Genomic DNA, 115343 nt, shown 5'->3' with positions numbered 1-115343 from the left:
TAGTCGATGGGAAACAGGTTAATATTCCTGTACTTGGTGTTACTGCGAAGGGGGGACGGAGAAGGCTATGTCAGCCGGGCGACGGTTGTCCCGGTTTAAGCATGTAGGCGGAGGTTCCAGGTAAATCCGGTACCTTTTAACGCTGAGGTGTGATGACGAGGCACTACGGTGCTGAAGTGATAAATGCCCTGCTTCCAGGAAAAGCCTCTAAGCATCAGGTAACACGAAATCGTACCCCAAACCGACACAGGTGGTCAGGTAGAGAATACCAAGGCGCTTGAGAGAACTCGGGTGAAGGAACTAGGCAAAATGGTGCCGTAACTTCGGGAGAAGGCACGCTGATAGGTAGGTGAAGCCCCTGCGGGCGGAGCTGAAATCAGTCGAAGATACCAGCTGGCTGCAACTGTTTATTAAAAACACAGCACTGTGCAAACACGAAAGTGGACGTATACGGTGTGACGCCTGCCCGGTGCCGGAAGGTTAATTGATGGGGTTAGCGGCAACGCGAAGCTCTTGATCGAAGCCCCGGTAAACGGCGGCCGTAACTATAACGGTCCTAAGGTAGCGAAATTCCTTGTCGGGTAAGTTCCGACCTGCACGAATGGCGTAATGATGGCCAGGCTGTCTCCACCCGAGACTCAGTGAAATTGAACTCGCTGTGAAGATGCAGTGTACCCGCGGCAAGACGGAAAGACCCCGTGAACCTTTACTATAGCTTGACACTGAACACTGGTCCTTGATGTGTAGGATAGGTGGGAGGCTTTGAAGCGTGGACGCCAGTCTGCGTGGAGCCGCCCTTGAAATACCACCCTTTAATGGCTGGTGTTCTAACGTAGACCCGTGATCCGGGTTGCGGACAGTGTCTGGTGGGTAGTTTGACTGGGGCGGTCTCCTCCCAAAGAGTAACGGAGGAGCACGAAGGTTGGCTAATCCTGGTCGGACATCAGGAGGTTAGTGCAATGGCATAAGCCAGCTTGACTGCGAGCGTGACGGCGCGAGCAGGTGCGAAAGCAGGTCATAGTGATCCGGTGGTTCTGAATGGAAGGGCCATCGCTCAACGGATAAAAGGTACTCCGGGGATAACAGGCTGATACCGCCCAAGAGTTCATATCGACGGCGGTGTTTGGCACCTCGATGTCGGCTCATCACATCCTGGGGCTGAAGTAGGTCCCAAGGGTATGGCTGTTCGCCATTTAAAGTGGTACGCGAGCTGGGTTTAGAACGTCGTGAGACAGTTCGGTCCCTATCTGCCGTGGGCGCTGGAGAATTGAGGGGGGCTGCTCCTAGTACGAGAGGACCGGAGTGGACGCATCACTGGTGTTCGGGTTGTCATGCCAATGGCACTGCCCGGTAGCTAAATGCGGAAAAGATAAGTGCTGAAAGCATCTAAGCACGAAACTTGCCCCGAGATGAGTTCTCCCTGAGACTTTAAGTCTCCTGAAGGAACGTTGAAGACGACGACGTTGATAGGTCGGGTGTGTAAGCGCAGCGATGCGTTGAGCTAACCGATACTAATGAACCGTGAGGCTTAACCTTACAACGCCGAAGCTGTTTTGGCGAACGAGAGACAGACACGATTTTCAGCCTGATACAGATTAAACAGAATTTGCCTGGCGGCTTTAGCGCGGTGGTCCCACCTGACCCCATGCCGAACTCAGAAGTGAAACGCCGTAGCGCCGATGGTAGTGTGGGGTCTCCCCATGTGAGAGTAGGGAACTGCCAGGCATCAAACAAGTGAAGAGGCCATCCGCAAGGATGGCCTTTTTGCGTTTCTACACCTGCTTCCTTTCCATAAACAAATCACCTATCCCCCCATATATACGGTAAACTATCCCGGTTTTTGCATCAGGATAGCGTCTATGAATCACTCCCTTAAGCCCTGGAATACCTTTGGTATTCAACGGAATGCTAATCAAATTGTACGTGCCGAAAGTGCTCAGCAGTTGCTGAATGCATGGCAAAACGCAACAGGAAACGGTGAACCCGTACTTATTCTGGGCGAAGGAAGTAATGTCCTGTTTCTCGATGATTTTGCGGGGACGGTAATCGTCAATCGCATCATGGGGATTGAGTGTAAAGAGAGCGCTGACAGCTGGCATTTACACGTGGGTGCTGGCGAGAACTGGCACCATCTGGTGCAATATACCCTTGAAAAAGGGATGCCCGGACTGGAAAACCTGGCCCTGATCCCGGGCTGTGCAGGATCATCTCCTATTCAAAACATCGGTGCCTACGGCATCGAACTGAAACACGTCTGCGAATATGTCGATTGCATCGAACTCGCGACCGGAACGGCGAAGCGCCTGACCGCAGAGCAGTGCCGCTTTGGTTATCGCGACAGCATTTTCAAGCACGATTATCAGGATCGTTTCGTCATTGTGGCCGTTGGTCTGCGCCTGGCGAAAGCCTGGAAACCCGTTCTGACTTACGGCGATCTGACCCGTCTTGACCCGGCTACCGTCACACCGCGTGAGGTATTTGATTCCGTATGCCACATGCGCATGACCAAGCTTCCGGACCCGAAAGTCAACGGAAATGCGGGCAGTTTCTTCAAAAACCCGGTGATCAGCAGCGAAAATGCAAAAGCATTTCTCGCTGGCTGGCCAACGGCCCCGCATTATCCTCAGGCGGATGGCAGCGTGAAGCTGGCCGCAGGCTGGCTTATCGATCAGTGTGAATTAAAAGGTACTACTCTTGGTGGCGCTGCTGTTCATCGTCAGCAGGCGCTGGTACTGATCAACCAGTCCAACGCGACAAGTGAGGATGTCGTCAACCTGGCGCACCATGTTCGTCAGCGCGTGGGCGAAAAATTCAACGTCTGGCTGGAGCCTGAAGTTCGCTTTATTGGCCGAACGGGCGAAGTGAATGCCGTGGAGACCATTGCGTGAAGGACAATACTATTCCGTTAACTCTCATCGGTATCCTTGCTGATGGCGAGTTTCATTCTGGCGAGCAGCTGGGCGAACAGCTGGGCATGAGCCGCGCTGCCATCAATAAACATATTCAAACGCTCCGCGACTGGGGCGTGGATGTGTTTACGGTGCCGGGAAAAGGCTACAGCCTGCCGGAACCGATCCAGTTACTGAATGAAGAGATCATCCGCAGCCAGATTGGGCACGGTAACGTCGCGGTATTGCCGGTCATTGATTCGACGAACCAGTATCTGCTGGATCGCCTGAGCGAGCTGAAATCCGGTGATGCCTGCGTTGCCGAGTACCAACAGGCAGGACGTGGCCGCCGGGGGCGTAAGTGGTTCTCACCATTTGGCGCCAACCTCTACCTTTCCATGTACTGGAGGCTTGAACAGGGGCCAGCTGCGGCCATCGGGCTGAGCCTGGTCATCGGCATTGTGATGGCAGAGGTGCTGCACGATCTGGGTGCCGATCAGGTGCGGGTAAAATGGCCCAACGATCTGTATCTCAACGATCGGAAGCTGGCGGGGATCCTGGTCGAACTGACGGGAAAAACAGGCGATGCCGCACAGATCGTTATTGGAGCGGGGCTGAACATGGTGATGCGAAACGTGCAGAACGATGTCGTGAACCAGGCCTGGACCAACCTACAGGAAGCGGGGATCACCATCGATCGCAATACGCTTGCCGTCCGCATGATCAATGAGTTGCGTAGTTCGCTGACGCTCTTTGAACAGGAGGGGTTAGCGCCATTCCTGTCCCGCTGGGAAAAGCTGGATAACTTTATTAACCGACCGGTGAAGCTGCTGATTGGGGATAAAGAGATTTACGGCACATCACGCGGCATTGACGCGCAGGGTGCGTTGCTTCTTGAACAGGATGGTGTGATTAAGCCCTGGGTGGGCGGTGAAATTTCGTTACGAAGTGCAGAGTAACCCTCTCCCCACAGGGGAGAGGGTGTAGCAGCTCATCACTGCGGATACGGCACCCAATCCCCGGCATTCAGTCGGACATAAGGCTTATTCTGATACTGGATCACCACCGCATTGGCGTTTTCCGATACCTCCGCCGTCTGCGGCAGCCCGCTGGTGAGCTGATCCCAGTTCACGCTATCTTCCACAAACAGCTTACCGTCTACTGCGCGAGCGACCAGTTCCGAGATAGCCAGATAGCTGCTTGGCTGGGTGATCTCAACTGGCGCTCCCTGATGCGGCGCCTTCATGCCAAAGAACTTAATCCCGGCCGGAACGTTAGTGATGGACGGGCTTGGGATATCGCGCAGACCAGACACCTGCATCCTGTCGCCTTTCAGCGCTCCCCCATGTTCCGGTACTACCACCACCATCACTTTGCGGCCTGATTTTTCCAGCTCGTTGAAGAACGCGTTCAGCTCGTCAAAGAACTTCTGCGCACGGGCCTTATAATCGGCCGTTTTACTCACGCCGGGATAATGGTTCCCGTCGTGCAGCGGCAGCGTGTTATAGAACGTCGCACTACGTGTCCCTTCCTCTTTGCCGACGGTATCTAACCAGCGCTGAAGCACGGCGGTATCGTCATACACCGGCGAGCCATCAAAGCCCAGCAACGTGACCGGCAGCCCTTTCTGGTCCATCAGCGGGGCCTGCATGCCACCCTGTTCACGTACTTCTTTCAGGAAGTTACCGAACTGACCGTTATGACCCATCATCAGGTGCTGGGTAAAGCCCAGTTTTGCCAGGTTATCAAACAGATAACACTGGTTAGCTGCCGGCTGGTAGAGGTTCTTATGCGAAGGCTGTCCGCAGCTGGCGCGCAGCAGGCGGATAGCCGCCGGGCCGCTGTACGACGTGGCCGAGTTGAAGTCCTTGAACTGAATATCGAAATGCGACCACAGCGGGTGCGACATCAAACCAGCCGCGTCAACGTCAGCCCAGGACAGAGAACAGATGTTAATGACCAGCAGCTCAAACGGCTGAGCATCGGCAGGCAGCGCGTCCGGGAATTTCGTCTGACGCTTATCTTCCGCAGCGTAAAAACTGGAGAGCCACGCGTTCAGGTTCGTGGATGTCGGCGGTGCAGTCTGCGCTGGAATATCCCCAACCACAGGCGTATCCCCTGCTGTCGCGACGGTCGCGGCGGCGGAACCGCCCGTGGTGGTCACGGTTGTCGTCGGCTGACCGGCTGGCCACAGCGAGAAGCTCGGGCCCGTCAGCGTCAGGACGTTAAGCCAGATCATAATCGCGACGACAAACACCGTCACCCGGATCCACTGAGACAGGAACAGCCAGGCGACCAGCAGGACAAATACCGCGCCAATCATCTGCCAGTTAATAAAGCGCTCAACCAGATCGAGCATATAGTCCGCACTGAAACCTGCGACCTGGGAGCCCTGGCTCATGATGCTTTCAGGGCCGGGCAGCCAGGTATCATGCCAGAACAGGGCGAAACCGATGGGGATAGCGACCCAGTGACGTATACGGTGCAGCCTGAGGTTCGGGATTGGCATCAGCAGGAATGCCATAAACACCAGGTTAAGCAGAGGGTGGAAATTAAGATAGCCTGCCCACAGCAGACCAAACTTCACCAGAAAGTAGAAATTCCAGCCGGACAGGCCGCGCCAGTATTGCCAGAGTGGCGATGGCGCCGAAGAGGTATAGGTAGAATTAGTCATGTTTTCGGTTTGCCTTGACGTTCGGAGCGCGACTCAGTGTTCCGGCGGGTTTAATATAGCGAGGTTTGACGAACAGTAATCTGACCGTATCGCGAATACGGCGCAGGGAATGGCGTGCATAGTAGCCAAGCGGCAAAAAAATCAGCGCGCACAGAACAACCAGTTGGATGATATCGCTGATATTCATAATGGCGCGCTCTCCTTGTTCTCATCCAGTAAGCGTAGCGGCTCAGGTACCCGACGCCAGACATGCCCGTCATGTTTCGCGTTCAGAACCGGTTTGGCACCGCTTGTCACAGGCAACGGTTTCGCCCACTTTTCAGGAGCCAGGGCACGCATCTGGACAAGCTCAGCGCTGATCAAATTATCTTCAAACCAGACCATGCGGTTCGAGAAGATATCCCCGGTAGGAAGCGGGAAGATATGGTTAAGCGCCGTATCCAGATCGTTCACCCGGCAGAAGGAGAGGAACAGCACCAGGCGGTTATCGCCAATGGTCATGATATCCCCGATACGGTTAGGGCGGCACAGAGTAAGCGCCTGCTCAACGCGAATACCCGGCACGGGGCGCAGGGCAACCATCACCCCTTTTCCGTCTGCCGGTAACAGCGTATTGCTCATCATGTTGCCCACCGCATCGCAGAAGGTGTCCCATTTCTGGTAGCCGCGCAGTTTCATCGGCTGCGTCATTGAAAGCAGGGTGCTGATATCTTCCGGAACATGTCGATTAAACTGCTGGCCCTGGATGCTTTCGATTAGCGTCAGACAGCGCGACAGGGGAGCATTCCACGGGATGACCATATTCGCGCCGCAGCCCAGTAATAAGCGCTCATCGGTGGCGCGCAGGCTGGTATTATTTTCACGCACCACAATTTTTAACGCGCTGCCGCGCTGGCGACGTAATGTGTGAATGTGCCTTGCAAGCGTTTCTATTTGGTTATTCTGGATCAACGAGAAAATAATGGTCGCCGCCTGCGTGGTGCGCGCCTCATCAAATAAGGCTTCATTGGTATCGAACAGTGACCAGTGCTCAGACAGTGCAGGCGCACCTTCCAGTACCGCAATATGGCTCAGAACGCGTTTTTCATCACTGCGTGGCTGAACTACCGTCTCTTCCTGTTGAGCAAGATGCCACTCATCCCCGACATGTTTGAGGGTAAGTTGTTGTCGGGAGCTTACCCCTTTTTCATTGCACCAGAAAGCCACGTCGTAAAGATGGCTGTCGGTCTGGACACGAATACTGGCCAGGCCATAGAGAGAACGGTATTCACTCATTAAAAGTGAAAAAAGCTTGTCATTATTACTGCCTGGGTTAACAACCAATAAGGTGCAATTTTGATTTTTTGCCCATCTGTTGATTCTTTCCAGCCATTTCAGCAGTTTTTCAGAGGGGATATTTTGCAGGCCGTTATTAGAGCATTTTAGAATCAGTAAATAGTGTTCAGGAACAATAGAACACTGAATATCGCGGGGTAAAAAGTATAGACTGTCAGCCTCCGCAGGCATGGAAAATAATCGTACTGTCTGGGGTCCACGGTTACTGTCGAGCCTGATGATTGACTTCGGCTCTTCGCCCATCGTAATTATGGCCACGCGGGAATCCTTCCCCTGCGCCGCTATCGTCTGGTTTACCAGACTGATGGCATCTTCATTACGATCCGTATTAACCCACCAGACTCCTCCGACTGGCATGTGGCGCAATTCGTCCCATAATGACTGGATGCCAATAGAAAATATGGAGTCCACGGTGTCCCTCTTTTCGTCGAATTTCTATGTCTCTCAGTTTACTAGCGAAAGCGTAGAAATAAACCTAACATTGAAATTAAAGAACATCAGATTTAGCATGTAAATGAAATTTAGTGGGCAGGACGCCTCGCTGCATCTGAATCTTATGATTTTACTCAAAGGGATGAAAAAAGAATGCAAAATAACGAACCCGCAACCCCAGTCGACTCAAGTCTGGGTTACACATTCCAGAACGATTTTTTGGCACTCACGCAGGCTTTTTCTTTGCCTGAAATAGATTACACCGATATTTCCCAGCGGGAACAGTTGGCGGCGGCTATTAAACGTTGGCCGTTATTAGCTGAGTTTGCCCAACAACAATAAGGAAGCCATTGATGGCTGTACTAGGATTACAGGGCGTCCGTGGTGGGGTGGGTACAACTTCCGTTACCGCGGCGCTGGCGTGGTCATTGCAGGTATTAGGTGAATCGGTACTGGTCATTGATGCCTGTTCCGATAATTTGCTGCGCATGTCATTCAATGTCGACTTTACGCATGCAAACGGCTGGGGACGTGCGCTTCTGGACGATAAAGACTGGCGGGATGCGGGTTTGCGTTATACCTCCCAGCTCGATTTGCTTCCCTTTGGTCAATTGACCGAAACCGAGCGCGGGAATGAAGCCGCGTACCAGCGCCTGTTCTCTCGCTTCATCACCGCATTGCAGAGCCTGAAAGAGAGCGGGCACTACCAGTGGATCCTGCTGGACCTGCCGCACGGTGCCGCGTCGTTGACCCGCCAGCTGCTGGCGCAGTGCGACCATGTGCTCTCCATCGCGAACGTAGATGCGAATTGTCATATCCGTCTGCATCAGCAGCCGATGCCTGCCAATGCCCATATTCTGATCAACGATCTGCGCATTGGCAGCCAGATCCAGGACGATCTCTACCAGGTCTGGCTCCAGAGTCAGCGCCGCCTGTTGCCGATGGTGATCCATCGTGACGAAGCGATGGCGGAGTGCCTCGCGTCCAAACAACCCCTCGGGGAGTACCGTAGCGATTCACTGGCGGCGGAAGAGATCCTGACGCTGGCCAACTGGTGTCTGCTGCACTTTGCTAAACGGCCGGAGCCTGCCGGGAGTTCAGTATGAGCCGCCTGACTAACTGGCTGCTCATTCCGCCGGTCAGTTCGCGCTTAAGTGAACGCTACCGCCATTACCGTCATCACGGCGCCTCGTCGCTGAGCGCAGCGCTGGGCTGTTTGTGGATGATTCTGGCGTGGATGTTCATCCCCCTCGAGCATCCCCGCTGGCAACGCATTCGCGCGCGCTACGGTGAACTCTATCCGCATATCAACCCTGACAAGCCGCGTCCGCTGGATCCCGCGCGCTACGCTATTCAGTCCATCTGGCTACTGACGACCTCAACGGGCGCGGAGAAAAAAACGTCCCGCTGGCGCAGCTTCGATCGTGTGCAGAACCTGCGTGAACACTACCACCAGTGGCTTGACCGGCTACCCGACCGGGTGGGCGACAAAACGGGTCATTTAGATAACCAAAAAGAGCTCGGGCACCTACACCCGGGCTTGCGGCGTTTTATTCTCGGCGTGGTTGTGGTGTTCTCGCTGATTCTTGCGCTGGTCTGTATTACCCAGCCCTTCAACCCGCTGGCGCAGTTCACCTTCCTGATCCTGCTGTGGGGCGTGGCGCTGCTGGTGCGGCGCATACCAGGGCGTTTTTCTGCCCTGATGCTGATTGTGCTATCGCTGACCGTTTCCTGCCGCTACATCTGGTGGCGATATACCTCAACGCTGAACTGGGACGATCCGGTCAGCCTGGTGTGCGGCTTAGTCCTGCTGTTTGCTGAGACTTACGCCTGGATCGTGCTGGTGCTGGGTTACTTCCAGGTTATCTGGCCGCTGAATCGACAGCCGGTGCCGCTGCCAAAAGACACGACCCAGTGGCCTACGGTGGACCTCTTCGTGCCGACCTACAACGAAGACCTGTCGGTGGTAAAAAACACCATTTACGCCGCGCTGGGTATCGACTGGCCGAAGGATAAAATCAAAATCTGGATCCTCGATGACGGTGGCCGCGCCGAGTTCCGCCAGTTCGCGGACGAAGTGGGGGTAGAGTACATCGCCCGTACCACGCATGAACACGCGAAAGCCGGTAACATCAACAATGCGCTGAAATATGCCAAAGGGGAGTTCGTCTCTATTTTCGACTGCGACCACGTGCCAACGCGCTCGTTCCTGCAAATGACCATGGGCTGGTTCCTGAAGGAGAAAGAGCTTGCGATGATGCAGACGCCGCACCACTTCTTCTCACCGGACCCGTTTGAACGTAACCTCGGTCGTTTTCGTAAAACCCCGAACGAGGGCACGCTGTTCTATGGCCTGGTGCAGGACGGGAACGACATGTGGGACGCCACGTTCTTCTGCGGCTCCTGTGCGGTGATCCGCCGGAAACCGCTGGATGAAATTGGCGGGATCGCCGTCGAGACGGTCACGGAAGATGCGCACACCTCGCTGCGTCTGCACCGTCTTGGCTATACCTCGGCCTACATGCGTATTCCTCAGGCGGCGGGGTTGGCCACGGAATCCCTGTCGGCGCACATCGGCCAGCGTATTCGCTGGGCCCGCGGCATGGTGCAAATTTTCAGGCTCGATAACCCGCTGATGGGTAAAGGGCTGAAGCTGGCGCAACGGCTGTGCTACGTCAACGCCATGTTCCACTTCCTGTCGGGTATTCCACGGCTTATCTTTCTCACAGCGCCGCTGGCGTTCCTGCTCCTTCACGCTTACATCATCTATGCGCCTGCGCTGATGATTGCCCTGTTCGTTCTGCCGCACATGATCCACGCCAGCCTGACGAACTCGAAGATTCAGGGGAAATATCGGCACTCCTTCTGGAGTGAAATTTACGAAACGGTGCTGGCCTGGTACATCGCGCCGCCAACCATGGTGGCGCTGATTAACCCGCATAAAGGGAAATTCAACGTCACCGCGAAGGGCGGGCTGGTGGAAGAGGAGTATGTCGACTGGGTGATCTCCCGGCCCTATATCTTCCTGGTGCTGCTGAATATTGTGGGCGTGATTGTTGGGATCTGGCGCTACTTCTACGGCCCGGAAAACGAAATTCTGACGGTCTTCGTGAGTATGGCGTGGGTGTTTTATAACCTGATTATCCTCGGTGGCGCGGTGGCGGTATCGGTGGAGAGCAAACAGGTTCGCCGCGCGCATCGCGTCGAAATAAGCATGCCAGCGGCCATTGCCCGCGACGATGGACATCTCTTCTCCTGTACCGTACATGACTTTTCGGATGGCGGTCTGGGTATCAAGATCAACGGTCAGGCGAAGGTGCTGGAGGGGCAGAAGGTCAACCTACTGCTTAAGCGCGGCCAGCAGGAGTATGTCTTCCCGACGCAGGTGGTGCGTGTGAGAGGAAATGAAGTGGGTCTGCAACTGATGCCGCTGACCAAAAAACAACACATTGATTTTGTGCAGTGTACGTTTGCCCGCGCGGATACGTGGGCTCTCTGGCAGGACAGCTTCCCTGAGGATAAGCCTCTGGAAAGCCTGCTGGATATTCTTAAGCTGGGGTTCCGTGGCTATCGTCACCTTGCAGAATTTGCCCCGTCGTCGGTGAAATTAATTTTCCGGTCACTTACTTCACTGGTTTCCTGGGTCGTGTCGTTCATTCCGCGTCGACCTGAGCGAGATGAAGCGAAGCAGGCGGACCCGGTTATGGCTCAACAATGATGATAACGCGATGAAAACAAAACTTTCCTGGTTATGTGCAGTGGCAATGGGGATGAGTGCGCTCCCTGCAACAGTGGCTAACGCGGCGCCTGATAACGCAGCGACCACGCCCGCGCCAACGGTGCCTGTCGTCGCGCAAGCGACCGATCCGGTTGTGACGGCCGCGCCGGGGCAGACGGAGAACGTTGTCCCGAATCAGCCGACGACGGGGAATACGCTGCCCGGCGACAACCCGGTGGTTGGGCAGGTCATGCCTGGCGTGCCGGGAGCCAGTGCGCCGGTGGTTGCCGAAAATACGCCGTCGCGTGACGTTAAGCTGACGTTTGCCCAGATCGCGCCTCCTCCGGGCAGTATGGTTCTGCGCGGCATCAACCCAAATGGCGGTATCGAATTCGGTATGCGCAGTGATGAAGTCGTGTCGAAAGCGGTGCTCAACCTGGAATACACCCCATCGCCGTCGCTGCTGCCGGTGCAGTCCCAGCTTAAGGTCTATCTGAATGACGAGCTAATGGACGTCCTGCCCGTCACCAAAGAGCAACTGGGTAAGAAAACCCTGGCTCAGGTGCCGATTAACCCGCTGTTTATCACCGACTTTAACCGCGTGCGTCTGGAGTTTGTCGGCCACTACCGCGATGTCTGTGAAAACCCGGCCAGCAGCACCCTGTGGCTGGATGTCGGGCGTAACTCTTCGCTTCAGATGACCTATCAGCCGCTGGCGTTGAAAAACGATCTCTCCGCCTTCCCGGTGCCGTTCTTCGACCCGCGTGATAACCGTCCGCTGAACCTGCCGATGGTCTTTGCCGGCTCGCCGGATGTGACCGAACAGCTGGCGGCCTCTATCGTGGCATCCTGGTTTGGTTCCCGCTCCGGCTGGCGTGGTCAAAGTTTCCCGGTCATGTACGACAAAATGCCGGACAAAAACGCGATTGTGTTTGCCACCAACGCCAAACGCCCGGCATTCCTGCGTGACCATCCGGAGGTGAAAGCACCCACCATCGAGATGATCAGCCATCCGGACAATCCGTACGTGAAGCTGCTGGTGATCTTCGGCCGTGATGACAAAGATCTGGTGCAGGCGGCGAAGGGCATTGCGCAGGGAAATATCCTGTTCCGCGGTAACAGCGTTGTGGTGGATGAGGTGAAACCGCTGCTGGCGCGTAAGCCTTATGATGCGCCGAACTGGGTACGTACCGACCGGGCAATCACCTTTGGCGAGCTGAAAACCTATGAAGAGCAATTGCAGTCAACCGGGCTTGAACCTTCTCCTGTCAGCCTGTCGCTGAACCTGCCGCCGGATCTCTATCTGCTGCGCACCAACGGCATTGATATCAACCTGAACTACCGTTACACCGCGCCGGCAACCAAAGATAGCTCGCGCATGGATATCAGCCTCAACAACCAGTTCCTGCAATCGTTCAGCCTGACCAGCAGCCAGGAGACAAACCGGTTGATGCTTCGTCTGCCTGTATTGCAGGGGCTGCTGGACGGCAAAACCGATGTGTCGATCCCGGCGCTGAAGCTCGGTGCGGTGAACCAGCTGCGGTTTAACTTCCAGTATATGAACCCCATGCCGGGTGGATCGGTAGAAAACTGTATTACCTTCCAGCCGGTGCAAAACCACGTGGTGATTGGCGATGATTCCACGATCGACTTCTCGAAGTATTACCACTTTATCGCGATGCCGGATCTGCGTGCCTTTGCTAACGCCAGCTTCCCGTTCAGCCGCATGGCTGATCTCTCTGAATCGATTGTCGTGATGCCAAAAGCGGCCAACGAAGGTCAGGTTGCCACGCTGCTGGACACCATGGGCACCGTTGGGGCGCAAACCGGCTTGCCGGCTATCAACGTGACGGTGACGGATGACGGTAGTCAGATCCAGAACAAAGATGCCGATATCATGGTCATCGGCAACATTCCGGACAAGCTGAAAGACGAGAAGCGCGTCGATCTGCTGGTGCAGGCGGCTCAGTCATGGGTCAACACGCCGCTGCGTCAGACCGAGTTCCCGAGCATCATGCCGGACAGCGGCGATCGTCAGGCCAATATCAGGACGACCGTAAGTTCAACGGGTCCGATGGCCGCGATTGTCGGCTTCCAGTCGCCGTATAACGACCAGCGCAGCGTTATCGCCCTGCTGGCGGACAGCCCACGCGGCTATGAGCTGCTCAACACGGCCATGAACGACAGCGGTAAACGGGCAGCAATGTTCGGTTCCGTCTCGGTGATCCGTGAGTCGGGGGTAAACAGCCTGCGCGTGGGGGATGTCTACTACGTCGGTCATCTGCCGTGGTTCGAACGCCTGTGGTACGCCCTGTCTAACCACCCGGTGCTGCTGGCCGTGCTGGCTGCGCTCAGCGTCGTATTGCTGGCATGGGTACTGTGGCGTCTGCTGCGAATCATCAGCCGTCGTCGTCTTAACCCGGACCATGAGTAAGCGGTGATGAAAATCTTTCGCGGGTGTGTAGTCGCAGCGTTGATGCTGACGGCGGCGAATCTTCACGCCGCCTGTCGCTGGCCTGCCTGGGAGACGTTCAAGCAGGATTATATGAGCGAAAGTGGGCGGGTCATTGATCCCAGTGACGCGCGCAAAATCACCACCTCCGAAGGGCAAAGCTACGGGCTGTTCTTTGCCCTCGCGGCAAACGATCGCAAGGCGTTCGATCTGCTGCTGGCATGGACGCGCGATAACCTTGCCGAGGGAGATTTAGCCCAACATCTCCCGGCCTGGCTGTGGGGAAAAAAGGACGACGAAACCTGGGCGGTTATCGACCCTAACTCCGCGTCTGATGCCGATATCTGGATTGCCTGGTCGCTGCTTGAAGCCGGGCGGCTGTGGAAAAATCCCGATTACACGCGCACGGGTAAGGCGCTGTTGACGCGCATTGCCAGTGAGGAAGTGGTGAAGGTGCCGGGGCTGGGTTCTATGCTGCTGCCGGGTAAAGTCGGTTTTGCCGAAGAGAGTGTCTGGCGCTTCAACCCCAGCTACCTGCCGCCGCAGCTTGCGAGCTATTTCACCCGTTTTGGCGCGCCGTGGACGACGCTCCGTGAAACTAACCTGCGTCTGCTGCTGGAGACCGCGCCTAAAGGATTTTCCCCGAACTGGGTGAAATACCAGAAAAAGGGCGGCTGGCAGCTGTCGCAGGATGCATCCCTGATCGGCAGCTACGATGCGATTCGCGTCTATCTGTGGGTAGGGATGATGAACGATAACGATCCGCAGAAAGCCCGGCTACTGGCGCGTTTCAAGCCCATGGCGACCACCACGATCAAACAAGGCTTGCCGCCGGAGAAAGTGGATGTAGCAACCGGGAAACGCACCGGAGATGGGCCGGTAGGGTTTTCTGCCTCTCTCCTTCCGTTTTTACAAAACCGGGACGCGCAGGCGGTGCAACGCCAGCACGTCGCCGATCGTTTTCCCGATAACAATGCTTATTACAGCTACGTTCTGACCCTCTTTGGACAAGGGTGGGATCAGCATCGTTTTCGTTTCACCGTGCAAGGTGAATTACTACCGGATTGGGGCCAGGAATGCGCACGTTCACACTGAATCTACTCACCTTATCGCTTGGCCTGGCGCTAATGCCCCTGGCCCAGGCCGCCAACTCCCCGCAGCAGAGACAGCTGCTGGAACAGGTCCGTCTGGGGGAATCCACCCAGCGTGAGGATTTAGTGCGCCAGTCGCTCTATCGCCTTGAGCTGATCGACCCCAACAACCCGGACGTGATTGCCGCGCGCTTCCGCTACCTGTTACGACAGGGCGATACGGCGGGCGCGCAAAAAGAGCTGGATCGCCTGAAAGGAATGGCACCCGATTCCAGTGCCTACCAGTCCTCCCGTACTACCATGCTGCTCTCCACGCCGGATGGTCGCCAGGCCCTCCAGCAGGCTCGCCTGCTTGCCACCACCGGGCACACGCAGGAAGCCATTGCTGCGTATGACAAACTGTTTGACGGTAAGCCGCCCAGCGGCGACATCGCGACGGAGTACTGGAACGTGGTGGCGAAAGAGCCAGCCCGCCGCAACCTGGCCATTAATCAGCTTAAGAAAATAAACGCCAGCAGTCCGGGCAACGTCCCGCTACAGTCCTCGCTGGCACAGCTTCTGTTCCAGAGCGGACGGCGTGATGAAGGGTTCGCGGTGTTGCAGGAGATGGCCAAATCGAATAATGGCCGCAGTCAGGCGTCGGACATGTGGTACCAGCAGATCAAAGATCAGCCGGTCAGCAGCGCCAGCGTCACCGCGCTGCAACAATACCTGAGCGTATTCAGCGATGGCGATAACGTGACGGCGGCGCGCACCCAGCTTGAAGCACAGCAAAAACAGCTCGCCGATCCGGCGTTCCGCGCCAAAGCCGAAGGGTTAGCCGCAGTGGATGCCGGGCAGGGCAGTAAAGCGGTAACGGAGTTGCAAAAAGCAGTCAGCGCCAACCACGCTGACAGTGAAGCTGTAGGCGCGCTGGGGCAGGCCTATTCTCAGAAAGGCGATCGCGCGCGTGCGGTTGCGCAGTTTGAAAAGGCGATCGCCCTCGATCCGCAGAGCGATAACCGGGGCAAATGGGACAGCCTGCTGAAGGTCAACCGATACTGGCTGCTGATCCAGCAGGGGGATAACGCCCTGAAAGCCAATAATACGACCCAGGCCGAACGCTATTACCAGCAGGCGCGCAATATCGACAATACTGACAGCTACGCGGTTCTGGGGCTCGGTGATGCGGCGGCGGCGCGCAAAGATAACGACGCGGCCGAGCGCTATTACCGCCAGGCGTTGCGGATGGACAGCGGCAACAGCAACGCGGTGCGCGGTCTCGCCAATATTTATCGCGCGCAGTCTCCGGAGAAGGCGACGCAGTTTATTCAGTCGCTCTCTGCCAGCCAGCGCCGCAGCATTGATGATATTGAACGTAGCCTGACGAACGAGCAGCTGTCAGCCCAGGCTGAACAGCTGGAAAGCGAGGGGAAATATGCGCAGGCCGCAGAAATTCAGCGCCGACGCCTTGCGCTTTCCCCGGGCGACGTGTGGATCACCTACCGACTGTCACGCGATCTGTATAGCGCGGGTCAGCGCAGCCAGGCGGATAACCTGATGCGTCAGCTGGCAAGTCAGAAACCGGGCGATCCGGATCAAGTTTACGCCAGCGGGCTGTACCTGTCCGGTAACGATCAGGACCGGGCGGCGCTGGCGCATCTGAACACGCTGCCGCGCGACAAGTGGAACGGCAACATTCAGGCGCTGGCGGACCGCCTGCAAAGTAACCAGGTGCTGGAAACCGCCAACCGCCTGCGCGACAGTGGAAAAGAGCAGGAGGCGGAAACGTTGCTTCGCCAGCAGCCTCCGTCCACCCGTATCGACCTGACGCTGGCTGACTGGGCTGAACAGCGGGGCGATCATGAGGCCGCGAAAACCGCCTACAACACTATTCTGCAACGCGAACCGCAGAACGAAGACGCGATCCTCGGCCTGACCGAGGTCTATCTTGCCCAAGGCAACAAGGACGCGGCGCGCGCGGCGCTGGCGAAACTGCCCGCGGCACAGAACGGCGAACCGCTCTCCATCAATATGCAGCGCCGGCTTGCCATGGCGCAGGCCGGACTGGGTGATCCTGCCGCGGCAGAAAAGACCTTCAACGCCATTCTTCCGCAGGCCAAATCGCAGCCGCCTTCGATGGAAAGTGCGCTGGTGATGCGCGATGCCGCCCGTTTTCAGGCACAAAATGGTCAGCCTCAGCAGGCGCTGGACACCTGGAAAGATGCGATGGTCTCATCGGGCATCACAACGACCCGTCCGACCGATAACGACAGCTTTACGCGACTCACGCGTAACGATGAGAAAGATGACTGGCTGAAGCGCGGCGTGCGCAGCGATGCAGGCGATCTTTATCGTCAGCAGGATCTGAACGTCACGCTGCAACACGACTACTGGGGCTCCAGCGGCACGGGAGGCTATTCCGACCTGAAAGCGCACACCACCATGCTCCAGGTTGATGCGCCGCTGTCGGATGGACGTATGTTCTTCCGTAGCGATCTGGTCAATATGAACGCCGGTTCCTTTGACACCGATAACGGAACTTACGATCCGACATGGGGTACCTGTGCCGAAACGCCATGTCACGGCAGCACGAACCAGTCGGCCAACGGCGCCAGCGTGGCCGTCGGCTGGCAGAACAAAACCTGGGCGTGGGATATCGGTACAACGCCGATGGGCTTCGACGTGGTCGATGTGGTGGGCAGCCTGAGCTACAGCAACGATTTAGGGCCGATTGGCTACACCCTGAACGCCCATCGCCGTCCGATTTCCAGCTCGGTGCTGGCCTTCGCCGGGCAAAAAGATCCCAATACCGACACCACCTGGGGCGGCGTGCGTGCCACCGGTGGCGGCGTGAGCATGAGCTACGACAAAGGCGAAGCTAACGGTATCTGGTCAAGCCTGAGTGCCGACAGCCTCACCGGGAAGAATGTCGAAGATAACTGGCGCGTCCGCTGGATGACCGGCTATTACTACAAGCTCATCAATCAGAACAACGAACGCCTGACGGTGGGCGTGTCCAACATGCTCTGGCATTACGATAAGGATTTAAGTGGCTATTCGCTGGGCCAGGGCGGTTACTACAGTCCCCAGGAGTATGTGTCGTTCGCCTTACCGGTGAACTGGCGTAAACGCACAGAGAACTGGTCATGGGAGCTGGGCGGCTCCGTCTCCTGGTCTCATTCAAAAACAAAAGATGTGATGCGTTATCCGTTACAGGGGCTGATCCCGGACAATGAGCCAGGCCGTTATACCGATAAAGGTGTGATGGAAACCGGAACTAGCTCGTCAGGCACGGGTTATACCGCAAGGGCGATTGTTGAACGCCGCGTGACGTCCAACTGGTTTGTCGGTCTGGGCGTCGATATTCAGGAAGCAAAAGACTATACCCCGAGCCATGCGCTGCTCTACGTTCGGTATTCTGCCGCGGGCTGGCAGGGTGATATGGACTTACCACCGGAACCGCTGGTGCCTTATGCAGACTGGTGATCGGATTTTTACTTAATCTAATTGTAAGTCTCTCTTAAAAGTGCAGCTATCGGGTATACTCGGACGCACCAGGTTTACACCCTGGTGCGCCCTGCGCTTCGAGTTTTGTGGAGAGTCATTTTGCGTGTCAGCCGTTCCTTAACGATCAAACAGATGGCGATGGTGTCTGCCGTCACAATGCTGTTTGTCTTCATCTTCTGCGTCATTTTGCTGTTTCACTCCGTACAGCAGAATCGCTACAACACGGCTTCGCAACTGGAAAGTATTGCCCGCTCGGTGCGGGAACCCCTGTCAGCCTCGATCCTGAAAGGGGATATCCCCGAGGCGGAATCCATCCTGAAGCGCATTCAGCCCGCTGGTATCGTGAGCCGCGCGGATGTTGTACTGCCGAACCAGTTCCAGGCGCTGCGGATGAGCTTTATCCCGGAGCGTTCCGTCCCGATGATGGTGATGCGCCTGTTTGAACTGCCGGTGCAAATTTCCCTGCCTCTCTACTCCCTGGAAAGACCGGCTAACCCGCAACCGCTGGCCTACCTGGTGCTACAGGCCGACTCGTACCGCATGTATAAATTCGTCATGAGTTGGGTTGCTACATTAGTGACCACTTACTTACTTTTGACATTAATGCTGAGCGTGGCGCTGACGTGGTGTATCAACCGGTTAATTGTGCATCCGTTGCGCCGCATAGCCCGGGAGCTGAACGACCTCTCTCCACAGGAGCACATGGGGCATCAGCTTCCGTTGCCGCGCCTGCATCACGACGATGAAATTGGCATGCTGGTCCGCAGTTACAATATCAACCAGCAGCGTGTCCTGCGTCAGCAGGAAGAGCTCAGTAGCAACGCCACCCGTTTTCCGGTATCTGATCTGCCAAACAAAGCGTTTTTAATGGCCTTGCTGGAGCAGACCGTCGCCCGCCAGCAGACCACCGCGCTGATGGTGATTGCCTGCGAAACCTTGCAGGACACGGCGGGCGTGCTGAAAGAGAGCCAGCGCGAAATGCTGTTACTGACGCTGGTGGAAAAGGTGAAATCCGTTCTGGCGCCGCGCATGGTGCTCACCCAGGTCAGCGGCTATGACCTGGTGGTGATCGCGAACGGTGTTAAAGAGCCGTGGCACGCCATTACGCTAGGTCAGCAAGTACTCACTGTCATTAATGAGCGGCTGCCCATTCAGGGTATCCAGCTTCGCCCGAGCGCCAGCATCGGTATTGCGATGTACTCCGGGGGGCTGACCGCCGAGCAGCTTTATCGTCGGGCTTTCTCGGCCGCGTTCACCGCGCGCCGGAAAGGGAAAAACCAGATCCAGTTCTTTGATCCGGAGCAGATGGAAAAAGCCCAGCAGCGCCTGACGGAAGAGAGCGACATTCTGACGGCGATGGACAATCGCCAGTTTGCGCTCTGGCTACAGCCGCAGGTCAATTTGCGCACGGGTGAAGTGACCAGCGCCGAAGCGTTGCTGCGTATGCAACAGCCGGACGGCACGTGGGAGCTGCCTGAAGGGATGATCGAACGTATCGAGTCCTGCGGCCTGATGGTCACCGTCGGCTACTGGGTGCTGGAAGAGTCTTGCCGCCAGCTTGCGGCCTGGCAACAACGGGGCATCACGCTGCCGCTGTCGGTGAATCTCTCTGCGCTACAGCTGATGCACCCGACCATGGTGCCGGAGATGCTTGAGTTGATCCATCGCTACCGCATCCAGCCCCACACGCTGATCCTGGAAGTCACCGAGAGCCGTTGTATCGAAAATCCTGACGACGCTGTCGCCATCCTGAAACCGCTGCGTAATGCCGGGATCCGCATTGCGCTGGACGATTTCGGTATGGGGTATTCCGGCCTGCGTCAGCTCCAGCACATGAAAACGTTGCCGGTGGACGTCCTGAAAATCGACAAAACCTTTGTGGAAGGGCTGCCGGAGGATTGCAGCCTGGTGCAGGCCATTATTCAGATGGCGCACAGCCTGAATCTGCACGTCATTGCCGAGGGTATTGAAACCGACGCCCAGCGTGAGTGGCTGGCTGCGGCGGGCGTAGAGAGCGGACAGGGCTTCCTGTTTGATCGCGCCGTACCGACGGATATCTTTGAGCAACGCTATCTCGCCGACGCTGGCAATAACGCAAAAGTGTAATTTTGTTGCTGGCTTGTGCGAGCCAGCTCAAAGTTCTTAACATTTGTGTTTCAAATTTGAACCCCGTTTATTTCTGTCCTGTTATGTGGGTGTTATTTTAAAGCCGCAGGTTAACCATAACCTTACAAAGCCTGTAGTTTTTCTTTCCAGGGACACCCTATGAAAACCTCACTCTTCAAAAGTCTTTACTTCCAGGTCCTGACAGCCATCGCCATCGGTATTCTGCTCGGTCACTACTACCCGGAGCTGGGCGCGCAGATGAAACCGCTTGGCGACGCGTTCGTTAAGCTCATCAAAATGATTATCGCGCCGGTCATTTTCTGTACCGTGGTGACCGGTATCGCTGGCATGGAAAGCATGAAGGCGGTCGGGCGTACGGGGGCGGTTGCCCTGCTGTACTTCGAGATTGTCAGTACCATCGCGCTGATTATCGGCCTGATTATTGTCAACGTGGTACAGCCTGGCGCGGGCATGAACGTTGACCCGGCCACGCTGGATGCGAAAGCGGTGGCGGTTTACGCTGAACAGGCGAAAGATCAGGGGATTGTTGCCTTCCTGCTGGACGTGATCCCGAGCAGCGTGATTGGCGCGTTCGCCAGCGGAAACATCCTCCAGGTACTGCTGTTTGCCGTGCTGTTTGGCTTTGCCCTGCACCGTCTTGGCAGCAAAGGCCAGCTGATTTTTAACGTCATTGAAAGCTTCTCGCAGGTTATCTTCGGCATCATCAACATGATTATGCGTCTGGCCCCGATTGGCGCCTTTGGCGCGATGGCCTTCACCATCGGGAAATACGGCGTCGGCACGCTGGTACAGCTGGGCCAGCTGATCGTCTGCTTCTACATCACCTGTATTCTGTTTGTGGTGGTGGTGCTCGGCTCCATCGCCCGTGCGACCGGCTTCAGCATCTTCAAATTTATTCGTTACATTCGTGAAGAGCTGCTGATTGTCCTCGGCACATCCTCTTCGGAGTCCGCGCTGCCGCGTATGCTCGATAAAATGGAAAAGCTGGGCTGCCGTAAGTCAGTGGTGGGGCTGGTTATTCCTACGGGCTACTCTTTTAACCTGGATGGCACCTCGATATACCTGACGATGGCGGCGGTCTTTATTGCCCAGGCCACTAACAGCCACATGGATATCTTCCATCAGATTACGCTGCTGGTGGTGCTTCTGCTCTCTTCAAAAGGGGCGGCGGGCGTAACGGGCAGCGGATTTATCGTGCTGGCGGCCACCATTTCGGCGGTGGGCCATCTGCCGGTAGCGGGCCTGGCCCTGATCCTCGGTATTGACCGCTTTATGTCTGAAGCCCGTGCGTTAACCAACCTGGTCGGCAATGGCGTGGCGACGATTGTGGTGGCGAAGTGGGTGAAAGAGCTGGATCACAAGAAGCTTAACGATACGCTTAATAACCGCACATCTGAGGACAAAACCCCCGGTTTATCCTCTTAATCCCTCATAAATGCCCGTATTCCCTTGTGGGGATGCGGGCACCTGCGCATAATAACCGTTCATACCTGTCATAATTCGACAAGATTTTTTTTGGGTATATTTCACTTCCGCCCGTGACGTTTAGCTGAACACGCTGTCTAATCGGAAGGTTTTCATCGTCATCTTTGAGTGCTCACGTCGCGAGACACTCTCTTTAACCAGGAATGTTGATCAGGGGTTCACATGCAGGGCACAAAAATTCGACTCTTAACCGGCGGTTTGCTGATGATGGCAGCAGCCAGTTATGTGCAGGCAGATGCGCTCCAGCCAGACCCGGCCTGGCAACAGGGAACACTGGCGAACGGTTTCCAGTGGCAGGTATTATCCACTCCGCAACGTCCGAGCGATCGCATTGAAATCCGTCTTTCTGTGAATACCGGCTCCCTCACTGAAAGCACCCAGCAGACCGGCTTAAGCCACTTTATTCCTCGACTGGCGCTCACCCAGAGCGGCAGTTTGCAGGCGGTTCAGGTGCGTTCTTTATGGCAACAGGCCATCGATCCGAAACGCCCGCTGCCCCCGGCTGTGGTCTCCTATGACTACACCATGTTTAACCTGAGCCTGCCCAACAACCGTAACGATCTGCTTAAAGAAGCGCTTACCTATCTATCCGATGCCACCGGCAAACTGGCGATTACGCCTGAGACCGTAAACTATGCGTTGAGCAACAGCGACATGGTGGCGACCTGGCCGACGGATACCAAAGAAGGCTGGTGGCGCTACCGCCTGAAAGGGTCCACGCTGCTTGGCCACGACCCGGCAGAACCGCTGAAACAGCCGGTGGATGCAGAGCAGGTGAAATCTTTCTACCAGCAGTGGTACACCCCGGATGCCATGACCCTCATTGTAGTGGGCAACGTGGACAGCCGTGCGGTGATAGAGCAGATCAACAAAGCCTTTGGCGATCTGAAAGGGAAGCGTGAAACGCCTGCCCCTGTTCCTACCTTGTCCCCGCTGCGTCCTGAGACGGTCAGCATCATGACGGATACCGTGCGTCAGGATCGTCTTTCAATGATGTGGGATACGGCCTGGCAGCCGATCCGCGAGTCTTCTGCGCTGCTGCGTTACTGGCGTGCGGATCTCGCGCGTGAAGCGCTGTTCTGGCACGTTCAGCAGACGCTCAGCAAGAACAACGTGAAAGATATTGGCCTGGGCTTTGACTGCCGTGTGCTGTTCCAGCGCGCCCAGTGCGCCATTAACGTGGAATCGCCGGGCGATAAGCTCAATGCCAATCTCGGCGTGGTGGCGAAAGAGCTGGCTAAAGTGCGTAAAGAGGGCCTGTCTGAAGAGGAGTTTAACGCGCTGGTGGCGCAGAAATCCCTTGAATTGCAGAAACTGTTCGCCACCTATGCCCGCGCCGATACCGATATCTTAATCAGCCAGCGCATTCGCTCCTTGCAGAATCAGGTGGTGGATATCGCGCCGGAGCAGTATCAGAAACTGCGTCAGGACTTCCTGAACGGTCTGACCGTGGAGATGCTGAATCAGGATCTGCGCCAGCAGTTGTCGCAGGATATGGCGTTGATTCTGTTACAGCCGAAAGGTGAGCCGGAATATGACATGAAAGAGTTGAAGGCCACCTGGAACGCCATCATGGCGACGGCGCCGCAGCCAGCGCAAACGGCAGCCGATGATTTACATCAGGATGCGAGCGATATTCCGCAGGGCCAGTAAGCCCTGCGTCCCCTCTCCCTGTGGGAGAGGGTTAGGGTGAGGGCATCAGCCCGCCCAGTCCTTAAGCAGGCATCGCCTCGCGCGGAATAATCGCTCCGCGATACTGAATCACCGTGCTGGCCGTTAAATGACCGCGCTGCGCCGCCGCTTCCGGCGTACCTCCCGTCAGACGTACCGCCAGATACCCCGCGCTGAAAGAATCTCCCGCCGCAGTGGTATCGATCACTTTCTCTTTCGCCAGCTTCACCGCCGGGACCTCTGTCACGGCTTCACCTGCAACCGCCACCAGGCAAGACTCCGCCCCACGCTTGATCACCACTTCGCTGACCCCGGCAGCCTGCGTCCGGGCGATGACCTCATCAACCGGTTTTTCGCCCCACAGAGCATCTTCATCATCCAGCGTCAGGAAGGCGATATCGGTGCATTCGAGCATCTGCTGGTAGACCTGCTGCGTCTCTTCGCGGCTGGCCCACAAACGTGGACGGTAGTTGTTATCGAAAATCACCTTACCGCCATTGGCACGGCATTCGCGCAGCAGTGACAGCAGCTTTTCACGGCTCTCCTGGCTCAGGATCGCCAGGCTGATCCCGCTCAGGTAGAGATAATCGAAGGTCGCCAGTTCTTCGCAAATGGCAGCGGCGGCCTCGCTTTCCAGCCAGAATTTGGCGGCCGCTTCATTACGCCAGTAATAGAAGGTGCGCTCGCCGGTGCTGTCGGTTTCGATGTAGTACAAACCCGGCAGGCGGTTTTCCATTCGCTGGATCAGCGAGGTCCCAACGTTTTCACCCTGCCAGGCTTCCAGCATCTGCTGGCTGAAGCTGTCCGTTCCCAGCGCGGTAACGTAGCTCACGCTCAGCGCGTCGGGGGAGACCTGACGGGCAATGTAAACGGAGGTGTTCAATGTATCGCCACCAAAACCGCGGCTGACTTCCGCGCCTTTCTGGGACAGCTCAATCATGCATTCGCCAATCACGGCAATTTTTTTAGACATAGTCGTGAACCTGAACAAAGTAATTAAGGGTAGTGTGCGCTGTGTGTTTTTTATGGTCAACTATATTAAAACGACGTTCCATTATTTTTTTTGAGCCAGCGCGTATTCCGGCATATTTCTGTCATCTTAATTTCATTTTCCCGGTGAATTGAACATAAAGTTCTCACCTGGCGGGCCGATAACTCAGTGACGAGTCCAGAAAGGCTATCCCATACAACAGGACATCCGAAATGAAGTCAGAGCAGGTTATCCAGCGGCTGAGCACTACGCCTGAGGCAAGTATTGAGAACTTGCAGGAGCATCGCTACTGGCTGCAATGTGAGCGAGCGTACACTTATCAGCCCATCTACCGTACCGACGGTCGGTTAATGGCGATTGAGGTGTTAACGGTCGTCACTCATCCATCGAATCCTTCACAGCGTATTGCACCGGACCGCTATTTTGCGGAGGTTGCCGTGCGTCAGCGTATCGACGTGCTGGAAGAGCAGCTGAGAATGCTGGCGACGAAGCAGGCGTTCTTCAAGCAGCACGGTATTCTGGCGTCGGTGAACGTGGATGGCCCCACCCTGATGGCGTTACGTCAGAATGCGACGTTGCAGGCGCTGATTGCTACCTTGCCGTGGATGCGCTTCGAGCTGGTGGAACATGTTCAGCTGCCGCAGGACTCCTCGTTTGCCTCGATGTGTGAGTTTGGCCCGCTGTGGCTGGATGATTTCGGTACCGGTATGGCCAACTTCTCCGCCCTGAGCGAAGTGCGTTATGACTACATCAAAGTGGCCCGCGATCTGTTTATCATGCTGCGCCAGACGCCGGAGGGACGGAACCTGTTTACGATGCTCCTGCAACTGATGAACCGCTATTGCCAGGGCGTCATTGTGGAAGGCGTAGAAACGCTGGAGGAGTGGCGCGACGTGCAAAATTCTCCGGCAGCGGCGGCACAGGGTTATTTCCTCTCTCGTCCTGTCCCCATGGATACCCTGGAAAAGGTGATAACCAGCCTCTGATCTGTCCGCTTCCCTTTGTCTGAACTATAGTTTTAGAGGCAAGTTCATCAGGAAAGGGGACAACAATGACAAAAACAACCAGGGTGATTTCCTGGACAGCAGGGATTTTCTTGTTGCTGATCGTGGTCTTAATCATCATTATCGCCACGTTTGACTGGAACCGCCTCAAACCGACCATCAACCAGAAAGTCTCAACCGAGCTGAACCGCCCCTTCGCAATACGTGGCGATTTGGGCGTCGTGTGGGAGCGCCAGAAAGAGGAAACTGGCTGGCGGAGCTGGGTGCCCTGGCCGCACGTTCATGCCGACGATATTATTCTCGGTAACCCGCCCGACATCCCCGAAGTAACCATGATCCACCTGCCGCGAGTGGAAGCCACGCTGGCGCCGTTAGCCCTGTTAACCAAAACGGTGTATCTGCCGTGGATCAAACTCCAGCAGCCCGACGCGCGGCTGATTCGCCTGTCAGAGAAAAACAACAACTGGACGTTCGATCTCGCCAGCAGCGGCGATAAAGATCAGAATGCGCAGCCCTCTTCGTGGTCTTTCCGCCTCGACAATATTCTGTTCGATCGGGGGCGGATCGCCATTGACGATAAAGTGAGTAAGGCTGACGTGGAGATCCTCGTCGATCCGCTGGGCAAGCCGCTGCCGTTTAGCGAAGTAACGGGCAGCAAAGCCAAAGGCGATGACAGCAAAGCGGGCGATTACGTCTTTGGCCTGACGGCGAAAGGGCGCTACAACGGCCAGCCGCTCACCGGTAAAGGCAAAATCGGCGGCATGCTGGCGCTCAGGAGCGAGGGCACGCCGTTCCCGGTGCAGGCGGATTTCCGCTCGGGCAATACCCGCGTGGCGTTCGTGGGCACGGTTAACGACCCGATGAACATGGGCGGCGTCGACCTCCAGCTTAAGTTTGCCGGTGATTCGCTGGGGGAACTGTACGATCTCACCGGCGTACTGCTGCCGGATACTCCGCCGTTTGAAACGGACGGGCACCTGGTTGCCAAAATCAACACCGAAAAATCGTCCGTCTTTGACTACCGTGGATTCAACGGCCGCATCGGCGACAGCGATATCCACGGCACGCTGACCTACACCACCGGTAAACCGCGCCCGAAACTGGAGGGGGACGTTGAATCCCGCCAGCTGCGTCTGGCCGATCTTGGTCCGCTGATTGGCGTAGATTCGGGCAAAGGCACGAAGTCTAAAGAGGTTAAAAAGGACGTTCAGCCTGCGGGTAAAGTGCTGCCCTATGACCGCTTCGAAACCGACAAATGGGACGTGATGGATGCGGATGTGCGCTTCAAAGGACGTAAAATCGAGCATGGCAGCACGCTGCCGCTGAGCAACCTCTCGACCCATATCATCCTGAAAAACGCCGACCTGCGCCTGCAACCGCTGAAGTTTGGCATGGCCGGGGGAACCATTTCATCGAATATCCACCTGGAGGGGGATAAAAAGCCGATGCAGGGAAGGGCGGAGATCCAGGCGCGTCGGCTGAAGCTGAAAGAGCTGATGCCGGACGTGGAACTGATGCAGAAAACCCTCGGTGAGATGAACGGCGACGCGGATATTCGCGGCACGGGTAACTCCGTAGCGGCGCTGCTGGGCAGCGGAAACGGCAACCTGAAACTGCTGATGAACGACGGGCTGGTGAGCCGTAACCTGATGGAGATCCTGGGGCTGAACGTCGGGAACTTTATCATCGGGCAAATCTTCGGTGACGACGAAGTACGCGTTAACTGCGCGGCGGCAAATCTGGATCTGGTCAACGGCGTGGCGCGTCCGCAGATCTTCGCCTTCGACACGGAAAACGCGGTTATCAACGTCACCGGTACCGCCAGCATGGCGTCCGAGCAGCTCGATTTAACCATCGATCCGGAAAGTAAAGGCATTCGTATCATCACCCTGCGCTCGCCGCTGTACGTTCGCGGAACCTTCAAAGATCCGCAGGCGGGCGTGAAGGCTGGGCCGCTGATTGCGCGTGGTGCGGTCGCCGCCGCGCTCGCTACGCTGGTCACCCCTGCGGCGGCGCTGCTGGCGTTGATTTCGCCGTCAGAAGGCGAAGCGAATCAGTGTCGGACGATTTTGTCGCAGATGAAGAAGTAGTCCCGTTTCTCCCTCTCCCTGTGGGGTGAGGGATCCCCACAAAATAATGCCTGCACAGACGGCCCCCTCTCCCTTGAGGGAGAGGGCTGGGGTGAGGGGGAACATACGGCTCTGGTGGTCATTCCGTTCACGTTATGTTCCTTACTACTCTGTCACAACATAACCGGTGAACGTGCCAGGGTGGCTCAGTCGCCACCACCCTGGCGACCCGCCCTCTCGGCGCATCCCCGCGCCTCGCCCCGGCATTCACTTACAGCGCCTGATGCTTCGTCTCATGCGTCAGCAGCAACGCAATCAGCGTCAGCGCTGCCATTGCCGCCAGATAGACACCCACATAGAACAGGCCATAGTTTGCCTGAAGCCAGGTGGCGATATACGGGGCTACCGAGGCGCCCAGAATCGACGAAACGTTATAGGAGAACGAGGCGCCGGTGTAACGCACTTCAGTCGGGAACAGCTCCGGCAGCAGCGCGCCCATTGGGCCAAAGGTCAGCCCCATCAGGCTCAGGCCAATCAGCAGATACGCCATCACCAGCGCAGGGCTACCTGAACCCAGCAGCGGCGGGAAGACAAACAGCGCGAACAGAATAATCAGGGAGGTGATGACGATCATGCTTGAACGACGGCCAAATTTATCCGCCAGCAGGCCCGCGATAGGCACCATCACACCAAATCCGATGACCGCCATCATCAGCATCCACAACACTTCGTTACGTGGCAGGCCCAGGCCGACCGGCGCGGCGGCAGTACTGAAGGTCATGGAGTAAACGGTCATGATGTAGAACAGCGTGTAGGTCGCCAGCATGATGAACGTGCCCAGCACGGTCACGCGGAGGTGTTTGGTCAGCAGCGTCCCCAGCGGAACTTTAACCTGCTTTTTCGCCGCGGCGACTTTAGCAAAGACCGGCGTCTCGTGCAGCGACACGCGCACGTACAGGCCAATCAGCACCAGCACGGCAGAGAAGACGAACGGAATACGCCAGCCCCAGCTCATGAACTGTTCATCGGTCAGCAGCCAGGAGAGGAGCAGGAAGGTGCCGTTAGCGAAGAAGAACCCAATCGGTGCGCCCAGCTGCGGGAAAGAGCCATACAGGGCACGCTTGCGCGCCGGAGCGTTTTCGGTCGCCAGCAGTGCCGCGCCGCCCCATTCCCCGCCCAGCCCCAGACCCTGACCAAAGCGCGCCAGCGCCAGCAGCACAGGCGCCAGAATGCCGATAGTTTCATAGGTCGGCAGCAGGCCGATGGCGACGGTGGAGATCCCCATCGTCAGCAGCGAGGCAACCAGCGTCACTTTACGGCCAACGCGATCGCCAAAATGCCCAAAGACCGCTGAACCAATCGGACGCGCAACGAAGGCGATAGCAAAGGTGGCTAAAGACTGTAGCGTGGCTGCCGTCGGGTCGCCCTGAGGGAAAAAAATATGCGGAAAGACAATGACCGCAGCGGTGGCGTAAATATAAAAGTCGAAGAACTCAATGGCGGTGCCAATCAGCGATGCGACGACGACTTTATTGCGCGAGTTGACCGGAACGTGTTCCGCCCCTTCGTTAAGTGTGGTGGCTGTTGCTTGCATAATATTTTCTTATTTTTGGACGAACGAAGGGCCATATTAGGCATAGCAAAAGCGACATTTCAATCTGTAACAAAGGCGTGGCGTGGTCATAAAAGCAACAAAAAGCGGATAATTTTCAGACCAGCGAAAACACTTCTATGAAATGCTTCACACTTTTTAAATATTAGTCATTAAAACTGGTTTTGCGTTAAATAAAAGTTACGGACTGGATTTATATGCTGAAATGGCGGATCGGGCTGAAATATCAGCCCGACAGGACATCAGCGGTGGGTTTTACCCGGCATGCGCGGGTCATCTTTATACTCAGCCGTGGCGATCCACGCGGCGCAGAACAGCGTCAGGCGAGCGAAGAAATAGAAGAAAGCCATCAGCCCCAGCACCGAACCAAAGGCCGCGCCGGAGGGCGACTTCACCAGCGACGGAAGCGTATAGGTCATCACAATTTTGATCACTTCAAAGCCAATGGCGGCAATCAACGTCCCACGGATCAGCGCCTTCTTGCGCGGCCGATGGCGGGGCAAACGCCAGAAGATCCAGAAGAAAAGCAGGTAGTTAGCAAAGATGGAGATGGCAAGCCCTATACCGCGCCAGGCCGGTTTCAGCCATTCAATGTAATCCAGGTACAGCGCGGAGATAATCATCTGCTGCGCGGAACCGGCGACCGAGGTGATAGAGAGCGTGATGACCAGCGCCACCAGCAGCCCAATCAGCGAAATAAAGTCGCGCAGATACTTCACCCATATCTTCTCCTGATCCTGCGGCCTACGCTCCCAGACGTCACGCGACTGGGCGCGAATAGCCTCACGCAGGTTGCCCATCCAGTTCACCCCGGAATAGAGCGCAATCAGCAACCCGACGATACCCACGGTGGTACGCTGCTGCACGGCGGTATTGATGGTGCTTTTGAGCGTTGTGGCGAGCGTCTGGTCGCTGACGTTGGTCAGGATCTTATTGAAGATGTCCTGCAACAGCGTCGGGTGAGACGCCAGCACAAAACCGGCGGCGGCAAATGACACCATGAGGATGGGGATCATCGACAGGAACGAGAAATAGGTAATCGCCGCGCCAAACTGATTTCCCATGCGGTCGTTAAAGCGCTCAGCGGCGCGTATCAGGTGAGCAATCGCGGGTATCTGCTGAATTTTTTCGGCTATGCCGGTCACGGTGCCCAGCGCTTTGCTGGCCGTTCCAGGCTCTTTCGGCGCTTCAGGCTCGTTATCCATCTTTTTGATGGGTTCATAATCTAAATGTTGAGTCGGTCGTTGCGGGTTATTTTCCGGCGTCACGCGCATTTTCCTTTTCGTTGAGCTGGATGTTACTGAATTATAGCTTGCGACTAGTCCACGTAACCTTTTGTGAGTTCGGTAAGCCACTCCATAAACACATGCACCCGACGGGAGAGGTTACGGCGGTGGGGATAAATGAGGGAGACGGGCATTGGTTCAGCCCGATATTGCGGCAGGATCTCAACGAGTTTTTTCGTGCGCAGGGCATCACGCACCCCGACGCGCGGGACCTGAATAATCCCAAGCCCGGCGATACAGGCGGCCTGGTAGGTTTCTGTGCTGTTAACCGACAATACGCCTCCCGTTTTTACCCACCGGGTCGCGCTGCCGTTGTAATACTCAAAACCCTGCGGACGGGTGCCCAGCGTGGCGGAGTAGTGAATGAGGGCATGCGAAGCCAAATCGTCCAGCGTCTCAGGGTAGCCAAATCGCGTCAGATAATCCGGGCTGGCGCAATTAATCACCGAGAGCTTCCCAAGCGGCCGGGCGATAAGCCCGGAGTCCTTTAAGTTTCCCACGCGAACCACGCAGTCAAATCCTTCGCGGATGACATCGACCAGACGATCGCTGCTACTCAGCTCCAGTTCAATGCCGGGAAACTGTTGTAAAAATGCAGGCAGTTTCGGAATGACGACATTTCGCGCAATGGCAACGGGCATATCCACACGTAGCCGACCGCTGATGGTTGAAGGGTCGTGCAGGAACATGCCGTCCAGTTCGTCCAGATTCATCAGCAGATCTTTGGCGCGCTCGTAATAAACCATGCCGTCCTGCGTCAGGCTGACGCGGCGGGTAGTGCGGTGCAGCAGCTGCGTGCCCAGCGCGTTTTCCAGTGCCTGGATCTGTCGCGATACGCTCCCCTTCGGCAGGCTTAACGTCTCCGCCGCGCGGGAAAAACTCTCCAGTTCCGCGACCCGAAGGAAAAGCTGCATTGCGTGTATTTTATCCATAGATGTTGGTCATTGTTGTTAAGAATGAAACAGTGAAGCGCTCACGGCACTATTTATTGATTTTCTACCATCTAATAAGCTCTTTCTCAATCTTCATCACAGCCGAAACGAGGTGAATTATGAGTGAACGTATTGCTTTAGTGACGGGCGGTAGCCGCGGCCTGGGTAAAAATGCCGTTTTGAAGCTGGCCGCGGAAGGGACAGGCATTATCCTCACCTGGAACAACAGCCAGCAGGAGGCGCAGGAAGTTGTGCGCGAAATCGAGGGAAAAGGCGGAAAAGCGGCAGCATTGCAGCTCAACGTCGGCGATACGGCAAGCTTTTCGCGCTTTGCTCAAAAGGTGAAAGATACCCTTAAACACGTCTGGCAACGTGACACCTTTGACTATTTAGTGAACAACGCAGGTACAGGGTTATATGCACCCTATACCGAGACGACCGAGGCGCAGTTTGATGATGCGATGAACATTCACTTCAAAGGACCGTTTTTCCTCACGCAACAGCTGCTGCCGCTCATAAAAGACGGAGGGCGGATCCTGAACGTCTCCAGCGGACTGGCCCGTTTTACTCAGCCCGGTTCAGGAACCTACGCGGCAATGAAAGGGGCGATGGAGGTGCTGACCCGCTATCAGGCAAAAGAGCTTGGCGCGCGCGGAATTTCCGTCAATATCATCGCGCCCGGCGCGATTGAAACCGACTTTGGGGGCGGGCGAGTGCGGGATAATGCGGAGCTTAACCAGCTGCTGGCCTCGCAGACAGCGCTGGGACGCGTGGGCCTGCCCGATGATATTGGTGACGCCATTGCGGCGTTGCTCAGTGACAAACTGGGCTGGATGAATGCGCAACGTATTGAAGTTTCAGGCGGTATGTTTCTGTAATGTTCAGTCTTAAGGGGAAGGAACCCTCTTAAGGAAATCCTTAAAACAGGTATGTCTAAATGCTGGAAGATATAAAGAGAGCTGGGTGATTTGTAACCTCTCCATTCATTGAGTTTTTTCTTAAAAAATGCCTCTGTAGAATCCCCCTTCGCTATTCTCAGAGGAGTAAAACGATGCGAGTAATCATGTTTGACAGGCAGTCATTATTTATTCATGGAGCGATGTACAGTTTGCAGAAGTTAATTCCGAAAATAGATATGACAGGAACTCGTCAGACTGATGAATTATGGGCACAATTATCCGCGTCACCCTCCGCTATCGTCATGATAGATGGGTATTTAATTCGTGATAATGGTGTGGCTTTACTGGAAGAGATTATGGATCGCTTTCCAACGTCGCGCGTGGTGTTGGTGTTAACGAAAAAAGAGCGGCGTTGGGTTGAGCAAATGTTTCAGCGCAACGTGGTGGCGATAATTCCCCGCAATGCGAATCCCGAACGCTTTTCCGCAGTGCTGGATTCTGTATCGCGAGGAATGGTCTGTTTTCCCGGCGAGTGGCTGAAGCAGCACACCTCTCAGGATGAACTGGCAGTGTTAAGCGAGCGCCAGCGTGAGGTATTGAAGTTACTGGCGGCCGGAGAGTCCAATAAAGAGATTGGACGTAATCTCAATATCAGTGCGGCAACGGTAAAAGCCCATCTTGAGACGCTTTTCCGGCGTCTTGATGTCAAAAACCGGACGCAAGCCGCGATGTACTACACCCGGGCGACGGCCTGAAGGATCTTCTCTGGCAGAGGGGACTCTTCCCCAAAACTGAAGAGGGTTAATATCAGTGCGTCATGCTGCTGTTGGGTTAATGGGCGTTTGTTCATTTCCCGCAGCAGCGCCTCACATAATTGAATATCATTACAAAGCAAATTCTCCGCCTCAGTCGGCGTGATGAGACCGTTAAATTTTTCCCACTGGCGAATTACGTGACCATAACCTATAACCCATATTCCCTTTTCGTCACGGTATTTCTCCAGGGAAAGGCCCTGTTGTTTTTTAATTAATGCGATTGCAGCAGAAGATATCTGCATTGCATAACCCGTCATAAGCGTTTCCTCTTAATGACGCGACTATAGAGGAAACGCCGCCGGGGAAATATCCGCCAAATGGCTGTTGATCAGGTTTAACTGAACGGGAATTCCTTTTTCAGTAAACCGAATAGCCAGTCGTTATGCCATTGCCCTGAAAGGAAATAACTCTCGCGCAACTCACCTTCCAGCTGAAAACCTGTTTTTTCCAGCAGTCGCCTGGAGGCGATATTTCCCGCCGTCACGGTCGCGGTGAGCCGACGGATATTGCCCTGAGTCAGCGCAAAATCACGCACAGCCCGCAGAGATTCAAAGCCGTAACCTTTCCCCTGCGCAGAAGGCGCAAAGAGAAAACCGACTTCTGCACAATCTGCTTCCCGGTGCACATATCCGGTTACGCCCAGCGGCGTCTGGCTGGCCGTCTCACGCACCATAAGGCAGAGCCAGTGCGAACTGCCCGGCGTCCACGGCAACAGACGAGACTCAAAGGCTTCCCGAATGTCCGCCTCGCTACGCGCAGGGGCGACAAAACGCATTACCTCAGGATTTTGCTGTAGCGACAGAAAAAAGGGCCAGTCTTGCTCTTGCAGCGGCGAGCAGGTGAGACGCGCGGTGGTTAAGGCGGGCATGACGATCCTCCGGAGACATTGCAAATGATTATAAGGTTGTCACTTTATTTCAACAGAAAGTCAGGTATGTTTAACCTCATATAAATAAAAAGAAAAACGACTTTTAATGCCGCTTTAGCGGTACTCATTGTCTCTCAAGGAAAACAATGATGATTAGCTCATCGCATCATACCCGCGAACAGTTTGAACACTGTCTGGCGGCGATCCGTCAGGCGTCTGTTGAAATTTTACTTCTGTTGAATGTACATGTTTCTGAAGGAAAAGATCCACGCTGGTTTCTGGAGCAACTGGATAGCGCCCGCCTGGGGCTGGGCGGGTGGGGCGCTGTAGCCAGGAAGCTGAACCTGAATGATGCGGAAATGACGGCCTTTACGCTGCAATTACGCTTGCTTCAGCAGCGTGTTCCCCAGTATGAAAGCGGGCAGGATGTCAGCGAAAATCAGCTGATTGCGGCGATGCGCTTCGTCACCTCCCTTGAATATCTGCGTCTGCAACAGCCCCTCCTGACCTACGAAACCGGGAGGGTGCCAGAGAAGGAGAGCCAGCTTCAGGCGCAGAAACAGGTGCGTGCCATTGAGCTGATGATTAAAGGGCTGATACAGCAGGCGTGGCCCGATCCGGTGCGGCTGAATAATCATCTTAAGACCTTGTTTAACGCTGAACGCGTGCGTCGCTGGCTGAAAAACGGTGAGATTAATGATGTTCTGAGCGGCATGTTGTTCAGCGAACTGGCCCAACTGCTGGTGGATAAAAAAGAATTTAGCCGCTACTACGCGCCGCTGTTTAACGCCCCGGACATGCTGACGCTGCTGGTAGAGCCCCGCAAAACCCTGCAAACCTTCCTCGAAGATATTCGACAAATCCGCAACAGCATCACCGTGCAGCAGCCGTTAAGCGGAGCGCAAATCCAGCTGCTCGACTGCTATTACACGCAGATCACCCGCTCCGTTCAGCGCGCGTTTGAGGAAGGGCGGACACGCGTTAACCCGGCGGCGCTGATGGCGGTGGACGAAAGCGAGCTGCACGCGTTCTGGGAAAAGGCGCAAAAAATGGACCGCACCACAGGCGGCGATCTTTTTGAAGTGCGCGACAGTATAGAAAAACCGACTCAGCGTGCCACGCGTACGCCAGAGCAGCGCGAACAGCTGATTTCCGGCGTGCTGTGGGGAGCGGTTGGCGTGATGGTTATCGCGATTGTCGTGGGGGGATTCTGGCTGGTGAACAGCAGTAAACCGCAGCCGGCTGTGGCCAGTACGGCATCTCCCGCACCGGTGCAGGAGATGCGCGAAACGCCTTCCTCGCGAGAAACGCTGACGCGGATGGGTGTCACCTGGGATGAAAACAACTTCCGTTCAGCGATTAGCCGCAACGATACCCGGGTGGCGCTCCTGTTTTTGCAGGGCGGGATGGACTGGAAAATGTCATGGACGGAGGAGGCGTTGTCGGCAGGCTACGACGATGTGCTGGAAGTAATGTTGCGCTACCGCCTGCAAATGACAGAGCAAAAGCCCTGCCGACGCTTTATTAATACGCTTAGCCATGCGATGGCGAACGGGGAATCGCTGACGCCTATGCGTAAGCAGTACCTGAAAGCATTCTGTACCGTCCCTGCGGTGGTGAAACGCCAGCAGCACGACGCCGATATGGCAACGCGCCGCGCGAAGACGCAGCCCGATGCCAGCACAAAAAAATGGCAGTCCATCCAGACTGCCATTTATGAGGTGATTCGTTAACTTTTCCCTCTCCCCTCAGGGGAGAGGGTTAGGGTAAGGGGCAAGGCTCAAGGTTCACCATATAACCCAATCAACCGCCGCACCACGCCATTCGTCCAGCCGAAGCCATCCTGCAACGGATACTCCCCCCCGCCACCTTCGCGTGGCGTGCTGCTGGCGATGTGGTACTTCTCAATCAGCTTATGATGGGTTTTGTAGTAATGGTTCACCGTGTGCAGCCAGCTCCAGGCGATCTCATCTCCCAGCGAGTCGTTGCCGTACTGCTTGAACCCCTGGATCGCCATCCACTGGAGCGGCGCCCAGCCGTTCGGCTTATCCCACTGCTCCCCGGTTTCATATTCGGTGGCGAGAATACCGCCCGGCGTGAGCAGACGGGCTTTAACGGCATCGGACAGCCGTTCAGCCTGCTCATGCGTCGCCATGCCCACATACAGCGGCACAATGCTGGCCGCAGAGAACAGCGCCAGGGCTTCACGCCGCCAGTCGTAATCACGATAACAGCCGTTCTCTTCGTCCCACAGATAGCGGTTTACCGCCGCGCGCCGGTCGCTGGCTTTCTGGCGGAACAGATCAGCCGTCTCTTTATCCCCTTTCGACGCGGAGATATTGGCGATAGCGCTCTCCAGTTTGAACAGGAATGCGTTCAAATCGATGGGGATAAATTGTGTTGTGCGGATGCTGGCCAGCCGCGCAGGATCGCGCAGCCAGCGGGATGAGTAATCCCATCCTGAGGCTGCCCCGGCACGCAGGTCACGGTACACCTCGTTCGGCGGACGACCAGAATGACGGGCAGTTTCAACGTCCTCAATCCACGATTCATCCCGCGGCGTATCGCGATCGTCCCAGTAACGGTTGAGCAATGAGCCATCCGGCATACGAACCGCACTGCGATAGGCCTGATTGAGCAGCAGCGATTCCGCCCCGTCCATCCAGAAGGCGTACTCCATCTTGAGGTGCTCAAGATAGCGCTTCGCCCCGCGCACGCCGTCCTCTTCAAACAGCTCCACCATCAGGGCAAAAACGGGCGGCTGGGAGCGGCTGAGATAGTAGGTGCGGTTGCCGTTCGGGATATGGCCGTAGCGCTCAATCAACCAGGCGAAGTTATCGGCCATACATTTCAGCAGATCGTTACGACCGCTTTCTGCCAGCCCCAGCATGGAGAAGTAAGAGTCCCAGTAGTAGGTCTCGCTGAATCGCCCGCCGGGCACAATATAGGCCTGCGGCAGCGCCAGCAGCGACGACCACGGGATGTGATCCTGCGGCTCGCGCGTCAGCACCGGCCACAGATTATCGATATGTTCTTTCAGGGACAGGCCGGGATCAGAGACGTACTCTTTGCTGTAGTCCTCCGGTAGCCAGAAGTGATTCTCTACAAAGCGCGCCAGGTCAAAATCACGGTGGCGACGCACCTTGCGATAGCGGATCAAAATATCCAGCGGATCCATCTTCGGCGCGCAGTCGGGAAAGGTTTTGCTGTCCGCAAACAGCCGCGACGACTGGACGTGTTCAAACAGTTCAAGGTAGCGGTCAGCGGGCGTAAGGGCATCGGACGCCGGCAGCCCTTCAATCATTTCCGGTTCCGGCTCTGCCTCGATCATCTCATCCAGTTTTAACTCACAGGGATCGGTTTCATAGCGCAGCTCTTCTGCAATATCGAACTCGATATCCTCGGCAGTCTGTAGTTTCTGGTTGAACATGGTGTTCAGGACCTCCGGTTTTTGTCGTAACAAATACGGGTTTTTCCCGGCTATCTTTTAAGCGTAGACATTCGCTTCGGTTAATGCGGTGCGAAGTGTGCGGTAGATCACGCTTTCAAAATGGATTTAAACATGCTGAAAATCAGATATCCCTTTGATTATGAAATCATTAAATCAGAATCTTTGGAAACAGAGCAGGAATAAAATTCAGAGCATTCGGTATTCTGCATATACGCAGGGATTAATGTGCCTGACGCGCATTGCCTTGAAGGCTGTTGGCGGTTTGATTGGCTTTCTGGCTGGCGCCTTCGCTTTTATCCATCGCCTTGCTGGCCGCTTTTTCTGCATGGGCGGCGCTGTACGCAGCCAGATGGGAAATCACGATAGCGTAAATGCTCATTAACGACACCCACAGAATGCTGTTTTTCCACCACAGCAGGGTAGGAATAGTCAGTATCGCCCATACCAGCGCGAGAACAAGGTGCATTTTGGCCATCAGTTTTGCGGTGATCTTTACGTGCATTTTCATATCTCTAATCTTTTTCCGTAGTAACAGGCGAACGCGTAGCGCTTTCTAAGATTAGTTAATTCCACCGCGGGTAGCGGGTTATTTTGTTACCGTTTGTACACCCGTTGGGTTTACCTGCCCAGGGCATAAAAAAACCGGCCAGTTGGCCGGTTTTGTTGCGGATCAGACCGATCAGCGCATGGTCACAAATTCTTCCGCCGCAGTCGGGTGGATTGCCACGGTGTTATCGAAGTCTTTCTTCGTTGCGCCCATCTTCAGCGCCACCGCGAAGCCTTGCAGGATCTCGTCCATGCCGAAGCCAATGCCGTGGATGCCGACGATCTTCTCTTCCGGGCCCACGCAGACCAGCTTCATGCGGCACGGCTGACGGTGCGAGGTGACCGCGGTATACATCGCGGTAAACGCCGATTTATACACTTTCACCTGATCATCGCCGTACTGCTCACGCGCCTGCGGCTCGGTTAAGCCGACGGTACCGATTGGCGGGTGGCTGAAGACCACGGTCGGAATGTTGCTGTAATCCAGATGTTCGTCCGGCTTGTTGTTAAACAGACGCTCGGAAAGACGACGCCCCGCCGCCACGGCAACCGGCGTCAGCTCTACGGCGCCGGTGTTATCACCGACGGCATAAATGCCCGGTACGCTGGTGTTCTGGAATTTATCAACGACAATGTAGCCTTTTTCATTGGTTTTCACCCCGGTTGCGGCCAGGTTGAAGTTGTCGGTGGCCGGTTCACGGCCAATCGCCCAGATCAGGCAGTCAACGGTCTGGCTGCGGCCATCTTCCAGCTCCAGCGTCAGGCTACCGTCCGCATTTTTCACCACCGCTTTTGGCACGGCGTTGGTGTGCAGGGTTGGGCCTTCGGCGTTCATCACCTCGACCAGCGTGTCGACGATCAGCGGGTCAAAGCTGCGCAGCGGCGCGTGTTTACGCACGAACAGGTGCGCTTCCGCCCCCAGGCCGTTAATCACGCCGGCCAGTTCAACCGCGATGTAACCTGCGCCCACAATGGCAACGCGTTCTGGCAGAGCAGGCAGCTCGAAGAACCCGTCGGAGTCAATACCGTATTCCGCGCCCGGAATGTGCGGGTGGCTCGGACGGCCGCCGGTGGCGATCAGGATATGATCGGCGGTGATCGTCTCGCCGTTCACTTCGATCGTCTTCGCATCCACGAAACGGGCAAAGCCGCGGATCACGTCGACGTTATTCTTGCCCAGCACGTTATCGTACGAGGTGTGAATACGGTCGATGTAGGCGGTACGGCTGGCGATCAGTTTATCCCAGCCGAAGTGGTTGATGGTGGTGTCAAAGCCGTAGTCCGGGCCATACATATGGATAGCTTCACGGATTTGCGCGGCATGCCACATCACTTTCTTCGGTACACAACCCACGTTCACGCAGGTGCCGCCGAGTTCTTTGGCTTCAATCAGCGCACACTTCTGGCCGTACATGGCTGCACGGTTGATGGAGGCGATGCCGCCGCTGCCGCCGCCGATTGCGATGTAGTCATAATGCTTAGTCATAGCGTTGTCCTTAATCGTGAATTGCCGCGATTGTATACCTGAAATCAATAGTTTCCACCGATGGCTGCGATTACTCCGGCACGATCCAGCTCACGGTGGCGTGACCCGTACCGGCTGGCACCAGCGTTTTGTGCAGCCACGGCAGCACGTTGTTCATCTGTGCTTCGAGCTTCCACGGCGGGTTAATGACGATCATGCCGGACGCGGTCATGCCGCGCTGGTCGCTGTCAGGGCGCACCGCCAGCTCAATTTGCAGGATTTTGCGAATGCCCGTCGCTTCGAGGTCTTTGATCATGCGTTTAATTTGCGCGCGCAGCACCACCGGATACCACAGGGCGTATGTCCCGGTGGCGAAGCGTTTGTAGCCTTCGTGAATACCCGTCACCACCGCCTGATAGTCGGTTTTGATTTCGTACGGTGGGTCAATTAGCACCAGGCCGCGACGGGAAACCGGCGGCAGTTTGGCTTTCAGCTGCTGGTAGCCATCGGCTTTGTCTACGCGGGCGCGGTTATCTTTCTGAAACTCAGAACGCAGCAGCGGGAAGTCGCTCGGGTGCAGCTCGGTTAACTGGATGCTGTCCTGCTCGCGCAGCAGCTGGCGGGCAATCAGCGGGGAGCCAGGGTAGTAACGCAACTGGCCGTTGCGGTTGAAGTGATTCACCACGCCAATGTACGGCTCCAGCTCGGCAGGCAGATCGTCCTGCTGCCAGATACGCGCAATCCCTTCCAGATATTCACCGGTACGCTCGGCATGCTCGCCGCTCAGCTGATAACGGCCCGCGCCCGCGTGGGTGTCCAGATAAAGGAACGGTTTATCCTTTTCTTTAAGCGATTCGATGATCAGGCTCTGAACGGTGTGTTTGAGGACGTCGGCGTGGTTGCCTGCGTGGAAGCTGTGGCGATAACTGAGCATGGGTAATGATATTCCGCTGAATTGACGATTTGCCACAGTTTACAGCAGAACGGCACAGATTACCCGCAGGCCCGGTAAGCGCAGCGCCACCGGGCTCTTTTCCGCCACGTCTGGCATTGAAATCCTCTACACTTAACCCCATTACTGAACAATATGCACAGCGCCGGATGCGCGCTTCATTCACCTATTTCAACAGGACAGCGTTTATGACCAATCCATTACTGACGCCTTTTTCGTTGCCACCGTTTTCTAAAATCCTCCCCGAGCATGTGGTTCCAGCGGTTACGCAATCGCTGGACAACTGCCGCGCGGCGGTAGAAAGCGTGGTCGCGCAGGGCGGGCCGTACACCTGGGAAAATCTGTGTCAGCCGCTGGCCGAAGTGGACGACGTGCTGGGGCGCATCTTCTCCCCGGTGAGCCACCTGAACTCGGTAAAAAACAGCCCGGAGCTGCGCGAAGCCTACGAGCAAACCCTGCCGCTGCTCTCTGAGTACAGCACCTGGGTCGGCCAGCATGAGGGGCTCTACAAAGCCTACCGCGACCTGCGCGACGGCGACCACTATGCCGAACTGAACACGGCGCAGAAAAAATCGGTCGATAACGCCCTGCGTGATTTCGAACTGTCCGGGATTGGCCTGCCAAAAGAAAAACAGGTTCGCTACGGTGAAATCGCCGCGCGCCTGTCCGAGCTGGGCAACCAGTACAGCAATAACGTCCTCGACGCTACCATGGGCTGGACGAAGCTGATTACCGATGAATCTGAACTGGCGGGCATGCCGGAAAGCGCGCTGGCGGCAGCAAAAGCCCAGGCCGAAGCGAAAGAGCAGGAAGGCTTCCTGTTAACGCTGGATATCCCAAGCTATCTGCCGGTGATGACCTACTGCGACAACCAGGCCCTGCGCGAAGAGATGTACCGCGCCTACAGCACCCGCGCCTCCGATCAGGGGCCGAATGCGGGCAAATGGGATAACAGCCCGGTGATGGCGGAGATCCTCGCCCTGCGCCACGAGCTGGCACAGCTGCTGGGCTTCGACAGCTACGCGGATAAATCCCTCGCCACCAAAATGGCCGAGAACCCACAGCAGGTGCTCGACTTCCTGACCGATCTGGCGAAACGCGCCCGTCCTCAGGGTGAAAAAGAACTGGCTCAGCTGCGCGCCTTTGCGAAAGCGGAGTTCGGCGTAGACGAGCTTCAGCCGTGGGATATCGCGTACTACAGCGAAAAACAGAAACAGCATCTCTACAGCATCAGCGACGAACAACTGCGTCCGTACTTCCCGGAAAACAAAGCCGTTAACGGCCTGTTCGAGGTGGTGAAACGCATCTACGGCATTACCGCGAAAGAGCGTACCGACATCGACGTCTGGCATCCGGACGTGCGCTTCTTTGAGCTGTATGACGAGAAAAACGAACTGCGCGGCAGCTTCTACCTCGATCTCTACGCGCGTGAGAACAAGCGCGGCGGGGCGTGGATGGACGACTGCGTGGGCCAGATGCGTAAAGCGGATGGTTCCCTGCAAAAACCGGTCGCCTACCTGACCTGTAACTTCAACCGTCCGGTGAGCGGCAAACCTGCGCTGTTTACCCACGATGAAGTGATCACCCTGTTCCACGAGTTCGGTCACGGCCTGCACCACATGCTGACCCGCATCGAAACCGCTGGCGTCGCCGGTATCAGCGGTGTGCCATGGGATGCGGTCGAGCTGCCTAGCCAGTTTATGGAAAACTGGTGCTGGGAGCCGGACGCGCTGGCGTTTATCTCCGGTCATTACGAAACGGGTGAACCGCTGCCGAAAGAACTGCTGGATAAAATGCTGGCAGCGAAAAACTACCAGGCGGCGATGTTTATCCTGCGCCAGCTGGAGTTCGGCCTGTTCGACTTCCGCCTGCACGCCGAGTTCAGCCCGGAGCAGGGGGCGAAAATCCTCGAAACCCTGGCTGAGATTAAAAAGCAGGTTGCCGTTATTCCAGGGCCAACCTGGGGACGTTTCCCGCACGCGTTCAGCCATATCTTCGCAGGCGGGTACGCCGCAGGCTACTACAGCTACCTGTGGGCCGACGTGCTGGCGGCGGATGCCTTCTCGCGCTTCGAAGAAGAGGGGATTTTCAACCGCGAAACCGGTCAGTCGTTCCTCGACAACATCCTGACCCGCGGCGGTTCAGAAGAGCCTATGGAGCTGTTCAAACGCTTCCGTGGCCGCGAGCCGCAGCTGGATGCGATGCTGGAGCATTACGGAATCAAAGGCTGATTGCTACGTGAAGATCTGCTTAGTAGATGAAACAGGCGCCGGGGACGGCGCCTTATCTGTTCTGGCGGCCCGCTGGGGGCTGGAACATGATGAAGACAACCTGATGGCGCTGGTGATGACGCCGGAACATCTGGAGCTGCGCAAGCGCGATGAGCCAAAGCTTGGCGGGATTTTTGTCGATTTTGTCGGCGGCGCGATGGCGCACCGGCGTAAGTTCGGCGGCGGTCGCGGCGAAGCGGTGGCCAAGGCGGTTGGCATTAAAGGGAGCTATCTTCCGGACGTGGTGGACGCCACGGCGGGGCTGGGGCGCGATGCGTTTGTGCTGGCCTCGGTGGGCTGCCGGGTGCGGATGCTGGAGCGTAATCCGGTTGTCGCCGCGCTGCTTGACGACGGGCTGACGCGGGGCTATGCGGACCCGGAAATCGGCTCGTGGTTACAGGAACGTTTGCAACTTATTCATGCCTCCAGCCTGACGGCGCTCACCGACATCACCCCGCGCCCGCAGGTGGTTTATCTCGACCCCATGTTCCCGCATAAGCAGAAAAGCGCGCTGGTGAAGAAAGAGATGCGGGTGTTTCAGTCGCTGGTGGGGCCAGATTTAGATGCCGATGGCCTGCTGGAACCGGCTCGTCAGCTGGCGACGAAGCGTGTGGTGGTGAAGCGGCCGGACTATGCGCCGCCGCTGGCGGACGTTGCGACCACTAACGCGGTGACCACGAAAGGGCACCGGTTTGATATTTATTCGGGTACGCCGGAATAGAAAAAGCCGGGTGGCGGCTTCGCCTTACCCGGCCTACATCCTCGATCTATTCCCTCTCCCTTTGGGAGAGGGTTAGGGTGAGGGGAATTTAACGCACTTACTCGTCTTCTTCGTCACGCAGTGGAACAATCAGCATATCCACGTGAACGGTGTTAATCAGCTGGCGCGCGGAAGACATCAGTTTGCTCCAGAAGTCCTGATGGTGACCACATACCACCAGGTCCATATCGTATTTCTTAATCGCATCAACCAGCACCTGGCCCAGATCGCCGCTACCGCTTAAGGTTTCAGTGATCGGATAGCCCGCGTTGGTAGAAAGCTCGCTCAGCGCGTGGTGAGTCTCTTCGGAGATGCGTTTCTGCATATCGCCGAGATTCACGTCGATCAGACCGGTGTAGAGGTCGGAGTAATTCACATCAACGTGAATCAGCGAAACTTTCGCGTTGTAGGGACGTGCCATGGATACTGCTTTATCAACCAGCACTTTACTCTCCGGGGAGAGGTCTACCGCGATAAGAATGTGTTTGTAAGCCATAGTGTTACTCCTTCCTTAAGTTATCGATGACTAAATGGGAAAGCCGTCGTCTGATGCTTTCATTACGGCCCAGTTAAACATATTTTTCAAGCTTTGGTGTTGATAACGATTAACCTTGTGGCAAAAAAATTAACGGATCTCCTACACTATTTAATGAGCCGTTCGGATATTAAAACGCGAACCGGATCGACTTTTGGTCATTCTTTCACTGAACTGTCTGTCAGGGCATTGGGGTGCGGTAGCTCAGGAGCCTTGCTTCGTGGGCGGACGCCGGGGAGGATGTATGATTAGCACCGTCGCATTGTTTTGGGCGTTATGCGTGGTTTGCATAGTGAATATGGCGCGCTACTTCTCATCGTTACGTGCGCTGTTAGTGGTACTTCGTGGTTGCGATCCGTTGCTTTATCAGTATGTGGACGGTGGAGGGTTCTTCACCTCGCACGGACAGCCCAGCAAGCAGATGCGTCTGGTGGGGTATATCTACTACCAGCGCTACCGCGATCACCACGATGAAGAGTTTATCCGTCGCTGCGAGCGCCTGCGTCGTCAGTTCATTTTGACCAGCGCCCTGTGTGGTCTGGTTGTGGTGAGTATGATTGCGCTGATGATTTGGCACTGAGCATAAAAAAAGCGGGCCAGTTTCCTGACCCGCTTTTTTGTCGCCTTCAGCCGATTAAATCAGCTTCAGCGAAATCCAGTACAGACCGCCAGACAGCAGGATGGACGCCGGGAGGGTGAACACCCAGGCCATCAGGATGTTGGTCACGGTTTTACGCTGCAAACCGCCGCCGTCAACAATCATTGTACCTGCCACGGACGAAGAGAGTACGTGGGTGGTGGAGACTGGCATACCGGTGTAACTCGCCAGACCGATAGATACCGCTGCCGTCATCTGCGCGGACATACCCTGCGCATAGGTCATGCCTTTCTTACCGATCTTCTCGCCGATGGTGGTCGCCACACGACGCCAGCCAATCATCGTACCGATACCCAGCGCCAGCGCGACCGCCATGATGATCCAGATTGGCGCGTACTCAATGGTATTGAGCATATCGCCTTTCAGTTTCTTCAGCAGACGTTGGTCGTCAGCATTAACCTCTGGCAGCTTCGCGACTTTATCGGTCACGTCGGAGATACAGAGCATGATGCGACGCAGCTGACCACGCTGTTCAACAGCCAGTTTGTCATAGCTTTCGATATCGGCCAGCATGCCTTTCGCACGTTCCAGCGCGTTAATCGCGTTTGCCGGATGGCAATGGAACTCGCCCGGTGCCGTCGTTGCGCCTGACTCCGGAGAAGGAATCAGCTGGTCCACGCCGGTCGCTTTCTTCAGCAAATCAGGATGCTGCTGGAAGTAAGTCTCAACGTTGTTTACCGCATCACGGGTACGGGTGATTTCGTAACCGGAGGCGTTCATGTTAACCACGAAGCCCGCCGGTGCGACGCCAATCAGAACCAGCATCACCAGGCCGATACCTTTCTGACCATCGTTCGCGCCATGAGAGAAGGCGACGCCGATAGCGGAAATGATCAGCGCGATACGCGTCCAGAACGGCGGCTTTTTCTTGCCGTCTTTCTTCTCACGCTCTGCTGGCGTCAGGTGGATACGCGCACGTTTTTTCGTGTTGCTCCAGTAGCGACGCAGGATGAAAATCAAGCCACCCGCCACCACCAGACCGACGATAGGGGAGATGATCAGAGAGCCGAAAATGCCGAGAACTTTCGGGATATTCAGCGCATCAACGACGGAGGTCCCGGTCATCAGGGCATTGGTTAACCCGATACCGATAATCGCGCCGATGAGGGTGTGAGAGCTGGATGCCGGCAGGCCGAAATACCAGGTACCGAGGTTCCAGATAATCGCAGCAAGCAGCATAGAGAACACCATGGCCAGGCCATGACCGGAACTCACGTTAAGCAGCAGATCCGTTGGCAGCATATGCACAATGGCATACGCAACGCTCAGTCCGCCCAGGAGGACACCAAAAAAGTTAAATACCGCCGCCATAACAACCGCAAGCTGCGATCGCATTGCGCGAGTGTAGATAACCGTTGCTACTGCGTTTGCAGTGTCGTGGAAGCCGTTGATCGCTTCGTAAAACAGCACAAAAACCAGAGCAAGCAATAATAAAAGCCCGGTATGTAAATCCAGGCCGGCAAACAAATGTAGCATAGGACGTTACGCCATTTTGAGGACATGAACGCGGCGCATTATCCAGGACAAATGCGCAACGGGCAAAGTGAAATATAGACTTTTTTTGACATACCACCTGATTTGAGAAATGTGCCTGAAAGGATAATCTTTAAATATCAATGAAATGGCTTTGTAATATCTTTTTACGCTGGTGCGACCACTGAGGAAACTTTACAATCCGCGGCAGTTAACGAAGAGGATTTTGACGTGGAAAGGTTTGATGCCGTAGTAATTGGCGCCGGTGCGGCGGGTATGTTTTGTGCGGCGATGGCCGGACAAGCGGGTCGTCGCGTGCTGCTGCTGGATAACGGAAAAAAGCCTGGCCGCAAGATCCTGATGTCTGGCGGCGGGCGCTGCAACTTTACTAATCTTTATGTCGAGCCTGCGGCCTATTTGAGCCAGAACCGCCATTTTTGCAAATCTGCGCTGGCGCGCTATACCCAGTGGGATTTTATCGAACTGGTGGGTAAACACGGTATCGCGTGGCATGAGAAGACGCTGGGACAGCTGTTCTGCGACGACTCCGCGCAGCAAATTGTCGATATGCTGGTGGCCGAGTGCGAGAAAGGCGGCGTAGTAATGCGCCTGCGCACCGAAGTGCTGGACGTCGCCCGCGACGAGCAGGGCTACACGCTGCAACTCAACGGTGAGACCGTCAGCGCCGATAACCTGGTGATCGCCAGCGGCGGCCTCTCGATGCCGGGGCTGGGCGCCTCACCGTTCGGCTATAAAATTGCCGAGCAGTTTGGCCTGAAGGTACTGCCCACCCGCGCCGGGCTGGTACCGTTCACGCTGCATAAGCCGCTGCTGGAGCAGCTTCAGACACTCTCCGGCGTGTCTGTACCGTCGGTCATTACGGCCGAAGACGGCACGGTGTTCCGCGAAAACCTGCTCTTTACCCATCGTGGACTCTCGGGGCCGGCGGTATTGCAGATCTCCAGCTACTGGCAGCCGGGGGAGTTTGTCTCCGTAAACCTGGTGCCGGACTGCGATCTGGACGCCTTCCTCAACGAGCAACGCGCCGCGCACCCGAATCAAAGCCTGAAAAATACCCTGGCGATGCAGTTGCCGAAGCGTCTCGTGGAGTGCTTGCAGGTGTTAGGGCAAATTCCGGATGTTGCGCTCAAGCAGCTCAACAGCCGCGAGCAGGAAACGCTGGTGGAGACGCTGACGAACTGGCGCGTACAGCCAAACGGCACCGAAGGCTACCGCACGGCGGAAGTGACGCTGGGCGGCGTGGATACAAACGAACTCTCATCCCGCACGATGGAAGCCCGCAACGTGCCGGGTCTTTATTTCATTGGTGAAGTGATGGACGTGACCGGCTGGCTCGGCGGGTATAACTTCCAGTGGGCGTGGGCCAGTGCCTGGGCATGCGCGCAAGCGCTGGCTGAAAAGAACGGTTAATATTTATTTTTTAGCGTGATGCCTCCTTAACGGGCCCACGCTTTTTATTGTGTGCATGGTGTTTTGTCTTCTTAAAAGGGTTGTCTATGTCTGCTGCTCATCTCGGTTTCCCGACGGAAACCGTTGTTGTCTTCGTGGTGATGGCCGTTGGGGCGATGTTTATCGACCTCTTCATGCACCGTCACGATAAACCGATCTCGCTGAAAAGCGCGGTTATGTGGTCCATCTTCTGGGTCATGATGGCGATGGCCTTCGCCGGATTCTTATACGTGCACCACGGCGCGGAGATGGCCAGTCTGTTCCTGACCGGCTATGCGCTGGAAGAGGTGCTCTCCGTCGACAACCTGTTTGTGATGATGGCGATCTTCGCCTGGTTCGGCGTGCCGGATAGATATCGTCACCGCGTGCTCTACTGGGGCGTGCTCGGGGCGATTGTGTTCCGCGGTATTTTTGTTGCCATCGGCACCAGCCTGCTGAGCCTGGGGCCGTATGTTGAGGTCATTTTTGCGCTGGTCGTCGGCTGGACGGCGGTGATGATGCTGAAACGCAATGAAGAGAGCGATGAAGTAGAAGATTATTCCAACCATCTGGCGTACCGCCTGGTGAAACGCTTCTACCCGGTGTGGCCAAAAATCAGCAGCCATGCGTTTATCCTGACCCAGAAAGAGGTGGATGCCGAACTGGAGAAGCCTGAAAACAAGGATGTAATGGTAGGCCGCGTGAAGAAGGCGAAGCGCTACGCGACGCCGCTGCTGCTCTGTGTTGCGGTGGTGGAGCTGTCCGACGTGATGTTCGCCTTCGATTCCGTACCCGCAATCATTGCCGTCAGCCGTGAGCCGCTGATTATCTACAGCGCAATGATGTTCGCGATCCTCGGCCTGCGTACCCTCTACTTTGTGCTGGAAGCGCTGAAGCAGTATCTGGTGCATCTGGAGAAAGCGGTGGTGTTACTGCTGTTCTTCGTGGCGTTCAAGCTGGGGCTGAATGCGACCGACCATTTCTGGCATCACGGTTATAACATCGGCGCCACGGCAAGTCTGTTTGTGGTGCTGGGGGTACTGGCGCTGGGGATTATTGCGAGCGTGATGTTCCCGGGAAAACGTGAGGCCTGATGTACCGCTTTTCTCCCTCTCCCTGTGGGAGAGGGCCGGGGTGAGGGCACCGGGCCGCACCTAACCCTTAATCGGTGAATTTCGGCGCTTGCTCGGATGATGAAAATGCCGCCAGTGCGGATCCTGCGCCGCCGCCAGCAACTCGTGGTCGCCACGCGTGTCGCCCCAGGCGCGCAGGTGATACGCGTTCAAATCCCCATACACCTTCTCCAGCCTCGCCACCTTCTGGGCACACCGGCAGTTGTGGCCGGTGATCCGCCCGGTCAGCTTGCCGTCTTTCACTTCCAGCTGCGTGCCAATCAGCTTAATGCCGAGCTTATCGGCCCACGGCTGCAATACCAGCGCCGGGGAAGCAGAGCAAATCGTCACTTCCGCACCGGAATTGACCTCGTTGGCGACGGCCAGCACACCTTCCGGGCGCATCAGCTTGTTCCAGTATTTTTCACAGAAGGCTTCCGCCTGCTGACGTAACCAGTGCTCATCCACCCCCGTCAGGAAGGTTTTGATCAACACCTCTTTCAGCTCATCTCGCGTCAGCTTGCGGCGCACACAGTGCAGCGTAGGCAGGGCCATGCGCACCAGTCGGCCAGCAAAGTAGCGCTTGCCAAAGGCAAAGCGCAGGAACGGGATAAAACTGTCGTGGTGCGTCAACGTACCATCAAAGTCAAAGACAGAGAGCACGCTGGACTTCGCCACGGCTTCGTCGGCAATCATATTGGTCATAAATACGTCTTAGCTGAAATACACATTCTGTTCACTAGTTTACCTGCTTTACCTTCATAGTCCTTATATCAGGTCGCATTTTTTCCTGAACCTGTGGCCTGACGGGTCAAACTATGTCATCCACCACGCCACCGTCAACGCGCAGCGCCGCGCCGGAAGTCGCGGAGGCCTGCATGGAACAGACATACACCACCATATTCGCCACTTCTTCTACCGTTGCGGCGCGCTGAATAACCGAGCTGGGACGATTCTCCATCACGAACGCTTTCGCCAGCTGCTCCAGCGATTTACCGGTTCTTTCGATTTCGTCTTTCATCATCGCGGCAAAACCGTCCGACATTGTCGGGCCCGGCAGTACGCTGTTCACCGTCACGCCGCTGCCTGCCACGAACTTCGCCAGACCGCGCGCCAGCGAGAGCTGGGCGGTTTTTGTCACGCCATAGTGGATCATATCCGCAGGAATATTGCAGGCCGATTCTGACGAGATAAACACTACCCGACCCCAGCCCTTTTGTACCATGCCGGGCAACAGGGCACGGGAGAGGCGCACGCCGGACATCACGTTGGTTTGCCAGTAGCGTTCCCAGGTCTCGTCGTCGGTGGAATAAAAATCCTGCTGGCCATAGATCCCGGCGTTATTCACCAGAATATCGACGTGCGTGGCGACCCTGAGCAGTTCGTCAACGCCCTCCTGCGAGCTCAGGTCGGCGATGGCGGCACGGACCTGTACGCCAGGCACCACCTGCTGTAGCGCCTGAATGCCTTTATTCACCGAGTCGACGCTGCGTCCGTTTACGATCACTTCCGCACCGCTCTCCGCCAGCCCGCGGGCGATGGCAAACCCAATACCGCCGGTGGACGCGGTCACCAGCGCTACTTTCCCCGTTAAATCGATTTTCATCGTTCACTCCTTGTCGTTTTATGGTTCAAAACTTAAAGCGTAGCAGTTGACGATGACGGCTCCTGCTTAAAAAGGCGCAACAGCGTCTCAACCTGCTCGTCCAGCGGGCTGAGGGAGCGTTTGACGATGAGGTGCAGCGGCGTGGCGCGACGCACGCCGTGGCTGAGCGGCAGCGTTTTAAGGATGCCCTGCTGGAGCGGGGCCTGGATGCGTTCTTCCGGTAACCAGCCGTACCCAACCTGATACATCACCGCTTCGATCGCGGCATCGATGGTGGAGAATGTCCACGACTCCCCGGTGGGGTGAGTGGTGGGCTGGCTGTCTGCGATCTGAATGCGCGGCCACGGCCGTAGCATCTCGTCATTAAGCGGCGTATCCAGCGAAAACAGCGGGTGCGCGTGATGCGCGACGGCAACAAAATCGATATTCATCAGCCATTCGCCCAGGCCGGTAATGTCCTGGCGGCGGGTTAAGACCATCACGTCGGCTTCATCATTGAGCGCATCTGCGCGGCTGTTTTCCAGAACCTCGGTAAGCCGCACCTGCGTTTGCGGGTACAGCTGCTGAAACTGGCGCAAAATCGCGAACAGCCGGCTACGCGGAAAAATACTGTCTACCATCAGGTCGATACGGGTTCGCATCCCGCTGCGCAGGGTCGCAGCGCGCGTTTCAACATAGGCGAAGGCTTTCAGCAGCGGTTTAACCTGATTCAGCAACAGCTCACCCGCCGGGGTTAGCACGGCACGCCGTCCCTCTGTCATCAGGAGCGCCACGCCCAGCCGCTCCTGCAAAAGCGACAGGTTATAGCTGACCGAGGACTGGCTGCGGTAGGTCTCTTCCGCCGCCTTAGCGAAGCTGCCAGCCTCGATGACTCTCTCCAGCAAGGCCCACTGTTCGAGCGTCGTCTTGTGCATAATTAATCTAAATTTTGGATGAATTTGATTCAAACATAGCGTTATTCATTCATTTTTTGAAGGGGTACGATCGTCTCATCAAAACAAAGGAGACAGCGTATGAGCACCTTCGATAAACATGATTTAAGCGGCTTCGTCGGCAAACATCTTGTATATACCTACGATAATGGCTGGAATTACGAAATTTACGTTAAAAACGAAAACACCCTGGACTACCGTATTCACAGTGGTCTGGTGGGCAACCGTTGGGTGAAAGATCAGCAGGCCTACATCGTCCGTGTTGGGGAGAGCATCTATAAAATTTCCTGGACGGAGCCAACCGGTACTGACGTGAGCCTGATCGTGAACCTGGGCGACCGCCTGTTCCACGGCACCATCTTCTTCCCGCGCTGGGTCATGAATAATCCGGAAAAAACCGTCTGCTTCCAGAACGATCACATTCCGCTGATGAACAGCTACCGTGATGCCGGACCAGTGTATCCAACCGAAGTGATTGATGAATTTGCCACCATCACCTTCGTGCGTGACTGCGGTGCGAATGACGATAGCGTGATCAATTGCGCGGCCAGCGAGCTGCCTGCAAACTTCCCGGAAAATTTAAAATAAGATCGAGAACAACGTGAACGGGACATCGGCCATGTTGGTTTTAACCGGCATGGCCGTTTTTTATGCCGCAGGAACACCGGAGTAAGTAACCGCTTCCGCCGTTAAGGTGAAAGGCGTAGGGGTACAGACCGCCAGGCTCAGCGAGCCGAAGCGTAGCTGACTGACCGGGAGCGACTGGGCGGTGCTGTCAATGCTGACTATCTGCCACGCGCTGCCGCCACGCTGTTTGACGATTGCCTCTTTGCGTGTCCAGATGCGCCAGAATGCGGAAAGCTGCTCTTCCGGCGCTTCACGTTCCAGCTCGTCATGTTCGGTGAGGCTGAAAACGGCATTTGCCAGCGCCTGCCAGTTCTCCCGCGGGCGGATCACTTCGATATCGCAGCCCACTTCACCTTCATCGCTCATCAGCAGGGCAATATCGTCCCCGCTGTGGCTCAGGTTAAACCACAGCGGATGGCCGTTAGCGAAGGCCGGTTTTCCCTGCTCGCCGTAAATTATCTCGGGAAGGGGCGAGGGGGATAAGGTTCTGGCGAGCAGCGTCCGGCCTGCAAGCCAGGAAGCGTGTCGTGCACCCTGAGGTGCCATGTCTGCGAGCGTTGACGCCAGCGGGTCCGCGCTAAGGGTGGAGATCTTTCCCAGTACAAACTGGTACATAGTTACGCCCAGCGTTTAATGATTATCGAGGTATTGATGCCGCCAAAGGCAAAGTTATTGCTCTGAATAAATTCGCAATCAATCGGGCGGGTTTCCCCCATAATATAATCTAAAGCGCCGCATTGCTCATCCGGTTGTCTTAAATTGAGCGTCGGCGTGAACCAGCCCTCCCGCATCATGTGCAGACTCAGCAAGGCTTCCAGCGCGCCGCAGGCTCCCAGGGTATGACCGAAATAACTCTTTAAGGATGAGATGGGCACGCTGTCGCCGAAAATGGCGGCGGTCGCCTGACTCTCGGCGATATCCCCGCGATCGGTTGCCGTGCCGTGGGCAGAAATGTAGCCAATGTCCTGAGGGCCAAGACCCGCCATCGCCAGCGACTGCTCCATACACACCTGCATGGTTTCACGCTGGGGCTGGGTGATGTGCGCCGCATCGCAGTTGGTGGCAAAGCCCACGATCTCGCCATAAATTGTCGCTCCGCGCGCTCTGGCGTGATCCAGCGCTTCCAGCACCAGCGTACCCGCCCCTTCGCCAATCACCAGGCCATCGCGCTGAACGTCAAACGGCGACGGCGTGGTTTTTGGCGCGTCGTTACGCTGGCTGGTGGCAAACAGGGTATCGAAAACCGCCGCTTCCGACGGGCACAGCTCTTCCGCGCCGCCTGCCACCATCACCGTCTGGTAGCCGTGACGAATCGCTTCCCAGGCGTAGCCAATCGCCTGGCTGCCAGAGGTACAGGCGCTCGAGGTGGGGATCACCCGTCCGCGCAGGCCAAAGAACAGCCCGGTATTCACCGCCGTGGTGTGCGGCATCATCTGCACATAGGTGGTGCCGGTGATGTTGTGGGTGTGCTTTTCGGTGAGCATAGAGGCAAACTCGCTGACCGGCCCGGTGCTGCCCGTCGACGAGCCGTAGGCGATGCCGGTCTGACCGTTGGTCAGCACCGCGTCGTCGATTAGTCCCGCCTGCTCCAGCGCCAGCTCGGTGGCGCGGGTAGAGAGCAGCGACACGCGGCCCATGGCGCGAATGCGCTTACGGGTATAGTGAGCGGGGAGAGTGAAGTCTTCAATCGGCGCGGCGAGCAGGGTTTGCAGGCCGTCATACGCCTGCCACTCCGTCATGGTACGCACCGCATTTTCATACTCGCGCAGACGGCGCGAGATGGTCGGCCAGTCCTCGCCGAACGCGGTGACGCCGCCCATGCCCGTAATCACTACCCGGCGGGTCATAGCATGCCTCCGTTAATCGAAATCACCTGACGCGTCACATAGCCTGCTTTATCCGACATCAGGTAACTCGCCAGCCCCGCGACCTCCTCGGCCTGGCCCATACGCTGCATCGGGATCATCGACATCGCCGCGTGCAGCGCAGCTTCGTCCATCTCGATCATGCCGGTATCGATCAGCCCCGGCGCGATGCAGTTGACGGTGATTTTGCGTTTTGCCAGCTCGGTGGCGAGCGCTTTGGTGGCGCCGATGATCCCGGCTTTCGCCGCGCTGTAGTTCACCTGCCCACGGTTGCCCATAATGCCTGACACCGACGACAGGGTGATGATCCGCCCGCCCTTGCGGGTGCCGATCATCGGCATAATGCAGGGATGAATGACGTTATAAAAACTGTCGAGATTGGTGTGGATCACGCTGTCCCAGTCATCGTCGCTGAGCGCAGGAAATGCGCCGTCGCGGGTAATACCGGCGTTACTGACCACGCCATACCACGCGCCGTGGTCAGCGATCTCCTGTTCCAGCACCGTGCGGCACTGCTCGCGGTTGCCCACGTCGAAGGTGAGTAAACGGCCCGCGCCGCCTGCCTGGACAATCGCTTCCAGCGTCTCCTGCGCGCCCGCTTCATCACGATGGTAATGCACGCCGACGGTGAAACCGTCCGCCGCAAGCTGAAGGGCGATAGCGCGGCCAATGCCTTTGCTGGCGCCAGTGACCAGTACGGATCTCATGATGGTGTTCCCTGGTTGAAAAGTGTGGTTAATTCTTCCTCGCTCGGCTGGAAGGTGTTCACGCGGCCCGTGGCGAGGGAGACACTATCCGCATGAATGGTGCACTCGAAGCTGCCAAAGCGTTCATCCTGCATCAGACGTTCGATGGTGATGGTCAGCGTGCTGCCTGCGGCAAAATGCCCTGCGTCGCACACCAGCTCGCGCGCGCCCAGCACCATGCCCAGCGCACAGTGCGGCAGCCCTTTTTGCATCCGGTGCCATTCAGACCAGACGCCCACGGTCTGGGCCATCAGCTCCAGCGCAAACCAGCCAGGCAGGTTGCCGTCCGCGTCCAGGAACGGGGCCAGAACGCCCCGTTCGTTCACCGTCACGCTGCAAACGGCGCGGTCATCGGTGACGCTTTCCACGCTCTCAAGCAGCAGCATCGGCGTGTCGTGAGGAAGATAATCCCCGGGAGGTAAGTAGTGCATCATACTCTCCCCAGCAGAAGGCTGGCGTTGTTGCCGCCAAACGCGAAGGAGTTTGACAGGATCACCGGTTTATTCAGCGGTGCGCTCTGGTGCAGTAGGCCGAAGGCGGGCAGGGTGTCGTCCGGCGCGTAGCGGGAAAAATCCTGCGGCGGCAGCGGCAGGTCTCGGGTCAGGATCAGCCAGCTCAGGGCGGCCTCGGTGATCCCCGCGGCGCCCAGCGTGTGGCCGGTAAGATGTTTCGTGGAGCTGCACGGCACGCGGTCGCCAAAGAGATCGTGGATAACCTGCGCCTCAATGCGATCGTTCAGCGGCGTGGCGGTGCCGTGCAGGTTGATATAGCCGACGTCCGCCGCCGTTATGCCCGCCTCGTTCAGCGCCTGGTTGATGGCGCGGATCGCCCCTTCGCCCTGCGGATGTGGGGCGGAAATATGGTACGCATCGCTGGATTCCCCCGCGCCCAGCAGCGCAACCTCGCCCGGCTCGCGGGTCAGCACCATCAGTGCCGCCGCTTCGCCAATGGTGATCCCCCGACGGTGGCGGCCAAACGGTTCGCACAGGGTCGGGGAGAAGGACTCCAGGCTGTTGAAGCCGTTGACCGGCATGCGGCTCAGGCTGTCGGCCCCGCCGACGATGGCGACGTCCACCAGCCCGGCGTCGATCAGGCGACGACCGCTGATGATCGCCCGCGCGCTGGAGGAGCAGGCGGTCGAAATGGTATACGCCGGGCCGTCCAGCGCAAGCCAGCTGGCGAGAAAGCGCGACGGATCGCCCAGCTCCTGCTGCGGATATTGCCACTGCGGGCTGCGCTCGCCGTTCTGCGCGCGGCGCACGTACTCATCACCCTCGTCCAGTCCGGAGGTGCTGGTGCCCAGCACAACCGCCACGCGGTCTCGCCCCACGCGCGCAATGGCCGCATCGACGGCGGGCCGGATTTGCGCAAGCGCCGCCAGCAGCAGCTGGTTGTTGCGGCTGCGATGCGCAGAAAAAGACTCGGGGACAGGGGGAAGTTCACCCTCCACGCCTCCCAGCACGGCCTCGGGTAAGCCCTGTAGCCAGCCCGCACGCTGGCGAATCCCGGGGGCCACGCCAGCGATCAGGTTCGCCGCTATTTCATCAGCCGAGTTGCCGAGCGCGTTGACCATGCCAACGGCAGAAAGGTAAATCATCTCAGTCACCCAGATATTGAATGGTGATGTGGTAGTGAAAAGCGTGCTGCACAATGCTAATCGGTTCGCGCCTGCCGTTACGGTTCAGGTAGGCAATTTCCGTGACCAGCTTGCCATCGGGGTTGCGCAGTTCGCGTCTGGTGTCAGTATCGTTCAGCGTCCAGCCTTTCGGCAACTGCGGCTGCCAGGCGCTGAGCGGCCAGTGGCTCAGCATCACGTCGGCCAGCACCTGGCTGGCGGGCGGCAGCTGCGGCATCACAACCGACTGCTCGGTGTGGATCCCGGTGTCGTCGTAGGTGGCGAGGAACAGGCGGATCCCGACGGAGGAGAGGCCGGCAAGCGTCACTTTATTTCCGTCGGCGTTCAGCATCACCAGCAGCGACTGGGTCTGGCCTTTAAAACTGCCGGTAAGCAACTGCTGCGCGCGGATGGCAGGCGTGATGCCCGGCGGGGGCAGCGTGACGCGGGTGCCGGGCTGGAGCCAGGCCTGAGGGCGCGCGTCATCGCGGTTCGTCGTATGGCTACACCCCGCCAGCAACAGGGCCATCATCACTGCCGCCAGACGAATGAAACGGGTCATGGTAAGTTCTCTTTGTTAGACGGCATCGCCAGCGGGGCGAGCAGGAACGCGGTGAAGATACCGCTCACCAGCACAATGCCAAAGCTGCTGATGGCCTGAGTGGTGCTGAATACCAGCATCCCCAGCGTCAGCAGGGTGGTCATCATGGCGAGGGTAATCGCCAGCATGGAGGTCAGCGGCGTGCCGCGCGGGTTGCTGAAAAACAGCGTGTAGTTGATGCCAATGCCGAGGACCAGCACCAGCGCCAGCAGGGAAAACAGGTTCACCGGATGGCCCGTCACGGCCAGCGCCGCCAGCCCGCCGCCCAGCGACAGCACGGACGGCACCAGCGCCACCAGCCCTTTTCGCCAGCCGAGGCGTAGCATCGCGCCGCAGGCAATCACCGCCAGCGCCACGCCCAGCAGCCCCGACAGCAGCGAGCGGTAGAGCGCAAACAGGCTGTCGAAGCTGGCCTTACGGTCAACCCAGACGACCCCGGGATGGCGGGTGGCCAGCTCACCGAGCGCGGCGCTGTTTCTGACGCCATCGACCGGGACCAGCACACCGCTTTTGCCGTCCGGCAACGTCAGCCACAGCAAACGCCAGCCCTCGCTGGCCGGGCTGGCGAGCCACGCTTCCACGCTAACAGGCATGGCGTTCAGATTCGGGGCGACGGCATTCAGCCCCGTGCTTTGCAGCATTTTCGTCACCGTCGGCGCGGCGTTACGCAGAAGTTGCAGATCGCTGTTCTGCCGCGCCAGCGAGTTCAGCGGCAGGGTACGCCAGCGGGTTAATTCACCGGCTTTTTGCGCCTGCGCCAGCGCCGGGGTAAACGCCTCCAGCCGCTCCAGCGTTTCCTGAGCCGACGCGCCGTACACCAAGAACCATTTCTGATCGACATTTTGCCCGGTCAGGGCGGTGATGGTTTTTTCCTGCGCCAGAATGTCCTGCGGCAGCGCCTGAAGCCGGGCGATATCGTCATCCACCCGCAGGCTGGCGATCCCGATGGCGGAGAGCAGCGCCAGTGCTACCGGCAGCCCGACGGAGAGGGCTTTACCGTCGCGCCAGGCGTCCAGCCAGCGCTGCATCATCCCTCTCAGGGGGACCGGGCGGACCGGCATGCCCCGGCACAGCCACGGATGCCAGAACATTACCGTCAGGCACGAGGCGCTCAGACCTGCGGCGGCGAACACCGCCATCTGACGAATGCCGGGGAAGGGGGCCAGCATCATGAAGAGATACGCCACGACGGTGGTCAGCAGCGCCAGCAGCAGCGCGTTACGCACTTTTGCCAGGCTTTGCCAGGGCGAGTGTTCCGCGCCGTGCACCATCCGCTCCGTGAGGTAGTAAATCGTATAGTCCGCCGAGATGCCGATAATGCTCATGCTCATCACCAGCGTCATCAGGTGCAGCTCACCGAACAGCAGGAGCGTCACGACCGTCCCCGCCAGCGCGCCGATGGCAATGGAGAGCAGGCTCAGCAGCAGCGGACGCACGGAGCGAAACACCGACACAATCAGCAGGATCACCCCGAGCACCGTGGCGACGCCAAGCGTGGAAATATCGTTTTTAGCCTGCTGGCTGGCGTAATCGCTGTAGAACACCGTCCCGCGCGAGAGCAGCTGCGCCTGTGGATACTGGCTTTTCAGCGTCTGCTGCAACGCGTTGAGGGTGGTCACCAGCTGGTGGGTTTGCTGCATGTCAAACGACGAGCCCGCCAGCTCGCCGTGCAGCAGATACCAGTAGTTCCCGGCCGCATCTTTTGTCACCAGCCAGCCGTCCATCAGCTGCATCTTCTGGCTGTTCTTCGCCAGCGCGAGCTGCGCGCCGCGCATCAGCATCAGCGGATCGTTTTGCAGCTCCTTGCCGCTCACGCCGGAAAAGGCGGAGTAGAGCTGGGACAGGATCCACTGAGCCTGCGCTTCACCGCCGTTTTGCAGGCGGGCGCGGGTGGCCGGATCGACCAGGCCATTGCGGTGCTGCCAGAAGAAATCTCCCCAGGCCTGTTGCCCGGCGGCATCCAGCGGACCTTTTACGACACTCAGCGCCTGGCTGCGTTGCAGCAGGGTTAACCACTGCTGCGCCACGCGCGGGTCCGGCTGTTTGCCGGGGCTGACCAGCCAGATGAGCTGGCGGTCGAGGCGCTGCATAAATCCGTCGTTGAGAGCGGGAGGGATCGCGCCGAGCGTCTGTTTCGGCAGCATGGCGAGCACGCTGCTGTTCAGCCGCGCGCCAGGCAGCAGCGACAGCAGCACGCCCAGCAGGATCAGGCATACCGCGGCCCACAGCAGCGCCGGGCGCAGGGCGTTACGGTGCGGCAAAGCGCTGGCGTTCTGCATCAGTCAGGCGGGCGGGCGTCAGTTGGTGGCGGGAGAGGGCGATATCCGTCGTGTCGCCCTGCTTATCGTTCAGGCGAATGGATTCCAGATAGATCGCGCCCTTCAAATCAAGGGTGGAGAAAATCTTGTCCAGCGGCGTGGTGACGGGCGTCAGCACCAGCGACCAGCGGCCTTCGCCCAGGTCTTTGAAATCGACGCGGAAGTTCTCTTCCAGTACCTTGCGGTCGGCCTGGAACAGCGCCCGCAGCAGATGGTTGAACTGAAACATCTGCGGGTTAGTGTCGGCGGTAATGGTCTGCGGCGACTGACCGTTGACGATCTGCACCATCCGTTTGTCATCCAGCAGCAGCGTCATCGGGAACGGCGCTTTTTGATCCCACAGCAGGCCATTGTCACGGGCGATTAGCATCTCCCCCTGCGAGCGCAGGGGCTGAGGCATGTCCTTGATCGTGCGTATCTGTTCGAAGTGTGCGCGCACTACCGGTTGCTCCGCAAACCGCTGTTGCAGTTCATCCAGCGTGACCGCGTTCACCAGCGGGCTTACCAGCAGCGCGAGTAGCGTTATCCATTTCATGGCGCGATCCCCATGCGTTCGAACAGAATGGCCGGGCTGACAAAGCACATCTCCCGGCTTGCTTCTTCCACCGCCACCTGAATGGTGTAGCCGGTGGTGGTGCGTTTCCCGGTTTGCGCGTCGAAGATTTGATAGGCGATGCGCAGACGGTTTTCAACCTCTTCAATGTGGGCGCGGACGCGAATGCGCTGCTCGAAGGTCACCGCGTCGCGGTATTTCACCCGGGTATCCACCACCGGCCAGACGTAGCCGGACGCTTTCATCTGGCGATAGCCGTAATCAAACTGGTTGAGCAGCGCTTCGCGGGCAATCTCAAAGTAGCGGAAGTAGTTGCCGTGCCACACCACGCCCATCATATCGACGTCGTGGAACGGAACGGTGATTTCAACTTCAGCCGTAAAGCGGGGATCGGTCAGCACCCTTTACTCCTTCTCGTTGATCTCTGGCAGCTGCCAGAAATCGAAAAAATTAAACCAGTCGAGCGGCGACAAGAGCGCGTAATGCTCCAGCCGCTCCGCATAGCGGTCGACGGTCTGCTGTAGCGCCTGCTGGCGTTCGCCGCGCGGCAGCAGCAGCGGGTCGGCAAACGGCTCGCAGTGCAGGGTCAGCTTTCCCTGCTGACAGAGGGCAAAAATCAGCACCACCGGGCAGCGCAAAATGGACGCCAGGATAAACGGCCCCTGCGGGAACGGCGCGGGCTGGCCCATAAATTCGCTCCATATCACCCGCCAGCTGCCGCCGCGCTGCGGGGTGACGGCAATGCGATCGCCCACGATCGCCACCCATTCGCCGCGATCCAGCTTCTCTTTGATGAGGATGGCGGTCTCCGGGCCAATGTCGGTGACCGGCATCAGGTGAATGCCCGCCTGCGGCGCCATCTCCTCCATCACCTGCTTAAAACGTCTGGCGTTGTCGCTAAAGACCAGCGCGTTGATGGTTTTCGCCCCTTCGCGCTGGGCCAGCGCCCGGCAGGCTTCCACATCGCCAAGATGCGACGCGAGCAGCAGTTTGCCCTGAGGATCGTCGAGCCCCAGCGCCTCCTGCGCGCCTGGCGCAAAGACCAGATCGCGATGGAGTTTCATTTCGCCGCGCCAGCTGGCCACTTTATTCAGCATGGCATGACCGAAGCGCAGGAAGTGGGAAAAACTGTTAAGCCGTGCGGGTTGCGGCATTTGCCGCTGTGCCATCACCGTTTTAACCCGCGCCAGCCACTGCTGCGATGCCTGACGCGCAGCGCGGGCGGTTAGCCAGTAGACGGCCGTAACCGGCCACAGCAGGGCGGTAAACGCCTTACGCCCCAGCAGCTGCCAGACGCGCAGCATCAGGCGCATGCCCCATAATCCTTTCACCTCCTGCTGCTGCGCCCAGTGCTGCGAGCGGCGACGCATCAGCAGGGAAGGAATGCGCGGCAGCATGCCGAGAAACAGACGGGTATGCATCAACGAGATGCGCACATTGTCTTTCAGGGCATCGAAATGGGATACCCCGTCCGGCGGATAGGTCACGCGGGTGGGCAGAAAATAGCTGGTGTTGCCCTGCCAGTAGAGGCGCACCATCACTTCGGTATCAAAATCCATTCGCCTGCCGAGCGGCGTGGTTGCTGCAAGGCGCAAAACCGGGGCTATAGGGTAAACGCGAAACCCGCACATGCTGTCTTTCAGTTGCAGGGAGAGGGTTTCAATCCAGACCCAGACGTGCGTTATCCAGCGGCCGTACAGGCGCGAACGGGGGATCGAGTCATCGTAAACGGGCTGCCCGGAAATGAGCGCATCGGGATGGCGTTCGGCCAGCGCCAGCAGTTTGGGGATGTCTTCGATAGCGTGCTGGCCGTCAGCGTCCACCTGAACGGCGTGGGTGAAGCCGCGATCGGCGCAGTCTTTCAGCCCCTGCATCACCGCCGCGCCTTTGCCGCTGTTTTCGGCCAGCCGCAGTAGCGTGACCTGCGGACGATCCGCCGCCAGCGCTTCAAGCGTGCGGCGCGTGGTTTCATCGCTGCCGTCGTCCACCACCAGACAGGGCAGATCGAAAGGCGCCAGGCGCGCCAGCACCGAAGCCATCATCACCCCGTGGTTATAGCACGGGATCAGCACGCAGGGACGGAAGGTTACTGACATAAGCGAATCTTCCCGCTGCTGGCGGTGTGGCGCTCGTTACCCGCATGGCGCTGGTAGCTAAAGGTCAGCATCTCGCGTTCGGGCTGCCAGGCAAGGAGCAGCGTGACCGTATTCTCCGGCAACAGCGGGGCGGCGAACTTCACGTTCTGAATACTGTGAAAACGGTAGCCCGGCGCCAGCGCGGCAGCGTAATGCATTACCCAGTCGAGCTGGGCCACGCCCGGCAGCAGCGGCTGTACGGCGAAATGTCCCTTAAACCAGAGCAGGTCAGGATCAAGATAAAAGGTTATCTCCAGATGCTGTGGATCGGGCTGGAGGCGCCCGATTTCAGGGATCTTCATGAAACAACTCCTGTAGCTGCGCAGTCACGCGCTTGTTCATGCTGTTGACCGGGATTTCATCAACGATCCGCCAGTAGCGCGGCACGGCAACCGGTTCAAGCCAGGGGCGAAGGGCGCGTCGCCAGGCGAGCTCCTGCGCTTTTTTGCCCTGTTCGTGTTGCTGACGCACCGCTTCATTCAGCACCAGCAATACGCCAATGCCCTGACGCCCGCCGCGCGTCACCGTCAGCGCGGCGGCCTCGCGGATGCCGTCCAGCGCCAACAGGCGGCGCTCAATGTCATCGAGTGAAATGCGTTTATCTTCAATTTTGACCACCCGACCGCGGCGCCCGACGAGGCTGAACTGCCCGTCAGCCGTGAAGTGCAGGATATCATCCAGCACGACCCCCTCCACCTCGGGGATCAGCGGCGACATCACGCGATCGCCGTGAAACGTCACGCCGGGGAAAGGCTGCCAGCGGGTGCTTTCCTCCTGACGGTAGCGCCAGGCCATTACGCCTGTTTCCGTGCTGCCGTATATTTCATCCGGCCAGACGTTGAGCCAGGCCTGAACCGCGGCGACCTCCTGCCAGGGCAGCGCGCCGCCAGCGGAGAAGAGCAGGTTGACGGGGGGCGGCGTCAGTGACGCGTCCAGCCGCTTGAGAAACGCCGGACTGCTGATGAAAAGATAGCGTTTATCGTCGGGAAGGGCAGAGAGCTGCTCGGCATAGTTGAGCAGGCTGGCGTGCAGCGGCAGGCCGAGCGCCATGGGTAAGACGACACGAAACGTCAGGCCATACAGGTGGTGCAGCACCACGGAAGCCACGACGTGACAGCCCGCCAGACGCTCGCCAAAATGCGCCGCCAGAAGACGAGCCTCACGGTCCAGGCTGACCACCGGCTTACTCACCCGCTGCGGCGTGCCGGTCGAGCCGGAGGTGTAAAGCTCGAGCGTGCGCATCTCACCGATGGCAGGCAGCGGTGAAAAGGGATGGCCTGCCCGCTGAGCGGAAGCCACCCGCAGCTGTTGCCCCTGAAAATCGAGCGTGGTGTCGCTCAGGACGCCGCTGAACAGCGCCCGCTGTTCGTTAAGCTGCGCCGCCCGGCTGTGCCCGGGGAGGACCGGCGTTTTACCCGCATGCAGCGTCGCCAGCAGCGCGACAATAAACAGATAGCCGTTTTCGATGCACAGCGCCCAGCGCTCGCCATCTTCACGACGCAGCGTGTCGACCAGCTGAGTGACGTCGTGGCGCAGATCGCCAAGCGTCCAGAGATGGTCGTCCTGCCAGGCGACAGGGGTGTCGTCAGGGCGGGGCGCACTGAGCCACTGGCTAAGCGGAAGAGGGTTAAGCATCGTTTTTCTTCACCCGTTGTCGCACCAGCCACTCGCCAGCCATCAGCGTGCCCATCAGGAGATAGGCAATCATCCCGTTCCACAGCGTCCACAGACGGATATCGGCGTGGAATACGGTAAACAGCGCGATCGCCCCGTTGATAATAAAAAAGCCGCACCAGACCTGGGTAACCCGGCGCGTGTAACGTACCCCGACGGGGGAGAGGTCCGGTTCACGCAGGCGCGCCAGCCGTTCGACGACGGGCATTGCCGTCCACAGCGAACCGCCAAACACCACCAGCATCACCAGATTCACCACCACCGGATATAACAGCACCCACTGGTGCGCGTGCAGGACGTAGCTCGCCGCGCAAAGCGCTATGCCGGCCAGCGCCACGCTTACGAACAGATAACGCAGGGGGCCGCCCTGCCGACGGGCCTGGCAGACGCGCATCAGCAGCACCAGCGCCATCACGGGCAGTATCCCGTGCAGGCTATTATTCGCCAGCCCGAAGCCGATCAAAAACGGCCATGCCAGCAGCATCAGCCCCGTCAGGGCGGGAAGAACTGGAATCGAACGCACGTTACGCGTCGCGCTGAAGCTGTTCCACAACGTCCACGACGTCCTGCACCGTGCGCACCGCTTTGAAGGTTTCAGGCTTGATTTTATGGCCCGTTTTCTTTTGCAGGTGCACCACCATATCGACGGCATCAATGCTGTCGAGGTCCAGATCCTCGTAAAGACGTGCCTCAGGGGTAATATCCTCCGGGGCGATTTCAAACAGCGTAATAAGAAGCGCAGAGACTTCCTGATAAATCGTTTGTTGTTCTGTCATAGCGGTCATTCTCAGGCGCGTTGTTGATGGATAAAAGCCGCGAGCGTGGCAACGGAATAAAAGTGCTGACGCATCTCGTCACTTTCGGCAGAAAGCACTACGCCGTACTGATTTTTTACCGCCAGCCCCAGCTCAAGGGCGTCGATTGAGTCCAGACCGAGGCCGTCGCCAAAGAGCGCGGCGTCTGTATCAATATCCTCTGGGGTAAGTTCTTCCAGATTCAGCGTAGAGATAATGAGATTCTTAATTTCAAGATAGAGCGCTTGCATCTTTCGTTCCTGACAAAGATTGAAGACCGGTTGTTAACTGATGCTGCATATGCCGGTTTAACTGCCTTGCTGCCAGCGCGGGTTCGTGCTGACTCGCATCATAAAAATCATGAATGTTGATGCGTTCGCGAACATCCACGGTGAAAACAGGTTTGTTGGGGGGCACGTTATACCAGCTGCTCTGTTTATCCAGCATCCGTTCGCTACAGTGGATCACCACCACGCGCACGGCGCTGTTGCAGCGAACGGCGATATTCGCCGCCCCACGTTGCAGGGTCATGACTTCCCCCACCCGGGTGCGGGTGCCTTCAGGGAAGATAAGCAGGGTGTCGCCCTGGGACAGACGCTGCTGGCTTGCGGCAAGCAGCGTGTCGGCTTCGCTGTTAATCAGATAGTCAGCCGCGCGGATCACGCCGCTGACGAACGGGTTACGCAGCAACGCGCTTTTCACCAGACAGTCGGTTTCGTTCATCACCGACGCCAGCAGAACGTAGTCCAGCAGCGAGGGATGATTCGCAATCACCAGACAGCCCCGCTCGGCGCGTAGAACGTCCAGGTTGTTGAAACGGTAATCCAGTACCCCTACACCGCGTACCACCGCGAGGAACAGGCGAAAACTGGCAGAAATAGTACGGCGTGCCAGGCGGCGACGTTGGGTGCGGTCGCGCTGGAAAATCAGCAGCAGGTTAAACCATACCAGCGACAGCGTCAGTCCGCCGAGGCCGAACAGGGCGAAGCACAATCCGGTCATCAGCATCCGCCATAACCGATCGAGGCGGGAACGTAACCCTCTCATTGGCGCGTCCATTGCCACAGCAGGCGCTCGCCCGGCAGGGTGAACTGGCGCTCGTCCCGCAGGTAATGGCGCAGGAACTGGAGGCTTTGCGGCAGCGCGGGCTCTTCAGGCGTGCGGTTGACGTGCGTTTCACAGCTGAGCGTATTTCCGGCTTCAATCACCAGCGCCAGCGCGTAGGGCCAGACGGGCATCTGCGGTGGCAACCCGGCGTGATAAAAATCAGGCAGCAGACCGTCGAAATCCACCAGCAATACGCGGGAGTAGCCCGCATGCAGCAGGCTCAGCACGTCGCACAAGCTCTGCTGGAAGGTATCCATACCGGCGGAAACCGACGAAGAGACAACAGGCTGACGCGCGGCGATAGTGAGATTGCCGACCGCCGAGTTGTGTACCGACATGGCAAAATCGGTGGGGGAAACGGGCTGTTCTGCCGCCAGGGCCTGGAGAATACGGAAATTGCGCTCCAGCTCCCCATGACGGCTGCTGTAGACGACGGCATCGATGCGGTGTTTGCGCAGCATCATCAGGCCAAGATCGACGGCCAGCCTGCTGCCTGAATTCAGGCGGCGGGCGGTCATCATCGGCAGATCGGTCAGTTTCGCCAGCGGTGCAGAGGGATCGATGGCGTCAGACCGGCGTGACCATGCCTGCCATTCGTCGGCATCGCTGAGTCCTGGCGCTCTTGCCTGCCAGTCGATAAGGGTAAGTGTAAATTTCATCTACGCGCGTCCGCGATAAACCTGTTTCTGTGACTTTTTCTTCGCCAGCGCGATTTACTGCGCACATCGTACAATGTTGTCGTCGCGCTGGCGAATAAACGTCACTTTTGACCCTTTCCACCCGGTTATCCCGGCAAACGGCTTTTTGGCCGACCCGGACCCAGAAGAATGGCGAGTTTACTGCCTCCTTTCGTGGTTTCCATCCAGATTTTACAGACGCTGGTGAGCGGCACGGAGAGCAGCATGCCCACCGGACCCAGCAGCCATCCCCAGATCAGTAACGATAAAAACACCACCATCGTCGACATGCCCAGACGGTGGCCCATCATGCGCGGCTCAAGAATGTTACCCAGCACCATATGCACGACGAGGAACAGCGCCCCTACCAGCATGCACTCATAAAAACCGTTAAACAGGAACGCCTGGATCATCGGCGGAACGGCGGAAAGCACCGCGCCGATATTGGGTACGTAGTTCAGTAAAAACGCCAGCACGCCCCACATCAGCGCGAACTGCACGTCCAGCAGTACCAGCCCCAGCCAGACGATCACGCCGGTCCACAGGCTTAACAATGTTTTCAGCGCCAGATACTTGGACACGCCCTTCAGCGCGCGGTGCAAGCCGGCAATGTGGATCTGCGGATTGTTCAGGGCAAAACGCAGCTTATACGGCACGTGGCGCACTTCGAACAGCATAAACACCACCGTCATCACCAGCAGCAGAATGCTGGCCATTGCCCCGGAAAGCCCGGTCATCAACGTGGTGGCGTAGGTCATCACCTTCTCGGAATCCATCCGGCGCAGCATCCGTTCCGGTGAGATATGCAGATTCACGAATGGCAACATGCGCTGAAGATCGACCAGCTTGCGCGTCAGCTCTTTATTGTACTGCGGCAGCATGGTGGAAAATTCGCTCAGCGAGGCGGCGAGCACGCCGAACAGCGCCGTCAGGACAACCAGCATCACCATCACCACAATGGTAATCGCGACTGGGCGGCTGATGCCCCGGCGTAAAAACCATGTCACCAGCGGGTTGAGCACAATGGCGAAAAACAGCGCCAGCAGAAGCTGAACAATGATATCCGCCGCCGCGTGGATACCCGCAAGGATAACCACCAGGCAGGCAAGTTTTAATAAAATATGAAGTCCGGCTTTGTCGGGCGGGCTGGCAGTCATAAGAATTCCTTTTTCCGGGGGGCGTGTTAATTGTAGTGCGCCGGATGGGCTTCGTCTGGAGCGTTAGTCTGAAAGTCGTGGCAAAAAAATGGCCCCCGGCGCAAGCGACGGAGGCCACGGCATCCCGGTGAACGATTACTGGATCACGAGGGTGTTAATGATGTTTTCAGCGGCGGTCTGCGCTTTCTGCTGATTATCTGCCGGCAGGGTGATCTGCATGGTCAGCAGTTTATTGTCCACCTTGCCGAGCACCACGGAGGAGTACGCGGTCTGGCCTTTGGCAGAGATGATGCTGTCCAGCTGTTGCAGCGTGTGGCCTTTCAGTTCAACAGACTTGTTGGTGACCACCTGAAGCTGCGGGTCGCGGCTGCGCTGCTGATCTTCCAGGCGTTTGGCCAGCACGCCCAGATCTTCGCTGGTATCGTCACCGACGATCACAATCACCGCTTTTTGGCCGGTGGCATCGGAATAGACGTGCATATTGTTCGCCTGGGTACCCAGCTTACCGCTCTGGTCGGTCATGTCCGCGGGCAGAGAGAAACTGAGTTTGCCATCCATCAGGCTCACCGGCTGACCGGTGGCGTTGCTTTCTGCTGACGCGCCCTGAGCAGGCGTTTTGGTGTCGCTGTTATCACAGGCTGCAAGGCCAACAACCAGCAGGCCAATCCCGACATATTTAACCAGATTGCGCATTGACTTCTTCCTTTCGATAAACGGCCATAACGGCTCATTCGTTCATCTTATCACAACTGATAAAGCGAACCCTTAACCTGCCTGCAATGCGGAGATTTCAGATTTATCTGCCAGCCTTTTCAGCAGCATATTCAACAGTACGCCGTACATCGGCAGGAAGAAGACCAGGCTAATAAGCACCTTAAAGGCGTAGTCCACCAGAGCGATTTCCATCCAGTGTTCTGCCATGAAGGCGTCCGGGCTGCGCCAGAAGGCGATGAAGAAGAAGGCCAGCGTATCGCTCACGTTACCGAACAGCGTGGAGGCCGTTGGCGCCATCCACCAGCGATGGTTTTGACGCAGGCGGTTAAACACGTGGACATCGAGGATCTGCCCCAGGGCGTAGGCCATAAAGCTGGCGGTGGCAATACGCGCGACGAACAGGTTGAAGTGCGTCAGCGCTTCGAAGCCCTGCCAGCTTCCCATGTAAAACAGCGAGGAGATGGCGTAGGAGACAAACAGTGCCGGGATCATCACCGCAAAAATAATCCGCCGCGCCAGCGGTGCGCCAAAAATACGCACGGTTAAATCCGTCGCAAGGAAAATAAACGGGAAACTGAACGCGCCCCAGGTGGTATGGAAACCAAAAATGGAGATGGGGAGCTGTACCAGATAGTTACTGGAGATGATCACCAGCAGATGAAATAGCGAAAGCCAGAACAACGCCTTGACGCGCTGCGATTGTGTAAAGGAGTTCATATTGTACCTTTTTGATTAATATTTGGGGTGAGGGAACCCAATAAAGCCGCCGCATGATACTGCTTTGACGACACTTTGCAATGGCTAATTTTCACGCAATCGTTAACCTGGTTTGCATTGGCGATAGCGGGGCGTAAACTACAGCCGTTTTTACCTGAACGAGAAGAAAATGACCGACCTGTTTTCCAGCCCAGACCACACGCTTGATGCTCAGGGCCTCCGTTGCCCGGAGCCGGTAATGATGGTGCGTAAAACCGTCCGTAACATGCAGAGTGGCGAAACGCTGCTGATCGTCGCCGATGACCCGGCTACCACCCGTGATATCCCCGGCTTTTGTACCTTTATGGAACATGAACTGGTGGCGCAGCAAACCGAGACCTTGCCGTACCGGTATTTGATTCGTAAGGGGTAAGTGCGGCCTGACGCCCGGCGGCGCTTCGCTTGCACGGGCCTACGGGTGTAGTAGGTCGGGTAAGGCGCAGTCGCCACCCGACAAGTACTCATCACAATTTCGAACCATCGTTTCAAAATTTCGCGCTTTTTGTGAGGCGCTTCACCCTCCCTTTTCCAGCCGTAGTCTAATTTTTAAGCGTCAAAAATTAAAACATCGTTTTAACGCTTATCTCACTACCCTGGAGTTGACTTAATGAAAACGACCCTCAAGCCGTTACTGGCCGCGCTGTGTCTGACTGCTTTCGCCTGCACCGTTTCTGCCCAGACCATTAAAGCCGCCGATGTGCATCCCGAAGGCTACCCGAACGTGGTGGCGGTCCAGCACATGGGTGAAAAACTCAAACAACAAACCGATGGCAAGCTGGAGATTAAGGTCTTCCCCGGCGGCGTGCTGGGGGATGAAAAGCAGATGATTGAGCAGGCGCAGATGGGGGCGATCGACATGATCCGCGTCTCCATGGCGCCGGTGGCCGCCATCCTGCCGGATATCGAAGTGTTTACCCTGCCCTACGTATTCCGCGATGAAGACCACATGCACAAGGTGATTGACGGGGATATCGGCAAGCAGATCGGCGACAAACTCACCGCCAACCCGAAATCGCGTCTGGTCTTCCTTGGCTGGATGGATTCCGGCACCCGCAACCTGATCACCAAAGAGCCGATCGTCAAACCGGACGATCTGAAAGGGAAGAAAATCCGCGTGCAGGGCAGCCCGGTGGCGCTGGCCACGCTGAAAGCGATGGGGGCGAACTCGGTGGCGATGGGCGTCAGCGAGGTTTACAGCGGCATGCAGACCGGGGTGATCGACGGCGCGGAGAACAACCCGCCAACCTTTATCGCCCACAACTATATGCCGGTCGCCAAAAACTACACGCTGAGCGGCCACTTCATCACCCCGGAAATGCTGCTCTACTCCAAAGTGAAATGGGACAAGCTCAGCGCTGACGAACAGCAAAAGATCCTGACGCTGGCCCGCGAAGCGCAGTTCGAGCAGCGCAAGCTGTGGAATGCGTATAACGACCAGGCGCTGGCGAAAATGAAGGCCGGCGGCGTGCAGTTCCACGACATCGATAAAACGGTGTTTATCAAGGCGACAGAGCCGGTGCGCGCGCAGTATGGCGATAAGCATCAGGATCTGATGAAAGCCATCGCTGACGTTCAGTAAGCCGGAGTACGTATGTCCGAACTCTACCTGAAGTGGATGGACCGTCTGTACCTGCTCGCCATGGTGGTGGCGGGTCTCTCGCTACTGGTGATGACGATTGTGATCCCCATTGGCATCTTCTCTCGCTATGTGCTCAATCGCGGCGAATCCTGGCCGGAGCCGATCGCCATTATCTGCATGGTGACGTTTACCTTTATCGGCGCGGCGGTGAGCTATCGCGCCGGGTCGCATATCGCGGTCAACATGCTCACCGACCGCCTGCCCGCGTCGCTGCAAAGAGTGTGCGCGCGAGTGGTAGATCTGCTGATGCTGCTCATCTCCGGCCTGATGTGCTGGTACAGCTACTGGCTGTGCGTCGAGCTGTGGGAGCAGCCGGTGGCGGAGTTTCCGCTCCTGACCTCCGGCGAAAGCTATCTGCCGCTGCCTGTCGGGTCGGCCATTTTGATCCTGTTTGTGCTTGAACGCCTGCTGTTTGGCTCGCAGGAAAACCGTCCGGTCGTGCTGATCGGCAATCACAGTTAAGGGGTGAACAATGGATGCTTTTGTTTTGTTATTCACCCTCGCCATTTTGCTGGCGCTGGGGATGCCGGTGGCCTTCGCCGTCGGCTTAAGCGCCGTGGCGGGCGCGCTGTGGATTGACCTGCCGCTGGAGGCGCTGATGATCCAGATCACCAGTGGAGTGAATAAATTTACCCTGCTGGCGATCCCGTTCTTCATTCTTGCCGGGGCGATCATGGCGGAAGGGGGTATTGCCCGACGGCTGGTTAACTTCGCGTACGTTTTTGTCGGCTTTATTCGCGGCGGGCTGTCGCTGGTGAACATCGTGGCATCAACGTTCTTCGGCGCGATTTCCGGCTCGTCGGTGGCGGATACGGCGTCTATCGGCAGCGTGATGATCCCGGAGATGGAGAAGAAGGGCTATCCGCGCGAATACGCGGCGGCGGTGACGGCCAGCGGGTCGGTGCAGGCGATCCTGATCCCGCCCAGCCACAACTCGGTGATTTACTCCCTGGCGGCAGGGGGAACGGTTTCCATCGCCACGCTGTTTATCGCGGGCGTGCTGCCGGGCCTGCTGCTGGGCGTGAGCCTGATGGTGCTCTGCCTGTGCTTCGCCCGCAAGCGCGGCTATCCGAAGGGGGACAAAATCCCGTTCAGGCAGGCGCTGAAAATCATGCTCGATGCCCTGTGGGGGCTGATGACGGTGGTGATTATCCTCGGCGGGATCTTGTCCGGGATATTCACGGCGACCGAATCTGCCGCCGTGGCCTGCCTGTGGGCGTTTTTCGTCACTATGTTTATCTACCGCGACTATAAATGGAGCGAACTGCCGAAGCTGATGTGCCGCACGGTGAAAACCGTCACCATCGTGATGATTTTGATTGGCTTTGCCGCGGCGTTTGGCGCGGTAATGACCTACATGCAGCTGCCGATGCGCATCACCGAATTCTTCACGTCGCTCTCCGATAACAAATACGTGATCCTGATGTACCTCAATATCATGCTGCTGCTGATTGGCACGCTGATGGACATGGCGCCGATCATCCTGATCCTGACCCCGGTGCTGCTGCCGGTGACCAACTCGCTGGGGATCGACCCGGTGCATTTCGGGATGATCATGATGGTGAACCTGGGGATTGGGCTGATCACGCCGCCGGTCGGATCGGTGCTGTTTGTGGCGAGCGCGGTGAGTAAGCAGAAGATCGAGCACGTGGTGCGGGCGATGCTGCCGTTTTACGGTATGTTGCTGGTGGTGCTGGGGATGGTGACGTACATCCCGGCGATTTCATTGTGGTTGCCGGGGCTGCTAGGGATGCAGTGATGCGTGCGGCCTGATGCCCTCACCCCGGCCCTCTCCCGCGGGGAGAGGGGGCAAACACGAGAAACGGCAACCCGGTTGCCGTTTCACTTTTACCTTTGGCGCAACAGCCGCAACGCGTTCGCCGTAACCAGCACTGTCGCCCCCGTATCCGCCAGCACCGCCAGCCACAGTCCGGTCATGCCGAGCAGCGTGGTGACCAGGAAAATCCCCTTCAGACCCAGCGCAATGCCGATGTTCTGCCGAATATTGGCCCGCGTCGCCCGCGCAAGATCTATCATCTGCGCCAGCCCGGTCAGGCGGTTGTGCGTCAGCGCCGCGTCGGCGGTCTCCAGCGCCACGTCGGTGCCGCTGCCCATCGCAATGCCGATGGTGGAAGCTTTCATTGCCGGGGCATCGTTTATCCCGTCCCCGACCATCGCCAGCGGGGCGTTGCTGTTCAGCTCGGTTACCGCGCTGACTTTATCCGCAGGCAGCAATCCGGCCTTAAACGCCAGCCCCAGCTCACCGGCAATCGCCGCCGCCGCGCGCGGATTATCGCCGGTCAGGATCACACCCTGTACTCCCAGCCTGTGCAGCGCGTCGACGGCGTCTTTCGCATCGTCGCGCAGGGTGTCGCGCAGCGCCAGCATGCCCATCGGTACACCGTCCTGCATCACGGCAACGACCGTCTGCCCGGCTTGCTCCAGCGCCTCAACCTGTGGAGTAGAGCGCGAGTCCGCCGCGGCAATCAGCACTTTTTTGCCTTCGACCACAGCCTCAATCCCTGACCCGACCAGCGCTCGCTGGGCGGTTGCCGGAGGGATGTTCAGCCCGCGCGACTGCGCTTCTCGCACAATCGCCTGCGCCAGCGGGTGAGTGGAGCCTTGCTCCACGGCGGCGGCCAGCGTCAGCAGATCGTCTTCACTGACATCCTGCGGATACACGCCGGTCACCTGCGGTTTGCCGACGGTGAGCGTTCCGGTTTTGTCGAAGGCAACGTGCCGGATCTGGCTCAGTTGCTCCAGCGCCGCGCCGCCCTTAATCAACGCCCCGCGACGTGCCGCTGCCGCCAGCCCTGAGGTAATCGCCGCCGGGGTGGAGATCACCAGTGCACACGGACAGCCTATCAGCAGCAGCGTCAGCCCTTTGTAAATCCAGCCCTCCCACGGCGCGCCGAAGCACAGCGGCGGGACGACGGTGACCAGCAGCGCCACCAGCATGATGGCGGGGGTGTAAATCCGGCTGAAGCGATCGATAAAGCGTTCTACCGGCGCGCGGCGCTCCTCGGCCTCTTCAATCAGCCTGAGGATGCGGTCGATGGCGCTGTCGCCCGGTTCGGAAAGGACCGTCAACTGCACCAGTCGGTCGACGCTGGTGGCGCCCGCAGGCACCTTTTCACCCGCCGCGCGCGCAACCGGGATGGATTCCCCGGTCAGGGCACTTTCGTCAAAACTTGCGGTGGCGGTAACGAGGGCCCCATCGGCTGGCAGACGTCCGCCTGCGGGCACTTCAATCACGTCGCCCGGGCGCAGGGTGTTGATGGCGACCGTTTCACGCTGACCATGAATAACCCGCGTGGCGGTTTCCGGCTTCAGCGCCATCAGCGCGCTCACCCCTTTACGCGCCCGGCTCGCCGCCCAGCCCTCAAGGCGTTCGCCAATTAAGAACAGCAGCAGCACCATCGCCGCTTCCGCCGTCGCGCCAATAAACAGCGCCCCGATAGCCGCCACGCTCATCAGCGTTTCGATGGCAAACCAGCTGCCGCTTCTCATCAGACGCAGCGCCTGACGCGCAATCGGGAACAGGCCAACCAGCGTGGTGGCGATAAACGCCAGGTTGCCGAATGGGTGGTTGATCTGCTCCAGCCCCCAGCTCAGGGCCATCATGATGATGAGGGTGATAAGGGGCAGATTTTCTTTTAGCGGGGACGTTTTTTCTGCGGGCGCCGTTTCGCTGCGCAGGGTATAACCCGCTTTGCTGACGGCGGCTTCAACCTGTCTGCTGACGTCGTTTTCGGCGCTGACCAGCAGCTTTTCGGTAGCGAACAGCACCTGAACGTGATTCACGCCTGGCACCTGCTTCACCGCATTTTCCACTTTGCGGGCGCAGGCCGCGCAGTCCATGCCGTTGACCACCCAACTGTAGCGGTTGCCGCTTTCAGGCAGCGCTTCGGTCTGGGTTTCGCACGCGCCCTCGCAGCAGCAGTCCTCTTTTGGCGGAACCGGGCTGAGCTTAAGTGCCGAGAATTGGGGAACTTTTTTAGGTGTTTCTGGAGTCGACATGGCAGTCTCCGGTAATGATAATTTTCTCATTAACCGCAGCATACACTCTGGAGTCGACTCCAGAGTCAAGCGTTATTTAGATATACAGCGAACGCACAATCAGGAAGTGTCCGGCAAAGTAACAGGCGGCGGAAATCGCATTATCCGCACGGAAGCGGCGACGATAGTGGCTGCCCAGCCAGACGATATTACCCAACAGCAACAGTGCGGCACCGAAGAACGCAGACATTGCAGGCGCCGTCGGACGGAAGAACCACAGCTCGCCCGCCAGCCACACCATCACCAGCGTCATGGCGATAAACGTACAGACCGGCAGACGCATCTCTTCCAGACGCGACCAGATCACCGCGATCAGCAGGGCGCCAATCACCAGCAGCACCAGCGGCAGCGGCCAGAAGAAGGAGAGCGTCATCTGGCTGGCAAAGTAGATGGTATAGAGCAGATGCGACAGGAAGAACGCCCCCACGGCGTACAGCAGGCGCTGACGCGGCAGCAAGGTTAAGGCATCGCCAATCAGGGAAGCACACAGCCCCGCGAGGACAAGATAGCTAACGGCGTTAAACATCGGGGCCTGCCAGGCAAGCAACAGCAGGAGTAATAGCGTGACGGGTTTAAATAACCAGCGCTGCCAGGCTGGGCCACGGTAGGACGCATCGACGTAAAGCCATGCGGAAAAACAGACAGCGATAAATGACCAAAGCATATTAACTCCCTGTAACTGTTGAGGCTGAATGATCAGTTCCTGATCCAGTGTAGTGACGCGAGCGGTCGTTTGGCAATGCCGGGGCAGGCGAGGTATCCTGAATTCCGCATAATCTGATGGGATTTTTCAATGAGCAAGATGCCGCTGTTTTTCATTATCGTGGTGGCGATTATCGTCATTGCCGCCTCGTTCCGCTTCGTGCAGCAGCGCCGCGAGAAGGCGGATAACGATGCCGCGCCGCTGATGCAAAAGCGCGTGGTGGTGACGAACAAGCGCGAGAAACCGCTTAATGACCGCCGATCCCGCCAGCAGCAGGTGACGCCTGCGGGCACAACAATGCGCTATGAAGCGAGCTTTAAGCCGGAAACCGGCGGGCTGGAGATGACCTTCCGCCTGGAGGCGCAGCAGTACCATCAGCTGACGGTGGGAGAGAAAGGCACGTTGAGCTATAAAGGGTCGCGTTTTGTAGGTTTTAGGGCTGAATAATGCGCGATCGGTCCCCTCTCCCAGTGGGAGAGGGTTAGGGTGAGGGCATCACACCGCACCTTACTTCTTCACCTGCGCCTTAAACTTCTTCATCCACACCAGCAGCTCAAATACGCCGAAAATAAACACCCGCAGCTGCTGCCAGCCGGTCATCGGTGGGCTATCTTTCGGCATTCCGTTTTTCAGCATCACCATCTGTAAGGCATGCATGAACGCGGTAAAAATCAGCGCCACGTTAATGAAGATATTCAGCGGACGCGGGAACGGGTGCACCAGATTCAAAATCAAAAATGCCCAGACGCCCAGCATCAGCAAGCGCCCTACGTTAATCAGTACTGGCATCGGATCCTCCTTGTGCCTGACGGTGATACAGACGATAAGCCACCTGGCCGGCGACCTTCTCGCGGTGCAGATCCCAGTGAACGGGAACGGGCGGCAGACCATTTTCCACTTCGCTTTCAACGTAAATCAGCGCGTCATCCGCCAGCCAACCATTTTGCTCCAGCAGGGATAGCGTCTCTTCCAGCAGCCCTTTACGGAACGGCGGGTCAACAAACACCACGTTGTACGGCGTCCCCTGTTGGGCGAGGAAGCTCAGCGTGTTGGTATTCACCACTTTGGCGTTGGTTGCCTTCAGCGTAGCCAAATTTTGCTGCAACGTCTGCGCGACGCCGCGCTCCATCTCCAGCAGCGTGGCGCTGGCAGCATAGCGCGACAGCGCTTCCAGCCCTAATGCACCGCTTCCGGCGAAGCAGTCCAGGCAGTTGGCGTCTACCATAGACGGGGCGAGCCAGTTAAACAGCGTCTCGCGAACGCGGTCCGTGGTGGGGCGTAAACCGGGGCTGTCCGGCACCGGTAATTTCCGGCCTCGCCACTGACCGCCGATAATGCGAATTTGACCGGCCGGGGCGCGGGTGGGTTTCTTCATCTCAGGAAAGCTCTGTTAACCATTGCCCTGCGATTGCGGGCGGTGATGTCAATTAAGTAAAGTGTTAGACTATTTCATCATTTTTTTAGCTTCCCTGTATATAGCGCCGCGAGGAGTGTAGTCGCAGATGGCAAAACAAAAAAAACGTGGCTTCTTTTCCTGGTTGGGTTTCGGTGAAAAAGAGCAAGAAACAGAACAGAAAACCGAAGAACAGCAGGTTGTAGAAGAGCAGTCACAGCCTGAAACGCCTGTCGAAACCGCTGCGGTTGTCGAAGCGGAAGAGCCAGCGCACAGCAAAGAAGAGATTGAATCCTTTGCTGAAGAGGTGGTTGAGGTCACTGAGCAGGTTCAGGAGAGCGAGAAGCCAGAGCCGGTTATCGTTGAAACCCTTACCGAAGCGCCGCAGGCCGCTATCGAACACGAAGCGCTGCCGCTGCCGGAAGAGGTTAAAGCTGAAGAGGTTTCTGCCGAAGAGTGGCAGGCCGAAGCGGAAACCGTTGAAATTGTTGAGGCGGTGGAAGAAGAGGCGGCACTTGAGCCAGAGCTGACCGACGAAGAGCTGGAAGCCCAGGCGCTGGCGGCGGAAGCGGCTGAAGAAGCGGTCATCGTCGTACCGGTGGAAGAGCAGGCCGAAGAAGAGATCGTTCAGGAGCAGGAAAAACCGACAAAAGAAGGTTTCTTCGCGCGCCTGAAACGCAGCCTGCTCAAAACCAAAGAAAACTTAGGTTCCGGATTTATCAGTCTGTTCCGCGGCAAAAAGATCGACGACGATCTGTTTGAGGAGCTGGAAGAGCAGCTGCTTATTGCGGACGTGGGCGTGGAAACCACCCGGAAGATCATCGCTAACCTGACTGAAGGGGCGAGCCGCAAACAGCTGCGTGACGCCGAGGCGCTGTACGGCCTGCTGAAAGACGAGATGGGTGAAATTCTCGCAAAAGTTGACGAACCGCTTAATATTGAAGGCAAAATGCCGTTTGTTATCCTGATGGTTGGCGTCAACGGCGTGGGTAAAACCACCACCATCGGCAAGCTGGCGCGCCAGTTTGAGCAGCAGGGCAAATCGGTGATGCTGGCGGCGGGCGATACCTTCCGTGCGGCAGCGGTGGAACAGCTTCAGGTGTGGGGCCAGCGCAACAATATTCCGGTCATTGCTCAGCACACCGGCGCGGATTCCGCGTCCGTGATTTTCGATGCCATCCAGGCGGCGAAGTCGCGTAACGTGGACGTGCTGATTGCGGATACCGCGGGGCGTTTGCAGAACAAATCGCACCTGATGGAAGAGCTGAAGAAAATCGTTCGCGTCATGAAGAAGCTGGACGAAGATGCACCGCATGAAATTATGCTGACTATCGACGCCAGCACCGGACAGAACGCCATCAGCCAGGCGAAGCTGTTCCATGAAGCGGTAGGACTGACCGGGATCACGCTGACCAAGCTGGACGGCACCGCGAAAGGCGGGGTGATCTTCTCCGTGGCCGACCAGTTCGGCATTCCTATCCGTTACATCGGTGTGGGCGAGCGTATTGAGGATTTACGTCCGTTTAAAGCGGACGACTTTATTGAGGCACTATTTGCCCGAGAGGACTAACAATGATTCGCTTTGAACACGTCAGCAAGGCCTATCTCGGCGGGAGACAAGCGCTACAGGGGGTGACATTCCACCTCCAGCCAGGCGAGATGGCATTCCTGACCGGCCATTCCGGCGCGGGGAAAAGTACCCTGCTCAAGCTGATCTGTGGGATCGAGCGGCCAAGCGCCGGGAAAATCTGGTTCAGCGGCCATGAAATTAGCCGTCTTAAGAACCGTGAAGTGCCGTTCCTGCGTCGTCAGATTGGCATGATTTTCCAGGATCACCACCTGCTGATGGATCGCACGGTTTTCGATAACGTCGCGATCCCGCTGATTATTGCCGGCGCCAGTTACGATGATATCCGCCGTCGCGTTTCGGCGGCGCTGGATAAGGTCGGGCTGCTGGACAAAGCGAAGAACTTCCCAATCCAGCTCTCAGGCGGTGAGCAGCAGCGCGTGGGTATCGCCCGTGCGGTGGTGAACAAGCCTGCCGTTTTGCTGGCGGATGAACCGACCGGTAACCTGGACGATGCCCTCTCTGAAGGGATCCTGCGTCTGTTTGAGGAATTTAACCGCGTGGGGGTCACGGTACTGATGGCGACGCACGACATGGGGCTGATCTCCCGCCGTTCGTACCGTATGCTGACCCTGAGCGATGGGCATTTGCACGGAGGCCACGGTGAACAAGCGTGATGCAATGAACCAGATTCGGCAGTTCAGCAACCGGTTTGACCGTTTCCGCAAGCCTCAGGGCGGTGGTGACGGCAATCGCAATGCGCCTAAGCGTGCCAAAGCGACACCGAAACCGAACTCCCGCAAAACCAACGTCTTTAACGAGCAGGTGCGGTATGCCTTCCAGGGCGCGTTGCAGGATCTGAAAAGCAAACCGCTGGCGACGTTCCTGACGGTGATGGTGATTGCCATCTCCCTGACGCTGCCCAGCGTCTGCTATATGGTTTACAAAAACGTAAACCAGGCGGCGTCCCAGTACTATCCGTCGCCGCAGATCACCGTTTATCTGGATAAAGCCCTCGACGATAACGCGGCGGCTCAGGTGGTGGGGCAGATTCAGGCCGAGCAGGGCGTGGAGAAGGTGAACTATCTTTCCCGCGATGAAGCGCTGGGCGAATTCCGCAACTGGTCCGGATTCGGCGGCGCGCTGGATATGCTTGAAGAGAACCCGCTGCCCGCGGTGGCGGTGGTGATCCCGAAACTCGATTTCCAGGGCACGGATTCGCTCAACACCCTGCGCGACCGCATTACCCGCATTAACGGGATTGATGAAGTGCGCATGGACGACAGCTGGTTTGCCCGTCTTGCCGCCCTGACCGGGCTGGTAGGACGCGTGTCGGCGATGATCGGCGTGCTGATGGTGGCGGCGGTGTTCCTCGTCATCGGTAATAGCGTGCGCCTGAGCATCTTCGCCCGTCGCGATACCATCAACGTGCAGAAACTGATTGGCGCAACGGATGGTTTCATCCTCCGCCCGTTCCTTTACGGCGGCGCGTTATTAGGTTTTTCTGGTGCATTTCTTTCATTGATATTGTCAGAAATTTTGGTGATGCGGCTGTCGTCAGCCGTCACCGAGGTGGCGCAGGTTTTCGGAACTAAGTTTGATATCAGTGGTTTAGGTTTCGATGAGTGCCTGCTGTTACTGCTGGTGTGCTCCATGATCGGCTGGGTGGCGGCATGGCTGGCAACGGTTCAACATTTACGCCACTTTACTCCCGACTAATAAAAGCGTGATATAATCTTTCCCTGCACCGAGATGTTCGCTTGCAGGGAAAGCGTCCCTGTTGTCTCTTCCCCTGTAATCATCTTCATGTCACATTTTGTGCGTAATTTATTCACTGTTGCACCTGGAACTTGTGGATAAAATCACTGTCTGATAAAAGAGTGAATGCTAATCTCGTTGCTCAAACGCTTTGGCATGGTTGTTGCCTGACGGGGACAACCTGGACCAGAAGAAACATTGAGAGGAATGAATGACCAAAGAAATGCAAACTTTAGCTTTAGCCCCTGTTGGTAACCTGGAATCTTACATCCGGGCTGCGAACACCTGGCCGATGTTAACGGCTGAGGAAGAAAAGGAGCTTGCTGAAAAGCTGCATTACCAGGGCGATCTGGAAGCAGCTAAAACGCTGATCCTGTCTCACCTGCGCTTTGTTGTTCACGTTGCTCGTAATTATGCGGGCTACGGCCTGCCGCAGGCGGACCTGATTCAGGAAGGTAATATTGGCCTGATGAAGGCGGTACGTCGCTTTAACCCGGAAGTGGGTGTGCGACTCGTCTCCTTCGCCGTGCACTGGATCAAAGCGGAAATTCACGAATACGTCCTGCGTAACTGGCGTATTGTGAAAGTCGCCACGACGAAAGCGCAGCGCAAACTGTTCTTCAACCTGCGTAAAACCAAGCAGCGTCTGGGCTGGTTCAATCAGGATGAAGTGGAAATGGTGGCGCGCGAGCTGGGCGTTTCCAGCAAAGACGTCCGCGAGATGGAATCCCGTATGGCCGCTCAGGACATGACGTTTGATATGTCTGCCGACGATGACGCGTCCGACAGCCAGCCGATGGCCCCGGTTCTGTATCTACAGGATAAAACCTCTAACTTTGCTGACGGCATTGAAGAGGATAACTGGGAAGACCAGGCGGCGAACAAGCTGACCTTCGCGATGGAAGGCCTCGACGAGCGTAGCCAGGATATCATCCGTGCCCGCTGGCTGGACGAAGATAACAAGTCCACGTTGCAGGAACTGGCCGACCGCTACGGCGTCTCCGCTGAACGTGTGCGTCAGCTTGAAAAGAACGCCATGAAAAAACTTCGCGCCGCTATCGAAGCGTAATTTTCGCGAAGTACACCGAGAACCCCTGGATGAGAGTCTGGGGGTTTTGTTTTTTTAGCGCCCGCTCTGGCGAATTCCCTGCCCCTGGCAAACACTTACTGATGCGCTAAGCAGGCGACTTTCAGAGGGTGACAGGGTGAAAAATAACGAACTGAACGACCGGCGTTTACAGGCGACGCCGCGCGGTATCGGCGTCATGTGTAACTTCTATGCCGATAAAGCCGAAAACGCCACGGTGTGGGACGTGGAAGGTAACGAGTATATTGATTTTGCCGCCGGGATCGCCGTGCTGAATACCGGGCATCGCCATCCTAAAGTTATCGCCGCCGTCGAAAAACAGCTTCACGCCTTTACCCATACCGCTTATCAAATCGTCCCTTATGAAGGCTATGTATCGCTTGCCGAGCGCATCAACCAGCGCGTACCCATAGAGGGGCCAGCCAAAACCGCCTTCTTCTCAACGGGGGCGGAAGCGGTCGAAAACGCGGTGAAAATCGCCCGCGCGTACACCAGACGTTCCGGCCTTATCACCTTCGGCGGCGCGTTCCACGGCCGTACCTTTATGACCATGGCGCTGACCGGCAAAGTGGCGCCCTATAAGCTCGGCTTCGGCCCGTTCCCCGGCTCGGTGTACCACGCGCAATTCCCTAACAGCCTGCACGGCGTCAGTACCGCCGAAGCGTTAAAAAGCCTGGAGCGCATCTTCAAAGCCGATATCGCGCCCGATCAGGTGGCGGCAATCATTATTGAACCGGTTCAGGGCGAGGGCGGATTCAACGTCGCGCCCGCTGATTTTATGCAGGCGCTGCGTGCCCTGTGCGATACCCACGGGATTTTACTGATTGCCGACGAAGTGCAAACCGGCTTCGCCCGTACCGGCAAGCTGTTCTCCATGGAAAACCACTGCGTGAAGCCCGATCTGATCACTATGGCGAAAAGCCTGGCGGGCGGGATGCCGCTCTCTGCCGTCTCTGGCCGGGCGGAGGTAATGGATGCGCCGGCCCCGGGCGGACTTGGCGGAACCTACGCAGGTAACCCGCTGGCGATTGCGGCGGCCCATGCGGTGCTGGATGTGATTGACGAGGACGATCTCTGCACCCGCGCGGCGCATCTCGGGCATCATCTGGTCGAGGTGCTGAATAAAGCGAAGGATGGCTGTCCGTATATCGCCGATATCCGTGGGCAGGGGTCGATGGTGGCGGTGGAATTTACCGATCCGCAAACCGGACAGCCGTCGCCGGAATTTACCCGTCAGGTTCAGGAGCGCGCGTTGAACGAAGGGCTGCTGCTTTTGAGCTGCGGCGTTTACGGCAACGTTATTCGCTTCCTCTACCCACTCACCATCCCCGAAGCGCAGTTTCGTAAAGCGCTGGATATTATTTCCGCCTCGCTGACACGATAAAGCCAAAAGCCCGGCTGAAATGAAGGCCGGGCTTATCATATTTTCATTTCAAATTAGCTATTCCAAAATCATAAAAATGGGGTATGTTTTAGCAGAGTATGCTGAAAAAGCGCGAACAGCACGCCTATAACTGAAATAAAGCGCTACACAACAACATCACAACAATCGTTATAACCATAATAATGGGGAATCTCAGGATGAACATGAAGGGTAAAGCGTTACTGGCAGGATGTATCGCGTTGGCATTCAGCGCCATGGCGCAGGCCGATATTAAAGTGGCCGTGGTGGGCGCAATGTCCGGTCCGGTAGCACAGTACGGCGACCAGGAATTTACGGGCGCGGAACAGGCGGTTGCAGACATTAATGCTAAGGGCGGCATCAAGGGCGAAAAGCTGCAAATCGTAAAATATGACGATGCCTGTGACCCAAAACAGGCGGTCGCGGTGGCGAACAAAGTGGTAAACGACGGGATCAAATACGTTATTGGTCACCTGTGCTCCTCTTCCACCCAGCCCGCATCTGACATCTACGAAGACGAAGGCATTCTGATGATCACGCCGGCCGCGACGGCGCCAGAGCTGACCGCGCGCGGCTATAAGCTGATCCTGCGTACCACCGGTCTGGACTCCGATCAGGGGCCAACCGCCGCGAAATACATCGTGGAAAAAGTGAAGCCGCAGCGCATCGCGATTGTTCATGACAAACAGCAGTACGGCGAAGGCCTGGCCCGTGCGGTGCAGGATAACCTGAAAAAAGCGAACGCCAACGTGGTGTTCTTTGACGGTATCACCGCCGGTGAGAAAGACTTCTCGACCCTGGTCGCGCGTCTGAAGAAAGAAAACATCGATTTCGTTTACTACGGCGGCTACCACCCGGAAATGGGGCAGATCCTGCGTCAGGCGCGTGCGGCGGGTCTGAAGACGCAGTTCATGGGGCCAGAAGGTGTCGCGAACGTTTCCCTGTCTAACATCGCGGGTGAATCCGCTGAAGGTCTGCTGGTGACCAAGCCGAAGAACTACGACCAGGTGCCTGCGAACAAACCTGTTGTCGATGCCATCAAGGCGAAGAAACAGGATCCAAGCGGTGCGTTCGTCTGGACCACCTACGCAGCGTTGCAGTCTCTGCAAGCGGGCCTGAACCAGTCAGCCGATCCGGCGGAGATTGCCACCTGGCTGAAAGCGAACTCGGTGGAAACCGTGATGGGACCGCTGTCCTGGGATGAGAAGGGCGACCTGAAGGGCTTCGAGTTCGGCGTGTTTGACTGGCATGCCAATGGCACTGCTACTGATGCCAAATAATGCTGGTGCGGGTTGATGCCCTCACCCTAACCCTCTCCCACGGGGAGAGGGGATTACCCGGTTTTCTCCCTCTCCCTTAGGGAGAGGGCCGGGGTGAGGGTATCAGGCCGCACAGATCTAGCGCTTCTCCCACCCGTTCGACTGCGCCGTAAACCCTAACGCCTGCATAAACGCTGCCATCACGCCGCGATCCTCCACGCCCACGTCGGCCATCCACCAGGAGGTTACGCTCGGGTTTTCGCGGATCACCTCTTCAATCAAATACTGCCCGACCCCGCGACGACGGGTCACGTCGCGCACGCGCAGGGAGTCCAGCGCCCCTTCCGTGCCGCTCAGCGTTACGCGGACGGCGGCCAGCAGACGTTCATTAAAACGCGCGGCATAGATGCGGTGGTTTTCATCGACGGCCAGCGATGAAGGGGAATATTCCGGCCAGATCTTGCCCAGGTCGATATGATCCTGGTCGCTAAAGGTCACCAGACGCACGATAGTCAGTTTCATTAGCTGCTTGTCCAAATCAAAAAGAGTAGGGCCAGTGTACTCAATTTATTTGCTCAGGCGCTTTCTCTTTTTCTTCCCATTTACCAGGTGATTAGTTTTTTGACAGCGTAATGCGCAGTTTGAAAACACATGGATCGAAAAATAAGCAGAATTTTAACCTGAAGGGCAGTGATTTATTCGGCGCTTTGTACCGTTATTTTATGCTGCCAGCTGCGCTTTTATTTGTTTATCTCCGCCTGATTTCAGAATATTATCTTTGCTTAATCGCCTGAAAAATAGAGATTTTAGTCTGGTTTTTGACAAAAAACTGCGCTAAACCATTAAAGGCACTGGTAAAAATAGCGTTGTTCATTAAAAGTACAGAATGCTTTTTAACCATAATAAAACAAAATATAAACACGACATCACGAATGGGGATTCAGAGATGAAAAGGAACGCGAAGACGTTAATCGCGGGGATGGTCGCACTGTCGATCTCGCATGCCGCTATGGCAGACGACATTAAAGTTGCGGTAGTGGGGGCGATGTCCGGCCCTGTTGCCCAGTGGGGTGACATGGAGTTCAACGGCGCGCGTCAGGCCATCAAAGATATCAACGCCAAAGGCGGGATCAAAGGCGACAAGCTGGTGGGCGTGGAGTATGACGACGCCTGCGATCCAAAACAGGCCGTCGCGGTCGCCAACAAAATTGTTAACGACGGTATCCAGTACGTCATAGGGCACCTGTGTTCCTCTTCCACGCAGCCTGCGTCTGATATCTACGAAGACGAAGGCATTCTGATGATCACCCCGGGCGCCACCAACCCGGAACTGACCCAGCGCGGCTACCAGCACATCATGCGTACCGCCGGTCTGGACTCCTCTCAGGGGCCAACCGCCGCCAAATACATCCTCGAAACCGTTAAGCCGCAGCGTATCGCCATCATTCACGATAAGCAGCAGTACGGCGAAGGCCTGGCGCGTTCCGTACAGGACGGCCTGAAAAAAGGCGGGGCAAACATCGTCTTCTTCGACGGCATTACCGCCGGTGAGAAAGACTTCTCCGCGCTGATCGCCCGTCTGCAAAAAGAGAATATCGACTTCGTTTACTACGGCGGCTACTACCCGGAAATGGGGCAGATGCTGCGCCAGGCGCGCGCCACCGGTCTGAAAACCCAGTTCATGGGGCCAGAGGGCGTGGGCAATGCCTCCCTGTCCAACATCGCGGGGGATTCTGCCGAAGGCATGCTGGTGACGATGCCAAAACGCTATGACCAGGATCCGGCGAATAAGGTTATCGTGGATGCGCTCAAGGCGCAGAAGAAAGATCCGAGTGGTCCGTACGTCTGGATCACCTACGCGGCCGTACAGTCTCTGGCCACCGCGCTGGATCGTACCGGCAGCAAAGAACCGCTGGATCTGGTGAAAGATTTAAAAGCGCACGGGGCGAACACCGTGATTGGGCCGCTGAACTGGGATGAGAAAGGCGATCTGAAGGGATTTGAATTTGGTGTCTTTAAGTGGCACGCCGACGGTTCGTCCTCGGTCGCCAGATAATCATCCCACCGCCCGGCTCACCGGGCGGGTATAAAAAGGTTTGCATATGTCCGAGCAGTTTCTCTACTTTTTGCAGCAGATGTTTAACGGCGTCACGCTGGGAAGCACTTACGCGCTGATCGCCATCGGCTACACGATGGTTTACGGCATTATCGGCATGATTAACTTCGCCCACGGCGAGGTGTACATGATCGGTAGCTACGTCTCCTTTATGATCATCGCCGCGCTGATGATGATGGGCATCGACAGCAGCTGGCTGCTGGTAGCCGCCGGGTTTGTCGGCGCGATTGTGATCGCCAGCGCCTACGGCTGGAGTATCGAACGGGTAGCCTACCGACCGGTGCGCAGCTCCAAGCGCCTGATCGCGCTGATCTCCGCCATAGGGATGTCCATTTTCCTGCAAAACTACGTCAGCCTGACTGAAGGTTCACGCGACGTGGCGCTGCCAAGCCTGTTTAACGGCCAGTGGATTGTGGGGGCCAGCGAAAACTTCTCCGCCTCTGTCACCACCATGCAGCTGGTAATCTGGGTTGTGACATTTATTGCCATGCTGGCCCTGACCCTGTTCATCCGCTACTCCCGCATGGGACGCGCCTGCCGCGCCTGCGCGGAAGATCTGAAGATGGCGAGCCTGCTCGGGATTAACACCGACCGCGTGATTGCCCTGACCTTCGTGATCGGCGCAGCGATGGCGGCGGTGGCTGGCGTGTTGCTCGGCCAGTTCTACGGCGTAATCAACCCGTACATCGGTTTTATGGCCGGGATGAAAGCCTTCACCGCGGCGGTACTGGGCGGAATCGGCAGCATTCCGGGCGCGATGATCGGTGGTCTGATCCTCGGCGTGGCGGAGTCGCTCTCCTCGGCGTACCTGAGTACGGAGTATAAAGATGTGGTGTCGTTTGCCCTGCTGATTCTGGTTCTGCTGGTGATGCCTACCGGTATTCTGGGCCGTCCGGAGGTAGAGAAAGTATGAAACCGATGCATTTTGCGATGGCGCTGCTCTCTGCCGCCATGTTCTTCGTCCTGGCGGGCGTCTTTATGGGCGTCCAGTTAGGGCTGGACGGCACGAAGCTGGTGGTGGATACCGCCCCCGACATCCGCTGGCAGTGGGTGTTTATCGGCACCGCTGTGGTGTTCCTGTTCCAGCTGCTGCGTCCGCTGTTCCAGAAGACGCTGAAAAACGTCTCCGGGCCGAAATTCGTCCTGCCGGCGATCGACGGTACAACCGTGAAACAGAAGCTGTTCCTTGTGGCGCTGCTGGTGGCTGCCGTGGCGTGGCCGTTTATGGTATCGCGCGGGACGGTGGATATTGCCACCCTGACCATGATCTACGTGATTCTGGGGCTGGGTCTGAACGTGGTGGTGGGGCTGTCTGGCCTGCTGGTGCTGGGCTACGGCGGGTTCTACGCCATCGGCGCGTACACCTTCGCGCTGCTGAACCACTATTACGGCCTCGGCTTCTGGACCTGTCTGCCGCTGGCGGGGCTGGTCTCTGCCGCGGCGGGCTTCCTGCTCGGCTTCCCGGTGCTGCGCCTGCGCGGTGACTACCTGGCGATTGTGACCTTAGGCTTCGGCGAAATCGTCCGTATCCTGCTGCTCAACAATACCGAGGTGACCGGCGGTCCGAACGGCATCAGCCAGATCCCGAAACCGACCTTCTTCGGCCTGGAGTTCAGCCGTACCGCCCGCGAAGGCGGCTGGGATACCTTCAGCAACTTCTTTGGCATCAAATACGATCCGTCCGACCGCGTGATCTGGCTCTATCTGGTGGCGCTGCTGCTGGTGGTGATTACGCTGTTTGTGATCAACCGTCTGCTGCGCATGCCGCTGGGTCGCGCGTGGGAAGCGCTGCGCGAAGATGAGATCGCCTGCCGCTCCCTGGGCCTGAACCCGACCCGCATCAAGCTGACCGCATTTACCATCAGCGCCGCGTTTGCCGGTTTCGCCGGAACGCTGTTTGCCGCGCGTCAGGGCTTCGTCAGCCCGGAATCGTTCACCTTTGCCGAATCGGCCTTCGTGCTGGCGATTGTGGTGCTCGGCGGAATGGGCTCGCAGTTCGCCGTGATCCTCGCGGCTATCCTGCTGGTGGTCTCCCGCGAGCTGATGCGCGACTTTAACGAATACAGCATGTTAATGCTGGGTGGTTTGATGGTGCTGATGATGATCTGGCGTCCGCAGGGTCTCCTGCCGATGACCCGTCCACAGCTGAAGCTGAAACGCACACAGGCGAAAGGAGAGCAGGCATGAAGCCTTTATTATCCGTTAACGGCCTGATGATGCGTTTTGGCGGCCTGCTGGCGGTCAACAATGTGAATCTGGATCTGCACAAGAAAGAGATTGTCTCCCTGATTGGCCCGAACGGCGCGGGAAAAACCACGGTCTTCAACTGCCTGACCGGCTTCTACAAGCCGACGGGCGGCACCATCATGCTGCGCGATCAGCATCTTGAAGGGCTGCCGGGCCAGCAGATTGCCCGCATGGGCGTGGTGCGTACCTTCCAGCACGTGCGTCTGTTCCGCGAGATGACGGTGATTGAGAACCTGCTGGTGGCGCAACATCAGCAGCTGAAAACCGGCCTCTTCTCCGGCCTGCTGAAAACCCCGGCCTTCCGCCGCACGCAGGAAGAGGCGCTCGATCGCGCCGCGACCTGGCTCGACCGTATCGGCCTGCTCCAGCACGCCAACCGTCAGGCGAGCAACCTCGCTTACGGGGATCAGCGTCGCCTGGAGATCGTGCGCTGCATGGTGACGCAGCCGGAGATCCTGATGCTCGACGAACCAGCGGCAGGTCTCAATCCGAAAGAGACCAAAGAGCTGGACGAGCTGATTGCCGAGCTGCGCGACCATCACGACACCACCATCCTGCTGATTGAGCATGACATGAAGCTGGTGATGGGCATTTCGGACCGTATCTACGTGGTAAACCAGGGCACGCCGCTGGCAAACGGCACGCCGGAAGAGATCCGCAACAACCCGGACGTGATCCGCGCATACCTTGGTGAGGCATAAGATGGAAAAAGCGATGTTAACGTTCGACAAGGTCAACGCGCACTACGGCAAAATTCAGGCGCTGCACGATGTCAGCCTGCATATCAATCAGGGCGAAATCGTCACCCTGATTGGGGCTAACGGCGCGGGCAAAACCACGCTGCTCGGCACCCTGTGCGGCGACCCGCGCGCCACCAGCGGGCGGATTGTGTTTGATGGTAAAGACATCACCGACTGGCAGACCGCCAGAATCATGCGTGAAGCGGTGGCGATTGTCCCGGAAGGGCGTCGCGTATTCTCCCGCATGACGGTGGAAGAGAATCTGGCGATGGGCGGTTTCTTCGCCCACCGGGATGAATACCAGACCCGCATCAAGTGGGTGTACGAACTCTTCCCGCGCCTGTGGGAGCGTCGTATTCAGCGCGCGGGCACCATGTCCGGCGGCGAGCAACAGATGCTGGCGATTGGCCGCGCGCTGATGAGCCAGCCGCGTCTGCTGTTGCTGGATGAACCGTCGCTCGGTCTTGCGCCCATCATCATCCAGCAGATTTTCGACACCATTGAGCAGCTGCGCAAAGAGGGGATGACCATCTTCCTCGTCGAACAGAACGCCAACCAGGCGCTGAAGCTCGCTGACCGCGGCTATGTGCTGGAGAACGGGCGCGTGGTGCTCTCCGATACCGGCGATGCGCTGCTGGCGAACGAAGCGGTGCGGAGCGCGTACCTGGGCGGATAGGTAAAAGCAAAAAGGCAACGCAAGTTGCCTTTTTAGTGTTTTCTCCCTCTTCCTGTGGGAGAGGGCCGGGGTGAGGGCACCAGACCGTACCCAACATCTAAACCCCTTCACACAACCATCATCCCTCTGACGCCTGGCTGTCACCTGTCTGTAAACAAACAGTTATTTTTCTGTCATTCGAGCATGTCATGTTACCTCGCGAGCATAAAACGCGTGATATCGCGCATCCGGCACAATAAGAGAGATGACAATGACATCGTTACGACACACAGCTTTGGGTCTGGCACTGGGTCTGGCTTTTGCGGCGAACGCAATGGCTGTGACGACCATTCCGTTCTGGCATTCCATGGAAGGGGAGTTGGGTAAAGAAGTTGACTCCCTGGCGCAGCGTTTCAACGACACCCATCCGGATTACAAAATTGTGCCGGTGTACAAAGGCAACTACGAGCAGAGCCTGAGCGCGGGCATCGCCGCCTTCCGTACCGGTAACGCGCCTGCGCTGTTACAGGTTTATGAAGTGGGCACCGCGACCATGATGGCCTCCAAAGCCATCAAGCCGGTGTACGAGGTGTTCAAAGAGGCGGGCATTAACTTTGACGAGTCCCAGTTCGTGCCAACCGTGGCGGGATACTACACGGATTCCAAAAGCGGGCATCTGCTGTCCCAGCCGTTTAACAGCTCCACGCCGGTGCTGTACTACAACAAAGACGCCTTCAAGAAAGCCGGTTTAGATCCGGAGCAGCCGCCAAAAACCTGGCAGGACCTGGCCGAATACACCGCGAAGCTGAAAGCGGCGGGGATGAAGTGCGGCTACGCCAGCGGCTGGCAGGGCTGGATCCAGATTGAAAACTTCAGCGCCTGGCACGGCCTGCCGGTTGCCACCAAAAACAACGGCTTCGACGGTACCGACGCGGTGCTGGAGTTCAACAAGCCGGAGCAGGTGAAGCACATCGCGCTGCTGGAAGCACTCAATAAGAAGGGCGACTTCAGCTACTTCGGGCGTAAAGACGAATCCACCGAGAAGTTCTACAACGGCGACTGCGCCATTACCACCGCCTCATCTGGCTCGCTGGCAGACATCCGTCACTACGCCAAATTCAATTACGGCGTGGGCATGATGCCGTACGACGCTGACGTCAAAGGCGCGCCGCAGAATGCCATCATCGGCGGGGCGAGCCTGTGGGTGATGCAGGGTAAAGACAACGGCACCTACAAAGGCGTGGCCGAGTTCCTCGACTTCCTGGCGAAGCCGGAAAACGCCGCCGAGTGGCACCAGAAGACCGGCTACCTGCCGATCACCAAAGCCGCGTACGACCTGACCCGCGAGCAGGGCTTCTACAGCAAGAACCCGGGCGCGGATATCGCGACGCGTCAGATGCTGAACAAGCCGCCGTTGCCGTTCACCAAAGGCCTGCGCCTGGGCAACATGCCGCAGATCCGCACCATCGTCGATGAAGAGCTGGAAAGCGTGTGGACCGGGAAGAAAACGCCACAGCAGGCGCTGGATTCCGCGGTAGAGCGCGGGAATCAGCTGCTGCGCCGCTTTGAGCAGTCGACGAAGTCTTAATCTTTTTGCCCTCACTAACCCTCTCCCTTTGGGAGAGGGACGGGGTGAGGGGAAACCAACCTGAGCTAACCTATGTCATCATCCCGTCCGGTGTTCCGTTCCCGCTGGCTGCCGTACCTGTTGGTCGCGCCGCAGCTGGTCATCACCGTCATCTTCTTTATCTGGCCTGCGGGCGAAGCGCTGTGGTACTCGGTACAAAGCGTCGATCCGTTCGGGCTTTCCAGCCAGTTTGTCGGGCTGGACAACTTTACCGCGCTGTTCCACGACAGCTACTACCTGGATTCCTTCTGGACGACGATCAAATTCAGCGCGCTGGTCACCGTCAGCGGTCTTGTCGCGTCGCTGTTTTTCGCCGCGCTGGTGGATTACGTAGTACGGGGCAGCCGTCTGTATCAGACCCTGATGCTGCTGCCCTACGCCGTGGCTCCCGCCGTGGCCGCCGTGCTGTGGATCTTCCTGTTTAACCCGGGCCGCGGGCTGATTACCCACTTCCTGGGTGAGTTTGGCTATGACTGGAACCACGCCCAGAATAGCGGTCAGGCGATGTTCCTGGTGGTGTTCGCCTCGGTGTGGAAGCAGATCAGCTATAACTTCCTGTTTTTCTTTGCCGCGCTACAGTCTATCCCGCGTTCGCTGGTGGAGGCCGCCGCCATCGACGGCGCAGGGCCGGTGCGCCGCTTCTTCCGGCTGTCGCTGCCGCTGATCGCCCCGGTGAGTTTCTTCCTGCTGGTGGTGAACCTGGTGTACGCCTTCTTCGACACCTTCCCGGTGATCGACGCCGCCACCGCGGGCGGCCCGGTGCAGGCAACCACCACGCTGATTTACAAGATCTACCGCGAGGGCTTTGCCGGGCTTGATCTCTCAGCCTCTGCTGCACAGTCGGTCGTGCTGATGTTCCTCGTCATCATCCTCACGGTGGTGCAGTTCCGCTATGTCGAAAGTAAGGTGCGCTACCAATGATTGAGAACCGTCGCGGGCTGACGATTTTCAGCCATACCCTGCTAATCCTGGGCATCCTCGTCATCCTGTTCCCACTGTACGTGGCCTTTGTCGCCGCCACGCTGGACACCAAAGCGGTGTTCGACACGCCAATGACGCTGATCCCAGGCACGCATCTTTTCGAGAACATGAAGACTATCTGGACGCAGGGCGTGGGCGCTAACAGCGCGCCGTTCTGGCTGATGATGCTCAACAGTTTCATCATGGCGTTCGGCATCACCGTCGGCAAAATCACCGTGTCGATGCTTTCGGCCTTCGCCATCGTCTGGTTCCGCTTTCCGTTGCGTAACCTGTTTTTCTGGATGATTTTCATTACCCTGATGCTGCCGGTGGAGGTGCGTATCTTCCCGACGGTGGAGGTGATCGCCAACCTGAAGATGCTCGACAGCTACGCGGGCTTAACCCTGCCGCTGATGGCCTCGGCGACCGCCACCTTCCTGTTCCGCCAGTTCTTTATGACCCTGCCGGATGAGCTGATTGAAGCCGCGCGCATCGACGGGGCCTCGCCGATGCGCTTCTTCCGCGACATCGTGCTGCCGCTGTCGAAAACCAATCTCGCGGCGCTGTTTGTGATCACCTTTATCTACGGCTGGAACCAGTATCTGTGGCCGCTGCTGATTGTTCAGGACGTCAACCTCGGCACCGCCGTGGCAGGCATCAAAGGCATGATCGCCACCGGCGAAGGCACCACCCTCTGGAACCAGGTGATGGCGGCGATGCTGCTCACCCTAATCCCACCCGTAGTCATTGTTTTAGCCATGCAGCGCGCGTTTGTCCGCGGCCTGGTCGATAGCGAGAAATAAGATGGCAGGTTTAAAACTTCAGGCAGTAACCAAAAGCTGGGACGGCAAAACCCAGGTGATTCAGCCGCTGACGCTCGACGTGGCGGACGGGGAGTTTATCGTGATGGTCGGCCCGTCCGGCTGCGGCAAATCTACGCTGCTGCGCATGGTGGCGGGGCTGGAGCGCGTGACGTCCGGGGATATCTGGATTGACCGCCAGCGCGTCACCGAGATGGAGCCGAAAGACAGGGGCATCGCGATGGTGTTCCAGAACTACGCCCTCTACCCGCACATGAGCGTGGAGGAGAACATGGCCTGGGGGCTGAAAATTCGCGGTATGGGCAAAGGCCATATCGAGGAGCGCGTGAAAGAGGCCGCGCGCATTCTGGAGCTGGACGGCCTGCTCAAGCGTCGCCCGCGCGAGCTCTCCGGCGGCCAGCGCCAGCGCGTGGCGATGGGGCGCGCCATCGTGCGCGATCCGGCGGTATTTCTGTTCGACGAACCGCTGTCAAACCTCGACGCCAAACTGCGCGTGCAGATGCGTCTTGAGCTACAGCAGCTGCATCGGCGGCTGGGAACCACGTCCCTCTATGTGACCCACGATCAGGTTGAAGCCATGACCCTCGCCCAGCGCGTGATGGTGATGAACAAAGGCATCGCCGAGCAGATTGGCACCCCAGTGGAAGTCTACGAGAAACCGGCCAGCCGTTTTGTGGCGAGCTTTATCGGCAGCCCGGCGATGAACCTGCTGGACGGGCGGATCAATGCGGCGGGAACACACTTCGAGCTGGAAAGCGGGATGGCGTTGCCGATCAACTGGTACTATCGTGGCTACGCCGGGCGTAAGATGACGCTTGGTATCCGCCCCGAGCATATTGGTTTGACGTCTCAGGCGGACGGCGGCGTGCCGCTGGTGATGGACACGCTGGAGATGCTGGGCGCAGACAACCTGGCGCACGGACGCTGGGGCGAGCAAAAGCTGGTAGTGCGTCTGCCGCATCAGGAGCGCCCGAAAGCAGGCAGCACGCTGTGGCTGCATATGCCGGAAAATCACCTGCACTTATTTGACGGTGAAACAGGACAACGAGTATGAGCAACTGGCCTTACCCCCACATCGTCGCCCACCGTGGTGGCGGTAAACTGGCGCCGGAAAACACCCTGGCGGCAATTGACGTTGGCGCACGCTACGGCCACACGATGATCGAGTTCGACGCCAAGCTGTCGAAGGACGGCGAAATTTTCCTGCTGCACGACGACAACCTCGAACGCACCAGCAACGGCTGGGGCGTGGCGGGTGAACTGCCGTGGCGTGACCTGCTGAAGGTGGACGCCGGAAGCTGGTTCAGCGGCGAATTCAAAGGCGAACCGCTGCCGCTGCTGGCGGAAGTGGCGGACCGCTGTCGTCAACACGGCATGATGGCCAATATTGAAATCAAACCGACCACCGGCACCGGGCCGCTGACGGGTAAAGTGATTGCCATTGCCGCGCGTGAGCTGTGGGAAGGGATGACCGCGCCGCTGCTGTCGTCGTTTGATATCGACGCGCTGGAAGCCGCACAGGCCGCCGTTCCGGAGTTGCCGCGCGGGCTGCTGCTGGATGCGTGGCGAGAAGACTGGCGCGCGCTGACGACCCGCTTAGGCTGCGTGTCGATCCACCTCAACCATAAGCTGCTGGATGAAGCGCGCGTGACGCTGTTGAAGGAGGCCGGTCTGCATATCCTGGTGTATACCGTCAACAAACCCCAGCGTGCAGCCGAGCTGCTGCGCTGGGGCGTGGACAGCATCTGTACCGATGCGATTGACCAGATCGGGCCGAACTTTATTTATTAAGCATACTGCCGTTCTGCTGGGTCGGCAGCATGTGCTGCTGACCGCTGCTTTGCGATACTCCGCCTCCTAACATCCCACCGTTTGTATTAGGCAGCGGCTGTTCAAGCATCTGGCCCTGCTGTACGCGCTGGGTGTTGGTATTCATCTGGTTTTGCAGGTGCTGCTGCTGCACCTGGGTCTGCGTCTTTAACTGCTGATTGAGCATCCCTTTCTGCTGCTGTTGCTGGCTCATCATCTCCGTCTGCATACGCTGCTGGCTCGGAATGACGTAGCCCGGCTGGTTCGGGTTGTTCAGGGTGTTGATTGGCTGTGCGAGCGCGGCGAACGGAAGCAGCGCGGTCAGGATCAGTAATCGTTTCATGGTTATCTCCTCCTTTGAGGCTTCTCTTAAGTTTATCCTCATTCCTGCATAACGATGATTTTTTAAGAGTTGTGAACCAGGCTTAAGCGGGGAATATGGGCCCCTTCACCTGGAGAACAATAATGATGAAACCAACCTTTTTGCGCTGGGTCGCCATCGCTGCGCTGATGGCAGGCGGCACATTTACCGTGGCGGCCAACCCGCCCGCTGCTCCACCGGTCTCTTACGGCGTGGAGGAGGATGTTTTTCACCCCGTGCGGGCGACGCACGGCATGGTGGCCTCGGTTGACGCGCTGGCAACGCAGGTGGGCGTCGATATTCTTAAACAGGGCGGTAACGCGGTGGATGCGGCGGTCGCGGTGGGATATGCGCTGGCGGTGACGCATCCACAGGCGGGGAACCTGGGCGGCGGCGGGTTTATGATGCTGCGCACGAAAGACGGTAAAACCACGGCCATCGACTTCCGTGAGATGGCGCCGAACCAGGCCTCCCGCGATATGTTCCTCGACGATCAGGGTAATCCGGACAGTAAAAAATCCCTGACCTCGCACCTTGCCTCCGGCACGCCGGGTACCGTTGCGGGCTTCTCGCTGGCGCTGGAAAAATACGGCACGCTGCCGCTGAATAAAGTGGTGCAGCCTGCCATCAGGCTGGCGCGCGACGGCTTCGTCGTCAACGACGCGCTGGCGGACGACCTCAAAACCTACGGCAGCGAAGTTATTCCCAATCATGAGAACAGCAAGGCTATCTTCTGGAAAGACGGCGAGCCGCTGAAGAAGGGCGATAAGCTGGTGCAGAAGAACCTCGCAAAAAGTCTCGAACTGATTGCCGAAAACGGTCCGGATGCCTTCTATAAGGGGCCGATTGCCGATCAGATTGCGGATGAGATGCAGAAGAACGGCGGGCTGATCACCAAAGCGGATCTGGCGGAATATAAGGCGGTGGAGCGCGAGCCGATTAGTGGCACCTATCGCGGCTACGAGGTCTTCTCCATGCCGCCGCCGTCTTCCGGGGGCATTCACATCGTGCAGATCCTCAATATTCTGGAAAACTTCGATATGCACAAGTATGGCTTCGGTAGCGCCGATGCCATGCAGGTGATGGCCGAGGCGGAAAAGCGCGCCTACGCTGACCGCTCGGAATACCTCGGCGACCCGGACTTCGTAAAGGTGCCGTGGCAGGCGCTGACCAACAAAGCCTATGCCAAATCGATTGCCGATGAGATCGACATCAACAAGGCTAAACCGTCGAGCGAGATCCGCCCGGGCAAGCTGGCGCCGTATGAAAGTAACCAGACCACCCACTTCTCGGTGGTAGATAAAGACGGTAACGCGGTGGCGGTGACGTACACGCTTAACACCACCTTTGGCACCGGGATTGTGGCGGGCAACAGCGGTATTTTGCTGAACAACGAGATGGATGATTTTTCTGCCAAGCCGGGCGTGCCGAATGTCTACGGCCTGGTCGGCGGCGATGCGAATGCGGTAGGGCCGAAGAAGCGCCCGCTATCATCCATGTCGCCCACCATTGTGGTGAAAGACGGCAAAACCTGGCTGGTGACCGGCAGCCCTGGCGGGAGCCGGATTATCACCACCGTACTGCAAATGGTGGTGAACAGCATCGACTTTGGGATGAACGTCGCCGAAGCGACCAATGCGCCGCGTTTCCATCACCAGTGGCTGCCGGACGAGTTGCGCGTGGAGAAGGGCTTTAGCCCGGACACCCTCAAGCTGCTTGAGCAGCGCGGGCAGAAGGTGGCGGTGAAGGAGGCGATGGGCAGCACCCAGAGCATTATGGTCGGACCGGATGGCGCGCTGTTTGGCGCGTCGGACCCGCGTTCGGTGGATGATTTAACGGCGGGGTATTGATTTTGTTGCCCGGTGGCGCTGCGCTTACCGGGCCTACAACGGCACGGACGTAGGCCGGGTAAGGCGAAGCCGCCACCCGGCAACTCATTACTTCATCCTCGCCATATAATACGCATCCACATACTCGCCGTTGCGCAGGGCATAGCGCCTGCCGGTGCCTTCAATCTCAAACCCGTGCTTTTTGTACACCGCGATTGCCGGTTCGTTATCCACAAACACCGTTAACTCGATGCGGTCGACGCGCAGCCAGTTGTCGCACATATCGATCATGGTGCGAATCAGCGCGCTGGCCACGCCGCGGTTATGCCACTCTGCGCCAACGCATATACCGAAATCGGCAACGTGGCTGCGGCGTGGTCGCTGGGCGACATCAATGGTGAGGTGGCCGACCACGATATCATCAATGCAGGCAACCAGCTGTTTAATGCCCGGCTGTTCGCCTAGCCGCATTTGCCACATTTCCATTGAAGGATGAGGAACCTGTAGCGTGTTGTGGTACACCTCCGGCTGGGCGTGGATCTGACGAATGGCGTCGTAATCTTTCGGTTCAGCGTGGCGTATCACTATCTCACTCATTCCTTGTTCCTCAGTCAGTTAAAAGTCCCCTCCAACATCAGTGACTTTAAAAGTTGAGTCAATCGCTATTTTTTGCAAAAAGTGTTGGACAAGTGCGAATGAGAATGATTATTATTGCTCTGCGTTCAGGAAGACCTCCTACGGGAACCTGAAAGCACGACATTGCTCACATTGCTTCCAGTATTACTTTAGCCAGCTTTTAGCTGGCTTTTTTTTTGTTATGGTTAGACTCAGCAACCTTCGAAAAAGGACTGAGCCATGACACTACACTGCGCATTTATTGGATTTGGCAAAAGCACCACGCGTTACCACCTTCCGTATGTTCTCAACCGTAAAGAGACCTGGCACGTCGCTCATATCTACCGCCGCAGCGCGAAGCCGGAAGAACAGTCTCCGCAGTATTCCCATATTCATTTCACCAGCGATCTTGATGAAGTGTTAAATGATCCGCAGGTGAAGCTGGTGGTGGTCTGTACCCACGCCGACAGCCACTTTGACTACGCGAAACGCGCGCTGGAAGCAGGTAAAAACGTGCTGGTGGAAAAACCGTTCACTCCGACCATCGCCGAAGCGAAGGAACTCTTTGCGCTGGCGAAAAGCAAAGGCCTGACCGTCACGCCGTACCAGAACCGACGCTTTGACAGCTGCTTCCTGACGGCGAAAAAGGCGATTGAGAGCGGCAAACTCGGCGAGATCGTGGAAATCGAAAGCCACTTCGATTACTACCGCCCGGTGGCGGAAACCCAGCCCGGACTGCCGCAGGACGGGTCGTTCTACGGTCTGGGCGTGCACACCATGGACCAGATTATTTCCCTGTTTGGCCGCCCGGACCACGTGGCGTATGACATCCGCAGCCTGCGCAATAAGGCCAACCCGGACGATACCTTTGAAGCACAGCTGTTCTACGGCGATCTCAAAGCCATCGTGAAAACCAGCCATCTGGTGAAAATCGACTACCCGAAATTTATCGTTCACGGCAAGAAAGGCTCCTTTATCAAGTACGGCATTGACCAGCAGGAGACCAGCCTGAAGGCCAATATCATGCCGGGTGAACCGGGCTTTGCGGCAGATGATTCCGTGGGCGTGCTGGAGTACGTGAACGACGAGGGCGTGACGGTCAGGGAAGAGCTGAAGCCGGAAACGGGCGACTATGGACGCGTCTATGATGCGCTGTTTGAGACCCTCACAAACGGCACGGCGAATTACGTCAAGGAATCTGACGTTCTGACCAACCTGGAAATCCTCGAACGGGCCTTCGAACAGGCTTCTCCTGCCACGGTAACCCTCGCGAAATAAGCAAAAACGGCTCCTCTGCGCTTGTTCACAATTTTTGAACAGAGGAGTCAATTTTCACCCTCTATGATCCCAGGGCGTTTGCGTCCACACTTACTCCATCGAAACGAACTGAGGGTGAAAACAATGATCTACTTACGCAAAGCAAACGAACGTGGTCACGCGAATCATGGCTGGCTGGACTCATGGCATTCATTCTCGTTTGCCGACTACTACGACCCGAACTTCATGGGCTTCTCCGCACTGCGCGTGATTAACGATGACGTGATTGATGCAGGCCAGGGCTTCGGTACCCACCCGCACAAAGACATGGAAATCCTGACCTATGTGCTGGAAGGGGCGGTTGAGCACCAGGACAGCATGGGCAACAAAGAGCAGGTTCCGGCGGGCGAGTTCCAGATTATGAGCGCGGGGACCGGGGTGCGTCACTCTGAGTACAACCCGAGCAAAACGGAAAAACTGCACCTGTATCAAATCTGGATCATTCCAGAAGAGACCGGCATCACGCCACGCTACGAGCAGCGCCGCTTCGACGCGAAACAGGGCAAACAGCTGGTGCTCTCGCCGGATGCGCGTGAAGGTTCCCTGAAAGTGCATCAGGATATGGAGCTGTACCGCTGGGCGCTGGCGAAAGATGAACAGTCTGTGCACCAGATCGCCGCCAACCGCCGCGTGTGGATCCAGGTGGTGAAAGGGGAGGTGTCCATCAATGGCACCAAAGCGACAACCGCCGATGGTCTGGCCGTCTGGGATGAGCAGGCGCTCTCCGTGCATGCCGACAGCGAAAGTGAAATTCTGCTGTTTGACCTGCCGCCGGTCTAAATAATTTCTCAACCTTCCCTTTAAACGGGGAAGGTTGAGCTTTGTCCGTGATAAACTGAGCAAATCTCTCACTTCAAGATTTCTCAGGACGATGAAAAAGAAACGCCCCGTACTTCAGGATGTCGCCGATCGCGTCGGTGTGACCAAAATGACGGTCAGCCGTTTTTTACGTAACCCGGAACAGGTTTCCGTGGCGTTGCGTGGCAAGATTGCCGCCGCCCTTGATGAACTGGGTTATATCCCCAACCGCGCGCCCGATATTCTCTCCAATGCGACCAGCCGTGCGGTGGGTGTCCTGCTTCCTTCCTTAACCAACCAGGTATTCGCCGAAGTGCTGCGTGGCATCGAAAGCGTCACCGATGCGTTTGGCTATCAGACCATGCTCGCCCACTACGGGTACAAGCCGGAACTGGAAGAGGAACGTCTTGAATCGATGCTTTCCTGGAACATCGACGGCCTGATTTTAACGGAACGTACTCACACCCCGCGCACGCTGAAAATGATTGAAGTGGCAGGCATTCCGGTGGTGGAGCTGATGGACAGCCAGTCGCCGTGCCTCGACATCGCCGTGGGGTTCGATAACTTTGAAGCGGCGCGTCAGATGACGGCGGCGATCATCGCCCGCGGTCATCGCCATGTGGCCTATCTGGGTGCGCGTCTGGATGAACGTACTATCATCAAACAGAAGGGATACGAGCAGGCGATGCTCGACGCCGGTTTAACCCCGTACAGCGTGATGGTGGAGCAATCTTCTTCTTACACGTCGGGTATTGAGCTGATGCGTCAGGCGCGACGCGAGTATCCGCAACTGGACGGTATTTTCTGTACCAACGATGACCTTGCGGTCGGCGCGGCGTTTGAGTGCCAGCGTCTGGGTTTAAAAATCCCGGATGATATGGCGATTGCCGGTTTCCACGGCCACGACATTGGCCAGGTGATGGAGCCGCGTCTGGCGAGCGTCCTGACCCCGCGTGAACGCATGGGCCGCATTGGTGCAGAACGCCTGCTGGCGCGCATTCGTGGTGAGGCAGTTACCCCTAAAATGTTAGATTTAGGTTTCACCTTGTCACCGGGTGGATCTATTTAATCCGACAAATTTGAAGTAGCTCACACTTATTCACTTCGCGCACGTTTGGATATTGCTTCTCTTATGCCCCGGCAGGACAATGTTACCGATAACTGTTACCCGTAACAATTGACTGAGGGACACCCTTTGAGCACGACTAATCACGATCACCACGTTTACGTCCTGATGGGCGTGTCCGGTAGCGGTAAATCTGCCGTGGCGAGCGAAGTGGCGCATCAACTCCAGGCTGCGTTTCTTGATGGTGACTTCCTCCATCCGCGTAGCAACATCATGAAAATGGCTTCCGGCGAGCCGCTGAACGACGACGACCGCAAACCGTGGTTGCAGGCGCTGAATGACGCCGCGTTCGCGATGCAGCGCACCAATAAAGTCTCCCTGATCGTCTGTTCCGCGCTGAAAAAAACCTATCGCGACCTGCTGCGCGACGGCAACCCGAACCTCTCTTTCATCTACCTGAAAGGCGATTTCGGGGTGATTGAAAGCCGCCTGAAGGCGCGTAAAGGCCACTTCTTCAAAACCCAGATGCTGGTAACGCAGTTCGAAGCGTTGCAGGAGCCGGGTGCTGACGAGCAGGATGTCTTAGTGGTTGATATCGATCAGCCGCTGGAAGGTGTTGTTGCCAGCACCATCGAGGTTATTAATAAAAGGCAGTAAGTTTTGAGTACATTAACGCTAGTTTTGACAGCAGTGGGTTCCGTATTGCTGCTGCTGTTTTTAGTGATGAAGGCACGTATGCACGCCTTCGTTGCTTTGATGGTGGTTTCTATTGGTGCTGGTCTCTTTTCCGGCATGCCGCTCGACAAAATCGCGGCGACGATGGAAAAAGGGATGGGCGGCACGCTCGGCTTCCTGGCCATTGTGGTGGCACTGGGCGCGATGTTTGGCAAGATTTTGCACGAGACGGGCGCGGTCGATCAGATTGCGGTCAAGATGCTGAAATCCTTCGGGCACAGCCGTGCGCACTACGCGATTGGTCTGGCAGGGCTGATTTGTGCACTGCCGCTGTTCTTTGAAGTGGCCGTTGTGCTGCTGATAAGCGTCGCATTCTCCATGGCGCGCCATACCGGTACTAACCTCGTGAAGCTGGTCATTCCGCTGTTTGCGGGCGTGGCGGCGGCGGCGGCGTTCCTGCTGCCGGGGCCTGCGCCGATGCTGCTGGCCTCCCAGATGCATGCTGACTTTGGCTGGATGATCCTGATTGGCCTGTGTGCGGCGATCCCGGGGATGATTATCGCCGGTCCGCTGTGGGGAAACTTTATCAGCCGTTACGTTGAGCTGCACATTCCGGACGACATCACCGAGCCGCACCTGGGCGAGGGTAAAATGCCGTCCTTCGGCTTCAGTCTGTCGCTGATCCTGCTGCCGCTGGTGCTGGTGGGCCTGAAAACCATCGCTGCACGCTTTGTGCCGGTGGGGTCAACCGCTTACGAATGGTTCGAATTTATTGGTCATCCGTTCACTGCGATTCTGGTGGCGTGTCTGGTCGCGATTTACGGCCTGGCAATGCGTCAGGGCATGCCGAAAGACCGCGTGATGGAGATCTGTGGTGCCGCGCTGCAACCGGCGGGGATTATCCTGCTGGTGATCGGGGCGGGCGGCGTGTTCAAGCAGGTGCTGGTGGATTCCGGCGTTGGCCCGGCGCTGGGCGAAGCGCTGACCGGAATGGGCCTGCCGATTGCGGTCACCTGCTTTGTGCTGGCCGCGGCGGTGCGTATCATTCAGGGCTCCGCGACCGTGGCGTGCTTAACCGCCGTGGGTCTGGTAATGCCGGTGATTGAACAGCTGAACTACTCCGGCGCGCAGATGGCGGCGCTCTCTATCTGTATCGCGGGTGGTTCGATTGTGGTGTCTCACGTGAACGATGCAGGCTTCTGGCTGTTCGGTAAATTTACCGGCGCAACCGAAGCGCAAACCCTGAAAACCTGGACGCTGATGGAAACCATCCTCGGCACGACGGGTGCGGTTGTCGGGATGATTGCGTTTACGCTGCTGAGCTAATCCCGGTTTGCTCCCTCTCCCACGGGGAGAGGGAGCAAACACTAAAAACGGCAATCAAGGATTGCCGTTTTGCTTTTACCTATCCTTTCATCCACGCCCGTATCCCGTCCAGGAACATCTGCGTTGCCATCATTACCAGAATCAGCCCCATCAGGCGCTCCAGCGCGTTCACCCCTTTCTCACCCAGCAGGCGCAGGAATAGCGACGACTGCAACAGGATAATAAACGTCCCGCCCCAGGCGATCAGCAGGGCAATCACCAGATGGCTCATCTGATTCGGATACTGATGCGACAGCAGCATCAGCGTGGCCAGAATCGTTGGCCCGGCGACCAGCGGAATCGCCAGCGGCACGATAAACGGCTCTTCACCCGCAGGCAGGCCGCTGCTGCTGCCCTCCGCGCTCGGGAAAATCATCTTAATGGCAATCAGGAACAAAATGATCCCGCCGGAAATGGAGACCGTTTCGGCGCGTAAGTTCAGGAAAGCGAGAATTTTTTCACCGGCGAACAGGAAGATAAACATCACCAGCAGGGCGATGAGCAGCTCGCGGATCATGATCGCCCGACGGCGCTTCGGCTCGGTGTGCTTCAGCACCGACATGAAGATCGGCAGATTACCGAGCGGATCCATAATCAGGATCAATAAAACCGCTGCGGAAATGATTTCACTCATCTTAAATTATCCCTGATACTTATTGTGGTCATTGCGATGATTAGCACTTTTTCTGATTGCCGGGCAATCATCGATTAATTTCGCTTGCGACTTTGGCAGCATTTTGTAATGTGAAGCATATCCCAGTTCAATACTGGCTTGCACAATCAGCACACACCCCTTGCAGGAAAAAATGCTATGAAAAACGTTGGTTTTATCGGCTGGCGCGGTATGGTCGGCTCTGTACTCATGCAACGCATGGTTGAAGAGCGCGATTTCGACGCCATCCGCCCGGTCTTCTTCTCCACTTCCCAGCTCGGCCAGGCTGCACCGTCCTTTGGGGGTACCACAGGCACGTTGCAGGATGCTTACGACCTGGAGGCGCTGAAGGCACTCGACATTATTGTGACCTGCCAGGGCGGCGATTATACCAACGAAATCTATCCGAAGCTGCGTGAAAGCGGCTGGCAGGGCTACTGGATTGACGCGGCCTCTTCGCTTCGCATGAAAGACGATGCCATCATTATTCTCGACCCGGTTAACCAGGGCGTCATCACCGACGGCCTGAACAACGGCGTGAAAACCTTTGTTGGCGGTAACTGCACCGTCAGCCTGATGCTGATGTCTCTCGGCGGTCTGTTCGCACAGGATCTGGTGGAGTGGGTCTCCGTGGCGACCTACCAGGCGGCGTCCGGCGGTGGCGCGCGTCATATGCGCGAGCTGCTGACCCAGATGGGCCAGCTGCACCAGAGCGTCGCTGCCGAGCTGGCAGACCCGGCGTCCGCGATCCTCGATATCGAGCGTAAAGTCACTCAGCTCACCCGCAGCGGCGAGCTGCCGGTGGATAACTTCGGCGTACCGCTGGCCGGCGGCCTGATCCCGTGGATAGACAAACAGCTGGATAACGGCCAGACCCGCGAAGAGTGGAAGGGCCAGGCTGAGACCAACAAAATCCTCGGCACCGCGAACACCATTCCGGTTGACGGTCTGTGCGTGCGTATCGGCGCGCTGCGCTGCCACAGCCAGGCCTTCACCATTAAACTGAAAAAAGATGTGTCTATTCCGACCGTGGAAGAGCTGCTGGCCGCGCATAACCCGTGGGCGAAAGTGGTGCCAAACGATCGCGATATCACCATGCGCGAACTGACCCCGGCAGCCGTCACCGGCACGCTGACCACCCCGGTTGGCCGCCTGCGCAAGCTGAACATGGGGCCGGAGTACCTCTCCGCGTTCACCGTTGGCGACCAGCTTCTGTGGGGTGCCGCCGAGCCGCTGCGCCGCATGCTGCGCCAGCTGGCGTAATAATTTGTTAAACACGGGGGGTGATTGTCACCCCCTTTTTTTGCGTACTACATGGAGTAAAACGCAGATGTCTTATTTTTTATCAGGAGGACCCACGACGTTGGCTATGCTTTAAGGAAGATTTATTTCTCACCTGAGGGTAGGGCGGAGCAGAGAGGATTAACTGCACCGTTTAGGTCACATTAAAAGTCGTCCCGGAGCGCGTAAAAAGGGCGACATAAAAAAACAGGATGAATACCATGTCCGATCGTATTTCGAGAGACGTGATTAATGCGCTTATTGCGGGTCACTTTGCCGACCCCTTTTCTGTGCTAGGGATGCACCGTACAGAGGCCGGACTGGAAGTTCGTGCGCTGTTACCGGATGCAACAGAAGTGTGGGTTATCGAACCCAAAACCGGCCGCAAGGTGGGTAATCTGGAATGCCTCGACTCGCGTGGCTTCTTCTCGGGCGTCATGCCCCGCCGTAAAAATCCTTTTCGTTATCAGCTTGCCGTTATCTGGCACGGTCAGCAAAACCTGATTGACGATCCCTATAGCTTCGGCCCGCTTTTAAAAGAGATGGACGCCTGGCTGCTGTCCGAAGGGACCCATTTACGCCCTTACGAAACGCTGGGTGCCCATGCGGATACCATGGACGGTATCACCGGCACGCGTTTTGCCGTATGGGCGCCAAACGCCCAGCGCGTCTCCGTTGTCGGGCAGTTCAACTACTGGGACGGTCGTCGTCACCCCATGCGCCTGCGCCGGGAAACCGGCATCTGGGAGCTGTTTATCCCCGGCGCGCACAACGGTCAGCTCTACAAATTCGAGATGATCGATGCCAACGGCAAGCTGCGCATTAAATCTGACCCGTACGCCTTTGAGGCCGAACTGCGCCCGAATACCGCCTCGCTGATTTGCGGCCTGCCGGAGAAGGTTGTCCAGACGGAAGAGCGCAAGCAGGCTAACCGCTTTGATGCGCCGATCTCCGTCTATGAAGTGCATCTCGGCTCGTGGCGTCGCCACACCGATAACAACTTCTGGCTGAGCTATCGCGAGCTGGCGGACCAGCTGGTGCCGTACGCCAAATGGATGGGCTTTACGCACCTGGAACTGCTGCCGATCAACGAGCACCCGTTCGACGGCAGCTGGGGCTATCAGCCAACCGGGCTGTATGCGCCTACGCGCCGCTTTGGTACGCGCGATGACTTCCGCTATTTCATCGATGCCGCGCACGCCGCCGGGCTGAACGTCATCCTCGACTGGGTGCCGGGCCACTTCCCGTCGGATGATTTTGCGCTGGCAGAGTTCGACGGCACAAAGCTTTACGAGCACAGCGACCCGCGCGAAGGCTATCACCAGGACTGGAACACGCTGATCTACAACTACGGTCGCCGTGAAGTATCGAACTACCTGGTCGGGAACGCGCTGTACTGGATCGAGCGTTTCGGCATTGATGCCCTGCGCGTCGATGCGGTGGCGTCGATGATTTACCGCGACTACAGCCGCAAAGAGGGTGAGTGGATCCCGAACGAGTATGGCGGGCGTGAAAACCTCGAAGCGATTGAGTTTCTGCGCAACACCAACCGCATCATCGGGGAGCAGGTGGAAGGTGCCGTGACCATGGCGGAAGAGTCCACCGACTTCCCGGGCGTTTCCCGTCCACCGTCAATGGGCGGACTGGGCTTCTGGTACAAGTGGAACCTCGGCTGGATGCACGACACGCTCGACTACATGAAGCTCGACCCGGTTTATCGTCAGTATCACCACGATAAGCTCACTTTCGGGCTGCTCTACAACTACACCGAAAACTTCATGCTGCCGCTGTCGCACGATGAAGTGGTGCACGGCAAGAAATCCATTCTTGACCGCATGCCGGGGGACGCGTGGCAGAAGTTTGCCAACCTGCGCGCCTACTACGGCTGGATGTTCGCCTTCCCGGGCAAAAAGCTGCTGTTTATGGGCAACGAATTTGCGCAGGGGCGCGAATGGAACCACGATACCAGCCTTGACTGGCATCTGCTGGAAGGCGCGGACAACTGGCACCACGGCGTACAGCGTCTGGTCCGTGACCTGAACCTGACCTATCGCCACCACAAAGCGCTGCACGAGCTGGACTTCGACCCGTACGGCTTTGAGTGGCTGGTGGTGGACGACCGCGAGCGCTCGGTGTTTGTCTTTGCGCGCCGCGACAAGGCGGGTAACGAGATCATCGTCGCCAGCAACTTCACGCCAGTGCCGCGTGAACACTACCGCTTCGGCATTAACCAGCCGGGCAAATGGCGCGAAATTCTCAATACCGACTCCATGCATTACCACGGCAGCAATGCGGGTAACGGCGGGCTGGTGCAGAGCGATGCCATTGAAAGCCATGGCCGTCCGAACTCCCTGAGCCTGACGCTGCCGCCGCTTGGCACAATCTGGCTGGTGCGGGAGGGAGAATGACGCAGCTTACGGCAGGTAAACCCGAACCGCTCGGGGCGAGTTTTGACGGAAAGGGAGTGAACTTCACGCTCTTTTCCGCCCATGCGGAGCGGGTGGAACTCTGTGTGTTTGATGGGGAAGGTAACGAGCACCGTTACGATTTACCGGCGCGCACGGGGGATACCTGGCATGGCTACCTGGCCGGAGGACGGCCGGGGATGCACTACGGTTTTCGCGTACACGGCCCCTGGGAGCCCTCTCAGGGGCACTGGTTTAACCCGGCGAAGCTGCTGATTGACCCGTGTGCGCACCGGGTGGACGGTGAGTTTAAAGATGACCCGCTGTTCCACGTTGGCTACGGCGAACCTGACCACCGCGACAGCGCGCCCGTCGCGCCCAAAAGCGTGGTGATGCACGATCTCTACGACTGGGAAGACGATGCCCCGCCGCGTACGCCTTGGGGCAACACCGTTATTTATGAAGCCCACGTCAAAGGGCTGACGTATCTGCACCCGTCAATTCCCAAAGAGATGCGCGGCACCTATAAAGCGCTTGGGCATCCGACGATGGTCGCGTACCTGAAGCACTTAGGGATCACCGCGCTGGAGCTGTTGCCCGTGGCGCATTTCGCCAGCGAGCCGCGGCTACAGCGTCTCGGGTTAAGCAACTACTGGGGCTACAACCCGCTGGCGTTGTTCGCCCTCGATCCGCGTTATGCGGTGAATCCTGAGAAGGCGCGGGATGAGTTTCGCGATGCGGTGAAAGCGCTTCACGCGGCGGGTATCGAAGTCATTCTGGACGTGGTGTTGAACCACAGTGCGGAAAGCGATCTTGACGGCCCGACGCTCTCACAGCGCGGAATCGATAACCGTAGCTATTATTGGATCAGGGACGACGGCGATTACGAGAACTGGACCGGGTGCGGTAACACCCTCAACCTCAGTCATCCGGCCGTTACGCATTACGCGTACGAGTGCCTGAAATACTGGGTTGAGACGTTCCACGTGGATGGTTTTCGCTTCGACCTGGCGCCAGTTATGGGGCGCACCCCGGCGTTCAGCCAGCAGGCGCCGCTGTTTGAGGCCATCAAAAACTGCCCGGTGCTTTCAAAGGTGAAGCTGATTGCGGAGCCCTGGGACATCGGCGAGGGCGGTTATCAGGTGGGGAACTTCCCGCCGCTGTTTGCCGAGTGGAACGACCACTTCCGCGATGCCGTCCGCCGCTTCTGGCTGACGCGCGATCTGTCGCTGGGGGAGTTTGCCGGTCGCTTTGCCGGCTCCAGCGATCTCTTTAAGCGTGACGGCAAACGTCCGTCGGCCACCATTAACCTGGTGACGGCGCACGACGGTTTTACGCTGCGCGACTGCGTTTGTTTCAATCAGAAACACAATGAGGCAAACGGCGAGGAGAATCGCGATGGGACTAACAATAACCATAGCTTTAACCATGGTATAGAAGGGTTAGGCGGAAGTCTGGATGTGATCGAGCGGCGACGCGCCAGCGTTCATGCGCTGCTGACGACGCTTTTGTTGTCGCAGGGCACGCCGATGCTGCTGGCGGGCGATGAGCACGGCCACAGCCAGCACGGCAACAACAACGCCTATTGCCAGGACAACACCCTGACCTGGCTCGACTGGGGAGAAGCGAACAGCGGGCTGACCCATTTCACCGCGGCGCTGATCCATCTTCGCCAGCGCATCCCCGCGCTCACCGCCGACCGCTGGTGGGAAGAGGGCGACGGCAACGTTCGCTGGCTGAATAAAGACGCGCAACCGTTAAGCGCGCAAGAGTGGCAACACGGCATACCCTGTCTGCAAATCCTGCTTTCGGATGCGTGGCTGGTGACGCTGAACGCGACGGATGACGTCGCAGAGATTGTTTTACCTGACGGGGAGTGGCGAGCCATTCCTCCCTTTGCCGGAGCGGATAATCCGGTTGTTATGGCTGTCTGGCACGGGCCTGCGCACGGAGTGTGCGTATTCCAAAGATGATAAAAAAGGAGTTAGTCATGGTTAGATTAGAGAAGAACGATCCGTTAATGTTGGCGCGCCAGCTACCATTAAAAACAGTTGCCCTGATACTCGCGGGCGGGCGTGGTACCCGTCTGAAAGATTTGACCATCAAGCGCGCTAAACCGGCCGTTCACTTTGGTGGTAAGTTCCGTATTATCGATTTTGCACTGTCAAACTGCCTGAACTCAGGCATTCGTCGTATTGGCGTCATTACCCAGTATCAGTCGCACACGCTGGTGCAGCACATTCAGCGCGGCTGGTCATTCTTCAGCGAAGAGATGAACGAGTTTGTCGATCTGCTCCCGGCGCAGCAGCGCGTTCACGGGGAGAACTGGTACCGCGGCACGGCGGATGCCGTGACCCAAAACCTCGACATCATTCGCCGCTACAACGCGGAATACATCGTTATCCTCGCCGGGGACCACATCTACAAGCAAGATTACTCCCACATGCTGATCGACCACGTCGAAAAAGGGGCGCGCTGCACCGTGGCGTGCCTGCCGGTGCCTGTTGCGGAAGCAACCGCGTTTGGCGTGATGCATGTAGATGGCGACGACAAGATTATCGACTTTGTCGAAAAACCGGCGAACCCGCCAACCATGCCGGGAGACGACACCAAATCCCTCGCCAGCATGGGGATCTATGTCTTTGACGCCGATTATCTTTATGAACTGCTGGAAGAGGACGACAAAGACGAGAACTCCAGTCACGACTTCGGCAAAGACATTATCCCGAAAATTACCAAAGCTGGCATGGCGTATGCACACCCCTTCCCGCTGTCCTGCGTGCAGTCCGATCCGAATGCGGAACCTTACTGGCGCGATGTGGGAACGCTGGAAGCGTACTGGAAAGCCAACCTCGATCTTGCGTCCGTCACGCCTGAGCTGGATATGTACGACCAGAACTGGCCGATTCGCACCCATATGGAATCGCTGCCGCCGGCGAAGTTCGTCCAGGACCGCTCCGGCAGCCACGGTATGACGCTCAACTCGCTGGTCTCTGGCGGGTGCATTATCTCCGGTTCGGTGGTGGTGCAGTCCGTGCTGTTCCCGCGCGTGCGTATAAACTCATTCTGTAATATCGATTCGGCAGTCCTGCTGCCGGATGTCTGGGTAGGGCGCTCATGTCGTCTGCGTCGCTGCGTTATCGACCGTGCCTGCGTCATTCCCGAAGGGATGGTGATTGGGGAAAATGCGGAAGAAGATGCGCGTCGTTTCTACCGTTCGGAAGAGGGGATCGTGTTAGTAACACGGGAAATGTTGCGGAAGCTGCAAATCAAACAGGAGCGATGATGCAGGTTTTACACGTATGTTCTGAGATGTTCCCGTTGTTAAAAACGGGCGGACTGGCGGATGTTCTTGGTGCACTACCGGCGGCGCAAATTGCCGGAGGGGTGGATACCCGCGTGTTGTTGCCCGCTTTTCCGGATATCCGGCGTGGTATTCCCGATGCAAAGGTTGTTACCCGTCGCGAGACCTTCGCGGGACGTATCACCCTGCTGTTTGGACATTACAATGGCACAGGGATTTACCTGATTGATGCCCCGCATTTATACGATCGACCCGGCAGCCCGTATCACGATACCAACCTGTACGCCTATACCGATAACGTGCTGCGCTTTGCCCTGCTCGGCTGGGTGGGGGCGGAGATGGCCGTCGGGCTGGATCCGTTCTGGCGTCCGAACGTGGTGCACGCGCACGACTGGCACGCGGGGCTGGCTCCTGCGTATCTGGCGGCGAAGGGGCACCCGGCCAAATCGGTGTTTACGGTGCACAACCTGGCGTATCAGGGCATGTATTACGCGCATCATATGAATGACATCGATCTGCCATGGTCGTTCTTTAACATGCATGGGCTGGAGTTTAACGGACAGATTTCGTTCCTGAAGGCGGGTCTGTACTATGCCGACCATATCACGGCGGTCAGCCCAACCTACGCGCGTGAAATTACCCAGCCGGAGTTCGGTTACGGTATGGAAGGGCTGCTGCAACAGCGCCACCGTGAAGGTCGTCTGTCGGGCATTCTGAACGGCGTAGATGAACAGATCTGGAATCCGGAAACGGACCTCCTGCTGGCGGCGCGCTATGGACGCGACTCCGTGGAGGACAAAGCGGAGAACAAGCGCCAGCTACAGATTGCGATGGGGCTGAAGGTCAACGACAAGGTACCGCTGTTTGCGGTGGTCAGCCGCCTGACCAGCCAGAAAGGGCTGGATCTGGTGCTGGAAGCGCTGCCGGGATTACTGGAGCAGGGTGGGCAACTGGCGCTGCTCGGCGCGGGCGACCCGGTATTGCAGGAAGGTTTCCTTGCGGCCGCGGCGGAACATCCGGGGCAGGTGGGCGTGCAGATTGGCTATCACGAAGCGTTCTCGCACCGCATCATGGGCGGCGCGGACGTGATTCTGGTGCCGAGCCGTTTCGAGCCCTGCGGCCTGACGCAGCTCTATGGTCTGAAATACGGCACGTTGCCGCTGGTACGCCGCACGGGCGGGCTGGCGGATACGGTGTCTGACAGCTCCCTGGAAAACCTGGCGGATGGTATCGCCAGCGGGTTTGTTTTCGAGGACAGTAATGCCTGGTCGCTGCTTCGGGCGATCCGGCGTGCTTTCGTCTTGTGGTCCCGTCCATCCCTGTGGCGTTACGTACAACGTCAGGCGATGTCCATGGACTTTGGCTGGCACGTTGCGGCGCAGTCCTACCGCGACCTTTATCAACGCTTGATGTAACGAGGCGAAGTTACTGATATGAATGCTCCATTTAGCTACTCTTCCCCCACGCTCAGCGTTGAGGCGTTGAAACACTCCATCGCCTATAAGCTGATGTTTACCATTGGGAAAGATCCCGTAATTGCCAACAAACATGAGTGGCTGAACGCCACGCTGTTTGCGGTGCGCGATCGTATGGTCGAACGCTGGCTGCGCTCCAACCGCGCCCAGCTCTCGCAGGAGACGCGACAGGTGTATTACCTGTCGATGGAGTTTCTGATTGGTCGCACCCTCTCCAATGCGCTGTTATCGCTCGGGATTTATGACGACGTCAAAAACGCACTGGAAGAGATGGGGCTGGATTTAGAAGAGCTGATTGACGAAGAGAACGACCCGGGGTTGGGTAACGGTGGTCTCGGGCGTCTTGCCGCCTGCTTCCTCGATTCACTGGCGACGCTGGCGCTGCCGGGGCGCGGCTACGGTATCCGCTACGACTACGGCATGTTCAAGCAGAACATCGTGGATGGCCGTCAGAAAGAGTCCCCGGACTACTGGCTGGAGTATGGTAACCCGTGGGAGTTCAAGCGCCACAACACGCGCTACAAGGTGCGTTTTGGCGGGCGTATTCAGCAGGAAGGTAAAAAATCCCGCTGGGTGGAAACCGAGGAGATCCTGGCCGTGGCCTACGACCAGATCATCCCCGGCTACGACACCGATGCGACCAATACGCTGCGCCTGTGGAACGCGCAGGCCAGTAGCGAGATCAACCTGGGTAAATTCAACCAGGGCGACTACTTCGCGGCGGTGGAAGATAAAAACCACTCTGAGAACGTGTCCCGCGTCCTGTATCCGGATGACTCGACCTACTCAGGCCGCGAGCTGCGCCTGCGTCAGGAGTATTTCCTCGTCTCAGCAACGATTCAGGATATCCTTAGCCGTCACTATCAGCTGCACAAAACCTATGCGAATCTGGCGGAAAAAACCGCTATTCACCTCAACGATACCCATCCGGTGCTGTCGATCCCTGAGCTGATGCGCCTGCTGATTGACGAGCATAAGTTCAGCTGGGATGACGCGTTTGAAGTAACCTGCCAGGTGTTCTCGTACACCAACCATACGCTGATGAGTGAAGCGCTGGAGACGTGGCCGGTGGATATGCTCGGCAAAATTCTGCCGCGCCATCTGCAAATCATCTTCGAGATCAACGACTACTTCCTCAAGACCTTGCAGGAGCAGTACCCGAACGATACCGGTCTGCTGAGCCGCGCCTCGATCATTGATGAATCCAACGGGCGTCGCGTACGCATGGCCTGGCTGGCGGTGGTGATCAGCCACAAGGTCAACGGCGTATCAGAGCTGCATTCGAACCTGATGGTGCAGTCGCTGTTTGCGGACTTCGCGAAGATCTTCCCGACGCGTTTCTGCAACGTGACCAACGGCGTCACCCCGCGCCGCTGGCTGGCGCTGGCGAACCAGCCGCTCTCCGACGTTCTGGATGAGAACATTGGCCGCACCTGGCGCACCGATTTGAGCCAGCTGAGCGAGCTTGAGCAGCACATCGATTTCCCGACGGTGAACAAAGCGGTACGGGAAGCCAAGCTGCTGAACAAGAAGCGTCTGGCGGTCTGGCTGGCGATGCATCTGAACGTGGTGGCGAACCCGAAAGCGCTGTTCGACGTGCAGATCAAACGTATCCACGAGTACAAGCGTCAGCTGATGAATGTCCTGCACGTCATTACCCACTACAACCGCATTAAGGCTGACCCGACGGCGGAGTGGGTGCCGCGTGTGAAAATCTTTGCCGGTAAGGCGGCCTCCGCGTATTACATGGCGAAGCACATCATTCATCTCATCAACGATGTGGCGAAGGTGGTGAACCACGATCCGGACATTGGCGATAAGCTGAAGGTAGTGTTTATCCCGAACTACAGCGTGAGCCTGGCGCAGCTGATCATTCCGGCGGCGGATCTCTCTGAGCAGATTTCCACGGCGGGGACGGAAGCATCCGGCACCAGCAACATGAAGTTTGCCCTGAACGGCGCGCTGACTATCGGCACGCTGGACGGCGCAAATGTCGAAATGCTGGAGCATGTGGGCGCGGAGAATATCTTTATCTTCGGGAATACGGCGGAAGAGGTGGAGGCGCTGCGCAAGCAGGGCTACTCGCCGCGTGAGTATTATGAAGAGGATGAAGAGTTACGCCAGGTGCTGACGCAAATCGCCACCGGAGTGTTTAACCCTGAGGAGCCTGGACGCTATCGTGACCTGGTGGACTCGCTGATTAACTTTGGCGATCACTATCAGGTGCTGGCGGATTACCGCAGCTACGTGGATTGTCAGGATAAGGTGGACGAACTGTACCGTCAGCAGGAGAAGTGGACCAGCACCGCGATGCATAACATCGCCAACATGGGCTACTTCTCGTCAGACAGGACCATCAAAGAGTATGCCGAGAATATCTGGCATATTGATCCGGTGCGGTTGTAAAAACAAAGCCCGGTGGCGCTGCGCTTACCGGGCCTACGGGATCGAGTAGGCCGGGTAAGGCGGAGCCGACACCCGGCTTTTTTTCAATTACGACGCCAGCGACAATTCACGCTTTCCCGCATGTTGCGCCAGCCACTGCGCCACGCGAGACTGCTGCTCGGCATTCAGCCACATCCCTTCTTTAGTACGACGCCAGATGGCATCGTCCAGACGGCGCACCCACTCGTGTTCCACCAGGTAGCGCAGCTCGGCTTCGTATAGCTCATGGCCAAAATGCTCGCCCAGATCGGCAATCTCTTTCGCGTCGCCGAGGAACAGTTCGGTGTTGCTGCCGTAGGTGCGGGCGTAGTGGCGCGCCATGCCTTCGGTAATGAACGGGAAGCGGCGACGCAGCTTCGCGGCGTAATCGTCGCGGTTATCGCCGATATCGCCGCCAGGCAGCACGGCGCCTTTCGTCCACGCCGGGCCGATGCCTTTGTAATACGGCGCCAGTTTCTCCAGCGCGTGCTCCGCCAGTTTACGGTAGGTGGTGAGCTTACCGCCAAACACGGAGAGCAGAGGCGCCTGACCGTCAACGTCGTGAATATCAAGCGTATAGTCACGGGTGATGGCCTGCGGTGAGTCAGACTCGTCATCACACAGCGGACGCACGCCGGAGTAGGTCCAGACCACATCATCGCGCGCCAGCTGTTTCTTAAAGTGCGCGTTGTACACTTTCAACAGGTAGCTGACTTCACTCTCGTCGATCTCAACGTTTTTCGGATCGCCTTTGTACTCCACGTCGGTGGTGCCGATGATGGAGAACTCGTCCATCCACGGGATCACAAACACAATGCGCTTGTCTTCATTTTGCAGGATATAAGCCTGTTTCTGGGTATGCACGCGCGGCACCACGATGTGGCTGCCCTTAATCAGGCGGATGCCGTACGGTGAAGGCAGGTGCATGCCGTCGTCGAAGAACTGTTTCACCCACGGGCCGGTGGCATTCACCAGGCCGCGCGCTTTCCAGCTAAACTTCTCGCCGGTATCCACGTCTTCCGCTTCCACAATCCACAGGCCGTTTTCGCGGCGTGCGGCGGTGGCGCGGGTGCGGGTTTTCACCTCGCCGCCTTTCTTCTCGACCATCTGCGCGTTAGCCAGTACCAGACGCGCATCGTCCACCCAGCAGTCGGAATATTCGAAACCGCGCACGATTTCAGGCTTAAGGACCGATTCTGAGCCAAAACGCAAACCGGTTGAACCCGGCAGGCTGGTGCGTTTACCCAGATGATCGTACATAAACAGACCGATGCGGATCATCCACGCCGGACGCAGATGCGGGCGATGGGGCAGGCGGAAGCGCATCGGGATCGCCAGATGCGGGGCCATTTTCAGCAGCACTTCGCGTTCGGCCAGCGCTTCGCTGACCAGGCGGAATTCGTAGTGTTCCAGGTAGCGCAGGCCACCGTGGATCAGCTTGGAGCTGGCGGACGACGTCGCGCAGGCGAGATCGTTAGCTTCCAGCATCAGCACGGATAAACCGCGTCCTGCGGCATCAACCGCAATACCGGCACCGTTGATGCCACC

Annotated in this window: 102 protein-coding genes and 2 rRNA genes (2 of these 104 only partly in view); 57 read left to right on the top strand and 47 right to left on the bottom strand. The window is 57.5% G+C overall.

Annotation, left to right across the window (positions count from 1 at the left end):
* The 4 genes from L384_RS16325 to birA form a co-directional block, all read left to right on the top strand.
* Positions 1-1536 (top strand): 23S ribosomal RNA (locus L384_RS16325); it begins 1368 nt to the left of the window's first position.
* Between the two features lie 73 nt (positions 1537-1609).
* A 5S ribosomal RNA gene (gene rrf / locus L384_RS16330) occupies positions 1610-1725 on the top strand.
* Positions 1726-1859: 134 nt separating this feature from the next.
* Positions 1860-2888, top strand: a complete 1029-nt coding sequence (gene murB / locus L384_RS16335) for a UDP-N-acetylmuramate dehydrogenase (protein WP_023323862.1) — start codon at positions 1860-1862, stop codon at positions 2886-2888.
* A complete protein-coding gene (birA, locus tag L384_RS16340; protein ID WP_003861169.1) occupies positions 2885-3847 on the top strand; it encodes a bifunctional biotin--[acetyl-CoA-carboxylase] ligase/biotin operon repressor BirA in 963 nt (320 codons plus the stop codon). Before murB ends, birA begins: the two co-directional genes overlap by 4 nt.
* A gap of 35 nt (positions 3848-3882) precedes the next feature.
* On the opposite strand, the gene bcsG is transcribed toward birA, so the two are convergent.
* From bcsG to bcsE, 3 genes are read right to left on the bottom strand one after another with little or no spacing between them, the layout of a single operon-like run.
* Positions 3883-5562 carry a cellulose biosynthesis protein BcsG gene (gene bcsG, locus L384_RS16345; RefSeq protein ID WP_023315007.1) on the bottom strand — a complete coding sequence of 560 codons (1680 nt, stop codon included), beginning with the start codon at positions 5560-5562 and terminating at the stop codon, positions 3883-3885.
* On the bottom strand, positions 5555-5749 hold the full coding sequence (gene bcsF, locus L384_RS16350) for a cellulose biosynthesis protein BcsF (RefSeq protein ID WP_003861172.1): 195 nt from the start codon (positions 5747-5749) through the stop codon (positions 5555-5557). Before bcsF ends, bcsG begins: the two co-directional genes overlap by 8 nt.
* Complete coding sequence (gene bcsE, locus L384_RS16355; RefSeq protein WP_023323861.1) at positions 5746-7308, bottom strand: cellulose biosynthesis c-di-GMP-binding protein BcsE; 1563 nt, start codon at positions 7306-7308, stop codon at positions 5746-5748. The genes bcsF and bcsE overlap by 4 nt, the downstream gene beginning before the upstream one ends.
* Before the next feature lie 174 nt (positions 7309-7482).
* Here bcsE and bcsR point away from each other — a divergent pair, with 174 nt between their 5' ends.
* The 9 genes from bcsR (at position 7483) to L384_RS16400 (ending at position 23344) form a co-directional block, all read left to right on the top strand.
* A complete protein-coding gene (gene bcsR, locus L384_RS16360) occupies positions 7483-7671 on the top strand; it encodes a cellulose biosynthesis protein BcsR (RefSeq protein WP_003861175.1) in 189 nt (62 codons plus the stop codon).
* A gap of 11 nt (positions 7672-7682) precedes the next feature.
* On the top strand, positions 7683-8435 hold the full coding sequence (bcsQ, locus tag L384_RS16365) for a cellulose biosynthesis protein BcsQ (RefSeq protein WP_003861177.1): 753 nt from the start codon (positions 7683-7685) through the stop codon (positions 8433-8435).
* A complete protein-coding gene (bcsA, locus tag L384_RS16370; protein ID WP_023323860.1) occupies positions 8432-11047 on the top strand; it encodes a UDP-forming cellulose synthase catalytic subunit in 2616 nt (871 codons plus the stop codon). Before bcsQ ends, bcsA begins: the two co-directional genes overlap by 4 nt.
* A 10-nt stretch (positions 11048-11057) precedes the next feature.
* Positions 11058-13481, top strand: coding sequence for a cellulose biosynthesis cyclic di-GMP-binding regulatory protein BcsB (gene bcsB, locus L384_RS16375; RefSeq protein ID WP_071787994.1), 2424 nt, complete (start codon positions 11058-11060; stop codon positions 13479-13481).
* Between the two features lie 6 nt (positions 13482-13487).
* On the top strand, positions 13488-14594 hold the full coding sequence (bcsZ, locus tag L384_RS16380) for a cellulose synthase complex periplasmic endoglucanase BcsZ (protein WP_022652013.1): 1107 nt from the start codon (positions 13488-13490) through the stop codon (positions 14592-14594).
* Entirely contained in the window at positions 14576-18058 is a 3483-nt protein-coding gene (bcsC, locus tag L384_RS16385; protein WP_023323859.1) for a cellulose synthase complex outer membrane protein BcsC, read from the top strand. Before bcsZ ends, bcsC begins: the two co-directional genes overlap by 19 nt.
* A gap of 120 nt (positions 18059-18178) precedes the next feature.
* Positions 18179-20185 (top strand): biofilm formation regulator HmsP, encoded by a 2007-nt coding sequence (gene hmsP, locus L384_RS16390; RefSeq protein ID WP_023323858.1) that lies wholly within the window; start codon positions 18179-18181, stop codon positions 20183-20185.
* Positions 20186-20344: 159 nt separating this feature from the next.
* Positions 20345-21631, top strand: coding sequence for a C4-dicarboxylate transporter DctC (gene dctA / locus L384_RS16395; RefSeq protein WP_015571524.1), 1287 nt, complete (start codon positions 20345-20347; stop codon positions 21629-21631).
* Between the two features lie 222 nt (positions 21632-21853).
* Complete coding sequence (locus tag L384_RS16400) at positions 21854-23344, top strand: M16 family metallopeptidase (RefSeq protein ID WP_003861190.1); 1491 nt, start codon at positions 21854-21856, stop codon at positions 23342-23344.
* Between the two features lie 61 nt (positions 23345-23405).
* Here the strand turns inward: L384_RS16400 and L384_RS16405 are convergent, their stop codons facing one another.
* Entirely contained in the window at positions 23406-24335 is a 930-nt protein-coding gene (locus tag L384_RS16405; protein WP_003861191.1) for a 2-dehydro-3-deoxygluconokinase, read from the bottom strand.
* A 230-nt stretch (positions 24336-24565) separates the two neighbouring features.
* Here L384_RS16405 and pdeH point away from each other — a divergent pair, with 230 nt between their 5' ends.
* Both pdeH and L384_RS16415 read left to right on the top strand, forming a co-directional pair.
* Positions 24566-25339, top strand: a complete 774-nt coding sequence (pdeH, locus tag L384_RS16410) for a cyclic-guanylate-specific phosphodiesterase (protein WP_023323857.1) — start codon at positions 24566-24568, stop codon at positions 25337-25339.
* A gap of 65 nt (positions 25340-25404) precedes the next feature.
* Positions 25405-27447, top strand: coding sequence for an AsmA family protein (locus L384_RS16415; RefSeq protein ID WP_017693812.1), 2043 nt, complete (start codon positions 25405-25407; stop codon positions 27445-27447).
* A gap of 250 nt (positions 27448-27697) precedes the next feature.
* On the opposite strand, the gene L384_RS16420 is transcribed toward L384_RS16415, so the two are convergent.
* From L384_RS16420 to L384_RS16430, 3 genes are all read right to left on the bottom strand, one after another.
* The gene (locus L384_RS16420) at positions 27698-29020 is read right to left on the bottom strand and encodes an MFS transporter (protein ID WP_003861198.1); all 1323 of its coding nucleotides are present in this window, start codon (positions 29018-29020) and stop codon (positions 27698-27700) included.
* 260 nt (positions 29021-29280) lie between these two features.
* Entirely contained in the window at positions 29281-30306 is a 1026-nt protein-coding gene (yhjD, locus tag L384_RS16425) for an inner membrane protein YhjD (protein ID WP_003861199.1), read from the bottom strand.
* Between the two features lie 50 nt (positions 30307-30356).
* Positions 30357-31256, bottom strand: coding sequence for a LysR family transcriptional regulator (locus L384_RS16430; protein ID WP_032608090.1), 900 nt, complete (start codon positions 31254-31256; stop codon positions 30357-30359).
* A 119-nt stretch (positions 31257-31375) separates the two neighbouring features.
* On the opposite strand from L384_RS16430, the gene L384_RS16435 reads away from it, so the two are divergent.
* A complete protein-coding gene (locus L384_RS16435) occupies positions 31376-32134 on the top strand; it encodes an SDR family NAD(P)-dependent oxidoreductase (protein ID WP_023323855.1) in 759 nt (252 codons plus the stop codon).
* Positions 32135-32307: 173 nt separating this feature from the next.
* Positions 32308-32910, top strand: coding sequence for a helix-turn-helix transcriptional regulator (locus tag L384_RS16440; RefSeq protein WP_003861204.1), 603 nt, complete (start codon positions 32308-32310; stop codon positions 32908-32910).
* Here the strand turns inward: L384_RS16440 and L384_RS16445 are convergent.
* Together L384_RS16445 and L384_RS16450 are read right to left on the bottom strand one after the other, a co-directional pair.
* Positions 32889-33227, bottom strand: a complete 339-nt coding sequence (locus L384_RS16445; protein WP_003861206.1) for a lysozyme — start codon at positions 33225-33227, stop codon at positions 32889-32891. The genes L384_RS16440 and L384_RS16445 overlap by 22 nt on opposite strands.
* Before the next feature lie 77 nt (positions 33228-33304).
* On the bottom strand, positions 33305-33838 hold the full coding sequence (locus L384_RS16450; RefSeq protein ID WP_023323854.1) for a GNAT family N-acetyltransferase: 534 nt from the start codon (positions 33836-33838) through the stop codon (positions 33305-33307).
* A 146-nt stretch (positions 33839-33984) separates the two neighbouring features.
* Between L384_RS16450 and L384_RS16455 the strand changes: the two genes are divergently transcribed.
* Positions 33985-35571: an STY4199 family HEPN domain-containing protein gene (locus tag L384_RS16455; RefSeq protein ID WP_023314994.1), complete on the top strand. Its 1587-nt coding sequence runs from the start codon at positions 33985-33987 to the stop codon at positions 35569-35571.
* Positions 35572-35618: 47 nt separating this feature from the next.
* Here L384_RS16455 and L384_RS16460 read toward each other — a convergent pair whose 3' ends face one another.
* From L384_RS16460 to L384_RS16475, 4 genes are all read right to left on the bottom strand, one after another.
* A complete protein-coding gene (locus tag L384_RS16460; RefSeq protein ID WP_003861211.1) occupies positions 35619-37268 on the bottom strand; it encodes an alpha,alpha-trehalase in 1650 nt (549 codons plus the stop codon).
* Positions 37269-37509: 241 nt separating this feature from the next.
* Positions 37510-37797: a hypothetical protein gene (locus tag L384_RS16465; protein WP_003861213.1), complete on the bottom strand. Its 288-nt coding sequence runs from the start codon at positions 37795-37797 to the stop codon at positions 37510-37512.
* 171 nt (positions 37798-37968) lie between these two features.
* Positions 37969-39321 (bottom strand): glutathione-disulfide reductase, encoded by a 1353-nt coding sequence (gorA, locus tag L384_RS16470; RefSeq protein ID WP_023323853.1) that lies wholly within the window; start codon positions 39319-39321, stop codon positions 37969-37971.
* A gap of 70 nt (positions 39322-39391) precedes the next feature.
* A complete protein-coding gene (locus L384_RS16475) occupies positions 39392-40234 on the bottom strand; it encodes a 23S rRNA (adenine(2030)-N(6))-methyltransferase RlmJ (protein ID WP_023323852.1) in 843 nt (280 codons plus the stop codon).
* A 206-nt stretch (positions 40235-40440) separates the two neighbouring features.
* Between L384_RS16475 and prlC the strand changes: the two genes are divergently transcribed.
* Both prlC and rsmJ read left to right on the top strand, forming a co-directional pair.
* Positions 40441-42483 carry an oligopeptidase A gene (gene prlC / locus L384_RS16480; RefSeq protein ID WP_022652005.1) on the top strand — a complete coding sequence of 681 codons (2043 nt, stop codon included), beginning with the start codon at positions 40441-40443 and terminating at the stop codon, positions 42481-42483.
* A gap of 7 nt (positions 42484-42490) precedes the next feature.
* Complete coding sequence (rsmJ, locus tag L384_RS16485) at positions 42491-43243, top strand: 16S rRNA (guanine(1516)-N(2))-methyltransferase RsmJ (RefSeq protein ID WP_032627969.1); 753 nt, start codon at positions 42491-42493, stop codon at positions 43241-43243.
* Between the two features lie 97 nt (positions 43244-43340).
* Here the strand turns inward: rsmJ and uspA are convergent, their stop codons facing one another.
* Positions 43341-43778, bottom strand: a complete 438-nt coding sequence (uspA, locus tag L384_RS16490) for a universal stress protein UspA (protein ID WP_003861223.1) — start codon at positions 43776-43778, stop codon at positions 43341-43343.
* Between the two features lie 283 nt (positions 43779-44061).
* Between uspA and uspB the strand changes: the two genes are divergently transcribed.
* The gene (uspB, locus tag L384_RS16495; protein WP_003861224.1) at positions 44062-44397 is read left to right on the top strand and encodes a universal stress protein UspB; all 336 of its coding nucleotides are present in this window, start codon (positions 44062-44064) and stop codon (positions 44395-44397) included.
* Between the two features lie 54 nt (positions 44398-44451).
* Here the strand turns inward: uspB and pitA are convergent, their stop codons facing one another.
* On the bottom strand, positions 44452-45951 hold the full coding sequence (pitA, locus tag L384_RS16500) for an inorganic phosphate transporter PitA (protein ID WP_003861225.1): 1500 nt from the start codon (positions 45949-45951) through the stop codon (positions 44452-44454).
* A 228-nt stretch (positions 45952-46179) separates the two neighbouring features.
* Here pitA and L384_RS16505 point away from each other — a divergent pair, with 228 nt between their 5' ends.
* Both L384_RS16505 and L384_RS16510 read left to right on the top strand, forming a co-directional pair.
* Positions 46180-47379 carry a BaiN/RdsA family NAD(P)/FAD-dependent oxidoreductase gene (locus tag L384_RS16505; RefSeq protein ID WP_003861226.1) on the top strand — a complete coding sequence of 400 codons (1200 nt, stop codon included), beginning with the start codon at positions 46180-46182 and terminating at the stop codon, positions 47377-47379.
* A gap of 86 nt (positions 47380-47465) precedes the next feature.
* Positions 47466-48491 (top strand): TerC/Alx family metal homeostasis membrane protein, encoded by a 1026-nt coding sequence (locus tag L384_RS16510; RefSeq protein WP_015571505.1) that lies wholly within the window; start codon positions 47466-47468, stop codon positions 48489-48491.
* Positions 48492-48551: 60 nt separating this feature from the next.
* Here L384_RS16510 and L384_RS16515 read toward each other — a convergent pair whose 3' ends face one another.
* The 3 genes from L384_RS16515 to L384_RS16525 form a co-directional block, all read right to left on the bottom strand.
* Positions 48552-49214, bottom strand: a complete 663-nt coding sequence (locus L384_RS16515; protein ID WP_003861228.1) for an HAD family hydrolase — start codon at positions 49212-49214, stop codon at positions 48552-48554.
* Positions 49215-49320: 106 nt separating this feature from the next.
* A complete protein-coding gene (locus tag L384_RS16520; RefSeq protein WP_022651983.1) occupies positions 49321-50115 on the bottom strand; it encodes an SDR family NAD(P)-dependent oxidoreductase in 795 nt (264 codons plus the stop codon).
* 32 nt (positions 50116-50147) lie between these two features.
* The gene (locus L384_RS16525) at positions 50148-51029 is read right to left on the bottom strand and encodes a LysR family transcriptional regulator (RefSeq protein ID WP_023323851.1); all 882 of its coding nucleotides are present in this window, start codon (positions 51027-51029) and stop codon (positions 50148-50150) included.
* A gap of 99 nt (positions 51030-51128) precedes the next feature.
* Here L384_RS16525 and L384_RS16530 point away from each other — a divergent pair, with 99 nt between their 5' ends.
* On the top strand, positions 51129-51635 hold the full coding sequence (locus L384_RS16530; protein ID WP_023323850.1) for a phenolic acid decarboxylase: 507 nt from the start codon (positions 51129-51131) through the stop codon (positions 51633-51635).
* 60 nt (positions 51636-51695) lie between these two features.
* Here L384_RS16530 and acpT read toward each other — a convergent pair whose 3' ends face one another.
* From acpT to L384_RS16630, 20 genes are all read right to left on the bottom strand, one after another.
* A complete protein-coding gene (acpT, locus tag L384_RS16535) occupies positions 51696-52289 on the bottom strand; it encodes a 4'-phosphopantetheinyl transferase AcpT (RefSeq protein WP_023323849.1) in 594 nt (197 codons plus the stop codon).
* Between the two features lie 2 nt (positions 52290-52291).
* Complete coding sequence (locus L384_RS16540) at positions 52292-53521, bottom strand: beta-ketoacyl-ACP synthase (protein ID WP_003861237.1); 1230 nt, start codon at positions 53519-53521, stop codon at positions 52292-52294.
* On the bottom strand, positions 53518-54249 hold the full coding sequence (locus tag L384_RS16545; protein WP_026094333.1) for a 3-ketoacyl-ACP reductase FabG2: 732 nt from the start codon (positions 54247-54249) through the stop codon (positions 53518-53520). Before L384_RS16545 ends, L384_RS16540 begins: the two co-directional genes overlap by 4 nt.
* Complete coding sequence (locus tag L384_RS16550; protein ID WP_023323848.1) at positions 54243-54716, bottom strand: hotdog family protein; 474 nt, start codon at positions 54714-54716, stop codon at positions 54243-54245. Before L384_RS16550 ends, L384_RS16545 begins: the two co-directional genes overlap by 7 nt.
* Positions 54716-55882 (bottom strand): beta-ketoacyl-[acyl-carrier-protein] synthase family protein, encoded by a 1167-nt coding sequence (locus L384_RS16555; RefSeq protein WP_023323847.1) that lies wholly within the window; start codon positions 55880-55882, stop codon positions 54716-54718. The genes L384_RS16550 and L384_RS16555 overlap by 1 nt, the downstream gene beginning before the upstream one ends.
* 1 nt (position 55883) lies before the next feature.
* Complete coding sequence (locus tag L384_RS16560; protein WP_022651978.1) at positions 55884-56462, bottom strand: DUF3261 domain-containing protein; 579 nt, start codon at positions 56460-56462, stop codon at positions 55884-55886.
* Positions 56459-58780, bottom strand: coding sequence for an MMPL family transporter (locus L384_RS16565; protein ID WP_023323846.1), 2322 nt, complete (start codon positions 58778-58780; stop codon positions 56459-56461). The genes L384_RS16560 and L384_RS16565 overlap by 4 nt, the downstream gene beginning before the upstream one ends.
* Positions 58749-59354, bottom strand: a complete 606-nt coding sequence (locus L384_RS16570; RefSeq protein WP_023323845.1) for an outer membrane lipoprotein carrier protein LolA — start codon at positions 59352-59354, stop codon at positions 58749-58751. Before L384_RS16570 ends, L384_RS16565 begins: the two co-directional genes overlap by 32 nt.
* A complete protein-coding gene (locus L384_RS16575) occupies positions 59351-59773 on the bottom strand; it encodes an acyl-CoA thioesterase (protein ID WP_006812302.1) in 423 nt (140 codons plus the stop codon). The genes L384_RS16570 and L384_RS16575 overlap by 4 nt, the downstream gene beginning before the upstream one ends.
* Before the next feature lie 3 nt (positions 59774-59776).
* Positions 59777-61468, bottom strand: coding sequence for a glycosyltransferase family 2 protein (locus tag L384_RS16580; RefSeq protein WP_023323844.1), 1692 nt, complete (start codon positions 61466-61468; stop codon positions 59777-59779).
* A complete protein-coding gene (locus L384_RS16585; protein ID WP_003861256.1) occupies positions 61459-61809 on the bottom strand; it encodes an ApeI family dehydratase in 351 nt (116 codons plus the stop codon). The genes L384_RS16580 and L384_RS16585 overlap by 10 nt, the downstream gene beginning before the upstream one ends.
* Positions 61796-63142, bottom strand: a complete 1347-nt coding sequence (locus L384_RS16590) for an AMP-binding protein (RefSeq protein ID WP_023323843.1) — start codon at positions 63140-63142, stop codon at positions 61796-61798. The genes L384_RS16585 and L384_RS16590 overlap by 14 nt, the downstream gene beginning before the upstream one ends.
* Positions 63135-63734: a COG4648 family protein gene (locus L384_RS16595; RefSeq protein ID WP_023323842.1), complete on the bottom strand. Its 600-nt coding sequence runs from the start codon at positions 63732-63734 to the stop codon at positions 63135-63137. Before L384_RS16595 ends, L384_RS16590 begins: the two co-directional genes overlap by 8 nt.
* Positions 63706-63957 carry an acyl carrier protein gene (locus tag L384_RS16600; RefSeq protein ID WP_003861262.1) on the bottom strand — a complete coding sequence of 84 codons (252 nt, stop codon included), beginning with the start codon at positions 63955-63957 and terminating at the stop codon, positions 63706-63708. Before L384_RS16600 ends, L384_RS16595 begins: the two co-directional genes overlap by 29 nt.
* A gap of 11 nt (positions 63958-63968) precedes the next feature.
* Positions 63969-64226: a phosphopantetheine-binding protein gene (locus tag L384_RS16605; RefSeq protein WP_003861263.1), complete on the bottom strand. Its 258-nt coding sequence runs from the start codon at positions 64224-64226 to the stop codon at positions 63969-63971.
* The gene (locus L384_RS16610; protein WP_023314978.1) at positions 64207-65022 is read right to left on the bottom strand and encodes a lysophospholipid acyltransferase family protein; all 816 of its coding nucleotides are present in this window, start codon (positions 65020-65022) and stop codon (positions 64207-64209) included. Before L384_RS16610 ends, L384_RS16605 begins: the two co-directional genes overlap by 20 nt.
* On the bottom strand, positions 65019-65741 hold the full coding sequence (locus tag L384_RS16615) for a beta-ketoacyl synthase chain length factor (protein WP_023323841.1): 723 nt from the start codon (positions 65739-65741) through the stop codon (positions 65019-65021). Before L384_RS16615 ends, L384_RS16610 begins: the two co-directional genes overlap by 4 nt.
* 125 nt (positions 65742-65866) lie before the next feature.
* Entirely contained in the window at positions 65867-66916 is a 1050-nt protein-coding gene (locus L384_RS16620; RefSeq protein WP_003861270.1) for an AI-2E family transporter, read from the bottom strand.
* Positions 66917-67051: 135 nt separating this feature from the next.
* Positions 67052-67609 carry a DcrB family lipoprotein gene (locus L384_RS16625; protein ID WP_003861272.1) on the bottom strand — a complete coding sequence of 186 codons (558 nt, stop codon included), beginning with the start codon at positions 67607-67609 and terminating at the stop codon, positions 67052-67054.
* Positions 67610-67681: 72 nt separating this feature from the next.
* Positions 67682-68347 (bottom strand): 7-cyano-7-deazaguanine/7-aminomethyl-7-deazaguanine transporter, encoded by a 666-nt coding sequence (locus L384_RS16630; protein WP_003861274.1) that lies wholly within the window; start codon positions 68345-68347, stop codon positions 67682-67684.
* 169 nt (positions 68348-68516) lie between these two features.
* On the opposite strand from L384_RS16630, the gene tusA reads away from it, so the two are divergent.
* The 4 genes from tusA (at position 68517) to L384_RS16650 (ending at position 71784) form a co-directional block, all read left to right on the top strand.
* Positions 68517-68759 (top strand): sulfurtransferase TusA, encoded by a 243-nt coding sequence (gene tusA / locus L384_RS16635; protein WP_000130627.1) that lies wholly within the window; start codon positions 68517-68519, stop codon positions 68757-68759.
* A gap of 234 nt (positions 68760-68993) precedes the next feature.
* Entirely contained in the window at positions 68994-69965 is a 972-nt protein-coding gene (locus tag L384_RS16640) for a TRAP transporter substrate-binding protein (RefSeq protein ID WP_023323840.1), read from the top strand.
* A 12-nt stretch (positions 69966-69977) separates the two neighbouring features.
* On the top strand, positions 69978-70487 hold the full coding sequence (locus L384_RS16645; RefSeq protein ID WP_003861278.1) for a TRAP transporter small permease: 510 nt from the start codon (positions 69978-69980) through the stop codon (positions 70485-70487).
* A gap of 10 nt (positions 70488-70497) precedes the next feature.
* Positions 70498-71784 carry a TRAP transporter large permease gene (locus L384_RS16650; protein ID WP_003861280.1) on the top strand — a complete coding sequence of 429 codons (1287 nt, stop codon included), beginning with the start codon at positions 70498-70500 and terminating at the stop codon, positions 71782-71784.
* 89 nt (positions 71785-71873) lie between these two features.
* Here L384_RS16650 and zntA read toward each other — a convergent pair whose 3' ends face one another.
* Complete coding sequence (zntA, locus tag L384_RS16655; RefSeq protein WP_023323839.1) at positions 71874-74045, bottom strand: Zn(II)/Cd(II)/Pb(II) translocating P-type ATPase ZntA; 2172 nt, start codon at positions 74043-74045, stop codon at positions 71874-71876.
* A gap of 76 nt (positions 74046-74121) precedes the next feature.
* Positions 74122-74748, bottom strand: a complete 627-nt coding sequence (locus L384_RS16660) for a lysoplasmalogenase (RefSeq protein ID WP_003861515.1) — start codon at positions 74746-74748, stop codon at positions 74122-74124.
* A gap of 129 nt (positions 74749-74877) precedes the next feature.
* Here L384_RS16660 and L384_RS16665 point away from each other — a divergent pair, with 129 nt between their 5' ends.
* Positions 74878-75234 carry a DUF2500 domain-containing protein gene (locus L384_RS16665; protein WP_003861518.1) on the top strand — a complete coding sequence of 119 codons (357 nt, stop codon included), beginning with the start codon at positions 74878-74880 and terminating at the stop codon, positions 75232-75234.
* Between the two features lie 60 nt (positions 75235-75294).
* Here the strand turns inward: L384_RS16665 and L384_RS16670 are convergent, their stop codons facing one another.
* Both L384_RS16670 and rsmD read right to left on the bottom strand, forming a co-directional pair.
* Positions 75295-75576 (bottom strand): DUF1145 family protein, encoded by a 282-nt coding sequence (locus L384_RS16670; protein ID WP_023323838.1) that lies wholly within the window; start codon positions 75574-75576, stop codon positions 75295-75297.
* Positions 75560-76162 (bottom strand): 16S rRNA (guanine(966)-N(2))-methyltransferase, encoded by a 603-nt coding sequence (gene rsmD / locus L384_RS16675; RefSeq protein WP_003861523.1) that lies wholly within the window; start codon positions 76160-76162, stop codon positions 75560-75562. The genes L384_RS16670 and rsmD overlap by 17 nt, the downstream gene beginning before the upstream one ends.
* Positions 76163-76289: 127 nt before the next feature.
* Between rsmD and ftsY the strand changes: the two genes are divergently transcribed.
* From ftsY to livJ, 6 genes are all read left to right on the top strand, one after another.
* Positions 76290-77750: a signal recognition particle-docking protein FtsY gene (gene ftsY / locus L384_RS16680; protein WP_023323837.1), complete on the top strand. Its 1461-nt coding sequence runs from the start codon at positions 76290-76292 to the stop codon at positions 77748-77750.
* A gap of 2 nt (positions 77751-77752) precedes the next feature.
* Positions 77753-78424, top strand: coding sequence for a cell division ATP-binding protein FtsE (gene ftsE / locus L384_RS16685; RefSeq protein ID WP_003861525.1), 672 nt, complete (start codon positions 77753-77755; stop codon positions 78422-78424).
* Positions 78411-79466, top strand: a complete 1056-nt coding sequence (gene ftsX, locus L384_RS16690) for a permease-like cell division protein FtsX (RefSeq protein WP_003861527.1) — start codon at positions 78411-78413, stop codon at positions 79464-79466. The genes ftsE and ftsX overlap by 14 nt, the downstream gene beginning before the upstream one ends.
* Positions 79467-79716: 250 nt before the next feature.
* Positions 79717-80574, top strand: a complete 858-nt coding sequence (gene rpoH / locus L384_RS16695; protein ID WP_000159624.1) for an RNA polymerase sigma factor RpoH — start codon at positions 79717-79719, stop codon at positions 80572-80574.
* A gap of 136 nt (positions 80575-80710) precedes the next feature.
* Positions 80711-81976, top strand: coding sequence for a 4-aminobutyrate--2-oxoglutarate transaminase (locus L384_RS16700; RefSeq protein WP_023323836.1), 1266 nt, complete (start codon positions 80711-80713; stop codon positions 81974-81976).
* A gap of 197 nt (positions 81977-82173) precedes the next feature.
* The gene (livJ, locus tag L384_RS16705; protein WP_003861530.1) at positions 82174-83274 is read left to right on the top strand and encodes a branched chain amino acid ABC transporter substrate-binding protein LivJ; all 1101 of its coding nucleotides are present in this window, start codon (positions 82174-82176) and stop codon (positions 83272-83274) included.
* Positions 83275-83391: 117 nt separating this feature from the next.
* On the opposite strand, the gene panM is transcribed toward livJ, so the two are convergent.
* Positions 83392-83775, bottom strand: coding sequence for an aspartate 1-decarboxylase autocleavage activator PanM (gene panM / locus L384_RS16710; RefSeq protein ID WP_023314973.1), 384 nt, complete (start codon positions 83773-83775; stop codon positions 83392-83394).
* 424 nt (positions 83776-84199) lie between these two features.
* Here panM and livK point away from each other — a divergent pair, with 424 nt between their 5' ends.
* The 10 genes from livK to ugpQ all read left to right on the top strand — a co-directional run bounded on the left by livK (position 84200) and on the right by ugpQ (position 94210).
* A complete protein-coding gene (gene livK / locus L384_RS16715) occupies positions 84200-85309 on the top strand; it encodes a high-affinity branched-chain amino acid ABC transporter substrate-binding protein LivK (protein ID WP_003861537.1) in 1110 nt (369 codons plus the stop codon).
* 46 nt (positions 85310-85355) lie between these two features.
* Positions 85356-86282 (top strand): high-affinity branched-chain amino acid ABC transporter permease LivH, encoded by a 927-nt coding sequence (gene livH, locus L384_RS16720; protein ID WP_023323835.1) that lies wholly within the window; start codon positions 85356-85358, stop codon positions 86280-86282.
* Positions 86279-87556 carry a high-affinity branched-chain amino acid ABC transporter permease LivM gene (locus L384_RS16725; RefSeq protein WP_003861542.1) on the top strand — a complete coding sequence of 426 codons (1278 nt, stop codon included), beginning with the start codon at positions 86279-86281 and terminating at the stop codon, positions 87554-87556. Before livH ends, L384_RS16725 begins: the two co-directional genes overlap by 4 nt.
* Positions 87553-88317, top strand: coding sequence for a high-affinity branched-chain amino acid ABC transporter ATP-binding protein LivG (gene livG / locus L384_RS16730; protein ID WP_003861544.1), 765 nt, complete (start codon positions 87553-87555; stop codon positions 88315-88317). Before L384_RS16725 ends, livG begins: the two co-directional genes overlap by 4 nt.
* 1 nt (position 88318) lies before the next feature.
* The gene (gene livF / locus L384_RS16735) at positions 88319-89032 is read left to right on the top strand and encodes a high-affinity branched-chain amino acid ABC transporter ATP-binding protein LivF (protein ID WP_022651964.1); all 714 of its coding nucleotides are present in this window, start codon (positions 88319-88321) and stop codon (positions 89030-89032) included.
* A gap of 250 nt (positions 89033-89282) precedes the next feature.
* Positions 89283-90599, top strand: coding sequence for a sn-glycerol-3-phosphate ABC transporter substrate-binding protein UgpB (ugpB, locus tag L384_RS16740; RefSeq protein WP_003861549.1), 1317 nt, complete (start codon positions 89283-89285; stop codon positions 90597-90599).
* Between the two features lie 72 nt (positions 90600-90671).
* Complete coding sequence (gene ugpA / locus L384_RS16745) at positions 90672-91559, top strand: sn-glycerol-3-phosphate ABC transporter permease UgpA (RefSeq protein ID WP_003861551.1); 888 nt, start codon at positions 90672-90674, stop codon at positions 91557-91559.
* Complete coding sequence (gene ugpE, locus L384_RS16750) at positions 91556-92401, top strand: sn-glycerol-3-phosphate ABC transporter permease UgpE (RefSeq protein ID WP_023314971.1); 846 nt, start codon at positions 91556-91558, stop codon at positions 92399-92401. Before ugpA ends, ugpE begins: the two co-directional genes overlap by 4 nt.
* Before the next feature lies 1 nt (position 92402).
* On the top strand, positions 92403-93473 hold the full coding sequence (locus L384_RS16755) for a sn-glycerol-3-phosphate import ATP-binding protein UgpC (RefSeq protein WP_003861554.1): 1071 nt from the start codon (positions 92403-92405) through the stop codon (positions 93471-93473).
* Entirely contained in the window at positions 93470-94210 is a 741-nt protein-coding gene (gene ugpQ / locus L384_RS16760; protein ID WP_022651961.1) for a glycerophosphodiester phosphodiesterase, read from the top strand. The genes L384_RS16755 and ugpQ overlap by 4 nt, the downstream gene beginning before the upstream one ends.
* Here the strand turns inward: ugpQ and L384_RS16765 are convergent.
* Positions 94200-94571 carry a DUF2756 family protein gene (locus L384_RS16765; RefSeq protein ID WP_003861557.1) on the bottom strand — a complete coding sequence of 124 codons (372 nt, stop codon included), beginning with the start codon at positions 94569-94571 and terminating at the stop codon, positions 94200-94202. The two genes, ugpQ and L384_RS16765, sit on opposite strands and share 11 nt — an antisense overlap.
* Before the next feature lie 122 nt (positions 94572-94693).
* Here L384_RS16765 and ggt point away from each other — a divergent pair, with 122 nt between their 5' ends.
* Positions 94694-96439 carry a gamma-glutamyltransferase gene (gene ggt, locus L384_RS16770; RefSeq protein WP_003861559.1) on the top strand — a complete coding sequence of 582 codons (1746 nt, stop codon included), beginning with the start codon at positions 94694-94696 and terminating at the stop codon, positions 96437-96439.
* An 87-nt stretch (positions 96440-96526) separates the two neighbouring features.
* Here the strand turns inward: ggt and yhhY are convergent, their stop codons facing one another.
* Positions 96527-97015, bottom strand: a complete 489-nt coding sequence (gene yhhY / locus L384_RS16775) for an N-acetyltransferase (protein WP_003861561.1) — start codon at positions 97013-97015, stop codon at positions 96527-96529.
* Positions 97016-97273: 258 nt separating this feature from the next.
* Here yhhY and L384_RS16780 point away from each other — a divergent pair, with 258 nt between their 5' ends.
* The 5 genes from L384_RS16780 (at position 97274) to gntU (ending at position 102215) form a co-directional block, all read left to right on the top strand.
* A complete protein-coding gene (locus L384_RS16780; protein ID WP_003861563.1) occupies positions 97274-98311 on the top strand; it encodes an oxidoreductase in 1038 nt (345 codons plus the stop codon).
* Positions 98312-98434: 123 nt separating this feature from the next.
* Entirely contained in the window at positions 98435-99130 is a 696-nt protein-coding gene (locus L384_RS16785; RefSeq protein WP_003861565.1) for a pirin family protein, read from the top strand.
* 91 nt (positions 99131-99221) lie between these two features.
* Entirely contained in the window at positions 99222-100217 is a 996-nt protein-coding gene (gene gntR / locus L384_RS16790; protein WP_003861567.1) for a gluconate operon transcriptional repressor GntR, read from the top strand.
* Between the two features lie 126 nt (positions 100218-100343).
* Positions 100344-100871, top strand: coding sequence for a gluconokinase (gene gntK, locus L384_RS16795; protein WP_003861569.1), 528 nt, complete (start codon positions 100344-100346; stop codon positions 100869-100871).
* Between the two features lie 3 nt (positions 100872-100874).
* Positions 100875-102215 (top strand): gluconate transporter, encoded by a 1341-nt coding sequence (gene gntU, locus L384_RS16800; RefSeq protein ID WP_003861572.1) that lies wholly within the window; start codon positions 100875-100877, stop codon positions 102213-102215.
* A 79-nt stretch (positions 102216-102294) separates the two neighbouring features.
* Here gntU and yhgN read toward each other — a convergent pair whose 3' ends face one another.
* Complete coding sequence (gene yhgN / locus L384_RS16805) at positions 102295-102888, bottom strand: NAAT family transporter YhgN (RefSeq protein WP_003861574.1); 594 nt, start codon at positions 102886-102888, stop codon at positions 102295-102297.
* Positions 102889-103065: 177 nt separating this feature from the next.
* On the opposite strand from yhgN, the gene asd reads away from it, so the two are divergent.
* The 6 genes from asd to glgP all read left to right on the top strand — a co-directional run bounded on the left by asd (position 103066) and on the right by glgP (position 113777).
* Entirely contained in the window at positions 103066-104169 is a 1104-nt protein-coding gene (asd, locus tag L384_RS16810) for an aspartate-semialdehyde dehydrogenase (protein ID WP_003861575.1), read from the top strand.
* Between the two features lie 239 nt (positions 104170-104408).
* Positions 104409-106595 carry a 1,4-alpha-glucan branching enzyme gene (gene glgB, locus L384_RS16815; RefSeq protein ID WP_023323834.1) on the top strand — a complete coding sequence of 729 codons (2187 nt, stop codon included), beginning with the start codon at positions 104409-104411 and terminating at the stop codon, positions 106593-106595.
* Positions 106592-108565, top strand: a complete 1974-nt coding sequence (glgX, locus tag L384_RS16820; RefSeq protein WP_023323833.1) for a glycogen debranching protein GlgX — start codon at positions 106592-106594, stop codon at positions 108563-108565. The genes glgB and glgX overlap by 4 nt, the downstream gene beginning before the upstream one ends.
* 17 nt (positions 108566-108582) lie before the next feature.
* A complete protein-coding gene (gene glgC / locus L384_RS16825; RefSeq protein WP_003861582.1) occupies positions 108583-109878 on the top strand; it encodes a glucose-1-phosphate adenylyltransferase in 1296 nt (431 codons plus the stop codon).
* A complete protein-coding gene (glgA, locus tag L384_RS16830) occupies positions 109878-111311 on the top strand; it encodes a glycogen synthase GlgA (protein WP_003861584.1) in 1434 nt (477 codons plus the stop codon). Before glgC ends, glgA begins: the two co-directional genes overlap by 1 nt.
* 18 nt (positions 111312-111329) lie before the next feature.
* A complete protein-coding gene (gene glgP / locus L384_RS16835) occupies positions 111330-113777 on the top strand; it encodes a glycogen phosphorylase (protein ID WP_023314966.1) in 2448 nt (815 codons plus the stop codon).
* 87 nt (positions 113778-113864) lie between these two features.
* Here glgP and glpD read toward each other — a convergent pair whose 3' ends face one another.
* Positions 113865-115343 carry the 3' portion of a glycerol-3-phosphate dehydrogenase gene (gene glpD, locus L384_RS16840; RefSeq protein WP_023314965.1) on the bottom strand. The gene runs 30 nt beyond the window's last position, so only the last 1479 of its 1509 coding nucleotides appear in the window; its start codon lies off the right edge, out of view; it ends in the stop codon at positions 113865-113867.

Origin of the sequence: Enterobacter sp. MGH 38 (assembly GCF_000492855.1) — a bacterium.
GTDB classification, from domain to species: Bacteria; Pseudomonadota; Gammaproteobacteria; order Enterobacterales; family Enterobacteriaceae; genus Enterobacter; species Enterobacter hormaechei_C.
This window is presented reverse-complemented; position numbering and strand designations above follow the sequence as displayed.

Bases quoted from the DNA above. Each gene is read 5' to 3' on its own strand.
- murB (WP_023323862.1), top strand. From the start codon at position 1,860: ATGAATCACTCCCTTAAGCCCTGGAATACCTTTGGTATTCAACGGAAT.
- bcsG (WP_023315007.1), bottom strand. From the start codon at position 5,562: ATGACTAATTCTACCTATACCTCTTCGGCGCCATCGCCACTCTGGCAA.
- bcsF (WP_003861172.1), bottom strand. From the start codon at position 5,749: ATGAATATCAGCGATATCATCCAACTGGTTGTTCTGTGCGCGCTGATT.
- bcsR (WP_003861175.1), top strand. From the start codon at position 7,483: ATGCAAAATAACGAACCCGCAACCCCAGTCGACTCAAGTCTGGGTTAC.
- bcsQ (WP_003861177.1), top strand. From the start codon at position 7,683: ATGGCTGTACTAGGATTACAGGGCGTCCGTGGTGGGGTGGGTACAACT.
- bcsA (WP_023323860.1), top strand. From the start codon at position 8,432: ATGAGCCGCCTGACTAACTGGCTGCTCATTCCGCCGGTCAGTTCGCGC.
- bcsB (WP_071787994.1), top strand. From the start codon at position 11,058: ATGAAAACAAAACTTTCCTGGTTATGTGCAGTGGCAATGGGGATGAGT.
- bcsZ (WP_022652013.1), top strand. From the start codon at position 13,488: ATGAAAATCTTTCGCGGGTGTGTAGTCGCAGCGTTGATGCTGACGGCG.
- bcsC (WP_023323859.1), top strand. From the start codon at position 14,576: ATGCGCACGTTCACACTGAATCTACTCACCTTATCGCTTGGCCTGGCG.
- dctA (WP_015571524.1), top strand. From the start codon at position 20,345: ATGAAAACCTCACTCTTCAAAAGTCTTTACTTCCAGGTCCTGACAGCC.
- L384_RS16400 (WP_003861190.1), top strand. From the start codon at position 21,854: ATGCAGGGCACAAAAATTCGACTCTTAACCGGCGGTTTGCTGATGATG.
- L384_RS16405 (WP_003861191.1), bottom strand. From the start codon at position 24,335: ATGTCTAAAAAAATTGCCGTGATTGGCGAATGCATGATTGAGCTGTCC.
- pdeH (WP_023323857.1), top strand. From the start codon at position 24,566: ATGAAGTCAGAGCAGGTTATCCAGCGGCTGAGCACTACGCCTGAGGCA.
- L384_RS16415 (WP_017693812.1), top strand. From the start codon at position 25,405: ATGACAAAAACAACCAGGGTGATTTCCTGGACAGCAGGGATTTTCTTG.
- L384_RS16420 (WP_003861198.1), bottom strand. From the start codon at position 29,020: ATGCAAGCAACAGCCACCACACTTAACGAAGGGGCGGAACACGTTCCG.
- L384_RS16430 (WP_032608090.1), bottom strand. From the start codon at position 31,256: ATGGATAAAATACACGCAATGCAGCTTTTCCTTCGGGTCGCGGAACTG.
- L384_RS16435 (WP_023323855.1), top strand. From the start codon at position 31,376: ATGAGTGAACGTATTGCTTTAGTGACGGGCGGTAGCCGCGGCCTGGGT.
- L384_RS16440 (WP_003861204.1), top strand. From the start codon at position 32,308: ATGCGAGTAATCATGTTTGACAGGCAGTCATTATTTATTCATGGAGCG.
- L384_RS16445 (WP_003861206.1), bottom strand. From the start codon at position 33,227: ATGACGGGTTATGCAATGCAGATATCTTCTGCTGCAATCGCATTAATT.
- L384_RS16450 (WP_023323854.1), bottom strand. From the start codon at position 33,838: ATGCCCGCCTTAACCACCGCGCGTCTCACCTGCTCGCCGCTGCAAGAG.
- L384_RS16455 (WP_023314994.1), top strand. From the start codon at position 33,985: ATGATGATTAGCTCATCGCATCATACCCGCGAACAGTTTGAACACTGT.
- L384_RS16460 (WP_003861211.1), bottom strand. From the start codon at position 37,268: ATGTTCAACCAGAAACTACAGACTGCCGAGGATATCGAGTTCGATATT.
- L384_RS16465 (WP_003861213.1), bottom strand. From the start codon at position 37,797: ATGAAAATGCACGTAAAGATCACCGCAAAACTGATGGCCAAAATGCAC.
- gorA (WP_023323853.1), bottom strand. From the start codon at position 39,321: ATGACTAAGCATTATGACTACATCGCAATCGGCGGCGGCAGCGGCGGC.
- L384_RS16475 (WP_023323852.1), bottom strand. From the start codon at position 40,234: ATGCTCAGTTATCGCCACAGCTTCCACGCAGGCAACCACGCCGACGTC.
- prlC (WP_022652005.1), top strand. From the start codon at position 40,441: ATGACCAATCCATTACTGACGCCTTTTTCGTTGCCACCGTTTTCTAAA.
- uspA (WP_003861223.1), bottom strand. From the start codon at position 43,778: ATGGCTTACAAACACATTCTTATCGCGGTAGACCTCTCCCCGGAGAGT.
- uspB (WP_003861224.1), top strand. From the start codon at position 44,062: ATGATTAGCACCGTCGCATTGTTTTGGGCGTTATGCGTGGTTTGCATA.
- pitA (WP_003861225.1), bottom strand. From the start codon at position 45,951: ATGCTACATTTGTTTGCCGGCCTGGATTTACATACCGGGCTTTTATTA.
- L384_RS16510 (WP_015571505.1), top strand. From the start codon at position 47,466: ATGTCTGCTGCTCATCTCGGTTTCCCGACGGAAACCGTTGTTGTCTTC.
- L384_RS16515 (WP_003861228.1), bottom strand. From the start codon at position 49,214: ATGACCAATATGATTGCCGACGAAGCCGTGGCGAAGTCCAGCGTGCTC.
- L384_RS16520 (WP_022651983.1), bottom strand. From the start codon at position 50,115: ATGAAAATCGATTTAACGGGGAAAGTAGCGCTGGTGACCGCGTCCACC.
- L384_RS16525 (WP_023323851.1), bottom strand. From the start codon at position 51,029: ATGCACAAGACGACGCTCGAACAGTGGGCCTTGCTGGAGAGAGTCATC.
- L384_RS16530 (WP_023323850.1), top strand. From the start codon at position 51,129: ATGAGCACCTTCGATAAACATGATTTAAGCGGCTTCGTCGGCAAACAT.
- acpT (WP_023323849.1), bottom strand. From the start codon at position 52,289: ATGTACCAGTTTGTACTGGGAAAGATCTCCACCCTTAGCGCGGACCCG.
- L384_RS16540 (WP_003861237.1), bottom strand. From the start codon at position 53,521: ATGACCCGCCGGGTAGTGATTACGGGCATGGGCGGCGTCACCGCGTTC.
- L384_RS16550 (WP_023323848.1), bottom strand. From the start codon at position 54,716: ATGCACTACTTACCTCCCGGGGATTATCTTCCTCACGACACGCCGATG.
- L384_RS16555 (WP_023323847.1), bottom strand. From the start codon at position 55,882: ATGATTTACCTTTCTGCCGTTGGCATGGTCAACGCGCTCGGCAACTCG.
- L384_RS16560 (WP_022651978.1), bottom strand. From the start codon at position 56,462: ATGACCCGTTTCATTCGTCTGGCGGCAGTGATGATGGCCCTGTTGCTG.
- L384_RS16565 (WP_023323846.1), bottom strand. From the start codon at position 58,780: ATGCAGAACGCCAGCGCTTTGCCGCACCGTAACGCCCTGCGCCCGGCG.
- L384_RS16570 (WP_023323845.1), bottom strand. From the start codon at position 59,354: ATGAAATGGATAACGCTACTCGCGCTGCTGGTAAGCCCGCTGGTGAAC.
- L384_RS16580 (WP_023323844.1), bottom strand. From the start codon at position 61,468: ATGTCAGTAACCTTCCGTCCCTGCGTGCTGATCCCGTGCTATAACCAC.
- L384_RS16585 (WP_003861256.1), bottom strand. From the start codon at position 61,809: ATGAAGATCCCTGAAATCGGGCGCCTCCAGCCCGATCCACAGCATCTG.
- L384_RS16590 (WP_023323843.1), bottom strand. From the start codon at position 63,142: ATGCTTAACCCTCTTCCGCTTAGCCAGTGGCTCAGTGCGCCCCGCCCT.
- L384_RS16600 (WP_003861262.1), bottom strand. From the start codon at position 63,957: ATGACAGAACAACAAACGATTTATCAGGAAGTCTCTGCGCTTCTTATT.
- L384_RS16605 (WP_003861263.1), bottom strand. From the start codon at position 64,226: ATGCAAGCGCTCTATCTTGAAATTAAGAATCTCATTATCTCTACGCTG.
- L384_RS16610 (WP_023314978.1), bottom strand. From the start codon at position 65,022: ATGAGAGGGTTACGTTCCCGCCTCGATCGGTTATGGCGGATGCTGATG.
- L384_RS16615 (WP_023323841.1), bottom strand. From the start codon at position 65,741: ATGAAATTTACACTTACCCTTATCGACTGGCAGGCAAGAGCGCCAGGA.
- L384_RS16620 (WP_003861270.1), bottom strand. From the start codon at position 66,916: ATGACTGCCAGCCCGCCCGACAAAGCCGGACTTCATATTTTATTAAAA.
- L384_RS16625 (WP_003861272.1), bottom strand. From the start codon at position 67,609: ATGCGCAATCTGGTTAAATATGTCGGGATTGGCCTGCTGGTTGTTGGC.
- L384_RS16630 (WP_003861274.1), bottom strand. From the start codon at position 68,347: ATGAACTCCTTTACACAATCGCAGCGCGTCAAGGCGTTGTTCTGGCTT.
- tusA (WP_000130627.1), top strand. From the start codon at position 68,517: ATGACCGACCTGTTTTCCAGCCCAGACCACACGCTTGATGCTCAGGGC.
- L384_RS16640 (WP_023323840.1), top strand. From the start codon at position 68,994: ATGAAAACGACCCTCAAGCCGTTACTGGCCGCGCTGTGTCTGACTGCT.
- L384_RS16645 (WP_003861278.1), top strand. From the start codon at position 69,978: ATGTCCGAACTCTACCTGAAGTGGATGGACCGTCTGTACCTGCTCGCC.
- L384_RS16650 (WP_003861280.1), top strand. From the start codon at position 70,498: ATGGATGCTTTTGTTTTGTTATTCACCCTCGCCATTTTGCTGGCGCTG.
- zntA (WP_023323839.1), bottom strand. From the start codon at position 74,045: ATGTCGACTCCAGAAACACCTAAAAAAGTTCCCCAATTCTCGGCACTT.
- L384_RS16660 (WP_003861515.1), bottom strand. From the start codon at position 74,748: ATGCTTTGGTCATTTATCGCTGTCTGTTTTTCCGCATGGCTTTACGTC.
- L384_RS16665 (WP_003861518.1), top strand. From the start codon at position 74,878: ATGAGCAAGATGCCGCTGTTTTTCATTATCGTGGTGGCGATTATCGTC.
- L384_RS16670 (WP_023323838.1), bottom strand. From the start codon at position 75,576: ATGCCAGTACTGATTAACGTAGGGCGCTTGCTGATGCTGGGCGTCTGG.
- rsmD (WP_003861523.1), bottom strand. From the start codon at position 76,162: ATGAAGAAACCCACCCGCGCCCCGGCCGGTCAAATTCGCATTATCGGC.
- ftsY (WP_023323837.1), top strand. From the start codon at position 76,290: ATGGCAAAACAAAAAAAACGTGGCTTCTTTTCCTGGTTGGGTTTCGGT.
- ftsE (WP_003861525.1), top strand. From the start codon at position 77,753: ATGATTCGCTTTGAACACGTCAGCAAGGCCTATCTCGGCGGGAGACAA.
- rpoH (WP_000159624.1), top strand. From the start codon at position 79,717: ATGACCAAAGAAATGCAAACTTTAGCTTTAGCCCCTGTTGGTAACCTG.
- livJ (WP_003861530.1), top strand. From the start codon at position 82,174: ATGAACATGAAGGGTAAAGCGTTACTGGCAGGATGTATCGCGTTGGCA.
- panM (WP_023314973.1), bottom strand. From the start codon at position 83,775: ATGAAACTGACTATCGTGCGTCTGGTGACCTTTAGCGACCAGGATCAT.
- livK (WP_003861537.1), top strand. From the start codon at position 84,200: ATGAAAAGGAACGCGAAGACGTTAATCGCGGGGATGGTCGCACTGTCG.
- livH (WP_023323835.1), top strand. From the start codon at position 85,356: ATGTCCGAGCAGTTTCTCTACTTTTTGCAGCAGATGTTTAACGGCGTC.
- L384_RS16725 (WP_003861542.1), top strand. From the start codon at position 86,279: ATGAAACCGATGCATTTTGCGATGGCGCTGCTCTCTGCCGCCATGTTC.
- livG (WP_003861544.1), top strand. From the start codon at position 87,553: ATGAAGCCTTTATTATCCGTTAACGGCCTGATGATGCGTTTTGGCGGC.
- livF (WP_022651964.1), top strand. From the start codon at position 88,319: ATGGAAAAAGCGATGTTAACGTTCGACAAGGTCAACGCGCACTACGGC.
- ugpB (WP_003861549.1), top strand. From the start codon at position 89,283: ATGACATCGTTACGACACACAGCTTTGGGTCTGGCACTGGGTCTGGCT.
- ugpA (WP_003861551.1), top strand. From the start codon at position 90,672: ATGTCATCATCCCGTCCGGTGTTCCGTTCCCGCTGGCTGCCGTACCTG.
- ugpE (WP_023314971.1), top strand. From the start codon at position 91,556: ATGATTGAGAACCGTCGCGGGCTGACGATTTTCAGCCATACCCTGCTA.
- L384_RS16755 (WP_003861554.1), top strand. From the start codon at position 92,403: ATGGCAGGTTTAAAACTTCAGGCAGTAACCAAAAGCTGGGACGGCAAA.
- ugpQ (WP_022651961.1), top strand. From the start codon at position 93,470: ATGAGCAACTGGCCTTACCCCCACATCGTCGCCCACCGTGGTGGCGGT.
- L384_RS16765 (WP_003861557.1), bottom strand. From the start codon at position 94,571: ATGAAACGATTACTGATCCTGACCGCGCTGCTTCCGTTCGCCGCGCTC.
- ggt (WP_003861559.1), top strand. From the start codon at position 94,694: ATGATGAAACCAACCTTTTTGCGCTGGGTCGCCATCGCTGCGCTGATG.
- yhhY (WP_003861561.1), bottom strand. From the start codon at position 97,015: ATGAGTGAGATAGTGATACGCCACGCTGAACCGAAAGATTACGACGCC.
- L384_RS16780 (WP_003861563.1), top strand. From the start codon at position 97,274: ATGACACTACACTGCGCATTTATTGGATTTGGCAAAAGCACCACGCGT.
- L384_RS16785 (WP_003861565.1), top strand. From the start codon at position 98,435: ATGATCTACTTACGCAAAGCAAACGAACGTGGTCACGCGAATCATGGC.
- gntR (WP_003861567.1), top strand. From the start codon at position 99,222: ATGAAAAAGAAACGCCCCGTACTTCAGGATGTCGCCGATCGCGTCGGT.
- yhgN (WP_003861574.1), bottom strand. From the start codon at position 102,888: ATGAGTGAAATCATTTCCGCAGCGGTTTTATTGATCCTGATTATGGAT.
- asd (WP_003861575.1), top strand. From the start codon at position 103,066: ATGAAAAACGTTGGTTTTATCGGCTGGCGCGGTATGGTCGGCTCTGTA.
- glgB (WP_023323834.1), top strand. From the start codon at position 104,409: ATGTCCGATCGTATTTCGAGAGACGTGATTAATGCGCTTATTGCGGGT.
- glgX (WP_023323833.1), top strand. From the start codon at position 106,592: ATGACGCAGCTTACGGCAGGTAAACCCGAACCGCTCGGGGCGAGTTTT.
- glgC (WP_003861582.1), top strand. From the start codon at position 108,583: ATGGTTAGATTAGAGAAGAACGATCCGTTAATGTTGGCGCGCCAGCTA.
- glgA (WP_003861584.1), top strand. From the start codon at position 109,878: ATGCAGGTTTTACACGTATGTTCTGAGATGTTCCCGTTGTTAAAAACG.
- glgP (WP_023314966.1), top strand. From the start codon at position 111,330: ATGAATGCTCCATTTAGCTACTCTTCCCCCACGCTCAGCGTTGAGGCG.